Origin of the sequence: Cohnella faecalis (assembly GCF_003570905.1) — a bacterium.
Lineage (GTDB): Bacteria > Bacillota > Bacilli > Paenibacillales > Paenibacillaceae > Cohnella > Cohnella faecalis.
This window is the reverse complement of sequence record NZ_QXJM01000030.1, coordinates 1-115,343: the sequence shown is the minus strand read 5'-3', so window position 1 is coordinate 115,343 and position 115,343 is coordinate 1. Positions and strand designations below refer to the sequence as shown.

101 protein-coding genes and 2 pseudogenes (1 of these 103 running past the window's edge) are annotated in these 115,343 nt (G+C 53.0%); 18 read left to right on the top strand and 85 right to left on the bottom strand.

The window, feature by feature from the left end:
• The 44 genes from D3H35_RS09795 to D3H35_RS09575 form a co-directional block, all read right to left on the bottom strand.
• On the bottom strand, window positions 1-383 hold the 5' portion of the coding sequence (locus D3H35_RS09795) for an ABC transporter permease (RefSeq protein ID WP_119148906.1). The gene continues 439 nt to the left of window position 1, outside the view; the window shows 383 of its 822 coding nt (coding positions 1-383); its start codon is at window positions 381-383; the stop codon falls past the left edge of the window.
• Entirely contained in the window at window positions 376-1,296 is a 921-nt protein-coding gene (locus tag D3H35_RS09790; RefSeq protein WP_119148905.1) for an ABC transporter ATP-binding protein, read from the bottom strand. The genes D3H35_RS09795 and D3H35_RS09790 overlap by 8 nt, the downstream gene beginning before the upstream one ends.
• A 380-nt stretch (window positions 1,297-1,676) precedes the next feature.
• Window positions 1,677-1,955, bottom strand: a complete 279-nt coding sequence (locus D3H35_RS09780) for a PqqD family protein (RefSeq protein ID WP_158594038.1) — start codon at window positions 1,953-1,955, stop codon at window positions 1,677-1,679.
• Entirely contained in the window at window positions 1,952-2,749 is a 798-nt protein-coding gene (locus tag D3H35_RS09775) for a hypothetical protein (RefSeq protein ID WP_119148902.1), read from the bottom strand. The genes D3H35_RS09780 and D3H35_RS09775 overlap by 4 nt, the downstream gene beginning before the upstream one ends.
• A 180-nt stretch (window positions 2,750-2,929) precedes the next feature.
• The gene (locus tag D3H35_RS09770) at window positions 2,930-3,859 is read right to left on the bottom strand and encodes an LCP family glycopolymer transferase (RefSeq protein ID WP_119148901.1); all 930 of its coding nucleotides are present in this window, start codon (window positions 3,857-3,859) and stop codon (window positions 2,930-2,932) included.
• 17 nt (window positions 3,860-3,876) lie between these two features.
• Window positions 3,877-5,001: a nucleotidyltransferase domain-containing protein gene (locus D3H35_RS09765; protein ID WP_119148900.1), complete on the bottom strand. Its 1,125-nt coding sequence runs from the start codon at window positions 4,999-5,001 to the stop codon at window positions 3,877-3,879.
• Window positions 4,998-5,870 (bottom strand): dTDP-4-dehydrorhamnose reductase, encoded by an 873-nt coding sequence (rfbD, locus tag D3H35_RS09760; RefSeq protein WP_119148899.1) that lies wholly within the window; start codon window positions 5,868-5,870, stop codon window positions 4,998-5,000. Before rfbD ends, D3H35_RS09765 begins: the two co-directional genes overlap by 4 nt.
• On the bottom strand, window positions 5,860-6,849 hold the full coding sequence (gene rfbB, locus D3H35_RS09755; RefSeq protein WP_119148898.1) for a dTDP-glucose 4,6-dehydratase: 990 nt from the start codon (window positions 6,847-6,849) through the stop codon (window positions 5,860-5,862). The genes rfbD and rfbB overlap by 11 nt, the downstream gene beginning before the upstream one ends.
• On the bottom strand, window positions 6,846-7,424 hold the full coding sequence (gene rfbC, locus D3H35_RS09750) for a dTDP-4-dehydrorhamnose 3,5-epimerase (protein ID WP_119148897.1): 579 nt from the start codon (window positions 7,422-7,424) through the stop codon (window positions 6,846-6,848). Before rfbC ends, rfbB begins: the two co-directional genes overlap by 4 nt.
• Before the next feature lie 14 nt (window positions 7,425-7,438).
• Window positions 7,439-8,338 (bottom strand): glucose-1-phosphate thymidylyltransferase RfbA, encoded by a 900-nt coding sequence (rfbA, locus tag D3H35_RS09745; protein WP_119148896.1) that lies wholly within the window; start codon window positions 8,336-8,338, stop codon window positions 7,439-7,441.
• On the bottom strand, window positions 8,250-9,524 hold the full coding sequence (gene cps2T, locus D3H35_RS09740) for a beta 1-4 rhamnosyltransferase Cps2T (protein ID WP_119148895.1): 1,275 nt from the start codon (window positions 9,522-9,524) through the stop codon (window positions 8,250-8,252). Before cps2T ends, rfbA begins: the two co-directional genes overlap by 89 nt.
• Window positions 9,521-10,906: a glycosyltransferase gene (locus tag D3H35_RS09735; protein WP_119148894.1), complete on the bottom strand. Its 1,386-nt coding sequence runs from the start codon at window positions 10,904-10,906 to the stop codon at window positions 9,521-9,523. The genes cps2T and D3H35_RS09735 overlap by 4 nt, the downstream gene beginning before the upstream one ends.
• Before the next feature lie 34 nt (window positions 10,907-10,940).
• Window positions 10,941-11,846 (bottom strand): glycosyltransferase family 2 protein, encoded by a 906-nt coding sequence (locus D3H35_RS09730; RefSeq protein WP_119148893.1) that lies wholly within the window; start codon window positions 11,844-11,846, stop codon window positions 10,941-10,943.
• Between the two features lie 15 nt (window positions 11,847-11,861).
• Window positions 11,862-13,340 carry an oligosaccharide flippase family protein gene (locus D3H35_RS09725; RefSeq protein WP_147355801.1) on the bottom strand — a complete coding sequence of 493 codons (1,479 nt, stop codon included), beginning with the start codon at window positions 13,338-13,340 and terminating at the stop codon, window positions 11,862-11,864.
• 21 nt (window positions 13,341-13,361) lie between these two features.
• Window positions 13,362-15,389: a stalk domain-containing protein gene (locus D3H35_RS09720; RefSeq protein ID WP_119148891.1), complete on the bottom strand. Its 2,028-nt coding sequence runs from the start codon at window positions 15,387-15,389 to the stop codon at window positions 13,362-13,364.
• Between the two features lie 5 nt (window positions 15,390-15,394).
• Window positions 15,395-15,793: a glycosyltransferase family 4 protein gene (locus tag D3H35_RS09715; protein WP_158594037.1), complete on the bottom strand. Its 399-nt coding sequence runs from the start codon at window positions 15,791-15,793 to the stop codon at window positions 15,395-15,397.
• Window positions 15,790-16,602: a hypothetical protein gene (locus tag D3H35_RS09710; protein ID WP_119148889.1), complete on the bottom strand. Its 813-nt coding sequence runs from the start codon at window positions 16,600-16,602 to the stop codon at window positions 15,790-15,792. The genes D3H35_RS09715 and D3H35_RS09710 overlap by 4 nt, the downstream gene beginning before the upstream one ends.
• Before the next feature lie 23 nt (window positions 16,603-16,625).
• On the bottom strand, window positions 16,626-17,855 hold the full coding sequence (locus D3H35_RS09705; RefSeq protein ID WP_119148888.1) for a polysaccharide pyruvyl transferase family protein: 1,230 nt from the start codon (window positions 17,853-17,855) through the stop codon (window positions 16,626-16,628).
• Window positions 17,856-17,870: 15 nt separating this feature from the next.
• Window positions 17,871-19,328, bottom strand: coding sequence for an O-antigen ligase family protein (locus tag D3H35_RS09700; RefSeq protein WP_158594036.1), 1,458 nt, complete (start codon window positions 19,326-19,328; stop codon window positions 17,871-17,873).
• A gap of 38 nt (window positions 19,329-19,366) precedes the next feature.
• Window positions 19,367-20,071 (bottom strand): CpsD/CapB family tyrosine-protein kinase, encoded by a 705-nt coding sequence (locus D3H35_RS09695; RefSeq protein WP_119148886.1) that lies wholly within the window; start codon window positions 20,069-20,071, stop codon window positions 19,367-19,369.
• On the bottom strand, window positions 20,052-20,816 hold the full coding sequence (locus D3H35_RS09690) for a YveK family protein (protein WP_119148885.1): 765 nt from the start codon (window positions 20,814-20,816) through the stop codon (window positions 20,052-20,054). The genes D3H35_RS09695 and D3H35_RS09690 overlap by 20 nt, the downstream gene beginning before the upstream one ends.
• A 29-nt stretch (window positions 20,817-20,845) precedes the next feature.
• Entirely contained in the window at window positions 20,846-21,322 is a 477-nt protein-coding gene (locus D3H35_RS09685) for a PilZ domain-containing protein (protein ID WP_158594035.1), read from the bottom strand.
• Window positions 21,323-21,382: 60 nt separating this feature from the next.
• Complete coding sequence (locus D3H35_RS09680; RefSeq protein WP_119148883.1) at window positions 21,383-22,561, bottom strand: acyltransferase family protein; 1,179 nt, start codon at window positions 22,559-22,561, stop codon at window positions 21,383-21,385.
• Between the two features lie 25 nt (window positions 22,562-22,586).
• A complete protein-coding gene (locus tag D3H35_RS09675; protein WP_119148882.1) occupies window positions 22,587-23,090 on the bottom strand; it encodes a VanZ family protein in 504 nt (167 codons plus the stop codon).
• A gap of 236 nt (window positions 23,091-23,326) precedes the next feature.
• A complete protein-coding gene (locus tag D3H35_RS09670) occupies window positions 23,327-24,700 on the bottom strand; it encodes a sugar phosphate nucleotidyltransferase (protein WP_119148881.1) in 1,374 nt (457 codons plus the stop codon).
• On the bottom strand, window positions 24,697-27,039 hold the full coding sequence (locus tag D3H35_RS09665) for a glycosyltransferase family 4 protein (RefSeq protein ID WP_119148880.1): 2,343 nt from the start codon (window positions 27,037-27,039) through the stop codon (window positions 24,697-24,699). The genes D3H35_RS09670 and D3H35_RS09665 overlap by 4 nt, the downstream gene beginning before the upstream one ends.
• Before the next feature lie 12 nt (window positions 27,040-27,051).
• The gene (locus tag D3H35_RS09660; protein ID WP_233567849.1) at window positions 27,052-28,218 is read right to left on the bottom strand and encodes a glycosyltransferase family 4 protein; all 1,167 of its coding nucleotides are present in this window, start codon (window positions 28,216-28,218) and stop codon (window positions 27,052-27,054) included.
• The gene (locus D3H35_RS09655; RefSeq protein ID WP_119148879.1) at window positions 28,215-28,937 is read right to left on the bottom strand and encodes a CatB-related O-acetyltransferase; all 723 of its coding nucleotides are present in this window, start codon (window positions 28,935-28,937) and stop codon (window positions 28,215-28,217) included. The genes D3H35_RS09660 and D3H35_RS09655 overlap by 4 nt, the downstream gene beginning before the upstream one ends.
• The gene (locus tag D3H35_RS09650; protein WP_158594034.1) at window positions 28,870-29,604 is read right to left on the bottom strand and encodes an LbetaH domain-containing protein; all 735 of its coding nucleotides are present in this window, start codon (window positions 29,602-29,604) and stop codon (window positions 28,870-28,872) included. The genes D3H35_RS09655 and D3H35_RS09650 overlap by 68 nt, the downstream gene beginning before the upstream one ends.
• Window positions 29,601-30,773, bottom strand: a complete 1,173-nt coding sequence (locus D3H35_RS09645; RefSeq protein WP_119148877.1) for a glycosyltransferase family 4 protein — start codon at window positions 30,771-30,773, stop codon at window positions 29,601-29,603. The genes D3H35_RS09650 and D3H35_RS09645 overlap by 4 nt, the downstream gene beginning before the upstream one ends.
• Entirely contained in the window at window positions 30,770-31,330 is a 561-nt protein-coding gene (locus tag D3H35_RS09640; RefSeq protein ID WP_158594033.1) for a glycosyltransferase family 4 protein, read from the bottom strand. Before D3H35_RS09640 ends, D3H35_RS09645 begins: the two co-directional genes overlap by 4 nt.
• Window positions 31,285-32,037 (bottom strand): glycosyltransferase, encoded by a 753-nt coding sequence (locus D3H35_RS09635; RefSeq protein WP_119148875.1) that lies wholly within the window; start codon window positions 32,035-32,037, stop codon window positions 31,285-31,287. The genes D3H35_RS09640 and D3H35_RS09635 overlap by 46 nt, the downstream gene beginning before the upstream one ends.
• On the bottom strand, window positions 32,001-33,146 hold the full coding sequence (locus D3H35_RS09630; RefSeq protein WP_119148874.1) for a glycosyltransferase family 4 protein: 1,146 nt from the start codon (window positions 33,144-33,146) through the stop codon (window positions 32,001-32,003). The genes D3H35_RS09635 and D3H35_RS09630 overlap by 37 nt, the downstream gene beginning before the upstream one ends.
• A 25-nt stretch (window positions 33,147-33,171) precedes the next feature.
• Complete coding sequence (locus tag D3H35_RS09625) at window positions 33,172-34,110, bottom strand: glycosyltransferase family 2 protein (RefSeq protein WP_119148873.1); 939 nt, start codon at window positions 34,108-34,110, stop codon at window positions 33,172-33,174.
• A 35-nt stretch (window positions 34,111-34,145) separates the two neighbouring features.
• Complete coding sequence (locus D3H35_RS09620; protein ID WP_158594032.1) at window positions 34,146-35,423, bottom strand: lipopolysaccharide biosynthesis protein; 1,278 nt, start codon at window positions 35,421-35,423, stop codon at window positions 34,146-34,148.
• Between the two features lie 52 nt (window positions 35,424-35,475).
• Window positions 35,476-36,591, bottom strand: a complete 1,116-nt coding sequence (locus tag D3H35_RS09615) for a glycosyltransferase family 4 protein (RefSeq protein ID WP_119148871.1) — start codon at window positions 36,589-36,591, stop codon at window positions 35,476-35,478.
• Between the two features lie 20 nt (window positions 36,592-36,611).
• Window positions 36,612-38,030 carry an O-antigen ligase family protein gene (locus tag D3H35_RS09610; protein WP_158594031.1) on the bottom strand — a complete coding sequence of 473 codons (1,419 nt, stop codon included), beginning with the start codon at window positions 38,028-38,030 and terminating at the stop codon, window positions 36,612-36,614.
• 2 nt (window positions 38,031-38,032) lie between these two features.
• Complete coding sequence (locus tag D3H35_RS09605; RefSeq protein WP_119148869.1) at window positions 38,033-38,731, bottom strand: glycosyltransferase family 4 protein; 699 nt, start codon at window positions 38,729-38,731, stop codon at window positions 38,033-38,035.
• Window positions 38,680-39,126, bottom strand: coding sequence for a glycosyltransferase (locus D3H35_RS09600; RefSeq protein ID WP_119148868.1), 447 nt, complete (start codon window positions 39,124-39,126; stop codon window positions 38,680-38,682). Before D3H35_RS09600 ends, D3H35_RS09605 begins: the two co-directional genes overlap by 52 nt.
• 16 nt (window positions 39,127-39,142) lie before the next feature.
• Entirely contained in the window at window positions 39,143-40,507 is a 1,365-nt protein-coding gene (locus tag D3H35_RS09595) for a UDP-glucose dehydrogenase family protein (RefSeq protein ID WP_119148867.1), read from the bottom strand.
• A gap of 24 nt (window positions 40,508-40,531) precedes the next feature.
• Window positions 40,532-41,227, bottom strand: a complete 696-nt coding sequence (locus D3H35_RS09590; protein ID WP_119148866.1) for a sugar transferase — start codon at window positions 41,225-41,227, stop codon at window positions 40,532-40,534.
• A 12-nt stretch (window positions 41,228-41,239) separates the two neighbouring features.
• Window positions 41,240-42,130 (bottom strand): UTP--glucose-1-phosphate uridylyltransferase GalU, encoded by an 891-nt coding sequence (galU, locus tag D3H35_RS09585; RefSeq protein WP_119148865.1) that lies wholly within the window; start codon window positions 42,128-42,130, stop codon window positions 41,240-41,242.
• Window positions 42,131-42,319: 189 nt separating this feature from the next.
• Window positions 42,320-42,970 carry a CpsD/CapB family tyrosine-protein kinase gene (locus D3H35_RS09580; protein WP_119148864.1) on the bottom strand — a complete coding sequence of 217 codons (651 nt, stop codon included), beginning with the start codon at window positions 42,968-42,970 and terminating at the stop codon, window positions 42,320-42,322.
• Window positions 42,967-43,713 (bottom strand): YveK family protein, encoded by a 747-nt coding sequence (locus D3H35_RS09575; RefSeq protein WP_158594030.1) that lies wholly within the window; start codon window positions 43,711-43,713, stop codon window positions 42,967-42,969. The genes D3H35_RS09580 and D3H35_RS09575 overlap by 4 nt, the downstream gene beginning before the upstream one ends.
• Window positions 43,714-44,112: 399 nt before the next feature.
• Between D3H35_RS09575 and D3H35_RS09570 the strand changes: the two genes are divergently transcribed.
• Window positions 44,113-44,628 carry an acyltransferase gene (locus D3H35_RS09570; protein ID WP_119148862.1) on the top strand — a complete coding sequence of 172 codons (516 nt, stop codon included), beginning with the start codon at window positions 44,113-44,115 and terminating at the stop codon, window positions 44,626-44,628.
• A 4-nt stretch (window positions 44,629-44,632) separates the two neighbouring features.
• Here D3H35_RS09570 and D3H35_RS09565 read toward each other — a convergent pair whose 3' ends face one another.
• The 8 genes from D3H35_RS09565 to D3H35_RS09530 form a co-directional block, all read right to left on the bottom strand.
• Window positions 44,633-46,474 (bottom strand): ABC transporter ATP-binding protein, encoded by a 1,842-nt coding sequence (locus D3H35_RS09565; protein WP_119148861.1) that lies wholly within the window; start codon window positions 46,472-46,474, stop codon window positions 44,633-44,635.
• Window positions 46,475-46,487: 13 nt separating this feature from the next.
• Entirely contained in the window at window positions 46,488-47,666 is a 1,179-nt protein-coding gene (locus D3H35_RS09560; protein WP_119148860.1) for a nucleotidyltransferase domain-containing protein, read from the bottom strand.
• Complete coding sequence (locus D3H35_RS09555) at window positions 47,656-48,138, bottom strand: lasso peptide biosynthesis B2 protein (protein ID WP_119148859.1); 483 nt, start codon at window positions 48,136-48,138, stop codon at window positions 47,656-47,658. Before D3H35_RS09555 ends, D3H35_RS09560 begins: the two co-directional genes overlap by 11 nt.
• A complete protein-coding gene (locus D3H35_RS09550) occupies window positions 48,135-48,443 on the bottom strand; it encodes a lasso peptide biosynthesis PqqD family chaperone (protein WP_119148858.1) in 309 nt (102 codons plus the stop codon). The genes D3H35_RS09555 and D3H35_RS09550 overlap by 4 nt, the downstream gene beginning before the upstream one ends.
• Window positions 48,433-49,374, bottom strand: coding sequence for an HPr kinase/phosphorylase (locus D3H35_RS09545; RefSeq protein ID WP_119148857.1), 942 nt, complete (start codon window positions 49,372-49,374; stop codon window positions 48,433-48,435). The genes D3H35_RS09550 and D3H35_RS09545 overlap by 11 nt, the downstream gene beginning before the upstream one ends.
• An 82-nt stretch (window positions 49,375-49,456) precedes the next feature.
• Complete coding sequence (locus D3H35_RS09540; RefSeq protein ID WP_119148856.1) at window positions 49,457-49,579, bottom strand: paeninodin family lasso peptide; 123 nt, start codon at window positions 49,577-49,579, stop codon at window positions 49,457-49,459.
• 1 nt (window position 49,580) lies between these two features.
• Window positions 49,581-51,518: an asparagine synthase-related protein gene (locus D3H35_RS09535; protein WP_119148855.1), complete on the bottom strand. Its 1,938-nt coding sequence runs from the start codon at window positions 51,516-51,518 to the stop codon at window positions 49,581-49,583.
• 42 nt (window positions 51,519-51,560) lie between these two features.
• On the bottom strand, window positions 51,561-52,556 hold the full coding sequence (locus tag D3H35_RS09530; protein ID WP_158594029.1) for a nucleotidyltransferase domain-containing protein: 996 nt from the start codon (window positions 52,554-52,556) through the stop codon (window positions 51,561-51,563).
• Window positions 52,557-52,740: 184 nt separating this feature from the next.
• Here D3H35_RS09530 and D3H35_RS09525 point away from each other — a divergent pair, with 184 nt between their 5' ends.
• From D3H35_RS09525 to D3H35_RS30675, 5 genes are all read left to right on the top strand, one after another.
• Window positions 52,741-55,614, top strand: coding sequence for a PA14 domain-containing protein (locus D3H35_RS09525; RefSeq protein ID WP_119148853.1), 2,874 nt, complete (start codon window positions 52,741-52,743; stop codon window positions 55,612-55,614).
• Window positions 55,615-56,868: 1,254 nt separating this feature from the next.
• Window positions 56,869-57,240: a helix-turn-helix domain-containing protein gene (locus D3H35_RS09520; protein WP_119148852.1), complete on the top strand. Its 372-nt coding sequence runs from the start codon at window positions 56,869-56,871 to the stop codon at window positions 57,238-57,240.
• 529 nt (window positions 57,241-57,769) lie between these two features.
• Window positions 57,770-58,801 (top strand): glycosyltransferase family 2 protein, encoded by a 1,032-nt coding sequence (locus D3H35_RS09515; RefSeq protein ID WP_119148851.1) that lies wholly within the window; start codon window positions 57,770-57,772, stop codon window positions 58,799-58,801.
• A 9-nt stretch (window positions 58,802-58,810) separates the two neighbouring features.
• A complete protein-coding gene (locus tag D3H35_RS09510) occupies window positions 58,811-59,827 on the top strand; it encodes a mannosyltransferase family protein (protein ID WP_119148850.1) in 1,017 nt (338 codons plus the stop codon).
• Window positions 59,803-59,961 (top strand): hypothetical protein, encoded by a 159-nt coding sequence (locus tag D3H35_RS30675; protein ID WP_158594028.1) that lies wholly within the window; start codon window positions 59,803-59,805, stop codon window positions 59,959-59,961. The genes D3H35_RS09510 and D3H35_RS30675 overlap by 25 nt, the downstream gene beginning before the upstream one ends.
• Window positions 59,962-60,040: 79 nt before the next feature.
• On the opposite strand, the gene D3H35_RS09505 is transcribed toward D3H35_RS30675, so the two are convergent.
• Window positions 60,041-64,726 carry a discoidin domain-containing protein gene (locus D3H35_RS09505; RefSeq protein ID WP_119148849.1) on the bottom strand — a complete coding sequence of 1,562 codons (4,686 nt, stop codon included), beginning with the start codon at window positions 64,724-64,726 and terminating at the stop codon, window positions 60,041-60,043.
• A gap of 398 nt (window positions 64,727-65,124) precedes the next feature.
• On the opposite strand from D3H35_RS09505, the gene D3H35_RS33440 reads away from it, so the two are divergent.
• Together D3H35_RS33440 and D3H35_RS09495 are read left to right on the top strand one after the other, a co-directional pair.
• Window positions 65,125-65,412: an acyltransferase family protein gene (locus D3H35_RS33440; RefSeq protein WP_158594027.1), complete on the top strand. Its 288-nt coding sequence runs from the start codon at window positions 65,125-65,127 to the stop codon at window positions 65,410-65,412.
• Window positions 65,307-66,299: an acyltransferase family protein gene (locus tag D3H35_RS09495; RefSeq protein ID WP_119148847.1), complete on the top strand. Its 993-nt coding sequence runs from the start codon at window positions 65,307-65,309 to the stop codon at window positions 66,297-66,299. Before D3H35_RS33440 ends, D3H35_RS09495 begins: the two co-directional genes overlap by 106 nt.
• Window positions 66,300-66,648: 349 nt before the next feature.
• Here the strand turns inward: D3H35_RS09495 and gltB are convergent, their stop codons facing one another.
• The gene (gene gltB / locus D3H35_RS09490; RefSeq protein ID WP_119148846.1) at window positions 66,649-71,253 is read right to left on the bottom strand and encodes a glutamate synthase large subunit; all 4,605 of its coding nucleotides are present in this window, start codon (window positions 71,251-71,253) and stop codon (window positions 66,649-66,651) included.
• Between the two features lie 288 nt (window positions 71,254-71,541).
• Between gltB and D3H35_RS09485 the strand changes: the two genes are divergently transcribed.
• Window positions 71,542-72,837, top strand: a complete 1,296-nt coding sequence (locus tag D3H35_RS09485) for a stalk domain-containing protein (RefSeq protein ID WP_158594026.1) — start codon at window positions 71,542-71,544, stop codon at window positions 72,835-72,837.
• Window positions 72,838-72,932: 95 nt separating this feature from the next.
• Here the strand turns inward: D3H35_RS09485 and D3H35_RS09480 are convergent, their stop codons facing one another.
• From D3H35_RS09480 to kapB, 4 genes are all read right to left on the bottom strand, one after another.
• A complete protein-coding gene (locus D3H35_RS09480) occupies window positions 72,933-75,191 on the bottom strand; it encodes an Ig-like domain-containing protein (protein ID WP_119148844.1) in 2,259 nt (752 codons plus the stop codon).
• 162 nt (window positions 75,192-75,353) lie between these two features.
• A complete protein-coding gene (locus D3H35_RS09475; protein WP_158594025.1) occupies window positions 75,354-77,465 on the bottom strand; it encodes a YhgE/Pip domain-containing protein in 2,112 nt (703 codons plus the stop codon).
• Window positions 77,466-77,552: 87 nt separating this feature from the next.
• Entirely contained in the window at window positions 77,553-78,137 is a 585-nt protein-coding gene (locus tag D3H35_RS09470; RefSeq protein ID WP_119148842.1) for a TetR/AcrR family transcriptional regulator, read from the bottom strand.
• A 113-nt stretch (window positions 78,138-78,250) separates the two neighbouring features.
• Window positions 78,251-78,622, bottom strand: coding sequence for a sporulation phosphorelay system protein KapB (gene kapB, locus D3H35_RS09465; RefSeq protein WP_119148841.1), 372 nt, complete (start codon window positions 78,620-78,622; stop codon window positions 78,251-78,253).
• A 137-nt stretch (window positions 78,623-78,759) separates the two neighbouring features.
• Here kapB and D3H35_RS09460 point away from each other — a divergent pair, with 137 nt between their 5' ends.
• Window positions 78,760-79,875 carry an MGDG synthase family glycosyltransferase gene (locus D3H35_RS09460; RefSeq protein WP_119148840.1) on the top strand — a complete coding sequence of 372 codons (1,116 nt, stop codon included), beginning with the start codon at window positions 78,760-78,762 and terminating at the stop codon, window positions 79,873-79,875.
• A gap of 370 nt (window positions 79,876-80,245) precedes the next feature.
• On the opposite strand, the gene D3H35_RS09455 is transcribed toward D3H35_RS09460, so the two are convergent.
• The 4 genes and pseudogenes from D3H35_RS09455 to D3H35_RS09440 all read right to left on the bottom strand — a co-directional run bounded on the left by D3H35_RS09455 (window position 80,246) and on the right by D3H35_RS09440 (window position 85,066).
• Window positions 80,246-81,223 (bottom strand): C40 family peptidase, encoded by a 978-nt coding sequence (locus D3H35_RS09455; RefSeq protein WP_233567848.1) that lies wholly within the window; start codon window positions 81,221-81,223, stop codon window positions 80,246-80,248.
• Window positions 81,224-81,432: 209 nt separating this feature from the next.
• Window positions 81,433-82,311, bottom strand: coding sequence for a cation diffusion facilitator family transporter (locus D3H35_RS09450; RefSeq protein WP_119148839.1), 879 nt, complete (start codon window positions 82,309-82,311; stop codon window positions 81,433-81,435).
• Window positions 82,312-82,398: 87 nt separating this feature from the next.
• Complete coding sequence (locus D3H35_RS09445) at window positions 82,399-84,018, bottom strand: ABC-F family ATP-binding cassette domain-containing protein (protein ID WP_119148838.1); 1,620 nt, start codon at window positions 84,016-84,018, stop codon at window positions 82,399-82,401.
• Window positions 84,019-84,131: 113 nt separating this feature from the next.
• A pseudogene (locus D3H35_RS09440) lies at window positions 84,132-85,066 on the bottom strand (MBL fold metallo-hydrolase).
• A 163-nt stretch (window positions 85,067-85,229) separates the two neighbouring features.
• Here D3H35_RS09440 and D3H35_RS09435 point away from each other — a divergent pair.
• Window positions 85,230-86,374: pseudogene (locus D3H35_RS09435) on the top strand (conserved virulence factor C family protein).
• A 74-nt stretch (window positions 86,375-86,448) separates the two neighbouring features.
• Here the strand turns inward: D3H35_RS09435 and D3H35_RS09430 are convergent.
• The 9 genes from D3H35_RS09430 to D3H35_RS30670 form a co-directional block, all read right to left on the bottom strand.
• Window positions 86,449-90,363: an S-layer homology domain-containing protein gene (locus D3H35_RS09430; RefSeq protein WP_147355798.1), complete on the bottom strand. Its 3,915-nt coding sequence runs from the start codon at window positions 90,361-90,363 to the stop codon at window positions 86,449-86,451.
• Window positions 90,364-90,953: 590 nt separating this feature from the next.
• The gene (locus tag D3H35_RS09425; RefSeq protein ID WP_119148836.1) at window positions 90,954-91,397 is read right to left on the bottom strand and encodes a hypothetical protein; all 444 of its coding nucleotides are present in this window, start codon (window positions 91,395-91,397) and stop codon (window positions 90,954-90,956) included.
• A 372-nt stretch (window positions 91,398-91,769) separates the two neighbouring features.
• Window positions 91,770-92,171 carry a hypothetical protein gene (locus D3H35_RS09415; protein WP_119148834.1) on the bottom strand — a complete coding sequence of 134 codons (402 nt, stop codon included), beginning with the start codon at window positions 92,169-92,171 and terminating at the stop codon, window positions 91,770-91,772.
• Window positions 92,156-92,836: an alpha/beta hydrolase gene (locus tag D3H35_RS09410; RefSeq protein WP_158594024.1), complete on the bottom strand. Its 681-nt coding sequence runs from the start codon at window positions 92,834-92,836 to the stop codon at window positions 92,156-92,158. Before D3H35_RS09410 ends, D3H35_RS09415 begins: the two co-directional genes overlap by 16 nt.
• 1 nt (window position 92,837) lies before the next feature.
• On the bottom strand, window positions 92,838-93,188 hold the full coding sequence (locus D3H35_RS32210; RefSeq protein ID WP_233567847.1) for a hypothetical protein: 351 nt from the start codon (window positions 93,186-93,188) through the stop codon (window positions 92,838-92,840).
• A complete protein-coding gene (locus D3H35_RS09405) occupies window positions 93,185-94,189 on the bottom strand; it encodes an alpha/beta hydrolase (RefSeq protein ID WP_233567846.1) in 1,005 nt (334 codons plus the stop codon). Before D3H35_RS09405 ends, D3H35_RS32210 begins: the two co-directional genes overlap by 4 nt.
• 17 nt (window positions 94,190-94,206) lie before the next feature.
• Window positions 94,207-95,133, bottom strand: a complete 927-nt coding sequence (locus D3H35_RS09400) for a LacI family DNA-binding transcriptional regulator (RefSeq protein ID WP_119148832.1) — start codon at window positions 95,131-95,133, stop codon at window positions 94,207-94,209.
• Between the two features lie 196 nt (window positions 95,134-95,329).
• Window positions 95,330-96,001 (bottom strand): alpha/beta hydrolase, encoded by a 672-nt coding sequence (locus D3H35_RS09395; protein WP_158594023.1) that lies wholly within the window; start codon window positions 95,999-96,001, stop codon window positions 95,330-95,332.
• On the bottom strand, window positions 95,914-96,387 hold the full coding sequence (locus tag D3H35_RS30670) for a hypothetical protein (RefSeq protein ID WP_158594022.1): 474 nt from the start codon (window positions 96,385-96,387) through the stop codon (window positions 95,914-95,916). Before D3H35_RS30670 ends, D3H35_RS09395 begins: the two co-directional genes overlap by 88 nt.
• A 616-nt stretch (window positions 96,388-97,003) precedes the next feature.
• On the opposite strand from D3H35_RS30670, the gene D3H35_RS31300 reads away from it, so the two are divergent.
• Window positions 97,004-97,264 carry a hypothetical protein gene (locus tag D3H35_RS31300; protein WP_199728499.1) on the top strand — a complete coding sequence of 87 codons (261 nt, stop codon included), beginning with the start codon at window positions 97,004-97,006 and terminating at the stop codon, window positions 97,262-97,264.
• Here D3H35_RS31300 and D3H35_RS09385 read toward each other — a convergent pair.
• Window positions 97,231-97,926, bottom strand: a complete 696-nt coding sequence (locus D3H35_RS09385; protein WP_119148830.1) for a TVP38/TMEM64 family protein — start codon at window positions 97,924-97,926, stop codon at window positions 97,231-97,233. The genes D3H35_RS31300 and D3H35_RS09385 overlap by 34 nt on opposite strands.
• A 156-nt stretch (window positions 97,927-98,082) precedes the next feature.
• Between D3H35_RS09385 and D3H35_RS09380 the strand changes: the two genes are divergently transcribed.
• Together D3H35_RS09380 and D3H35_RS09375 are read left to right on the top strand one after the other, a co-directional pair.
• Window positions 98,083-98,658, top strand: coding sequence for an RNA polymerase sigma factor (locus tag D3H35_RS09380; RefSeq protein ID WP_119148829.1), 576 nt, complete (start codon window positions 98,083-98,085; stop codon window positions 98,656-98,658).
• A complete protein-coding gene (locus D3H35_RS09375; RefSeq protein WP_158594021.1) occupies window positions 98,655-99,482 on the top strand; it encodes a DUF4367 domain-containing protein in 828 nt (275 codons plus the stop codon). Before D3H35_RS09380 ends, D3H35_RS09375 begins: the two co-directional genes overlap by 4 nt.
• Before the next feature lie 62 nt (window positions 99,483-99,544).
• On the opposite strand, the gene D3H35_RS09370 is transcribed toward D3H35_RS09375, so the two are convergent.
• Both D3H35_RS09370 and D3H35_RS09365 read right to left on the bottom strand, forming a co-directional pair.
• Window positions 99,545-99,907: an Ig-like domain-containing protein gene (locus D3H35_RS09370; RefSeq protein ID WP_119148827.1), complete on the bottom strand. Its 363-nt coding sequence runs from the start codon at window positions 99,905-99,907 to the stop codon at window positions 99,545-99,547.
• Window positions 99,904-100,407, bottom strand: a complete 504-nt coding sequence (locus D3H35_RS09365) for a DUF6147 family protein (RefSeq protein WP_119148826.1) — start codon at window positions 100,405-100,407, stop codon at window positions 99,904-99,906. Before D3H35_RS09365 ends, D3H35_RS09370 begins: the two co-directional genes overlap by 4 nt.
• A gap of 615 nt (window positions 100,408-101,022) precedes the next feature.
• On the opposite strand from D3H35_RS09365, the gene D3H35_RS09355 reads away from it, so the two are divergent.
• From D3H35_RS09355 to D3H35_RS09340, 3 genes are all read left to right on the top strand, one after another.
• The gene (locus D3H35_RS09355; protein WP_119148824.1) at window positions 101,023-101,895 is read left to right on the top strand and encodes a hypothetical protein; all 873 of its coding nucleotides are present in this window, start codon (window positions 101,023-101,025) and stop codon (window positions 101,893-101,895) included.
• Between the two features lie 137 nt (window positions 101,896-102,032).
• Entirely contained in the window at window positions 102,033-102,494 is a 462-nt protein-coding gene (locus tag D3H35_RS09350) for a hypothetical protein (RefSeq protein WP_119148823.1), read from the top strand.
• Between the two features lie 343 nt (window positions 102,495-102,837).
• Complete coding sequence (locus D3H35_RS09340) at window positions 102,838-103,539, top strand: hypothetical protein (RefSeq protein ID WP_147355796.1); 702 nt, start codon at window positions 102,838-102,840, stop codon at window positions 103,537-103,539.
• 45 nt (window positions 103,540-103,584) lie between these two features.
• Here the strand turns inward: D3H35_RS09340 and D3H35_RS09335 are convergent, their stop codons facing one another.
• From D3H35_RS09335 to D3H35_RS09320, 5 genes are all read right to left on the bottom strand, one after another.
• Window positions 103,585-104,217 (bottom strand): DUF2971 domain-containing protein, encoded by a 633-nt coding sequence (locus D3H35_RS09335; RefSeq protein WP_119148820.1) that lies wholly within the window; start codon window positions 104,215-104,217, stop codon window positions 103,585-103,587.
• Between the two features lie 171 nt (window positions 104,218-104,388).
• Window positions 104,389-104,694 (bottom strand): GIY-YIG nuclease family protein, encoded by a 306-nt coding sequence (locus D3H35_RS34740; RefSeq protein ID WP_119148819.1) that lies wholly within the window; start codon window positions 104,692-104,694, stop codon window positions 104,389-104,391.
• Window positions 104,591-105,481 (bottom strand): hypothetical protein, encoded by an 891-nt coding sequence (locus D3H35_RS30295; RefSeq protein WP_147355795.1) that lies wholly within the window; start codon window positions 105,479-105,481, stop codon window positions 104,591-104,593. Before D3H35_RS30295 ends, D3H35_RS34740 begins: the two co-directional genes overlap by 104 nt.
• A 378-nt stretch (window positions 105,482-105,859) precedes the next feature.
• Window positions 105,860-106,204 (bottom strand): DUF2019 domain-containing protein, encoded by a 345-nt coding sequence (locus D3H35_RS09325; protein WP_158594019.1) that lies wholly within the window; start codon window positions 106,202-106,204, stop codon window positions 105,860-105,862.
• A 14-nt stretch (window positions 106,205-106,218) separates the two neighbouring features.
• Window positions 106,219-106,770, bottom strand: a complete 552-nt coding sequence (locus D3H35_RS09320; RefSeq protein ID WP_147355794.1) for a hypothetical protein — start codon at window positions 106,768-106,770, stop codon at window positions 106,219-106,221.
• Between the two features lie 216 nt (window positions 106,771-106,986).
• Here D3H35_RS09320 and D3H35_RS30290 point away from each other — a divergent pair, with 216 nt between their 5' ends.
• Window positions 106,987-107,319 (top strand): hypothetical protein, encoded by a 333-nt coding sequence (locus D3H35_RS30290; RefSeq protein ID WP_147355793.1) that lies wholly within the window; start codon window positions 106,987-106,989, stop codon window positions 107,317-107,319.
• A 176-nt stretch (window positions 107,320-107,495) separates the two neighbouring features.
• On the opposite strand, the gene D3H35_RS09310 is transcribed toward D3H35_RS30290, so the two are convergent.
• The 6 genes from D3H35_RS09310 to D3H35_RS09290 all read right to left on the bottom strand — a co-directional run bounded on the left by D3H35_RS09310 (window position 107,496) and on the right by D3H35_RS09290 (window position 115,087).
• Window positions 107,496-108,440 (bottom strand): hypothetical protein, encoded by a 945-nt coding sequence (locus tag D3H35_RS09310; protein ID WP_119148815.1) that lies wholly within the window; start codon window positions 108,438-108,440, stop codon window positions 107,496-107,498.
• Window positions 108,441-108,454: 14 nt separating this feature from the next.
• Entirely contained in the window at window positions 108,455-109,000 is a 546-nt protein-coding gene (locus D3H35_RS09305) for an RHS repeat-associated core domain-containing protein (protein ID WP_147355792.1), read from the bottom strand.
• 359 nt (window positions 109,001-109,359) lie between these two features.
• Window positions 109,360-109,638 carry a hypothetical protein gene (locus D3H35_RS09300; protein WP_119148813.1) on the bottom strand — a complete coding sequence of 93 codons (279 nt, stop codon included), beginning with the start codon at window positions 109,636-109,638 and terminating at the stop codon, window positions 109,360-109,362.
• Window positions 109,639-109,650: 12 nt separating this feature from the next.
• Window positions 109,651-114,006, bottom strand: coding sequence for an RHS repeat domain-containing protein (locus D3H35_RS09295; protein WP_158594018.1), 4,356 nt, complete (start codon window positions 114,004-114,006; stop codon window positions 109,651-109,653).
• Between the two features lie 107 nt (window positions 114,007-114,113).
• On the bottom strand, window positions 114,114-114,767 hold the full coding sequence (locus tag D3H35_RS30665; protein WP_158594017.1) for a hypothetical protein: 654 nt from the start codon (window positions 114,765-114,767) through the stop codon (window positions 114,114-114,116).
• Between the two features lie 128 nt (window positions 114,768-114,895).
• Window positions 114,896-115,087 carry a hypothetical protein gene (locus tag D3H35_RS09290; protein WP_147355791.1) on the bottom strand — a complete coding sequence of 64 codons (192 nt, stop codon included), beginning with the start codon at window positions 115,085-115,087 and terminating at the stop codon, window positions 114,896-114,898.
• Between the last annotated feature and the right edge of the window lie 256 nt (window positions 115,088-115,343).

Genomic DNA, 115,343 nt, shown 5'->3' with positions numbered 1-115,343 from the left:
GCGATATTGGCCAACAGCGTTACCGCAAAGGCGATAACCGTAAAAAACAGCGCGAACAGTATAAGCGACAAGTACTTCGACAACAGGATGACCGATCGGCTCCACGGACGAATGAGCAGCAGCTTGATCGTCCCCCACGTAAATTCCCCCGCAACCGATTCAGCCGACTGGACGACCGTGAAAATAGTGATCAGCATAAGTACGAAGCCGAACTCCTGGTTCGTAGCGTGCCAGTTTGAAGGATCCGGTCCGTCTGTCGTGAGCTTCCATATTATAGAAATCAAGATAGGAATCAGCACGATGGCGCCAAGCATAATCCATGTACGCAATCTACGGTAAATCTTCATGTTTTCGTTCTGAACGAGCTTCAGGAAATTAACCAACCGACTCGCCCCCCGTCATTTCAAGGAATTGGTCTTCCAGAGATTTCGTTTTTACGCGGATGGCGTAGACGTTGATCCCGGCTTCGACCAGCTTGCGGTTAACGGAAGCGACCGTGCCCCGATCCGCTTCGAACGTCAGCAGGCCATCGACGATTCGCGCCGAGCCCGCCCCCTCCAGAATGCCGAGCGCCGCATCGGGATGATCGACGTCGAACTGCACGATATCCGCAGCCCGGACAGTCTCTTCCTCTCCGCGAAGCGACCGGGTATCGATGATCTTGCCGTTCTGCAGAATGGCGACGCGATCGCACATAAGCTCCATCTCCGACAGCAAGTGAGAGGACACGAATACCGCAGTGCCTTCTTCCCTCGACAGACGGCGCAAATAATCGCGAAGCTCCCGGATGCCCGCCGGATCGAGTCCGTTCGTCGGCTCGTCCAGAATAAGCAGCTTCGGTCTATGCATGATCGCCTGCGCAACGCCCAGCCGCTGACGCATGCCCAGCGAGTATTTCCTCACTTTATCGTGAATTCGGCCTTGCAAACCGACCAATTCGATCGCTTCGTCGATCCGCTTCCGGGTAACCGCCGGATTCATGCGAGCGAAATGCAGCAAGTTCTGATAACCCGTCAAAAACTTGTACATCTCCGGGTTCTCGACGATAGCGCCCACATTCACGATCGCCTTGGCATATTCCGTGCGGATGCTGTGGCCCGCGATTTGTATATCTCCCTCGTTAATTCGCGTCAATCCAACCATCATCCGGATGGTCGTCGTCTTGCCCGAGCCATTCGGACCCAGGAACCCGAATACTTCGCCCGCGTGCACGTCTAACGATACGCGGTCGATGAGCGTTCGGTTCCCGATGCGTTTCGTCACATTCGTGAGCCGAACGATAGGACCTTGTGTCATTCGTTTCCCTCCGACATCAATTTGGATAAGAGTCCCATCTATTATAGCAGTTTACCTCGAAAATCCGAATGCGCGCATAACAATCTTTAGAAAAAATTAAGAGCCTGCAAGAAAACGGCAGGCTCCGATTAGGACTGATCCTTCGCTATGGGCTTGAATCGACCTTCGTCGAATTGAATCGCGGCCCGGCAGCTTAGACAGCAGCCGAGAGGGTACATGACTCGAAAAAAGCCCGTTCGGAACAATAGGTACGCCTTGTCTTGCCGGTACATTCTATTGCACACGATACAATAGAAGCTTTCCGGGTTGTCTATATTCACAGCCAACCTTCCTCTCCGGAATGGGTTACCGCCGCTTGGGAACCGAATGCACAGTGCGGCTCATTCCGTGTCCTTCGCGATCTTAATGAGGCCGATCCCTATCATCTCGTTCAAAAACAAGGTTAAATCCGCGCTCATTCGACGGCGATCGGCATCAAAGGTTTCCGTCATACGTTGCTCCAACTGCTCGAAAGTCGCGCAATCGTCCATCGTCCGCCACACCCATCCTCCTACTTCGTTAAGCTTGGTAACGGCGAACGTCTCCGGGTTCAGAACCAATGTCTCTCCATCCAGCTCGACGACCTCTACTTGATCCAGACGCCGATAAACTACGCTCACGATATAGCCCCCCAAACCCGTTTGTTTTTTTCAAGCTCCATCTCATAGACAGGAACTCGTTCGACCAGCCGCTTGCACATCCGAACAAGCTTGGCCGATTCCCCTGCATCGCGATTCTCGTGCACAACTTCGTTCAACAGCATCAGCATCGCTTCGTCCTTGGGCAGCGGCGTCGTACGTACAATTGGCGACTCCCTCAACAGATAGATGCGCTGCAAAGGAGCGAAGCCTACATTCGCGGGCTCCTTGCAGACGTTCCGGAAAGGGGAATCGTACACTCTGACGCTTCCTTCGGAAAAAATGCGAATGAGCGACGTTTCATCCGAGAGCAGGACGCGGGGACGGGATAACGAAGCGATCGTCGACTCGCGCGCGTCGGACGCTCCGATAAACAAGCAGGCTTGTCCCTCGTTGACGACGCATGAAGAGCGAACGACGATTCCCCAATCCGCCCGATTAATGATGGAGCTGTACCAGCTAAGCAAAGCCGTGCGCAACCCATAATAATCATGGAATCGAATTTCCGCCTGCAGATCGTCGGCGCTGATCCGCAGTTGGAAATCTTGGCGATCGAAAAACAGGCCGTTATCGTCCCTGCCGATCGCGACCGAAGTATGATCCGCGTAACGGCTCCCATACCCCGAACGGATCGTTACCGTCATATCCGCAATCGCTTCGCTGCTCCGATAAGAGAACATTTCGCCGAGAACCGCTCGGGTTACCCTCGCGGCTTCCTCGTCCGCTAACCGGAACCGGATAATTTCCTCGCCGATATGACGCCATTTCTCGATCATGTACAGAGTCCTCCCCAACGTTCGGAAGAGAGAGGCTTCGGCCTTTCTCTTCCATCGTTCATTCGTCCTATGAATAAAGACTTTCGTTTGAGAAGATCATAAGCTACAAAATGTATCATGTCAATTGAATTTTGTCACATTTTGCTCCAAAACGACACGTTTCTCGCATGTACTCTTCTCTTAGGAAGGCTCCATCAGCAGCTTTTTCATATCGGAATGGATCCGGTCCCGCTCCTTCTCGTCGACAAGATAATAGTAAATGCCGTTAATCATGGAGCCTTTTCCCCGGATTTCCGTGCTCTCTACCTTCGCTATTCGCGTCCGGTATTTCGTCGCGAGGTCCTGAATTTCGTCGAAGGTCATATTCGTTCTGACATGGTTGCCAACCGTCTTGAGCACATCCGGCAACTCCCAAAGGTTGTTCCACTGGCTCGCGCGATGCAGCACGTCCCGGACGATTTGCCGTTGCCGTTCGTTCCTTCCGAAGTCTCCGCGAGGATCGTCGTAGCGCATTCGGGAAAATTTGAGCGCCTGATCTCCGTCCAAATGCTGCTCTCCGGCAGGAAATTCGGAGCCTTCGTAGGAGAACGCGAATGCGTTGACGACGTCGACCCCATTCAGCGTATCGACGATAGACTTGAACCCTTCCATATTAACTTCCACGTAATAATCGATAGGCATGTCCAGGAAATTTTCCACCGTCGCAAGCGAGCCCGCAACCCCTTCGAACGCGTAGGCATGATTGATTTTGTCCTGGCTCTTCCTCCCCGCTATTTCGGTTCGGGTATCTCTCGGAATGTTGAACAGAAGCGCCTTTTCCTGCTTCGGGTTTACGGTCAGCACGAGAATCGTGTCCGATCTGCCCCGATCCCCTTGGCGCTCGTCCACCCCAAGCAGCAGGACGGTGAACGGGGAAAGCTTGCTCGTATCGATCGTCTCCGGGCGCTTAAGCTCGGTATCCTTGCTGACGTATTTCGGCTTGTCGGGGAGCGGGACGTACACTTGCTTGGCCGTATGCTTCAACGAAAAGTAAGCGTACCCTCCCGTTCCGACAATGCCGAGCAGAATAACGACAGCGGCTCCGGCGCTGATCCAAATCCATCTTTTCATCTTCCGCCATTCCTTTCCTATGACGATCCCGCATGACGACGGCTGCGGCCCGACGTAAGAAAACGGCCGTGCCAGCCGACGTACAGGCGCCAGCCTGGCGTCGTATCCGGAAGCCCGAGATAGGCGCGCATCTCCACCTTATGCGGGAAGACAAGCCTCTTCACATAGCGGAGCCGGTAGCGGGTGTTATCCAGCTTGGCCAATTGAAATACGAGCTGCTGGCCATAGAACCTGAAGCCTTTGAACTTTCGAAAGCCCGCGTTTCGACGAAAAGCCAGCCCTTGATCCCATGAAAACCAACGGCGGCACTCCGGGAACGGCTTCCATACGTGCAGATGCGGAAAGAGCCGGTACGCGACGGACAGCGCCATGACGACCATGCCATACGTATGTTCTCTTCTCGCCCGTTCCAGCAAAGAAGGATAATCGATAAGCTCCCGATAGAGATGAAGCATTCTGACGAGATCAAGCACGTGCTTGACCGAGCACATCACATGCTTGGCTCCGTGAATCGCCAACGTATAGAACTGATCCGGAATGGCAAATTCGCGCATATGCGCATAACCGGTCAGCGGAACGGACTGCTCCCACAGACGATTGCAATCCAGCATGCAGCTTCCGGACGAAATCAGATGCCAATGAAGCTCGATAGCGATTTTTTTGCCGTTGGCGGCGGGCTTGTAGAAGAGGGCGTGGTAGGGGTAGCCGCAATCGTTGGAAGCTGCATGGAATTGCCGCTCGGCGAGCACGGCCGTCACTCTGTCCACATCCTCCGGGCGAACGAGAATATCGATGTCTCCCGTTCTCCGTACTCCCTCTTTGCCGTACAAAATGCGCGACAGCCAAATCCCTTTGAGCACGATCGTGCGGATTCCGTTGCTCTCCAAGCTCGCGATGACAGGCTCCGCTTCCAGCTTCAGCGTCATGTTCGTCATCCACTCCGCGCGTTGAAGCTCGGCCAGATCGTTCAGGAAAAAGGAAGGGGGCTCGGATGTCATCCCGTGCTCGATAAGCAAATGATGGATTTGCCCCGCAAGCGACTGCCGCCTGATCTCCGCGAGCGCCGCTTCATACTCCGCATCGCCGTTCAATAACGGCCGCTGATTCCGAAACAATCGGTTAAGCAGCTTGATCGTTATCATCCACCGCGCCTCTCTTTATCCGAATAATGGGTTACGAATTCCGAAAGCGCTTCCTCCCAAGGGCGCATCGGCGGAAACCCGTTGGCTTTAAGCGCCCGATGCTCGAACACCGAATAGGCCGGGCGCTTCGCCGGACGGGGATACCGCTCGGACGTCACCGGATTTACCTGAACGGAGACTCCGGCAAGCTCGAACAAGCGCTTGGCGAATTCAAACCAGGAGCATTGGCCTGAATTCGATACGTGATAAGTACCGTATTTTTCCGATTCGAGCAGCCTTATGATGGCCTGGGACAAATCGACCGTATAAGTCGGGCAGCCTACCTGATCGTTCACGACCTCCAGGACGTCCTTCTCGCCGGCAAGGTGTAGCATCGTCTTTACGAAATTGTGGCCGTGAGAGCCGTACACCCATGACGTTCTGGCGACGAACCAGCGAGAGTGAACGCTGGATACGATCCATTCGCCGGCTCTCTTGGAATGTCCGTACACGTTAAGCGGCTCCGTCTCCCTGCTTTCGTGCCATGGATCGCGGCCTGTTCCGGGAAATACGTAGTCGGTGCTAATGTAGACAAGCTTCGCTCCCACGGCTTCGGCGGCAAGCGCAACGTTGCGAGTGCCGACGGCATTGACCGAATAGGCCGCTTCCGAGTCCTTCTCGGCTTGATCCACCTTCGTGTAAGCTGCCGTGTGAACGACCGCATCCGGGCGAAACTCCTCTATCTTCCGCATAACCGCTTGAGCGTCCGTAATGTCCAGATCCGATCGGTCCCAACCTATCGGATCGTACCCGGATCGCTCCAGCAGCGGACATAAATCCCGGCCCAGCTGCCCTCCCGCTCCGGTAACCGCTATCCGCTTACGTTCCATAGGACCGCTCTCCCGAGCTCGTTCCCTGCCACCAATCGCGATGGTTCACAAACCAATGAATCGTTTCTTGCAGCCCCCGCTCCACATCCACTTCCGGCTTCCAGCCAAGCTCCGCGCGAATTTTGGCCGCATCGATCGCATACCTTCGGTCATGACCGAGGCGATCCTCCACGTAGCGAATCAAAGTCTCCGGCTTGCCCAGCTGCCCCAGCACAAACCGGACGATGTCCAAATTCGTCCGTTCGTTGTTCCCGCCTATGTTGTACACCTCGCCCGGCCTGCCGTTATGGAGCACGAGATCGACGGCCGCGGCGTGATCGCGGACGTGAAGCCAATCTCTGACGTTCAATCCGTCTCCGTAAACGGGAATAGCCTGATCTTGCAGAGCGCGCGTTACGATAAGGGGAATCAGCTTTTCGGGATAGTGGAAGGGGCCGTAGTTATTCGAGCATCGGGTAATATTGACGTTCATTCCGTACGTTTCGTAATAGGCTCTTGCCAGCAGATCCGCTCCGGCCTTGCTCGCCGAATAAGGGCTGTTGGGCGCAAGCGGGGTCGTCTCCGTGAACAAGCCTTCGCTTCCAAGCGTCCCGTACACCTCGTCGGTGGAAATTTGCACGAACTTGCCTACGCCGGCCTTCCGCGCAGCTTCGAGCAGCGTCTGCGTTCCGAGCACGTTCGATACGACGAATACGGACGGATCGGCAATGCTGCGATCGACATGCGATTCGGCGGCAAAGTTGATAACCGCATCGATCCGATAAGCGGACAGAAGCTCCTCCACAAGCCCCCCGTTGCCGATATCCCCTCGAACGAAAACAAATCCGGGCAATGACGCGACATCGGCCAGATTGTCAAGATTGCCCGCGTAAGTCAATTTGTCGAGCACGACGATGCGATAGTCCGGGTATCGGCGCATCATGTAATGCACGAAATTGCTGCCGATAAAGCCCGCTCCTCCGGTTACGAGCACATTCATACCGCATCCGCCTCCTTATCCGCTTCCGTATTCGCATTCGGACTCAAATCCCTTAGCCGCGGATGACGGCCGTCCTTCTCCGACAGCACCGGCTGCGCGAACGGCCAAGGAATTCCCAAGTCCGGGTCGTCCCAGGCAACCCCACCGTCATGCTCGCGCGAATAATAATCATCCACCTTGTAGAGCACCTCGGTGTTCGGGACCAAGGTGCAGAAGCCGTGCGCGAACCCTTGCGGAATGAGCAACTGCCTCCGGTTATCCGCAGATAAAATAACCCCGACCCAGCGACCGAAGGTCGCGGATCGGGGACGAATGTCGACGGCTACGTCGTATATAGCTCCGCTGGCCGCTCTCACCAGCTTGGTCTGAGCCCGGGGAGCGGATTGAAAGTGCAGCCCCCGAAGCGTTCCGGCCTCCTTGGACAAGGAATGATTGTCCTGCACGAACGCCGACGGGATACCTAGCCCCCTAACGAACGCATCGTTGTAGCTCTCCATAAAAAAACCGCGGTTGTCGACATGAACTTGCGGCTCGATAATCCATACTCCGTCCAATTCGGTCGTTATCAGCTTCATGCCAGCCCTCCTCCTTACGCGTACGCCTTGGCGAATTTCCTATTTCTGTTCCGGTTGATGAGATTAAGCAAATATTGGCCGTATTCGTTTTTGGCCATCGGCTGAGCGAGCGTCAAGACGTCCTCGGCCGATATATAGCCGCACGTATACGCGATTTCTTCCAGACAGGCGATTTTCAAGCTCTGCCGCTTCTCGATCGTCTCGATGAATTGCGATGCCTCCAGCAGCGATTCGTGCGTGCCCGAATCAAGCCACGTATAGCCTCGGCCGAGAAGCTCTACGTGCAGCTCTCCCAATTCCAAATAAACCTTGTTCACATCCGTAATCTCCAGCTCTCCCCTGGCCGACGGAGCGATCGATTCCGCGATTTCAACGACCCGATTGTCATAGAAATAGAGGCCGGTGACCGCAAAGGGAGAAGCCGGCCGACGAGGCTTTTCTTCGATGGACAGCACCCGTCCCGATTCGTCGAAGTCGACGACGCCGAACCGTTCCGGGTCCTTCACCGAATAGCCGAACACGGTCGCCCCCCGTTCTCTCGCGGACGCCTTGTGCAGCAATTCCGTCAAGCCGTGACCGTAGAACAGATTGTCGCCTAGAATGAGAGCTACGGAATCGCCGCCGATGAACGTCTCCCCGATCCGGAACGCCTGCGCGATGCCGTCGGGAGAAGGCTGAACCGCGTACGTCACGTTCAATCCCCAAGCCGAACCGTCTCCGAGCAAATGTTGAAATAGCGGCGTGTCCGACGGGGTAGAAATGATCAGGATGTCCCGGATTCCCGCCAGCATCAGCACGGACAACGGATAATAAATCATCGGTTTGTCATAAATCGGTAGAAGTTGCTTCGAGACGGACTTCGTCAAGGGATAGAGCCTCGTCCCGCTTCCTCCGGCCAGCACGATTCCTTTCATGGTCGCTTCGCTCCTTCCTCTCATAGGGATCCGTTTGTTGGAAAACCCCTTCGTACTTCTCCACGATTTCCTGCCAGTCGTAATGCCGCTCGATTCTGCGCCTGGCGTTCCTCTGAAGCGCAAGGATGGCGTCCTCCTCCATCCGGTCCGCCTCTTCCAGCAGAAGCTTTAAGGAGCCCGCATACTTGTTGAAGTAAAGCGCTCCGTTCCCGCCTACCTCCTTGTTGAACACAACGTCGAGCAGCAGATTCATGGAAGTAGACGCCATCGCTTCCAGAAGCGACGGGTTGGTGCCGCCGACCTCGTGACCGTGAATGTAACCGTAGGCGAGCTCCCGGATTTTCTTGAGCAGCTCCTGGTCGTATACGGTGCCGACGAATTTGACGCGAGGGTCGCGTTCGAAGCCGGTTTTGTCGCGCAGTTGCTCATAAAAGCGGTTCTGCGTCACGTTGGATACGATGACCAGAGTTCTTTCGGTGTTCGAGCTCATGAACTGCTTCAATACGAGCTCGTAATTGTTCTCCGGCACGAACCGCCCGACCATCAAGTAGTAACCGCCTTCTTGAATCGTATGCCGGGCGAACCATTCTTGAATGGGCTCGGAGTTGTCCCCGAGCTTCGAAGGGGTTAAATCGGCGCCGTACGAGAGATAGACCGTGTCCGGACGATATTCCGCGTATTCCCGGTTTATGTAATTCTCGATTCCCTTCGAATCGCATACGACACGGTCGGCATGCTTGATCATGAGCCGCTCCGACCTTTTCCAATAGCGCTGAATCCAAGGCTTCCATTTGCTTCGTTTCCATTCTTGGCCGTCCGGATTGACGTACAAGGATGCGCCGAGTTTCCGCAGCTTTTTCTTGTACCAAAACAAAAACGGCCCGATGCGGCACGCCAGAATGTACACGGCATTGTCCGTCAGACCGTTGCTGCGAATATAGCGAATCGTTCGCCTGAGACTGAGCAAATCGTACAAGACGGCCCGAGCCGCGCCGATCTTCGGCACCTTCACGTGGAAGCAGCGCGCCCCGTTATGCTCGGTCTCGGCGTTCCATTCCGCGAGACAGGCGACATGGTATCGGATTTCCGGATCGGACCGCCGCGACGTCAGTTGGTCGACGAACGTCTCGAAGCCGCCGTATCTGGCCGGAATTCCCTTCGATCCCAGGATGAATATGTTTTTCATACGATCCTCCTTCCCGCCACTCCCATTTCCCCGTACAGCTCCATCATTTGCGCGGCATGCCGCTCCATCGAGAACGGAAAATCCATCTGAACGATATTCCGATTCATCGCGGACAGAAGCTCCCTGTTGTCCATTATTCTCTCCAGCTCGGATGCGAGCCGGGCCGCGCCGTCGCCGAAAACGATTCCCGTCTCGCCGTCGGAGACGACGTCTTTGAAGCCCATATGCTCGGATACCATAACCGGAACTCCATAGGAAAAAGCCTCTAGTCCGACGAAGCCGAAAGTCTCTTTCCAGATGCTAGGCATGATCAATAAGTCCGTCCGGTCGAATATGCGGCTCAAATCTCCGTAGCTGTAGCTGCCGTGAAAAGCAAAGCGAACCGGGTCATAGTCGTCCGAATCGATCGATGAATTTCCATATACGTCAAGAATCCAATCCTTCCGATGCGACAGCAGGGCCAAGCTTTCTTTTAACAAAAAGAAGCCCTTGTACTTGTCCACAGGCCCCAAATAGGCCAATCTCACGAGCTTGCCGCCGTTCGCCCGCCGCTTTACCGTACGGGAATCCCTAATGTCGCGATGCGTAACGGGAATAATCGTACCGCGCGCGTCCATATGCCGATTGTATTCTTCTTTGGCGATGCTGCTGTTGAAGTGAAACGTATCGACGAGAGACAGAATATCCAGATAATACTTCCGAAGCCGGACGAACTCCGGAGCCCGTTTCTCTTCCTCCAGCCTGTCCCCCGGCGCAATCGGACGGCTGGCCGCGATCGTTTGCCTGCTTTTTTCGCGCTGCCTCATTTTCCTGACGAAGGGGCTGTTTTTCAGATGGCGGTAAGTCCGGGATTGCATGAGATAAAGCTTCAGCATGCTGTATCCCGTCCCGTTGCATTGCGCGCAGCCGAGGCCGTCCCCGTAATCGTTGCAGATGCTCTCGTCCCTGTTCAGCAGATTTACCTTCGGGCAAATCCCGTAATAATCGTGGGTCGTGAACACAAGCTTGATGCCCCGCTTCTTGGCCGCCAGGAAAAACTCGTAATGCACGCCCATCAACGAGTGAATATGAATAACGTCGGGGTTCAGCTTGCTTAGAAAATCTTCGTAGGGTTTCCGCTCGACCGCATTGTAAAACCGGGACGGCTGCCTCACCCCTCCCAGCAAAGACACCGGCAGCGGATTAACGATTTCGTACACCCGAATTCCTTCGAATTCCGCATTGGGCTTGATGGATAACGACCCTATGGCGAAGTGACCGGGATACAGCACGGACACTTCGTGCCGCGCCTCCCTCTGGGCCAGCATCAAGTCGACGGAATACTTCGTAAGTCCGCCCGTACGGTAAGGCGGAAGGCCTAACGACACATGCAAAATGTTCATCGGATCAGCCACAACCTTTTTTTTATTCGGACGGCTAATGATAGCGAGGGTTAATGCCGGTCACATGGCCAGTGCCGTCGATTACTCCCTTGACGATCGTAGCGGCGAACGCAAACTTGCCTTCGAATAAAAATCTCACTATTTTTTTGACGTCGCTTACGAAGTTGATGAAGAGAAGAAACAGCAGGCTCCAGCCGGACGAATGCAGCTTGAACATGTGGATCTTGTTCCGGGACATGTAGTACAGCCTGCGAATATGATAGTTTCTTTCGTCCTTCCCCATCTTTCGAAGCACCTTAACTTGCGGATAATACGAAATGGCGACCCGATGCAGGTTCGCTCGCAGCAGCAGCTCGTTTTCTTCGCAATACATGAAGAAATCTTCGTTCATTTTCCCGATTGTTCCGAACACCTCGCTCTTGATGACCAGGAAAGCCCCTAACAGAAGCAAGCTGTTGTATTCCTCTTGAGCGTCGTCCTCGCGAGTTCGCCGGTTCTTCACCATCACCTTGCGGACCAGATTCCACCAGGGAGAATCGTTGTAGACGGATACCGTCTCCCGCGTCTCCAGCCTTTCGATCTTCGGACCGAGAATTTCCGCGCCGCTGTCCTCCATATAAGCGATAACCTCTGCGAGCAGCTTGTCGTTATCGATGACGATGTCGTTGTTCACGATCGCCACGTAATCCGCTTTCATTCTCAGCGCGTACTCGATCCCGAGGTTATTGCCGCCTGAATACCCCGAATTCACGGGGCTTCGGATGAAGGGATGCTCCGGAAAGCAATCCTCCAGCATTCGCGCGGATCCGTCCCGGGAGTCGTTGTCCACAATGACGATGTCGAAGTTCGGGTAGTCCAGCCGCTCCAGGCATTGCACGATTTCCTTCGTATCCTTGAAATTGTTCCAGTTGAGCACGACGAAAGAGACCTTGGGCCGCATGCCTTTGTCACCTCCTTATAAGCCGAGTCTTGCCGCTTGCTTCTCCCCTCTGGAGAAAAGCTGCCTGATCTCGTTTCTTTCATAGCGGCGGAACCAAAAAACGAAGGCAACGGCAACCGCCGCGACCAGCAGCCCCCCTCCCGCGATTCGTACGGGCAGATTGTCGCGGTACAGAATGAACAAGCCGAGCAAGGAAGCGGCCGTGAGCGCGGCGGGAAGCGCCCAGTCGAACGTCCGCAGCCTGGCGAAGCCCAGCAAATACCGGTGAGCGGCATACGTATAGGCTGCGAGCAGAACGATGTGGGTGACGATCATATTGATCGCCGCGGCTTCTCCTCCGAACCGAGGGATGAACAGAACGTTAAGCCCGACGTTCAGAACGGCGATTCCGCATTGGATTTTCAGCTTCGTCTTGATCAGACCGTCGTTCGTCAGCACCGCTCCGGCGGAGCTTACCCAGAACCGCAGCGGGATCGCCAAGGCGAGAATGAGAAGGAAGCCCGCCGCTTCAAGCTGCGATTCGCCGAACAGAAGACCGACGATTTCCTTGCCGAACAGAACGAGAATCATTGCAGCGAGCAGCCCGGCGGCCACCATGACCTTATTCATTATTCCGTAGTAAAGTCTTAACTTCGGAATATTTTCCCGGCACCAAATGCAATATTTGGGATACAGCACTTGATTGAAGACGACGCCCGGAAACAGAAAAAACAATTCGATAATCCGGAAAGCGACGGTGTACTGCCCGACTTCGACAGGCTGGCGGGTCGCCGACAAGATCGCGACGTCCGACTTGTAGTACAGCTGGTGCATCGAAGCGGCAAGGCCGTAGTTCCATGAGCCGTTCAGCAGCTGCTTCACCGGAATGAGCGAGCGGTCGGCTCCCCCGTTCGCGCCTGGGAACAAGCCTAGCTTTCTTCCAACCGCGACAAGCATAAGACAAGCGAGAACGAGGCTGACGACAATCGGGCCGAGTACGAGCCAGTATAAGCTTGCCCCCGCCAGAATGGCCGCGAGCGTCGATATCCACTGGCTGGCTCCGACCGCGACATTCCAGACCGCGATCGTTCCGTATTTGCCCTGGATTTGCAGCCCGGTAGTCAGAACGGTAACGATTGAAATCCGAAAGAACGTTAATCCGAGCATCAAGCCCAGCAATCTCGTCGTCATTTCATAGTCGATCGCGTACAGCCAGACGACCGTCAGAAGGAAGGTAATGAGCGAGTATTGCAAACCGACGGTCAGCGACTTTCGAAGAATGGCTTGAATCGTCCATTCTTTGCGGGCGCTCATGTTGAGCGCCGCCTGCTGCAGGCCGAAATCGGGCATGACCGACAGCAAGGCGGTTATCGCCATCGCGGAGGCGTACAGCCCGAACTGCTCGGAGCCCAAATAGCGGACGACCAGCAAGCTGACCAGCGGCGCGATAATCTGCGTCGAGTATTGGGCTCCGATCAGCATCGCCGGGCCTATCATCTTCGAATGGATCTTCATATGCGCCACCCTGCCGAGAAACTAGATTTTTCGACCGTTCCTCTCCCTTGTCGTCAGCAATTCGAACCAGAAGCCGTAGCTTTTCCTAGTGTTCGAATAGTTCGTATACGTGTACACCAAATCCTGATTGCTCGGGAACGCTTGAGACATTTCCGCGCCCGTCTTGGAATAACGCTGCAAGCCGTTAATGGCGCGGTCGACGACCTTGGCGTATTTCTTGTCCAGTACGCCCGCATTGACGCCGTATTCGTAGCCGATCGCGATCAATGACGTGCCCGACGTTTCGAAGGCGCTCGCCGGGTCCTGGATAATGTTCCTCCACAATCCGGAGGAATCCTGATACCTCGCGATCTTAAGCGCGAGAGCCTTGTATCTGGATTCCAGCTCCGCATAGCGGGGGTGGCTCTTGACGCTTGCATACTGGAACAGCTTGCCGAAGCCGCCGAAATACCAGCCGATTCCCCGCCCCCAGCCTTTTCCTATCGTCTTGCCGTCGGCAAAAATAATAGTCGCCGGAATGCCGTCCTTCTCCAAAGCGGTCAGCTTGTCGTACAATGCGATAGCTTGCGTCACAGCCAAATCGGTCGACGCCGAATCCGCCAGCCGGTCGCCGTAGCGGGCCAGAAAATCAAGACCGAGAAAGGTCAGCTCCGCCTGAATGACGTCGTTCTCCGTGAAGAGGCCGTTCAGCCGGGGCAGCGTGTCGTAGCTCGCTCTGATCGTTTTGGCGGCCGTCAAATAGTTTTCCTTGCCCGTATCCTTGTACAAATCGAGCAGCAGCGAGCCGAACACCCCGTTGTAGAAGGAAGCCTTCGGAACGGCTCCCCGCCTGAACGCTCCGCTCTCGTCCACGAAGTAATCGAAATAGTTGCGGACGTTGGCCGTATACGCATCGCCGAAGCCGAGCTTGCCCAGATTGTACTGCGAGTTCAATATCCCGATGCTGTCGTCGCCCCAAGGGAGCATATGGTATTTTCTTGCGATAAAATCGAGCCCGGTCTTGATTTTCTTCGAGTATGCGGCCGACGGGTTTCCGGCGTCGTAATCGTCCAGCTCGATGACGAGCGTCGGCACCAAATTCGGGTTCAGCTTGCTGACGGGAAACCCGATCATGGAAAAATAACGGTCGAAGCTGAGCGACAATCCGTAATTGGGAGCCGTTCCGTCCGCCCAGGCGCGAACGGTCGGGCTCACGTCGATAAACCAGCTCGGCTCCCAGCCGATGATGCGGAACACCGTCTGGGAAGCGATGTTCTTCACTTCGTCGCCAGCTCCGGCGGCTCCGGGAGAGTCCCAATTGCGGGCTCCGTCGTACGTTCTCCAGTCGATTCCGCCGGTCCAATCCCGCAAGCTTTTGTTAACCGTTATCGTTCTCTCGGAATTCGTCTCCAACGTTTCGTTGCTGAACATGTGGAGGTAGGCTTTCTTGATTTTCTTCCCCTGGAAGGAGGACAGATCGAATTTCACGAACACCTTCTTCTCGTTCGCCCCTTCGCCCGAAATCAAGACGAGCTTGTCGTATTTGATTTCCTGCGAAGGCGTCACGTTCGAATCGCGGACGCTGGCGAGAGTTACGCCGCTGTAATCGAACCCGCCGGGCTCCGAATCCAGAGAGGTCAAGTACACGGTTCGGGTCGCGTTCTCCCAATCGACGAGCACGTCGAACGATTCGCTGACGAATCGCAGAGGGATTAGCGTTCTCTCGTTCACTACGGTCGCTTCATAATCCAACGTTACGGCTTTGCCGTTCACGAAAGCCTTCTTGTCGCCGACCTTCAATTGCACCGTCGAGCCCTGCTTCGAAATGAGAACCGTTTTGCCGACCGGATCCCATTTCACATCCGCGCCGATCGCTTCCACGATTTTGCGGATAGGGACAAGCGTAAATCCTCCCTTAATGACGGGAGGGGAATCGAACTGAAGCTTAGCTCCGTCGAGCACGACCTCGACGGGGCTGGACTCGCCGCTTGCGAAAGCCGCGGCCGGCAGCCCCAGCAAGACTAGCGAAGCCGCGAGCAACGCCAACATCTTTTTGCGTATGAAACTCATGAAAATCACTCCTCGTCCGGGTAGAAGGTTTCATAGAAGAGCAACGCTTTCTGCACGGTGTTCTTCTCGAAATCGTAATGGTTTTCCATCCATCTTCGCAGCTGAAAGCCGTCTCGCTTGCGCAGGCTCTCGTCCTGCAAATAACGGACGACGCCGTCGGAGAAAGCTCCGGGGTCCGTCGTGACGAATTCGAGCAGCGGCTTCGGCTCGTTCTCCGCAATGCCTTCCGCTCCTACCGGCGTCGTCACGACCGGCAGTCCGTAGGCCATCGCCTGGAGCACCTTGAATTTCACGCCGGCTCCCGTCAGGAGGGGAGCCACGCATACGCTCGCTTCCCGGTAGTAAGGATCGAGCTCCTTGACGAATCCGGTGACCGTAACATTCTCGAAAGCACGATCGGTCAAATGGGCCGGAGGATTGCCCCTACGATTTTCAAGCTCGCCTCCGGAACCCGTTCGAGCACGTCCGGCCATACGTTGGAGAGGAGCCAGGAGGCGGCCTCGTGATTTTCCGGCCTGTCCATCGCGCCTACGAACAGACAGACGGGCCCTCCCTCCAGCGGCGCCGTTCGCCGCGGCAGCTCCACGGACGGCACCAGCACCTCGACCCTCGTTCGGACTCCCATGCCTCCGAGAATGTTCTTGTCCTTATCGCTAAACACAAAAGCCCCGTCGCACCGGTTCATATACGATGCTTCGACGGAGCTTACCCTGAGCGATTTGATCGCGTTCAGCAGCTTGCCGGGCGAGAAAGGAGCCCCTCGAACCCTCCTATGAACGCTTTGGGAAAAAACGTCGTGAGCGAAAATGACGGTCGGCAGCTCCGGCCTCGCCTTCTTCACGACTTTCGCCAGCGGCAACGCCTGCGAGAAGTGCATCTCCACCGCGTCGAAATCGTCCAGATAGCCTGGCTTGCCCAACTCCTTCGACAGGTTGTCCATTTCGGGAATGTTCATCGGATGGACCAGATGGTTCCACAGAATGGGCAGCAGCCGAGCCGCCTTCGATTTTTTGACGGGCTTATCGCCAAGCAGCTCCACTTTGAATTCATGACGGAGCTTGGCGGCGGCGAGCTCGTTCTCCTCCGTTCTCGGAGCGATGACTTGTACGTCCACATAGGCCGACAATCGAACCAAATACTCGTAGAGAAAATAGCCGCCCGCGTAAGGAACGCCCTCATAGGGCAAATAAGGGGTGACGTACAAAATTCTCATTATGGCGACACTCCCTTTCTCCCTTATTTGAGGAGAGCGCCGAGCAGCTCGAAGTTTTTGCGGGCGAGACTGCGGAATTTAGGCAGCTCCGCGGAGAGCCGGAATGCGATTTTTGCGCGGTTGCTCCATAGCCCCTTCAGCCACTTTTCCGTACTCGTGCCGTTGACCAAATCTTGAACGGAAACGAGCAGTTCAAGCTCCTCGGCCATCTCTCCGAAAATATCGTGGATAACGCCCCGCGCCTTGACGCTGTAGCCGATCAATGCCGTAGGCACTCCGCTCGACAGCCCGGCGATGCCGGCATGCATTCTTTCCGCGATGACCAGATCCGCCAGACTGATCAGCCCCTTCAATTCGGAAGCGTTATGATCGCCGGATACGAGCTTGATCCTGTCGTCGTAATCGAATTCCTTGACGAGAGCGGACTGGATAATTCGGTCGTCGTTGAAGGCGGCCCGTTCCTGAACGTGAGGGACGAGCAGCACTTGCGCTCCCAGATCGTTAAGCAGCGTCGATATGATCTTTTTCCAAACCTCGAAGTGGGAAGCGGCGTCGGCGCCCGAAAATTTGATAATCCCCTGGCTGACGCTCAATGCGACGAGCGGCTTCCCGGAGTCGATTCCGTAGAAGGAAGCCAATCGGCCGATTTGGGCTTGCTCCGGCAGCGCCAATACGAACGCGGAATCGGCTGTGAGGAACACCTTGTTCTCCGGCACGCCCAATTGCTGGCACACGTATTGATAGGACAGCGATTCGCGTACCGTAATCAGCACGCTCTTATTGGCGACCTCCAGCCACATGTCCGCTTCCTGCCTCGTCTTGAACGGGCCGATCGAATGTCCCATGAACACTACCTTTTTTCCGGCTTTCTGGGCGATTTTGAGCGGAATCAAAAAATCCTTCTGGTCCCCGTAATCCGAGCTGAAGATGTCTCCCCCGGAAGCGATGACGATATCCGTGTCTTCGACGGCGTCCATCGCCTCGATGAAAGATGAGGACAGCCGGTTCGCCAGCTTTTTGGATACAAGGCTGACTTTCCTGACCAGCTTGCCCCGCCGCGTTCGGAACACATCCTGCAAAAATCGGGCGGTCAGCTTCTTGCCGTGCAGTACGTCGTAGTCGGACGTATCCGAAATAATCGTAATTTTGGCGGCCGGATCGATCGTCTTAATCCCCTCGACCGTTGTCGCGACAAGCGCGTTGACTCCGCGGTTTCGAAAGCCGGATACGCCGGAAATAACGAATTTGGGCATCTTTTCTCACTCCGTTTATTGATCTTCTGCAAGCTCGTCCGACTTGATATTGGAGACGCACAGGATGAAATAAAAAATGTAGAGCATCTGGCCGCCGTTGAACAATCCCCAGCCCGTAATTCCGTAAGCCAATACGCAGACGATGCTCGCGATCAAGCCGATATCCAGCTCTTTTCTCCGTTTGATCTTCCGGAGCAACCCGATAAGAGTGTGAATAATAACGAGCAAAAAGCCCGCCAGCATTAGAAGGCCGCCTTCGAACCACACATACAAATAGATGTTGTGCACGGGATTCGTGTAGTAAAAAATATCGCTGCCCACACTCGTCAACAGCTGCGTATGCTGGGTAACGTACGACCAATTGTTCAGGCCGTTGCCTAGCCACGGCTTCTGCTGAATGTAGTCCCATGCCATGCGATAATGGTCCAGCCTATGGGCGATCTGGTCGTCGTTCGAATTGTTTTCCAGGCTCGAAAAGCGGGCGGCAATGCTGTCGCCCATGCTGAACGCGACGACTATGACGACTATGGCGACCAGCGCCGCCCGGTTTTTGGATATTTTGTTCGAAAAATAAGCCAGCACCAGCCATTCCAGCAGCAGCACCGCCGCGCCGATCACGAGACTCGTCCGGGAGTACGTCAGCACGAGTCCGACTATCGCCGCTATAAAACAAACGACGGCCGAGAAGTTGCGCTTTTGCAGAACGAGAGGGAACAGCAGAGAAACGCCGATCAAGAAGAACAACGATAACGGCCCCGGATGGTTGAACGTGCCCGTTATGCTCGAGCCGTTCAGCCCCGCCCGCTCCTCCAGCACGCCTTCCCCTATGAAGGCCAATCCGATTTCTTTGCCCAAGGACAATTGCAGCAAGCATAGACCGAATTGAACGAGCATCCCGACGGAAAGCGCGCGGACGAACAGCTTCGTCGCCCTGTCCCTTCCCAAGCTGCGGAAGGCGTTCGACCACAACAAATAAAGCGCGAGCAGCACGATGTAGAAATTCGATTGCACGACGCTGGCCGCCTTGAACGGGGCGACGAGACCGGCTGTCAGCGTAATGACGGTAAATAGAATAACGTAAAACTCCGATTTGCCGATTCGAAACGACAGCCGGTCCGGAAACCGGAGCTTATCGATGACGAAGGAGACAATTCCAAGCCCTACGACCAGATGAGGCACACCCGCATAGAACTTGCCTGCTCCGACGCCCCCGATATAATCCGTTACGGGATCGAATATCACCTTCGCGTTGATCATCATCAGAAACACGGAACCGGCGAGATAGACTTTCAGAGGATCGTAAAGACAGCACGCCAGAGCGTAGCCGATTCCGATAACGACGAAGACTACGAAAAACAACGTAAAGGACGAGCCTCTCTGCAGAAGCCATTGCAAGAGCATCGAGCTTCCCAAAGCGATCGCGATCGCGGAGCAGACGGAAACCATGCTCTTTCCGTTCATTTTTTTGAGCAAGAACATACCTCGCACCCGCTTTGAATACGCGCCGTTGTTTACGATTTCTTGGCATTGCTGCCGTACGCGTAATAGTTGTAGTAATAACCCTCGTTGCCCTTGCGCTTGACGTTGTTCAGAAGAACTCCCAGCACCCTTGCCTTCGCCCGATCCAAGCTTTGCTGAAGCTTCTTGGCGACGGCGTACTTGGTCTTGCCGGAATTGACGACGATGACGACCCCGTCGCACATCGAGGATACGATGATCCCGTCCGATACGGCCAGAATGGGCGGCGTGTCGAACAGAATAATATCGAAATGCTCCCTCAGCTCGTCCATAAGCGTTTTCATTTTTTGGGACGCTAAAATTTCGGACGGGTTAGGGGGAATCGCGCCCGCGGGCATAACGGACAAGTTCGGAACGTGCGTCTCCCGCACCGATTGCTTCCACGACTGTCCGCCTAACAGCACGTTGGTCAACCCGAGCCGATTGGACAGCAGGAACATGTGATGCAAGCTGGGCTTGCGCAAATCTCCGTCTATTAGCAGCACCTGCTTCCCTTCCTGCGCATAAGCGATAGCCAGATTGGATATCGAGGTCGATTTGCCGTCCCCGGATTGGGCCGAAGCGACCATCAGCGTTTGGATGCGTTCGTCGATGCCGGAAAATTGAATGTTCGTGCGCAGCGCCCGATACGCTTCCGACAGAGGAGACGACGGATTCGTATGGGTAACCAGCTTAGCCTCAGTGCTTGATCGTGACATAATTGGGATCACCCGCCGTTTGCTTTTGTTGGGAAGGCTTCATCGGCTCCGCCGATTTCGGAGACAAGTCGTCTTTGCGTATGGAGTGGACTTGGCTAAGGGTAGGCAGCCCGAGAATCTTCTCGATGTCCGCCTCGGATTTGATCGTGTCGTCCAAATACTCCAAAAGGAAGGAGAGCCCGATGACCAGAATCGAGGAGAGCAGGAACGCCATGAGCACGTTGAGCTTCGTGTTGGGAGACACTTGATAAGCTGTCGCCTTCGGATCGGCCACGGTCAGAATCGTCACGTTGTTGACGTTCATGATGGCGGGAATTTCTTCCTTGAACGCTTCCGCTACCGCGTTCGCCATCGCGGCCGCCTGCGCGTACTCACCGTGCCGGGCGGTTACCGTCATGATCTGGGAGTCCGACGCGGACGCGGCCGATATGTAGCCCATGAGCATTTTGCCTGTCAAGCCGAATTCCGGATGCTCGCTGGCTACCTTGTTCAGAATGGCTTCGGACTGAATGATTTCCTTATACGAATTCATAAGCCTGATGTTGGTGTTGACGCTGTTCAAATCGAGAACGGCCGTTCCGTCCGCGCGAGCTTCGTGATTGATAAGAAGCTTGGAGGACGCTTGATACGTCGGAGATACGAAAAATTGGCTGTAAATGCCGACTAACGCACACGTCATTATTACGGTTATAGAGATCAACCACATCCTCTTGCGCAATACGCGAAAGCTTTCTTTGAGCTCCATGAACTTACCTCCGTTAGAGACCTGTGGAATTAGAATTTCCCTTTCCGTTGCACGAACCCGAAGCTGCGATCGGCACCGATCTGCGACCGGTATAGCCGGTGGATTCTTTCCTGACCCGGGCACGTCTTGAGAATCAAGCGGTTCAATATACCGGTAAGCAGCATCCGCTCCGCAATGTTAGGCAAAAAACGAAGGCCGTACCGGTAACCGTTCTCGTCCTTGGATCGCCAGCGGATCGTTCCCCTCAGCTCCATCCGCTTGCCTTCCGTCTCCCATTCCACTTTATAGATAACTTTGGAATGGGCCGGAAACCGGAGCCCCGTGCGAAAGCCGCAGCCGTCGGGACTCAGGTTCTCCAGAAGAATAACGCCGGGATTCATATCCACCTCGTAGCCTTCCAGCTTCACAATTCGAATGAGCGCATGAGATTGCTCGGCGAGCTGAAGCCGGACGTGGCGCCGGCGGTTGTCCGCTTCAGCTCGTTCATGCTGCATGCTCTGAAACATACTATCCCTCCGACGGGAAATGGAGAGTTGCTTCTCCATTTCGAATGATTGGCAACGGGGTCATCCCGTTTTTTCCAAGCTTGCCATTCCGCCCGGCTTGCCTGTTTTCGCGAACAACGATTTGCCCCACCTGATGGAGGGCAATTCCACCCACCTGTACGACGCATAGGCGGCGGCAAGGGAGAGTACGACTATCGCGGCTAGAACCAGGGGCAGCGGAATCGAATGGGGAACGATCCATAACAAAGCCATGAGAATGATAAAATGATACAGGTAGAGGCTATAGGACATTTGGCCAAGACGGCGGATCGGCTGCCACAGCAGCAGCTTCCTTGAGCGAGCGGAGCCGATGGCGGCCAGAATGGCTATCAGCGCCCCGAGCATCGTCGCGAATTCGTTCATGAACGATTTGTGGATGGCGGATTGCCCTGGAAGCACCGTGTAGGCGTAAGTGTACGCGACCCACCCCAGACCGACGAGCGCCGCTTTGAAGAGAAGGCTTTTCCTTTTCCACCACCGAACGGCGTTCGTCCGATACTTGGCCAGCAGCGCTCCCGCGAGAAAGAACGAAACGTACTGCATGCTGTCCAGCGCTTGAAACACGCTCTCGATCCTCGGGGGCGAATGAAAGCTCAAATAGACGAAGACGTATCCCAGCAAAGACAAAGCCGGAACGAGCGCGACGGCCGCCTTCCAATTCCATCTGAGCGCGATGAGCGCCAGCAGCGGGAACACGAGGGAAATGCGCATCTCATGAACGAGCGACCAGATGACGGGATTCAAGCTGTTGCTGTCGAAATCGCCTATGAGGAACAAATGCTGGACGAGCAGTTCCCATGTGAGCGAAGACTGCCATTGCAAGCCGATCCATTCGCTGTAGACGTTCGTATCCGGCTGCGCAAGCAAGCTCCGAATGAGGAGCGCGAGCAATATCGCTCCATAATAAGGCAAATAAATTCGCAAAAACCGCCTGGCGACGAAAGTTCCGTACGAGAAGGGCTTGGCGGACAAAAAAGGAAGCATTAACACGAAGCCGCTCAATACGAAAAAGAACACGACCGCTTCGTGTCCTGCGATTACGATGCTAAGCGGGGTGAACTTCAATAGATTCACTAGCCCGTATTGCGCTTGACCGTAAGTATCGACCCAAAAGACGGAATAGACGCCCAAGCAATGTCCAATCAGGACGGTTGCGGCGGCAAGCCCCCGCATGGAATCCAACTGATCCAGCCTTTCCAACGGCGTTCCTCCTTTCCTGTCAAAGTTAGTTGCGCCACCGGGCTCTCACCCGTCCGAAGACGAAAAGCGCCGAAAGCGCGCCCAGCGTCCCTCCGATGACGTCCAACGCCACATCGATGGGCTGTCCCGTGCGCATGGAGACGCGGATCTGATTCCACTCGTCCAATGCCGCAACGGCGAGCAGCCCTAGCATCATGGCAATTATTCGCAATCCCGGCTTCCAGACCGCTGCTCCGAAAGCCGAGAATGCGTAATACAGGCTGCAGCCCAGCGCCGAATAGCTGAAGATGTGAGCGCATTTGCGAAAGACGAATTCTACGAATTGATAGGGAGCTATCTTCGACCATAGCTCCGTATGCCCGTACCGGAAATGAATGTTGGGGAGAATTTCGGCGAGCCGATACTCCGTAATGTGCTTTTGCAAAAACGGGATGACGGATTGCTGGTTATACGGCTGGGAGGAAAAACCGAACACCATGATCAAGCACAGGATTGCAGGGAACAAATAAAGCAGCTTCCTAGCCTCCATGCGACCATTCCTGTTCCATCTCCCTATCGTCCGAGTCCTCAAGAAGCTCCTCCTCCTTGCCGGAGCGGCGTTCCGTCGCAAGGGGAACGACGGACAGCCCGTTCACGCAATAGCTCAGCCGGAATAGCAGCTCGTACGCGTTTTTCTTCCCGTATACTTGGCAGTAGACGCGGCGTTTGTATTCGATTCCCCATTTGACAAGCTTTTTAGTTCCAATAGGTACCCTCTCCCCGGCCTTATTGAGCGCTTATTTCTTTCCAGTTCACGGAAGTCTCGAACAGATCCTCGTCCGACAAATCCGAGCCGCTTTGAACCTCGACGATGACCAAGTCCGACACCGCCAGGACGCTATGCTTGGCGTAGGGCGGAATGTAGACCGTATCCCCCGCGTAGAGCTTGCGCCAGGAGCCGTCCATGACCATTTCGCCTTCGCCGGACACGATCGTCCATGTCTCGCTTCGGGAAGCGTGAAAGTGATAGCTCAGATGCTTGCTTGCTTCGATATGGATCCTTCGAACCATCGATTGTATCCCATCCTCGTGAACGTTATAATCGAGCACCCGGTATGACCCCCACAGCCGTTCCTCGAACATCGGGCGATCGTCCCAGCTGCCTACTACTTCCTTGATCCTCGGACTTGTTTGCTTATCCGCGACGAGTATGCCGTCGGGACTGGCGGTAACGACAACGTTGGGCAAGCCCATGACGACAATCGGAACTCCAAGCTCGTTGATGACGTGGGTGTTGTCCGAGTTTTCGCCCAACACTCCTTTGCCGATAATGCCCGGCTCCATCTCTTCGGTTAACGTGTTCCATGTGCCGAGATCCTTCCAATAGCCGTCGTATTCCATGACGGCGATCGGAGAAGCTTTCTCGACGACTTCGTAGTCGAAGCTGATCTTCGGAAGCTTGTCGTAATGCTTGGAGAGCTCCTCGAAGTGCAGTGGAATCTGCTTCTCGATCAATAGATCGATCAAGTAGCCCAGCCGGAAAGCGAACACTCCGCAATTCCAAAGAGCGCCTTGCGAGATGAGAGCCTCGGCTTCCGCTTGCGTCGGCTTCTCGGTGAAGCGCTCCACGAGCCGAGGCGAGGAAGCGGTCTCGCTCCCCGCAGACGTCTCGGATTCGCGCGGCACGATGTAGCCGTATTTTTCCGAAGGATGGACCGGCTTGACTCCCATGAGCGCAAGCGACGCGCCGGACCGTTCCAGCACCGATTCCAGCTCCGCAACGCAAGGGAAGAAGCGATCCTCGACGTACGGGTCGACCGGCAGCACCGCAACCATCTCGTTCAAGGACACGCCTTCGATCGAGTAGAGGTATACCGCGGTCAGCGCGATAGCCGGGAACGTATCCCGCCTTGAAGGCTCCAGCACGACCGGAACGTCTCCGAGCTGTCCCTTGATCATCTCGGCCTGCTGGGTTCCCGTCGCGACGTAGGCATGCTCGGCCAAGCCCGCGCGCCCCAACTGTCTCCATACCCGCTGAACCATCGATTCCATAGTCCCGTCTTCCCTTTTCAACACTTTCAAAAACTGCTTGGAACGGGATTCGTTCGATAGAGGCCATAATCTTTTGCCGGATCCTCCGGACAATAAAATCAATTTCATGCCGTCACTTCCTTCGTTGTCGTATTCGCAGTCATGCTTGCTCCCGTCGCCGGCGCGGCTGTCGAAGCCGCGAATAACCGTTTGCCCCGCGCTTGCAGAGCGGAGCCGATCAAGCTCCTCAGCTCGGTCTCGAAGCGCCGCTCGCCGAACGATTCGGCGTGCCGCCGAATAAGCGCCGGATTCCACTCGTGAAGCGCGAATCTCCGCAGCGTGCCCGCCAGCGATTCGGGAGTCTGGCTGTCGAAGAACAAGCCGTTCAAGCCGGGATCGACCGTATCGAGCGCCCCTCCTGCGCCGAAGGCGATGACCGGCCTTCCGCACGCATTCGCTTCAAGCGGCGTAATGCCGAAATCCTCGATGCCGGGAAACAGCAGAGCGCGGCAGCCGCGCATAAGCCTCTCGACCTGATCGTCCGGCAGCCTCCCCGCGAAGCTGACGGTCGGCCCCGCCATTCTCTCCAGCCGCTGGCGGTCGGGTCCGTCGCCGACGACGATCAGCCTTTCCGACAGAAGCGTGCAAGCCTTGACCGCCAGCTCGATCTTCTTGTAGGAGACTAGCCGGGAAACGACGAGAAAGTAATCGTCCGGCCCACGGCCGCCGTCTGCCTCCACAGGCCCGAATCGTTCCAATTGCACCGGAGGGTAGACGATCGAAGCGTCTTTGCCGTAATGATTGCGAATTCGCTCCTTGACGATGGTGGAGTTGGCCACGATCTCGTCGACCCGGGCCGAATTGCGCGCATCCCATCGTCTCAGCGGAACGATGAACAAGCGGGAAGCCCATTTCAGCAGGAACGGAATTTTCATTCCTTGCACGTAGCCTTCGAAGTCCCAAGCGAACCTCATCGGCGTATGGCAATAGCAGACGTGAACCGCTCCTCTCGGCTTCTTGATCCCCTTCGCATAAGCGCTGCTGGAGCTGACGATCAGGTCGTATTCCCGGAAGTCCATGGACCTTACGGCGAACGGAAACAGCCAGAAGTACAGCTTGAACCTTTTCAGCACGCCGGGAATCCGCTGCATCCACGTCGTTCGGATGTCTGCGTCCTTCAGCTCCTCCAGCAAGGCGGGACGATCCACGATCGTCGTGTAAATCGGGGCGTCCGGGAACATCCGCCTTAAGGAGGCGACAACCCGTTCCGCGCCCCCCATCTGGTTCAAATAATCGTGAACGATAGCCGTCTTGAACGGCTTCTCCGGCAAAATCCGCCGGTAAGCCTCCTCGACTTTCTCGGCCGTCCGGTCGATGCCGAAACATTGCTTCACTCTCAACACGGCTTCGCGCCCCATCGAAGCCCGCAGCTCCTCGTCGCCGAGCAGCCGGCCGGCGCAGCGGGCCAGCCCTTCCGTGTCTCCGACCTCGTAGAGCAAGCCGCAGCTTCCGTCGACGACAATCTCCGGCACGCCGCCGGCCCTCGTCGCCACAACAGGGGTCCCCTGCGCCATCGACTCGATGAGCACCCTGCCGAACGGCTCGTTATCCGAGCACAAAAAAAGAAGATCCGCTGCGCAGCAGATCTCCTTCACGTCCTCGCGAAAACCGGTGAAGACGACTTTTCCTTGCCATTCCTTCCCGCTTGCCATTTGTCGCAACCGCTCTGCGTAAGCTTCGTTCTCCTCGCGAAACTTCGGCTCGCCGACGATCCACACTTGAATGTCGCAGCCGTCGTCCAGCAGCAAGCGCGCCGCGATGAGCGCATCCATCTGCCGTTTCCATGGAGCGATCTGGCCGATGACCGCTATCACTCTTGCGGATGGCGACGCGCCAAGCTCCTCGCGAATCGCTCGGCGATACTTCGCCTTCTCCTCGGCGGTCGCGAATGACAGCTCCACGCCGTTGTGCACGACCTTCGCCAGCGTTCGCAGCTCTTCGCCCATGCCAGCTTTGACAGACTCGGAAATGCAAATCAGCTCTTTGACCGTACGTTTCGCGATGAAATCGATCGCTCTTCCGATCCAGCCGCCCGGCGGATTGTCGCGAATGTGCCAAACGATAGGGCGACGGTGAAGCCACCCGAACAGCGAGACGATTAGACCGGCGCGAATGGAATTGGCATGGACGATATCGACTTCCGCGCTTTTGAATCGCTTCGCCAGCCGCCAGCCTTCGGCCGCCATTCCCGCCAAGTGGCGAACGAGAACGAACGGGTTTTTCGTCAATCTCGCGCGATAGCCCGATATCGGCTCGAAAGCGACGCCCGACACGCGCGCCCGGTCTCCGAGCTCGCCTTCCGGCGCGAAGACGACAGGCTCTGCGTTTTTTAGATTTTTGGCCGTCAGCAGCATGCTGATTTCCGCCCCGCTTACGACCGACGTATGGTTATAGAATCCGATTCTCATCGCACCACCCGCTTATGCCTCTCGCCGATCGCTTGCTCCAGCACTCCGGTTACGGTTCTGGCAACCTGCTGCCACGTGTAGCGCTGCATGACGTGCTCCCGGCAGGACGCTCGATCCGGCACGACGACGTTCCCCGAAGGACGGCGGAAATCGTATAGGCGAGCGCTTCGGGCGAATCGTCGCGGAACAGCAGCTCCGGGTGGAACGGCTCCAATATTTCCTTCGTTCCGCCGTTCGGGTCCCGAGCACGGGCGTTCCGCATGCGAGAGACTCGACGGTAACGAGTCCGAAGCCTTCCAGCGTAACCGTCGGTACGATGCTGAAATCGGCTGCCTGGTACCATCGCACCAGATCCTCGTTGGATACGCGTCCGACGAATCGAACGCTGTCCCCGAGGCCGAGCTCGGCCGTAAGCCGCTCAAGCTCGCTTCTCATCGTTCCGTCTCCGGCGATGACCAGCTTCGCTCCGGGGACGTCCGACTTCACCTTCGCCATCGCCCGGATCAGCCGATCGATGCCCATTCTTCGAACGAGCCTCCGAATGCAGAAGAGAACCCGATCGCCGTCCGCAAAGCCCAGCTCTCTTCGGATTTGCTCCCTGTTATCCGCCGGGCGGAACCGATCGGTATCGACCGCTCCCGGTATGCGATGGATTCGGTCGCTTGCCACCCCGTATTCCTGCTCCAGCACGGTTTGGAAATAGCCGCTCAGTACGACGAACTTGTCGGAACGGTTGTAGGCCAGCTTTTCGACCGTCTTTTTCATACGATACCGAATTTGCTGGCCCGACGAAGCTCCTCGGTCCTCCACCATCGATTCCCTCGCCCACGGCCCGTGAAAGTGGGTGACAATCGGGATGCCGCGAGGCAGCTGCCCCCTGCCGATCAGCGAGGCGTACAATGCGAAGTGGGGGTTGTATACTTGGGGAGTCCACCTCGAATCGCGGCTTCCGACCGCTTGCCGGAATGCCCTTACCCGGTCCAAGGTGCCTTTGCGTCCTTGCTCCCGCAATACCTCTTCCACGTATTCCGGCGCCGAGGTTTTCTCGCCTCCCGCCGTTATATAAGCGCGAATGGAATGGCCTTGCTGCGTCATCGCCTTCACGTAATCGGCGAAATAACGGTTCAGCCCTCCGGGCGTATGATCGATCCAGCCCATTCCCGTCGTTAATATATTCATAAGGCAGCTCCTTTCCGTATGCCGTTCAAGCGTCCCGTCTCTCGACCGGACTCCTCCGACGATCTTTGCTCGTCTTCGAAGCCGGAGAGAAAAGCGTCGGCGTCGCCGAACAAGCGCCTGTTTTCTCGAATTTTGGCTTCGGGCCATTCCCACCAGCGCGTTTGCCGCAGTCTCTCGCATTGAGCGGGCTCGAATCGATATCGAACGACCTTGGCCGGTATGCCGACCGCAATGGCGTACGCCGGAATATGGCCGGTGACGATCGCTCCCGCGCCGATGACGGCGCCGTCCTCGATAACGGCTCCCCTCATCACCTTGGCGCCCGCTCCGATCCAGACGTCGTTGCCGATGATCGGCGCTGGCTTCGGCTGGCTCCAAAGCGAAGCCCCGCCGTCTTCTCCGGGACCGGTCGGGACCGTCAAGCCGCCCGGCGAATACCAGAACGGATGAGTGGACACCGCGTCCAGCGGGTGCTCGTCTCCGCCGATGAGGACGTCCGGGGCGATCGAGCAGAACGCGCCTACGCTTCCGGATTCCAATTGGGCTCCGCCTCGTATGTAGCTGTATCGTCCGACGGCAACTTCGGCGGAGACGTATGCGTTCGGCATCACATAGACGGTCGGATCGATGCGCGGCTGCTCCTTGACCGCCCTAGTCGTCCAATATTGCAGAAACCGGTGAAGCAGCAGAGCGGCTTTCCGCTTGGCGTTGTCCAGCATATGAAGGTTCCTCCGTTCTGTCGGCCCCGGCGACGGCGAAGCGACGAATGAATTGCGCCGGATCGGAGAAATAAGGAGCCGCCTCCCGAAGCCTCCCGGCGTCCCACTCCCACCATTTCGTGCGTCTTATCGCCTGCGCGGTCTCTTCGTCGAACAGCGTCCGAATAATCTTGGCCGGTATTCCTCCGACGACGGCGTAGGCAGGCACCCGTCCGGTGACGACCGCTCCCGCCGCGACGACGGCTCCGTCCTCGATGACGGCTCCGCGAAGGATCGTCGCGCCCGCCCCGATCCAGACATCGTTCCCGATGACCGGTTCTTCCTTGATTTGCGTCCATCTAAGCTCGTCGGCCGCGAATGACGGATGCGAAGGCGAATACCAGAACGGATGCTTCGATACTCCGGTAATCGGATGCTCGTCGGCTCCGATGGTGACATTCCAGGAAATCGAGCAGAACGCTCCGATTTGGCCCGCCGCGATATGCGTGTTATGGCCGACATACGTGTACCGCCCGATCGCCGCTCCGGGGCTTACGCGGCTGCCGACCTCTATCGTTACGCTCGGATCGACGTTGCCGCCGTTCTTCTGCGCCGACCAGTATTGGATGAAACGCAGCCATTTGTTCAGCCGTCCGGCCAGCTTTATTTTTCGCTCCCGCGTCTTCATAAGGCATTCACCCAGGCCGGCCTCAATGCTTCGGCGTACCGGTCCGCGCATGCCGAAGCATCGTACTGCTTCGCCTTGGCTGCCGCGGCGGCGCCCATCGCCCTTCTCGCTTCCTCGTTCCTCTTCAAGCCCGCAATCGCTTCGGCCAGCCGATCCGCATCCCGGCTCGGCACGATGAAGCCTTCCTTCCCGTGCTCGACCAGATCCTTCATTCCCGTCTGGTCGCTTACAATGACGGGAAGTCCGGCGGCCATCGCTTCGAGCGGCGCCAATCCGAAGCCGTCCTCTACCGAGGCGTGCACGCACAAGTGTGCGTCTCTGAGAACGGACAGCGGATCTCCCGATTGCTGCCGCACGCCGATACCGAGCTGACGGTAGGAAGCGAGCGAATGCCGAATGGCCCGCCAGCCGATTCCTCCGAACAGAATGATCTCGATATCCGGATCGTTCAGACGGCGCACAGCCTCCAGCAAATAAAGGAACCCTTTGCGGAGAGTAACCTGCCCGACCTGCACGATGCGGAAGGGCTGGCCGGGCGTCCGGCGGCGGATGCCGTCGGCAGGAGGAGAGAATCGGTTCGTATCGATGCCGAGCGGAGCGTACAGCAGCTTCTCGGCGGGAAAGCCCCGATCGAGGAACGTCTGGCGCTGCAGGTCGGAGGCGATCGTAATGAAATCCGCCAGCTCGTATTCCTGAAGTACTCGCTTCAACCATCCTCGCGAGAAGTGATTTCCGCCCATGCCGAACCGACGATGCTCCTCCTCGGTCACCTCGTAAACATTTTGGGCATGCGTCGTCGCGGCCTCTAGCACGGTTATCCCTCCTCGCTTCTTTACTTTTCGGAACGAATTTTCCGCGAAGCCGGGGAACGAGTGGTAGACGATCGGCTCGTTGGGGAGCCGTGAAGCCGCTATTCGATCGAATTGGCTTCCCGACCAGTTCGTTTGGAGAGCCGGCGACCATCGAAGCGGCGTATATTTGACGTTCTTCGCCCATACGGGAGGAGGCACGGACACGAATTCGCCGTCCGGAAGCTGCGGCTGGCCGCGGCAGATGACGCGGATATCCCGGCCGGTCGATTGCGCGGCGCGATAAATAAAGCCGAGATGTCCTCCCAAGCCGCCTTCTCCGAAGCCGCTGGAGCTTCCCATGTAAATCGGCACATTCATAACCGGGCCGCTTCCTTTCGAATGAGTTGAATAAATCCGCGAAGATCGTCGATGAGATCGAGCCTTCCGGAGCCTGCCCGCGCGTTTCGCGTACCCGGCTTTCCGAAGGCGGCGTCCGTAATGGTTTGCGCCAAATTTGCGACATCCGCATGGCCCGCCACGTAAATTCCGTCCATATGCGCCTGCCACTCGGGAAGCCCGCCCGCATCGAACACAACGACGGGCTTGCCTCTGCGGCGAGCCTCGGGAACGACCAGTCCGGCAGGCTCCGGCCAGACGGAAGGCACGACGACGATGTCGGCCGTATCGTAAAAAGCATCCATTTCCGTTCCCGGAACTTGGCCCGCAAACCGGATGCTCCGTTCGATTCCGAGCTGAGCGCACAAGGCGCGCAGCTTCTCCGCGTACCAGCCGTCCCCGACGATCGTCCCGCTGACCGAGCAGCCTTGATCGAGCAGATGGCGGACGGCCTTCAGCAAATATTGAACGCCTTTGCCGTAGCTGATTCGGCCTACGAAGAGCAGGTGCAGCTCTTCCTTGTCTCCCGGTATTTGCAAGGGAGGCAGCGTCTCGCTCCCCCCGTTCCGTCGCCGAACGTATTGTCGAATATTCGCAGGCGATCCGGCTTGATCCCTTCGATCTCGATGAACCGGCTGAGCGATTCGCTGACCGTGTATACCCGGTCGCAGCTTCGAAGCGTCTTCAGCATCTTGCCGTTTCTCGTCATAGCCTCCAAGGCGAGCCAAGGCTCGGGATGGGTGCCGCAGCGACGCGTATACCAACGCATCAGGCATGCCGCCCCCGTCGGATGGCAGCATATTTCGTCTTTGTCGCGAAACAAGCGGGTTCCGGCAGGACATACCGGGCTGTGAACCGTGGCAATCACGGGCGCCAGCGTCGACAGCCGATCTACGAAGCTTGCGGTCGCAGGACCGGTGTGCCAGACGATCAAATCCGGGCGATAACGCTTGGCAAACGCCAGCCATTGCTCCTCGTCCCGGGGAATCAACGCCGTATCGATCGTTTCGGAGCCCCAATCGTGCCGCTCCTCCTTATCGATAACGGCAATGGCCGTCGTATCCCCTTGCCCGGCCAGCTTGCGCGAAAAATCGTAAATAAACTTCTCCAACCCGCCGAAGGGGCCGAAATGATCCGCTACCTGCAAGATGTTCAACTGTACCACCCATCCCATCCATGATACGCATTCCGCTCGAACGCCCTTCCGGGTTACGACGACGATTTCCTGCGCTTGTTGTCGCGGCACTCCTCGTAATAAGCCAGCGTCCGCCGCGCGATGTCGTCCCAACCGTACCGTTGGGCCGTCCGATAGGCTTCGGTCCGAATCCGGTTCAACAGCGGCCGGTCGGAGACGAGCTTATCCAGCGCCCGGTACATGCCGTCTGCGTCTCCCGGAGCGAGCAGAAATCCGTCATGGCCGTCCGTCACGATATCGGAAGGGCCTGGAATCTTCGTCGTCACCGGAGCGAGGCCGCAAGCCATCGCTTCGACCAGCGCCATTCCGAAACCTTCCTTCACGGTCGCGAACAGCTTGATGTGATGTCCCTTCAACAGCTCGGGCAGCTCTTCGTGCTTATAACGGGGAATGACCCGGATTCGAGCGTGGAGCTCGGCCGGGTAGTCTTCGTGCACCTTCGACGCTTCGCATTGGGTGCCGAGAAAAGTAACCGTTACATTGGCTCGGGACCGCATAAGCGGCGCCAGCGCTTTCGCCGCGTCGAGGCTCCCCTTCAACGTACCGTACCTCCCGACGACCGCAATCGCGACGTTCGAATCGGCTTCAAGCGGGGTTTGTGCGATTTCCCGACCGATCAGATAAGCCGGGATGCCGTTGCCGATTACCGCCGTGAAATTCATTCCGAACTTATCCCGGCCGTAGCTCTGCTCCGCTTGATTCAGGAATACCGCTCCGTCGGCTTTGCGGAACGATTGGGCCACTTCCCACAATCGGAAGCCGCCGTGGTAAATCGGGTACTTCCAAGACAAGCGATGCTGGCCGTCCTTCGCCCTCTGCACGAGAACCTCGTGCACGAGATGCTCCAGGCCGTGGCTGCGGGCGACGAGCGTCGGCCCCTTTCTTCTTCCTCGGCCGCCCGCCGTCGCCCATACCCAAGCGTCTCCGCTCGATGCGTCGACGATATCGTAAGCGGCGGCGGCGGATCTCAGCGCCCGGCTCACGAAATAGGGAAACAACAGCCTTTTCGCATGGAAAGGCAGCTTCTTAGGAAGATGGTCGTAAGCGAACAATTCCGCTTCGTGCCCCAGTCTCCGGTACGCTTCCGCCAACTGCATCGTCACCCCCTCCGCTCCCGCGTTCGGGTTAAGGTAATGATGAATCGTCAACAGAATTTTCATCTTGTTCTCCTCGCTTTCCGAGCCGTTAAGGTCGCATTCGCGGCGGCGGACCTTGCCGGAGCCGGAACCATAAGCTTTTCCACTGCCCTTGCTGCCCGGGAACGAACGATTGAAGCACGTCTCGTTCTCTTCTCAGACAAGCGATCAGCAACCGGGCCAAGCCGGGGGCGCTCCGATCGCCGACCGTCACCGAATAGACGATCCGCGCCGGTGCCCGTACGGCTCCCCCCCAGTTCAGAATGCCGAGATGCATGTTGTACGCGGCATGTCTGACCGCTTCCGGAACGACGCGGTTGCGCTGGTCCGTATCGAACCTTTGCGCAGGGTAGTGGTCGACCAGAATCGCCGGATCGTAAATCAGCTTTCGCCCGAACCTTCTCACCCTCAAGCACAGATGAACCTCGAAGTGAACCTGCGCACCGCTTCCCAAGAGGCCTTCCGGGAATTTGATCAACGACTTCCGGAAGGACATGTTTACTCCCTTAAGCACGTCAACCTCTCTAGCCGCGCCCGTGCCGATATGATGGTTGCCGATCAGCTTGCCGTACCAGGTCACCTCGCCGACCTTTTCTCCTGCGGCCCCTTCTTTGACGCCTTCCTGAACGTCCCGGCCGCCGACGCCTCCGACGGACGGATCGGCGTAATGCGCCGACATCCGCTTCAGCCAATCGGCTCTGGGAACCGCATCGTCGTCCGTATAGGCGACGATCTCTCCTCCGGCGGCTTTCGTCCCTTCCTTCATGGCGACCAGTACGCCCGGCTCGGTCACTTGTACCGACTTTTTCCCGTACTTGCCCGGAACGCTCTGCCACTCCCGGATCACTCGAATCGAATCGTCGTCCGTATCCCGGTAAATAACGACGACATCATGCGGAGCCAGCTCCTGGCCGTCGATGCCGTTCAAGCATCGCAATAAGTCCGCAGGTCTTCTATAGGTAGGAACGATAACCGATATGTTCGACATGCCCTTGCACCTGCCTCATAAGCTTATTTCCTCTGTTACGCCTTCTGGGTTTTGCGGAACGACGACAGCCTGTGGAGATCTTCCCGCCAATGAACGACGAATAGCGCTCCGAAGCGGATGCCCAGCTTGCGGGAGGCTATCCACACGAAGAGCCATTTCACGACGGTCGCCGCGACGATGCCGATTGCGGCCGCCTCTTCTCCCGCAAACGACAGCAGCGCCATCATGACCGCGAAGCCGGTCCCTACACTGACTGCCTCCGACAGGCTGACGGTATGGAATTTCCCTTCCGTGTTCAAATAGTTGAGCAGCACCGTGCAGCCGATTCGGACCGGCGCGGCGGCCAGCATCAGCATTCCCATCCATACGGCCGGCTCGTATTCATGTCCGTAGAGCAACGGCAGCGCAAAAGGAAGCAAGGCGGCTCCGATCAATGTCGCGCCCGACGTTCCGTAAAACAGAAGGGCATGAATGCGCTCCACCTTGCGCTGTCGCTGCTCTCTCGGCAAATCCATCAGCTTCGGCCACAAAAAGACGTTCAACGCGCCGAATACGACGGAAGGCAATATCCCTCCTACGCTGCTGGCCACCGCATATAAGCCCAGAGCATACGGCGACAGAGCAAGCGATAATACCAATTGGTCGAAGTTTCCGCCGAATATGGATACAAGCGAGCCTCCGTAAATTTTCACCCCGTTGCGGAACAGCTGACGGACGTTGTCCTTAAGCCCGGACAGCTTGGGACGCAGCGTCCGATATACCCAAACGAGAGTAATCAGGAAGGTGAACAAGCCCCACAGGACGGTGTTCCACCAGATGAGTCCCGGGACATCGATTCGTCCGGCGAACGCCAGACCGCCGATAACGGCCAGCGATCCGATCGGACTCATAAGTCTCAGGAACATGACCTTGCGGAACAGATTCAAGCTTTGCAGCGTCCCGATCAAGCCGTCGGTCAATACGGCGAACGGCAGGCACAGCATCGCTATTCTCGCGTATTGAAGCAGCTCCTTCGATTGTCCGCCCATTAAAAAAGGCAGCAGCATCTCTCCGATGAGCAGCCCCAGCAACCCGAATCCCATTCCGAGCAGCAGGTACGCGCCGAACAATTCGCGCTGCCGCTCGCGATATTGCTTGCCCAAATAGATAATCGCGCCAGGCAAGCCGACCGCCGACAGCCCGACCAGAAGGCCGGCCCACCTCGTCGCAGCCGCGAATTCGCCTCTGCCGTAAGGCCCGAGCCATCGCGCCATCAAGATGCCGGTCGCGATATTGAGCACCATGACGGCGATATTAAGTACGAAACTGGACATGAACAATCGCTTCATGGTCGTAAAACTTCCTCTCTTGGCCTATGGAGTTGCGTCACCTTGGAATTGCGGCCGACAACAGCCTTCCGAATCGCTCCGTCATTACTCCGGAAGCGAACTTCTCGCGGACGGTCACGATAGCGGCCGCGCCTAGCTTTTCGAAATTCCGCTTCTCTTCCCCGATCTGTTCCATAAGAATCGTTAATTGACGGACGCTCCCGTCATAGAGAATGCCGTCCACCCCGTCCTCGATAATTTCGGCGGGCCCTCCGCGATTAACGGCCAGCACGATTCTCCCGGATGCCATCGCCTCCAGCAAAACCATTCCGAACGGCTCGAACAGAGAGGTGTGCACGACGGCGTCGCTCGCCCACAAGTAAGGAGCAATCCGGCTTTGATGCCCCGTGAAAATCACCTGGCTCTCCAGCCCGGCTTCCCGAACGAGCTGCTTCAGCTCCGACTCCAGCTCCTCTTCAACTCCGAACAGCGCCCCCCCAATAATGAAAAGGCAAGCATCCTTCCCCTTGAGCGCATCCCGAAACGCCTGGATAACGATCTCGGCCCGCTTCCAGCGCTGGAGCCGTCCGATGAAGGCGAATACGGTAGCCGATTCCGAAATTCCGAACTCCTTCCTTACTTCCGATCTCACTTGCGGGTCAAGCAAGAACTCGGCCATCGGAATGCCGGGATGCTGCACGACGACTCTTTTGCGCGGACTCAGCTTCTGCTGCGCCTCCGACACGACGGCCGACGGGCAAATGATGGAATGGGACGGAAGATAGCCGACGAGCCGGTCGAAAAAATTGCCGGACGGCACCCCGTGCTGCCACCACACGGCCGGAATTTTCTCCAGCCATGCCGCCGCTCCGCCGTACATGTGGGGCTTGGGAGACCAGCTGACGACGAGCTTCGCGCCGGATTTCCGGATAATTTCGCGAATGGAAGCTACCGTTCTCCGATAATGACCGGGATTGCGAATGCGCCCGGGCGGTAGAATATGAACCCCAAAGCCCAGCTGCTCCGCTTGATCCGCCAGCGGCCCGTCCTCCAGCAGAACCAGCTCGGCCTTGACTCTCTTCTGGTCGAGCTTCTCCAGCCAGTTCATAAGCACGCGTTCCGCTCCGCCCAGTTGGGCGACATGATTGACGATTACGATACGTTCGAGTTCCAAAATGCCGGCCTCCTACACGATCACTTGTCTTTGTTTTGCGTCTTCGTAAATATCAGCCCGGAAAACAGCCAAAAAATAATCGCATTCAACGAAAACAGCGCGCCGCCGAACAGAAATCCGACGGCCAACTGAACCATATTAACGATGCCCAGCGTCCGATACGGGTTTCTCTTGTCGACGTTCAGCGTATAGCTCCACTGCATCCACGTCGCGCGAAAATAAAGGATTCCTCCGAATATGCCGAAAGCGGCGAATACGCCGAGATAGCCGTTATCGATCGAGCCCAGTCCCGCGAACGCCTCGCCGCCGTTCAACGCCGTGCTTCTGCCGATGCTGCCGAAGCCGGTTCCGAACGGATGGCTCAACACCTCGGGAATGGCGTATAGCAGCAGCCCCCATCTGGAGTTCGCCGATTGATCCGACTCCAGACTTCCCAGCGTCGACACGCGATCGGTTACTTCGGCGCCGCCCGGCAAGAGCGGAAAAGCGATAAAACCGATGACCGTCAATATGGCGACCGCCGCCAGCATTCTCCACCGGTTGGCGTTGGAGCCGAACATGAAATAAGCGACGACTCCGGCGATCAGCGTAATCCACGAAGCCCGAACGAGCGTGAGCGCCAGCGCCGACACCATGATCGGGATTCCGATCAAGCCGAAAGGGCCTCGCCACTTCTTGTTCACGATGGCGGGAATCAAGGCCGACACGAGAAACACCGCAAGCGGTCCGGTCGAATTCAGCGTCGAGAATATCCGAAAGCCGAACTCTTCGGGCGTACCTAAAGAAACCATGTTGACCGAGGTCATCCAAAATCGGTCCCATGGCGGCAAAGTCACATACTGGTACCAGCCGTAAATCGACAGGACGACGGCCATCGTGACGTATATTCGTATCCACTTTTCCTTCTGCTCTTCCGTCGGAGGGTTAACGGCCAAATAAATGAAAACAAGAACGGGGATAAAGTAGTTGGCCGTGCTGTAGATTCCCGCCGCCTTATTCAGGAGTACGCCGATCACCGCCGCGTAAGCAAAAGGAATAAAGTAAGCCTTGAGCAGTTCGATCGCTTTCGGTTCCATGACGATCCGCTGTTTGGCAAGAGCGAATACGAGCATCCCCGACACGATGAGCGGGCTTACGCTCAGCAGATTAATCGATGAGAATTGTCCCAGCGACCAATCTGCGAGTCTTCGAATTTCCGCGCCGACCAGCCAAATCAATAGGATGTAAGGAATCAAGTAAGTGGATTGAGTGGAAGCAAGGATGAAGGCTGGAATTAACAGTAGAATGACAATGGCGAGCTGGAGAAGCAGTCCGGGATTCCGGCTCGTATATTCGCCCACCCATATGGCGGCGGGAATTCCTGCCAGCAGCAAGGCTATGTTCTGAAACCAGAACGGCCAGCCCCGCAGCTTGAACAATCGAATAGCGGCTTCTATCATACCTATCCCCCCTTTGCCGCGAAGGAATCGGCATTCTTTATGACGGGCTCTTCGTTCAAAAATTGCTGCAGCATGACGGACCAGTCGTGGCTTCTTGCCCATTCCAGCGCGGGCTCCGTCCACTTCGCATGCGATTCGGGCCTCTCCAGCGCCCTGATCAGCGCATCGGCAAGCTCCTCATCGGACACGATCCAGCCGTAACGACCGTCTTCGAGCAGCTCTTCCGCTCCCGGATTCGGGGTCGTGACGACCAACGTGCCGCTAGCCATCGCCTCCAGGTACGGTATCCCGAACCCTTCATAGGTGGACGGCATGCAGAATACGTTCGCGCGGCGATATAATTCCGCCAATTGCTCGATCGAAGCGTGCTGGAAGTATTCCACTCCTTCGCAAGGCTTGCCGGGATCGCATACCATCCACAATCTTGCATTCGGCAGAGCCGGCCGGATTCGGGTAACGAACAATTCGAGCAGCCAGCCTCCGCGCTTGCGGCTGTCCAACCCTCCGACGAAGAGCAGGGTCGGCGGATCTGCCATCTTCTCACTCGAATCGATAGGGTAAAATACTCTCGTATCGACCGGCAAATGAACGATGCGGTCCTTCTTCCGTCTCGGATACAGCTTGCGGGTGTCTCTGGAATTAAACAGAGTTACGTCCGCCCGAAGCGACGACAGCAGCTCCAGCAAGTAAAGCAGCGCCAAATTCGCTTTCCGAAGGGGCGCTTATTATGCTGCAGCTCCCTCCACGCGCTTCCGTGCATAATCCGGATCCACGGCGAGCGTCCTCTCCGCATCGCCCAATCGTCGCCGCTGGATACGACAAGATCGTATTCTCCAAGCTCCAGTCCTCTCGCTTGCAATGGGGCTTTGTAGTAGCGGTTCAACCGGCCGCCCGCTCGTTCCCCGGGAATGACCTTCACGCGGTACTCCGCCCCCGGCACTTCCGGACGTACCGTAAACGCCGTTACGTCGTAGCCCCGCTCCGACAGCATGTTGCAAAACCGGTGATTGAAATGGCTGACGCCTCCCGTGCGTTCCTTCGGGGAAGGCAGCTCGTAAGCAATGACCGCGATCTTTCGTATTCGTGAGCTCATCATTTTCGATCATCACCCTTTAAGTAATCAAGGCCGCTTCGGCGGCTCCCGTGCCGATCCCGCGATAGTCGAGATGGATTCGGCGCTCCGGGGGCAAGGCGTTTCTCCCGTCGATGAAGAGCGGTCGTTTCATCAGCTCCCGCAGGCGATGTCCGTCCAACGCCAAATAAATCGGCCATTCCGTTACGAGCAGCGCCGCTTCCGCATCCTGGAGCGTCTCTTCCAAATCGGAGGACGCCTGTACGCTCGCCGGAAGCAACGACCTGGCTTTATCGAGCGCTACCGGATCGTGAACGGCGACGACGGCTCCTTCCGCCAAGAGCGCTTCGACAATCGGAAGGCTGGGCGTTTCCCTCAAATCGTCCGTTCCCGGCTTGAACGTAAGGCCGAGCACCGCGATTTTGCGACCGCGAAAGTCAATAAGCTCCGAACGGAGCTTATCGATAAGCGTAAACTTCTGGGACCGATTCACTTCGATGACGGCGGACAACAGCTTGAAATCGTAGCCGTTCGCGTCGGCGATATAGTGAAGCGCCCGCGTATCCTTCGGAAAGCAGCTTCCTCCGTAACCGATTCCGGCTTGGAGAAAAGCGCCGCCGATTCGGGTGTCCGTTCCGATAATGCCGGCGATGTCGATCACGTCCGCGCCTACTCTGTCGCACAAATTGGCCATTTCGTTAATAAAGCTGATCTTCATGGCGAGATAAGCGTTCGCTGCATATTTGCCAAGCTCGGCGCTGCGAAGCGTCACCGTAATGAACTTCACCGGAGCAAGCCCCCGAGGCCGAGGCAAATCGAAGGGCTCCTCGAACTTCTGCTCCAGCAGCGGAAGGTAGAGCTCCCGCAGCGTCCGCCAGCCTTCCGGCTTGCCCCCCACAACGATTCGTTCCGGGTACAGGGTGTCCGATAAAGCTCTGCCTTGACGCAAAAACTCGGGATTCGACGCGACCGACACCCGCGCGCTCAACCCTCGGGCGGCGACTTTCTCCGCCAGACGATCGCCGGTGCCAACGGGCACCGTGCTCTTGTTGACGAGCAGCGTCGGCGTTAGCTTGCCCGCGAGGGAGCCAAGCACCTGATCGACGGCCTCGTGCAAGTAAGAGAGATTAGGCGAGCCGTCCTCTCTCGCCGGGGTGCCGATCGCTAGAATAACCACTTCGGCGTTTCGAACCGCTTCCGCGTAGGAGACGGTGAAATGCAGACGCGGGCGAACCGCTTCGAACAGCGATTCCAGCCCGTGCTCGTGAATCGGCATGACGCCCGCAAGCAGATTCTCGATCTTGCGTTCGTCGATATCTACGCACGTCACGCTATGTCCGATAAAAGCCAAAGATACGCCGGTCGTCAGACCGACGTACCCCGTACCTATTACAGTAACGTTCATAAGGATCCTCCGACCGGTGTAGATTCAATAAGCATTATTAGGAAAAATCATGACCTTGACCGTCTTAAGGATGATTCGGATGTCCATACGGATACTCCGGCTGCTGATGTACAACAAATCAAGCTCTACCATCTCGTCGAAGCTAAGCGCGTTTCTGCCGCTCACCTGCCACAGTCCGGTACAGCCCGGAGTCACTTCAAGGCGCTGCCGATCCCGCGCGGAATATTCATCCACCTCGCGCTGCAGAGGCGGCCGAGGTCCTACGAGGCTCATTTCGCCCCGGATCACGTTGATCAGCTGCGGCAGCTCGTCGACGCTCGTTTTTCGCAAAATTTTACCCAGCTTCGTAATACGGGGGTCTTCCTTCATCTTGAACATTTTGCCGGCTACTTCGTTGCGGTTCAGCAAATCTCCAAGCATGGATTCGGCATTCGTGACCATCGTGCGGAATTTGATCATATGGAACGGCCGGCCGTTTTTGCCTATCCGGATTTGGCGAAAAAACACGCTGCCTTGGCGATCGCTCATTTTGACGCCTGCGGCGATGATCACTAGAAACGGACTTAGGACGACAAGCGCCGCGGTCGCGATAACGACGTCCATCATACGCTTGAAGCCCACATAAAAACGAAGTCCCTTCTGGTTGACTTGCGTCCTGGCGCCGGGGAAATAAGTTCCGCTTCCGTATGCAAAATCCAATTCCTTCGAAGGTTCCGCCATAAGAGCCCCCTATTATCCGATTACGCGGGCCACATACTCGGCACGCACAATCCTCTCCATGGATTCCAGCAGAGGAGCGCGGAGTTCTTCGTTGCTCATGGCGAAATCGATCGTCGTCTGGATGAATCCGAGCTTTTCCCCTACGTCGTAACGCGTTCCGTAGAAGTGATAAGCGTATACTTGCTGAATCTCGTTCAATTTCTGAATGGCGTCCGTCAGTTGGATTTCTCCGCCTACTCCGGTTTCTTGCGTCTCTAGGAACGGGAAAATATCGGCCGTTAGAACGTAGCGGCCCATGATCGCCAAATTCGAAGGTGCCATGCCGAGAGGCGGCTTTTCCACAAAATTGTTTACCCGGTAGAGCTGGCCTTCCTTGCCCGAAGGATCGATAATGCCGTAACGCTGCGTCTCGATATCCGATACGGGCTGAACGCCAATAATCGAGGCTCCTACATGGTCGTACTGCTGAATCATTTGCTTCAGGCACGGAACCTCAGAACGAACGATATCGTCTCCGAGAAGAACGGCGAACGGCTCGTCGCCGATGAAGCGCCTGGCGCACCAAATGGCGTGACCGAGCCCTTTGGGCTCCTTTTGCCGGATGTAGTGAATATCGACCTTGGAAGACCTTTGAACTTCCTCCAGAAGCTTCAGCTTCCCTTTTTCGACCAAATTGCTTTCGAGCTCGAATGCATGGTCGAAATGATCCTCGATCGCCCGCTTGCCTTTCCCCGTTACGATGAGAATATCCTCAATTCCGGATTCGACCGCTTCTTCCACGATGTATTGAATAGTCGGCTTGTCGATGATAGGCAGCATTTCTTTGGGCATTGCCTTGGTCGCCGGCAAAAAACGAGTGCCGAGTCCCGCTGCGGGAATAATCGCTTTTCTCACTTTTTTCATCAAATCCACCTCCAATTCAAATTCGTCTGTGCTCGCAGTTCGAAAAAATAAGACCAGGGCATCTAACCCCTCCTCACGCCATACCCTCGACGATTCACGTCTAAGGCTTTCCAACCCACAGCATGGCCGAGTGCCTACAGTGATAAAGGTGCAGTAGACATTACCTAAAGCTCGTTTGGCGCTATTCGATTAAATTTTGCGTTTGGATTTGTTGATGACGGTTCCGAGCAGCGGCGTGCCGATATGCTCCAGCGTCTTCGCCGCTTTCTGAATTTGCGCCCGGGGGGTCTTGGCATATTCGATGACGAGAACGACTCCGTCCGTGGAGGATGCCAAAATTTGAGAGTCGGCTGCCGACAACAGAGGGGGAGAGTCTACGATGATCCGGTCGAAGGTTCCTTTGAGCTCCTTGAACAGCTCGCTCAAATTTTTCGACGAGAGCAGCTCGGTCGGATTGGCGGGAAGAGCGCCCGAAGTAATGACATGGAGGTTAGGATAGGACGTTTCCTTGATCACGTCCCAGATGGCGGATTGATCGAGCAAATAGTTGCTCAGTCCTTCCCTTCTGGGCTGGTCCAAAATCGAATGAAGCGAAGGATTGCGAAGGTCCGCGTCGACGAGCAGCACTTTTTTGCCGGATCTGGAATAGGCGAGAGCCAGGTTGACGGCTGTCGTCGTCTTGCCTTCTCCTCGATGCGAGGACGTTAAGGCGAGTACCCGGGCCTCTTGCTTGGCCGTCGAAAATTCGATGTTCGAGCGAAGGCTGTGATAGATTTCCGATATTTGCGAGAGAGGATTCAGTTCCATCAGCAACGCCGGTTTTGCGGTCGATTTACTCATAGCGCTTGCTCACCTGCCTGCAGCGATTTGGATGTGGGGCCGGAATATCTCCGTTTGAAATCGCGTTTCTTCATCTTCGGTATGGCGGCGAAGGACGGAACGCCGACGAGCTGCCATATTTCTTCCTCCGACTTGATCGAATTGTCCAAGTACTCCAGCAGGACGATTAAGCCGGCGGATAGCATGAGCGAGACGGCGAACGTAACGGCGACGTTAAGCTTGAGATTTTGACCGTAAGGGCGGGTCGGCTCATTTTCCTTCGCTTTCGTCAGGATGGTCACGTTGTCGACCTTCATAATTTTGGGGATTTCGGCTTTGAACACTTCCGATACCGCGTTGACGACTCGCGCGGCGAGAACGTAATTGGAGTCTGTAGCGGAGAGGGACATGACCTGCGTTTCGTTGACGGCATATACGTTGACCATCCCGATCAACTGGTTGGCAGTGAGCCCGAGCTCGGGGTACTTTTCCACGACCTTATCCATGATTGCGGGCGTTTGAATAATTTGTTTGTATGTTTCGATAAGCCTGATGCTGGTGCCGATCGACGAGAAATCCATTTGCTCGGCGCCGAACGCTTCGATCGTTTTGTTGACGATCAGCTTTGTGTTCGCCGTGTAATAGCTTGGCGTAAAGTTCTTCGTGTACATGTAAGCTGATGCGGTGGCCGCCGCTACGATCAGCAGCACGATCCAGAGCCGCGCCTTCAAGGCGGAAACATAACGCTTCATTTCGATTTCCATGTTTTTTCCTCCTCGTAGCAACTGAATCGTTCTGCACAATTTGCTACGTAACGTATCGTAATGTAGCTTTAGTTTATGATACATAATGTATCTTGTCAATGGGGTTTCTTGGAGTTTTGTCGTCTATTTTCATACGTAATGTATCAAAAAAGCCCGTTGCAGCAGGTTTTTTCTATTAAGCGCTTTCATTATGTTACGTTTCGGAACATTGATTTGTCGAAAACAAAAAAGCCCGAATCCCGCTGTCCAGCGGGATCGGACCTCCATGGAGAAGCGCCTCTCGGCAGCTCTCTCTATCGATGAAATGAATAAATTATAAGCTTTCCGATTGTTGGTTATCGATAGAATTAATACTAAATAATGGTATAATTAAAACAAGATTAACGAAGAGGGGGAGTCATGTTGAAGTCGAAAATTTTACTGCAACTGCTTCGTCCCGGTTTTTGGAAATTCACGATTATTTCGCTGCTAAAAAGGTATGACGAGCATTCGGTCGCCATAACGAAGCTAGGAGCTTACAATGGAGCGATTATCGACTCTACCGTATCCTTGAAGCAGCCGGAGCAAATCTATCTCGGCCGCAACGTTCACATCGGGCATGGCTGCGTACTGTGGCCGGGAACCGGTAAAATAACGGTAAGCGACGACGTGTTGCTCGGCCCCTACGTCCAACTGTTTGCCTCCAATCACGGAATTCGGAAGGATCTGCTCATCGAGCGACAGGAGCAACACGCGAAGGACGTGTCCGTCGAATCCGACTGTTGGCTGGGGGCAGGCGTTATCGTCGTCCCGGGCGTCACGATTTCGAGAGGAACCGTCGTCGCCGCCGGCGCCGTCGTAACGAAGGATACGCCGCCTTATTCGATCGTCGCCGGAGTTCCGGCCAAGGTTATATCGCTAAGAGCCGAGCAATGAGCTCTCATCCTCGCACATCTCTAATCCGTTCTTCTCCTTCTGCATTCGACTCGTCATCGGACTGATTGCCCAGCAAATGACTGAACAGATTTCTCTTATCCTTGGCCAGCTGGCCGAACCGCCCTCTCTGGACGATTCGGCCTTGGTCGATCACGACAACTTGATCGGCGTTGCGAATGGTCGACAGACGATGGGCGATTACGATGATCGTCATTTTCCCTTTCAATCTCTCGATCGCTTCCTGGATTTTCGATTCGTTCTCCGTATCGAGCGCGCTTGTCGCCTCGTCCAGAACGAGTACCGACGGCTTTCGCAGAATCGCCCTCGCCAGCACGAGCCGTTGGCGCTCTCCTCCCGACAGCCGTACTCCCCGGTCACCGATGAACGTATCGAGGCCTTTGGGCAGCTTGCGCACGAACTCCGAGCACGCCGCGAAATCGAGCGCCTCCCACAGCTCGCCCTCCTCTGCGCCGGGCTTCACCATAAGCAAATTTTCCCGTATCGTATCGTTGAACAGGAAAGGATCCTGCGGCACGTAGCTGATCGAACGCCGCAGCGCCACCAAATGGGCGTTGGTCAGAGGAACCCCGTCCACGACCACTTGTCCAACCTCCGGGAGCATCAAGCCCATGAACAGATCGATAAGCGTGCTTTTGCCGGCGCCGGATTTCCCGACAATTGCGGTCATTCGATTCGCCGGTATTTCCAAGTCGATATTTTGCAAGGCGAATCGCTCGTCCTGACGGTTGTAACGGAAAGAGACATCCCGGCATTCGAGGGAAGTTTTGACCTCCAATGGGCGGACGGGATGGTCGGCTTCGTCCCCGATGGCGAATTCGGCGGCTTCCCGACATTCCTGCTGGAGCCGAAGGACGTTCTTGTACGCGGGATAGAACGATGCGATCTGCTCCACGTTGGATTGAAACCCGGTAAATCTCGGCCACAGTCTGGTGAAGATGATAACAATGAGGAGCAGCTGCGCCCACGGGGTATGAAAAATTTGAACCGACAGCAGAATGAAGCCCGAGATTAATATGGCAGACGCGATCTGGTAGAAGAACTGCGTCGTCGTTTTCAATTTGATAAATTCGGATTGCTCCTGCAGCACGCGCGAGCTCATCGCTCGCATCCAGCCAAGGCGCGAATATTCGAGCGTATGGGTCTTAATATCCTTGATCCCGTTCATTTGGTCGGTAATGCCGGCCAAGTAGAGTCGAGCCAGTTCCGTCGATTGCGTTCCCAGCTTTTTGGCTCTGCGAATGAATTTGCGAGAAAACAAGGCAAGGACGATTCCGCTGGCGAGCACGAAAGCGGTAACCTCGGGAGACAGCCAGAACGCCAAGCCGATTTGAATCATCGTGTAGATGACCGTCGCGAGCAATTGCAAGGACAGGGTAATTCCGCCGTTAATCCGGGCGATCTCCGAAGTAAGCGAGCTGATCATGTCCGACTTCCTTCTTTTGATGAAGAAATCCCAATTGGCCTGCAGCAGCAGCCGGTACGTCTCCGTTCTCGTCGCCAAATCGAAGCTCTGATTGATCTTGATGTTCTGAAGCGTCACCTGGCGCTTTAAGAAGCTCTGAGTCGTAACGACCAGAACGAACAGCCCCAATATGGCGGGCAGTACCCATGGCGCCGGTATTTCATGAATGAATCCGAACCATTTTGCCAACGGGACCTCGTCGTCCTGCAGGCCGGACATTCCGCTCAACGTAAGCATCGGCACGAGCATCACGATGCCAAGCCCCTCCAGGAAGCTGACGAACACCATCCCCGAGACGTTGAACAAAATTTTGTTGCCGGTAAACTCGTAAAGCCGCCTTATAAAAAACCAGATTGGTTCCATTCCGGATACCCTCCTAAGTCCATGCGTGTTTTCTGGCCTTTCTCCACATCCACAAAAAAGGACGGAGAGGAAAGTACAGGAAGTGAACCGGTTTGGGCAGCGGCAGCGTCTCGACATCCTTCGGATAAGGATACAGAAAGCTTAGGGCGTACAAAATCTTCTGCCGAAACGATTTCAGGGAGAACAAATACTGCTTGTGCTTCCGCTCCAATTCCGGAGGCGGATTCTCGACCATCTCGCGAATGAAATACAACGCTTGCCGTCCCAACGTCTGCGCCTTCGTTCCAGACGAATAGCGGCGCATATCCGGGGTTAGCGGCGTGCTCCAGAGAGCCGAGATCAGGTACAGCGATTGGCCGACCATGTCGCGGGCTTGATAGCGATCCATCAGAGCTTCGATCTTTGCCCACTCGTCCGCATGCCTGCAAGCCAGAATGTCGATATCACCGAGCCAACGAACCCGAAACCAGCCGTGTCTGGCGCCGTGAGTGACCAGATACAAGAATGAATCCTCGGCTCCGAGGTAATGAATGGGAGTGGGAGTCATCTCAGATATTCTTCTTCGCTCCCACAGCTCTTCGAATCCGGGCTCTCTCGAAGGCCCGGGGCTTAATCTCCAATGAATTTCGAGATTAATAGGCAAGTCGGGATGATCGTAGCCCGCATGGTGCTGTCTCCATCTCCAGCCGTTCAGAATGTTCGGCACGAAGTCCACGCACTTATATCCCAGCTGCGTCAACAACCGATCCGTCTTGTCCACATCGTCGATAGGGATCATAATATCGAGATCCTTCGAGGTGCGAAGAGACACGTCCCCGTATAGCTCGCGAGCAAGCGGCGGGCCTTTCAGCACGATCGAGCGAACCCCTTGATCGGCAAGCAGCGCGCAAATTCTCTCCATCTCTCCGGTCAGACGAAGCATCCGAAACGTGTTCTTCTTGTATTCGCGGCTCAAGTCTTGAATCAACGGCTGCGGAACCCACGGCAAAGCCGCTTTTTTCAAGATCGCGTACAAGCTCGGATACACGCGATGATGCATGGCGAGCCGTTGAAACCGGCCCCAATCGATGTCCTCGTACGGCGCCGCCTCCGCAGACAGCGGCTCCCCTCCGTTCTCCGTACTCAGCATGCGTAGCAACAGCCGCAGCTCCTGGGGCAATCCGTCAATATCCGTTGAGCTTCTAGCCATCATTCCATCCCTCTAGTCCTTCGTGATTTATACTTTTGGCGAATTTCCCCACGACGGTGAACTTTCTCATTTCTTCCGCGCCTGTCAAGTAGAACGTACCGCTGCGGAGCCAAGCGTGGGCGATCATCTCCCCGTTCTTGTCCTTGGCGGTGCCGAGATACAAGGTGCTCTCGATTCGGCGTCTTTCCAGCATTTTCATCCCGGCGATCGCGCGAACGAGGCATTTGCTGCTCCAGAGCGTATGGCGGCTGACCATGTGGAGCGCAGCGGATATTTTTTTCAATTCGTTCCTGTCCGCCGTTCCGGGTTCATGCGGAGTTTCCTCCATAGGGCTTCCTAAGGAAGGAGCGACTTTGGTAAAAGGCAGAGCGATCAAAAATCGGGCCCAAGCCAAATACAGGAACGATTCGATCAGCAGCCCCCTGTACCCGTCACGCATGGAAAAAAACTTGATCGCATGCTTCGCCGCGTTCATTTGAGCTTAACCGTCTCACCGACATGGATCAGCTTTTCCGCCGACAATTGCTCCAGAAAAACCAGCACATGCCGCTCGCATTCCGCCCGATCGACCGAGAATTCCTCCAGCAGCAGATTGACAACTTGACCGATGCTGATCGGAGATGCGATCAAATCCCAAATTCGCCCTCCTATTTCGCCCAGGTTGTAATATTTTCCGTTACTCACGCTCAGCATGACCTTTTCCCCGTCCATGTCGCTTACGACGTTGCCCTCGCCTTGCAGTACGTAATTCGTCGCGTTCAACTTCGTGTCAGTTGCCATAGGTCGATCCATCCTTTTGTATCGTATTGAGAATGATAGCGGCCAGCTCGGGAGCGGTAAATCCTGTCGCCGGACGCTGCAGACGGTAAATCCCGGCTTTGCCGGACAACTGCGCCGTCTTCTGAAAATGCCAGTCGGTCAGACCAAGCCGCGGAATCCAAAACTGGCGGTACGTGTGCGCATGCAGAACCGCAAGCCGCTCCAAGCTTCGAACGGGCGCAAGCGAAGGCTCTTCGCCATCCGACTTCACCAGCTCGAACAAGCCGGCCAAAGGCAGCGGCTCCGTATGATAGCTGGAGACGACGGGAACGGCGAATTTGGATTCTCTCCGGAAAATCGGGCGATAGTGCTCGTTCGACATCCCGAAGCCGTCCAAGCTTTGCTGCCAAAGCTTTTGCTGGGGATAGGACGGCGTCACCATCGGCGTTCCGTCTTCGGCGAACGTTACGGCGATAACGTCGTCGCTCACGAGAGAGTACCCTTGACGGAGGAAAGCGGAAGCAAGCGTCGACTTGCCGGCGCCCGATTCTCCAATAATCGCGTACGCTTTGCCGTCAACGGCTATCGCGCTTCCATGAAGCGGCAAAATTCGCCGTTGGAGCAGCAAGGCTCCCATGGAAGTGCCCAATATATACAGGCGAACCTGGTCTTCGTCGGCGTCTTCGGCGGGGCATACTCTGATTTTCTTACCGTCCTGAATATCGAACGTCGCCGTGCCGGGTATTTGGAACAAGATCCGGTTTTCCAGAACGACGGATTTCCGGTTAGGCTCGACCAGTCGGTTCCAGTCCGCCGTCAAATCCGCGGCTTCGATAACGACATCCGCCAATTCGGCTTCCCCTTCCAGACGCGGAAGCTCGGGAAGCGCAAATCCGCTTTCGACGGCAAAGCCGAACGCCCGGTACAGCTGCTTCTGAATCGTATGAACCATTTGTCTTCACTCCAACGTCTCGATCGTTAATGACAAAGGCCCTCATACGTAATGCGTATAAGGGCCTTTGGTAAGGCGGGCATTAGCTGTGGTGCTGCGTAGCTTCGTCCGGATCCAAGGAGTCCGGAATCGTAACACCTGGACCTGCGAAAGTCATTTTCACGTCAAGCACTTCAAGCGATGGTTGTTTCCACTCTTTGTTCATCTTATTCACCTCCTCTCAAGCGATGGGCGAACCGGTACACGATGAGACTGCGCATTAATATCGTGAACTCGGCCGTATAAATCTGTCTCGGATCCGGCACTTCGCGATACTTGGAAGCCGCCGCTTTGACGACCGGAATGTTAAGCCATTCCGCCATCTCTCTATCCTCGCACAGCCGATCTACCTCCCGGATGAAAGACTTCCATGCCGGCGCCATTCGTTGAATGCCGTCCGCTCCTTGGATGCCTCTCGTCTTATAATTCAACCGGATTTGATCCGGGAGGAGATTAACGGTCGATCTTCGAATAAGCGCCCTGTCCATCCCGTCCCGAACGTATTGGTCGATCGGCACCGACAAGCAGAACCGAATGACGCGCAAGTCGTTCGTCGGGTCGCGATACCACATTCCGTGGCGCAGCGACAATTTCGTTCCGCTCGTTCCGCTGTTCGTCCAATGGTAGCACTCCTCGAATTGCTTCGTTCTGGCGTGGATCATATCGGGAATCGCAGAGCCCGACAGGTCGATGCCGTTCCGTTGCAGCTTCTCGTACGCTTGCGTCCGCTCGGCGAACGCCGGATGGATCAGCTGGCTGAGAACGGAACGGTCGCCCGGCGAAATCCGGGGAGGAAACAGCCTATCCTTCATATAACCAAGCAGTCGGCGTCTTCCGATGCCTTTGTTCCGGCTGTAGAGGTAAAGCTCCCGGTGCAGCGTAAACCATTTGAGCCTCTTCAACAGCTGAACGTAGTATTCGAGCGCCGGACCGAAGGACACCGTGAAGTTGCCTCTTCCGCCATTCAAGAGAACGCCGACGTCGTTGCGCTTGGCCGTCTCGTAGATGCCGTTGAACCAGTAAGAATTTTCGACGAATTTGTAGGGCATTTCCATCGTGTCCAGCCATTCGTCCATCTCGGTCAGAGGGCTCTTTCCTTCAAAATCGAGGTAGTGGTCCTTGATGTTGCCCACATGCTCGACCGTCGAGCGAATCAACGGCCTTTCGTCGGCGACCCGGCTCTTCGTCGTCCAATCGTCGAAGCTTTTCAGAGGAATCGCGCTGTAGGTGAACAGCTGCTTATTGTCCCGTCTCAAAGCTTTGGCCGCAAAGCTGGCCACGGAGCCGGAATCAAGCCCGCCGCTCAAGAAGGAGCCTACCTGGCGAAATGTCCGAAGCCGCGATGCAACCGAAGTCCGGAACACATCCCTGAACGCTTCCTCGTACTCTCCGTCGTTCTTCAGACGCAACGTGCGCGCCTCTTCGAAAGTCCGGTATCGGCTTATTTTGACCGCTCCGTCCGTTACGCTGATGAAGTGGGACGGGGGCAATTGCTCGATTTGGCGGTGTACGGTGGAACCGGCATCCACGGTTTCCAGTCTGCCGGGATTGGCCAAGTATTCGGCTAGCCATTGCTCGTTCAAAGCGTTGCTTATATAAGGAAGCGAAAATAACGGTTTGATTATTGTGCTGAAGGCGAACCTCCCGCTTGCCCTGGCGAAGTAAAGCGTACGGTTTCCCGAGAAGTCCCTAGCTCCGAACAGCCTCCGCTCCGCTTCGTCCCAGATCATGAAAGCGAAATCTCCGACCAGATGACTCGGGGATTCGTCGCCCCATTTGCCGTAAGCCAGCAGAATGAGCTGACTGTCCGGAATAATCTTTCGAATCGACCGATCGACCTGCAGCTTTTCGAACAGCTCTTCGCGGTTGTCGAGAATGGCGTCCGCCGTAATCGCCAGCTGCCTTTGTTGATCGTAGCAAGGCAATATTTCGCCGATCGATTCGGGCGTAATCCATTGCGCATGGCAGCCGAGAAAAACGGAGGAATGTTGCCAAATCCGAGAATCGTCGGAAGGGTATGACGCTAACGCTCTCATCAAGCCCATACCGTGATCTTGAGGCACGGATTCCCCGTCGTTCTGATAAATGCCGACTATCGCGCTCATGCTCTTACCTCCACTGTAACCGCGTCAAGTTGATAGATTGAATTAGTTTGTCGAATATTCCGAATATTTCGACGTTATTCGCCTTCTTGCGTGCCATCCATGCTTCCATGTGTCGAAGATGAACAGCTTGAAGTACAGTCTGTATTTGTAGTAACGCACGCTTTTGACGCGAAGCCGGGCATCCCGGATGGCCGGGTAGCTCCACAGCGTTCGCCTAGGCTCAAAGGGCAAAGGCTTGAGCTGATCAAGCTTCGGAAAAACGCGGTATACGATCGACAGCGCTGCCTTCAGCCGGTTCACCGTTCGATCGGCGGCCGCCTGGGCGAACAGCTCGGCGTAATCAATCGAGGAGCCGAACCGATAAAGCATCTGCGCGATATCCAGCAAATATCTGAGGGATTCCATCCGATGGCGGACGCCATGGAGGCAAATCGCGTAGAACGTATGCGTAACCGACAGCTCCCGTACGAATCGGAATTGTCCGAGCGGCGCGGAGTCTCGCCAGAACGGTTCGGGATCCAATTCGGACCATCCCGGCTTATCCAGCGTCCAATGCAGCTCTACCAAGGGCGCGCCGTCAACCGCTTTCCGAAGGACCGCATGATTGTGAATGGTCTCCTCGTGCCGGTAACCGAAAGCTTTCAGCCATTCGATCGCATCCTGCAGCTGCTCGGGCCGAACGAGAAGATCGATGTCCCCGGTAGAGCGGGCGGTGAAATGTCCGAAATAGTTGGCCGCGAACTGGATTCCTTTTAATGGAACGACGGGAATGTTCGCTTGCTCGAATATCCGGAACAGCTGCCGTTCGAACCATTGAATCCTGATGTTCCGGAAACGGCCGGGCTCGGCGTATCTTTTGAGGCGCCGGACAAAGTCTTCAGGCACTTGATCCGTCTTCCCCGATTGCTGAAGCGCGGTCAGAACTTGAGAGGCGATACCGAACAACTCGATCTCTTCCAGAAATCCCCGGTAGACCGCTTCGTTATGCGGCGCGGGCGTCTCCTTGTCATAGAGGAAACGAAGGAGCGTTGCTACCAATCCGGCACCCCCTTCCGATCGTCGAGTTGATACTATCTGTATCATTTGAGTTTTACTGTATAATACGTGTATCAGGTGTGTCAATCACTTTTTTTAAAAAATCTTAATCTCAAAACTCGATTTTTTTCGCATTATATGTTACGATTTGTATCAAATAATTAGAACTTGATAGGAGGATAATCAATTGGAATTTCGCTTTTTACGGCCGAAATGGGTCATATCGACCGTTGCGGTTGCCCTTATCTCCTTGTTGCTATGGCTATTCGCTTCTTGGGATCCTATTCCGGGTCAATCCGATTACACCGCCTCGGCTTCCTCCGTTCCGGTCCAAGGAGAATTAAACCGCTCCTATGTCGACTGGAAACAACAACAAATCCCCTTCGGAGTCTCCTCGTTTGATTTGGCTCCTTGGCGTTCCTATATGGATACATGGGACGCCAGCCGCTATCTGGAAACTCTCGGTGTCGTCTTCAACGTCTCCGACAATGAAGCCGACGCGACCGCCCAATTGCTCTCTGAGGCCGGAGTCCGCTCGGCTCGTGTCGAAATCGGCTGGGGAAATATCTCTTTCGATAACGAGGCCAAATTAAAAGAGCCTCAAATAAAGGGCTTTGAAAAAATAATCGCAGCACTCAAAAAACACGGCATCCGTCCCATCATCCTCCTTAATGCCAACTCCGGCAATCCCGTTCCGAACAAATTTGTCGACATCAAGGTCAAAAAATTCGCAGCCAAGGGAAGCCGGCAGATTTATGTCGAGAAGACGGCGGGAATCGTGCCGAACTATACCGGACTGATCGGGCAAGCCTATCAGACGATGTTTCCGATCATCACTTCCGTCGACTCCAAGACCGGCTTATTGAAGCTTTCCGCGCCGCTCGCGAACGACGTCAAGGCGGGAACGCTGCGCATTGTCCAGATGAAGTATCGTCCGTTCGCCGGAACCGTCTTCTCCGACGGCAAGAGCAATCCGTCGGCCACGGAAACGATCAACGGATGGAAGAAGTATTTGCAGACGCTGACAACGTTCTTGAAACAATCGCTCGGAACGACTTCTTCCCCGTCCGACGCGGGCTTCGATCTCGAAGTATGGAACGAGATGACGTTCGGAAGCCAATTTCTCGACATTAACAACTATTACAATCCAAAGCTCTCCTTTTCCAAGCTCCCCTCCTACACGCTGGGAGGCCGTACGCAGGAGGGCCCCGAGCTTCTTCTCCCTCTTACGATCGATTTCGTCAATAACCGGGACAACAAGCTGCCAGGCGTCCGAGTGATCAGCGGCTTCTCCAATCAGCGTCCTTGGGAGAACGGCACTGAGATGTTCGCCGGCCAGACCGGCTTCAGCCGCCATTATTACACCGGCTACAATGGCGAAGCGTCGATCATAAAATCCGACAAGAACACGGCAACGAAAAAGTTCATGTCGGCAACGGGGAACGTTACGGAAGGCTCCTCTTCCTATATTCCCGAGCACATCGAAGCGATGCCCGAGCATTGGTTCTATGCCTATCACACGGAATTTGTCGTACGGGACATTCAGCCTTATCCCGGTCCGTGGAGCCAGCATTACCGGTACGCCAATCCCGGCAACGGCAAGCAAGCGGAAGTATGGATGACGGAAACGAACTGGTGGCGCTGGCCGTTCGCCCAGAAGGTGGTATTGGCCGCCAAAGTGTCGGAGACCGACCCGAGGTTGATTTCGCTCATGCAAAATATCGGCGCGAAAGCTACGCTTCGCACGTTCACCTTCTATAGCCACAAGGGAGTCAAGACCGTAGACATGTATGCCGCCAAATCCGGCGATTTGTCTCACGGAGTGTTCTCGGATGCGTTCTTCAAGGAGCTGGCCGCCAACAATTATCGATTGACCGACTCCGCAAGACGGCTGGCCGGACCTCAAATCCAGACGCTGATCCGTACGGCGAAGCTGATGAGGATGGGCAATAAAATCGAAAATCCCCGTCCGATCGAGGTCACGAAGCTTGTGGAGCTGAATGAGCGAATTGCCCTTAAGGGCAACGGCACGGAGGAGCATCCGAATACGTACAACCGGGACGACTTCGCCATTCTTCCTTTTCAGTTGACGGAGAACAAGTTCGCCATCGGCTACTATGTCGTAACGAGAGATTTGACGAAGGAATGGCAGAAGGACAGAAGCTTGCTGGATCCGCAGCGGTATGCAATGCCTGCGCAAAAGTTCGAGATCACCCTCTCGAACATCGACGGCAACCGCGCATCGGTCTATTCGTACGATCCGCTTACCGACAAGCGCATTCAAATGGGTATTTCCGCCAAGACGGATACGACGCTTACCGTGGAAGTGGAAAGCGTGGACTACCCCCGTTTTCTGATCGTCGAGGAATCTCGATCCATCGCCGGGCCCATTCTATCCGACGTGAAGCTCGAGCAGGAAGGCCAAAATACGTTCCTGTCCTTCCGTTCGAACACGGCCGGCAACGCGACCGTCTCCTGGGGACCGTACCCGGCCCGTTCCGGCGGCTCCTTCCAGTTGGATCTTTATGCCGATACCCAAGCGGTCACTCCGCTCAAAACCTATCAGACGAATTTGATCCAGACCGATCTGGCGCCTTCTTTGACGAAGGGCGCTTGGAAGTGGACGGGAACGATCGTGCCGAAATATTCGGAAACCTATTCCTTCGCTCTGGACACGAACATCTGCAAAGCGATCTTGAAAATCGACGGTCAGACGGTCATCAACGGCTGCGCAAGCCCGATCAAGGCGGGAACGATCGACCTTATCGCCGGTCAGACGTATTCCTTGGAGCTCGCATTCATCAACGATCATGAGAATCCGCAATATTCTACTTTATATTGGGCGAGCCAGAGTCAAGCCAAAGAGCCTGTCACTGCGGATCCCAAAGGACAGCGAACGGCCTCCGTCGCCATGGATGGCGTAAATCGCGCGCGTATTCCATTACCCGGCTTCGAGCGCGGCCACGGAGTCAAGATCGATTTCGCTTCTTCGGAAGGCAATTTGCAGACGCGCTTCCCTCAATGGAACTACGACGTTCGAGGCGTATGGTGGAAGCCTTAAACCGTTGACTCCTTCGGCGTCCTCTGGACGTCGAAGGAATTTGCGTCGGTATCGGATGGGGGGGGCGCGCCTCTGTTTGCTGACGGGCAGTTGTTTAACTGTAATAGATACAACTATCCATCCCGGAGAGCCGCGCCGATGGGATTGTGCTGCAAAAAGTACCGTTATTTTTTGTCATTTCGGTGCTGAGCGCTAAAAACGACCTTAGTACATGTACCTTCTGCAGATAATATCGTTCGAATACCGATCTATCCTAAAAGTAAATGTATGTTTTGCAGCTGAACGTAGGGTTGGGTGTGTAACGTAGGGCTAGGGGTGTAACGTGGGGCTAGCGGTGTAACGTGGGGCTAGGCGCGGATCGTCTATTAGCTCGCTGTAGCGCATCTCCGCCGCTGTAGCCCAACATTTATTGGCTACTGGCTCGCTGTGACGCATCTCCGCTGCTGTAGCCCAACACTTATTGACTACTGGCTCGTTGTGACGCATCTCCGCTGCTGTAGCCCAACACTTATTGGCTACTGGCTCGCTGTGACGCATATCCGCCGCTGTAGCCCAACACTTATTGGCTACTGGCTCACTGTGACGCATATCCGCCGCTGTAGCCCAACATTTATTGGCTACTGGCTCACTGTGACGCATATCCGCTGCTGTAGCCCAACATTTATTGGCTACTAGCTCACTGTGACGCATATCCGCTGCTGTAGCCCAACATTTATTGGCTACTGGCTCGCTGTGACGCATCTCCGCCGCTGTAGCCCAACACTTATTGGCTACTGGCTCGCTGTGACGCATATCCGCCGCTGTAGCCCAACATTTATTGGCTACTGGCTCACTGTGACGCATCTCCGCTGCTGTAGCCCAACACTTATTGGCTATTGCGCTCGAAAGAAGCCGAGCAGCCCAAGCAACCAAACAAAGTATGGCTGCGACGCGCAAACGAAGCAGCTAAGCGGGAATACCCGGCAATAAGCGCAGCTGGCCATTCGACGTTGAGTTCGGCTTGAAAATCGGCAATGAAAAGAGCTTACCGTACAAGCCGTCGCGAGACAGCTTCGGGAAGCTCTTTTTGCGCCATTTCGTTTCAAAACGAGCCTATTTCGTTTTATATCAGACGAATAGGATATTTTTTAGATACAATGTGTATAATATAGAACAAGGAAAGCGATTGCGAAATTGCGACGTTTTGTAACAATTGATGAAAATGTAGCGTTTTCATATTATGATGAAGACAGACAGGTGAAGGAGGGAAAATTAATGAGCATTGGCACCCGCATCGCGTCCCTTCGGGATCAACGCGGATGGACGCAAGAAGAATTATCCTCTTCCCTCGGCATCTCGCGCGCAGCTTTGTCTCACTACGAGAAGAATCGGAGAGAGCCCGACGCCGACACGCTGACCAAGCTCGCCGATTTATTCCAAGTATCCATCGATTATCTTGTCGGACGGACCTTTCAACCGAATATGACGCTGGATACCGAAGTCAGACAATTCGCGGATCAGCTGGAGCTTTCGAACGCCGACCAGCTTCTGGATAAATTCGTTCTGACGATTGACGGTCGACAGCTTACCGCCGACGAAGCGAAGCGCTTCATTGCCTTCATTCGCGCGGAACGCTCCATGAATTAACATCCACTTTGACTAATCGAGTCCGAACCTCGTCCATAAATTAAGAAAAACCTCAAGTCCGCTTGAGGTTTTTCTTATGCATCCGATTAGGAAGACAGCTTTACTTCATCGCTGTCTGTCCATTCCTCAGGCCATCGATCCCGATCTATTCCGAGCTGTATTAAGATTCTATGAATGTCGATCTCAACCGGACGATTCTCCTCGGATGATTCCAAGCGCAGATCCCTCGCCATCTCCGCATCCAAATCCTCTCTCTGGAAAATGATTCCGTATAAACTAAATATATTATAATGGACAGAACTCGCGAAGGGTGTCGACAACTGGGAGTATCAAGTCTTATTTTTGCTGTTTATTTTGTCGATTATCCTGTTTTTATAACGAATCCGACTATCCGGGCGACTCTTTGAATCGATATTCACAGTCCGCTTCCCCCTTTGTTCATCGCAAACATGAGATCTGCATATTGACACCAAATGATTAATGATACAGAATGTATACAAAAATATGCGTTCGATGGGTCGGTGGAAGAATGAAAAATCGGAATGGCGGCAGCCCCGTATTGGCAATCGTTGTCCCCTGCTATAATGAAGAACCTGTCTTATCGATGACCGTGGCCCAGTTGGCCGCAGTGCTCGACAACTTAAAGCTCAAGGAGCTGATTTCGGAAGAAAGCTTCCTTCTTTTCGTCGACGACGGCAGCAAGGACAATACATGGAGCTTGATTGCCCAGCATCAGGCTTCGAGCCGCCACATCGCGGGACTAAAGCTCGCACGCAACGCAGGGCACCAAAAAGCGCTGTGGGCCGGCTTGATGAAAGCGAAAGCGTTCGCCGATTGCGTCGTCTCCATCGATGCGGATTTGCAGGACGATCCCTCTATCATCAGGGACATGGTTATCCACTTCCATGCGGGCTGCGATGTCGTATACGGAGTAAGGGAGAAGCGCAGCACAGATACCTACTTCAAGCGCCAGACGGCCGAATCGTTCTACAAGCTCATGGTCAAGATGGGCGCCAACATCGTCTACAACCATGCGGACTATCGGCTCATGAGCAGAAGGGCGTTGGACAACCTCGAAAAATACGAAGAAAGCAATTTGTTCATAAGAGGATTGGTCCCCATGGTCGGTCTGCGCCATGCCACCGTCTACTACAACCGGGCTGAACGGGCGGCCGGCGAATCCAAGTACCCTCTGAAAAAAATGCTCTCCTTCGCCTTCGACGGAATTACTTCCCTCAGCGTCACTCCCATTCGGATGGTTACTGTGACAGGCTTCATCGTCTTTTTGCTCAGCATCTTCTTCGGCCTGTACGCGCTGATCAGCAAGCTTTCCGGCCACTCCGTGTCGGGCTGGGCTTCCCTTATTTTGTCCATCTGGTTTATCGGGGGCATCCAGCTCATGAGCATCGGTCTGATTGGAGAATACATCGGCAAAGTGTACATCGAGACCAAGCGCCGTCCTCGCTACCATATCGACGCGGAGGCCGGACTAGCTCGAACGGAGCGCGAAGAAGCCTCTGCGGAACAGACAAGTATCGGTTTATCTCCAATGATGAGGTGAGGAAAACCTATGAAAACCGCTGAAGTAAACGTTGGAAGCAGGGCGTCGCTGGGATTGGCTCGAAAGCGCGAAATGCGCTGGTGGGTTTGGCCCGTTCTCGTAAATCTCATTATCCTCGTTGCGGCAACTTACCTTCCTTACTTCAAGTCCGTTGCCAAAGATACGATGGAATTCGGCGATCGAGCCCATTTCTGGTTCCAATGGGACAGCTTATGGTACATGGACATCGCGAACAACGGCTATCAGGACAGAAAAGCGACGGCCTTCTTTCCCTTCCTGCCTTTGCTGATCAGAGTGTTGTCGAACCCTTATCTAGTCCTCCTCGCGAATCAGATTGCTTTCGTATGCTGCCTGCACCTCTTAAAAAAATTTTTCGTCAGAATGAATCTGAATGCGAGTCAAACCCGGACCGCCATATGGCTGTTCGTGCTAAATCCGGCCGCGATATACTACTCTACCTTATATACGGAGCTTTGGACCGTTCTATTCTCCCTCGCGTCCTTGGAAATGGCGGCTCAAAAAAAATGGGGCTGGGCGGCGCTGTTTGCGGCCATTCTATCCTCCACTCGCGCCACTGCGTTAACGTTCGGTTTTTTTCCGCTTGCTCTTCTCGTTTACTCCGTCTTGCGAGCAGATTGGAAAACCTCCTTGAGGGCCTTGCTCTGGGGAGGAAGCCTGCTCATCGGTTTGCTTGCGTACATGACGTACTTAAACGGCAAGTTCGGCGATCCTTTCGCGTTCTCGGCGACGCAATCCAAGGATTGGGATCACTACTGGGTGCTGCCTTGGAAGCAGGTCATCGAGGGCTTGAAAGACGCGATGTCGGGCGGCATACAAATCATGAAGCTCCCGTTGCTTATCGTCTCTTTGCTGTTTGCTTTTTGGGGAGCCGTAACGATCTGGAAAGTTCCCTTTCGCCGCGCTTGGCATAAGTGGGGGCCGTTTTATTCGTTCTCTCAGGCATCCTTCTCACGTTCAGCTTCGGGACCGAGAATTCCCCCATGCACAGCACGTTCCGATATTTGAGCGTATTTTTTCCGGTCTACGCCGCCATTGCCGTTATTCGCACCAAACAGCTGCGCTGGCTTATCGTTGCCGGATTTGCCGGGCTTTCTTTTGCCGGTGCATGGGCTTATACGCATTCCGCATGGTACTTGTGAGCAAAGCGAAGCCTCATAACGAACCTCCGACCGCTATTCAGGCGGACGGAGGTTCGTTTGGCTTCCGGGCGCGATCGGATCAATACACGACGATATCGTCGAAGGTCGCCTCTCCCGAGCTCCTTAAGCCGATTTTGCCGGCCGTCAGCGAGCCGTCCGTTACGCTGATCAAATTATTTCCGTCGACGGCGCCGGACAACGACGCGCCGGACATTCCGAGCTGCAGCTCATACCATTGGCCCGGCGTCACGGCAAAAGCGACGGAGCTCAGCAGAGCGACCGCGCCCCCGGCTTTTTTGTACAGCTTGAGCCGGTTGGCCCCTCCGTCCAGCTGGAGGTAATAGAAATTGTTTCCGTTGGAGTATCGGCCCATCAAGTCAGCGGTAGCGGAGCCTGCCAGCTTGACCTTCGCCTTGACGAGATAGCTGCTCCATGCGGCATTGCCCGCCGTGACGGCCCCGCCTGTCGTTGCGTAAACCTTCTCCGGACTGGCCGGAGCGACGTTCCAGGTGCCCGCAGTCACCGTCCAGCCGTTCGCGTCGCCATCCTCGAACGAATCGGAGAATAACGGCTCCGTCGCGGTTCCCGGCTCTATTGCGTACGCCTTCACCCCGTCGCTCTGAGCTATGCTGACGTTAAAAGCGACTTTGTTGCCCGATTTCGTCGAAGGAACCGGGTTCCCGCCGACCGTAACGGCGACCGTCTGCGCGGTGAAAGCAGCCGGAAGCGTCACCGTGAGAGTACCTCCGCTTCGTCCGGCGATCCGGCCCTCGATCCTGTCCGGGGCGACCGCTTCGGCGCTTGCCCCGAAGTCGCCTCCCGCCCGTTCCAGAACGAGATCGCCGTAGCCGATTGCCGTGCCGTCGAACAGCGCGATCCGCTGCGCCTCGGCGTACCCGATTCTGCCGTTGAACACTACGGAGCCGGAAGAGACGTTCTGCACCGTATCGCTGGCGAACACATACTCGTTGTTTGCGACGATAGCCCCGTAGATTTGGTTCGAGACGGATATCGCTTCAGGCGCAACGAGATGAAACTCGTCTCCGGGCCCGTCTTTGACCGTATAAATCATAGGAGTTTGATCCAACGCCCACGACAGATGGAGAAGGCCATCCACGTTGGTGAGACCCTGCGATGCGCTGCTCCACTTCCATTGAATCGAAGAGGAACCGGTGTAGTGCACGTACTCGATTCGAATTTCGTAGAACTGGTTTGTCGACATCGCGATCGGAGTTGACGTCCCGGCGGCGGTATCGACCGCAAGCGTTCCGTTCACGTAAATCTTCGCTGAATCGCCCGCGCCGACGGTTGCGGAGAACGTGTACGACTCCGAAAATTTCGGCCAAACGAGTCCGGTCCATGCGATGGAATACGTATCGGGGCTTAACGCCGGGTCCGGCAGTCCCGGCCCCCAGCTTCCCGTTCCGGGAAACCGCGAGTTATCGATTCGAGTCGACCGCAAATCCGTGAAATCGGTGTTGTTGTAATATCGCGCCTTCAGCCCGGTCTCCCGGTTCGTCCACTGGAACGCCCCGTTCGCCGCCGCTCCCGATAAGTCGTCGTAGATGCCAATATAATCGCCGCGCACCATCAGAATGCCTCGCGACAAGTACGGAGCGCTGCTGCCGTTGGCGGCCGCGTTGTAATATTGGACTTCGCCGAAGTTGTACAGAATGCCGTCCGCTTTATGGTCGCCAAGCGATTTCCCGTTAAGCTGGAAGAGCGGCAGCTTATTCAGATCGATGTAATCGCCGCTGTCCTCTCCGCCGCTCCAGCTGTATCTCTTGCCCTTCGCCGCGTAATAGACCGCTCCGTTCGTCGAGGGCGACCAGCGATAGCCGGGGCCAGTCAATTGCTGCAAATAGAGAAACGCCTCGTTGGGACCGCCGAAATCGTAGCGCAAAACCGGACCAAAGTCGGTATACACGGTAGATTGAAGCTGCGGATTAACGCCTTGGGCGCCGTTCGTAGCCGACCAGAGCATTTGGCTGCCGAGCAGCGGATCGCTGAGAGCCGCCCGATCCGCCAGCAGCCGATAGATGCCGTCGAATTCGCCGCCGGGATCGCCGCCGCTTGCGTGAGCGCCTACCGGAACGGGCGTACGGAACGATGCCCTCTCGTTCGGGGAGAGCGAATTCATCACCCAGCGCAGCAGCGTCTTGAATCCGGGATGGGCGAATATATCGGTCTGATCGTAGGAGATCAACGACGCTTGCGCCGCCATCATCGGCATAAGCGACGCGTTGGCGTAAGTCGGCAAATTTTCGTACCAGCGGCCGGCCTCCGTACGCTGGCTTGCATTGAATTGCCGCATGTAAGCCGCGAAACATTCATCGTAATCCTGCAAAAACGCAGCTTTCCAAGAGGCGGCATGAGGATGCTCAGGAAACGCTCCCGCCGCCAGCGCTATCGTCTGCTTCACATCCAGATTGAAGTTCGGGTGGCCGCTGAGCATGCTCGTGTGCGGCAAATTGTTGTCCCCGGCAGCCAAATACCCCATAAAGACGAGCAACGACCGCGTCCGCTTCCGTTCGTCGTAGCCCCAATTGCCGCGATTGTACGCATAATCGGAGAAAAGATACCGCGCCGCCCGGCCAAAATTCCCCGTCGGTCCGAGATCGCTGCTGACGTCCCAATATTTGTCCGTCAAATTATAGAACTTCCTGAACGGCGAGAACGAGTACTTGTCGGTCCAGTAATCGTTCGGATCGGCGATCGGCACATTGTTGTAGCCGGGGATGGGAAGCGTCCTGCTTGCGTCTTCCGGGAAATCGAACACCATATCCTTGTACCCGTCAAGGCTGAAATCGGCCAGCTTCTGCCACAGCTTCACGTCCGGCGCCGTTCCCGGCTGCTGTCCGACCGAGGTCGGAATATTCGTCCACGCCGTATCGATCAGCGCGTCCGGCGGCTTGACCATATCGCTCATTCTTCGTCCGGACAGAACCTCCTGGCTTCGCGGAATGACCGATAGCGCCCAATGGCGTTCCGTTCCTTCGATGGAAGCCTCCATGTACTTATCCGTCGCGTTGCTGTAGAACCGCAGGTTTTGCTTGATATAGGCGTTGTAAATTTGGCGGGTTTCCGTCTTCCAGTCTTTCAGGCGATACGTAGCGAACAGAATGGCTTCGGAGCCGGAATCTTTCCAGAACGATGTCGAACGGGCAAGGTTGTTCGAGTTGACCGCGTAAATTCCGAGCTCGTACGGGAGCTTCCCGCTTGAATCCGCTCCTTCCCCGTATAATCCGCTTCTCCCGCCTGACGTCGTCCTGATATATCCGCCGTTCTGCATGACGATGCGGCCATCCGGATCGACTCCGTTCTTGTAGCTGAACCTGAGGAACGCACTGTGGCTGGATAGAAAGCCTTCGTAGGTTTCGTCTACCGTGACGTACTTTTCGCCATGCCTCACTGTCATTTCGGCATTGTAAATACGTCCGTTATTAATCGTATAAGTGACCGTGTATTTGATGAACAAGGGACCTTGCTCGGTGACCCTCCCGTTCAAGCTGCTGACGTTAATTCCCGCCGGAGCGGAGAACGAGCCGCTGCCGATCCACGATCCGGGCTGGCGGGACAGAGCGAGCAGAGGCGCCGGCACCGAAGAGAGCGCCGCGCCATTCAAATTAACGTTGCCATACGGCACTTTGATTTGCTGCTCGTTGCCCGCAATCGTCGCCGTACCGTCTCCGTTATCCGAGAAAGTTACCGGATTGTCGAAGGAGGGCGAGTACGAGCTGTCCCAATCCACCGTATACCGCTTTAAGACCCCAAAATTCAGGCCCGTGCGAAAATAAATCGTAGCGCCGGTCAAAAAGCCCGATCCGTTCAGCGAGACGTTCGCGAGCTGGTAGACGAGCGGACTGCTCTGCCCGTATTGGCGCAGCCGGATATGGTCCGGCGTTACGTTATAGCCTGCGAACGTAAGCGGGTAGCCTATCGTTTCCTCCGGAAACTCGTAAATTCCGAGCGATTCCTTGATGTTGAAGCTGCTCTGCCACCCGCTGCCCGCTACGGTCAACGACTTGAAGTAGTCGTCGTTGTTGAGCGCGTTCGATTCGCCGACGGTTCCTGTCGAATTCACGATCGCTTGAATGTCGAATTTGTAACGAATCGCTGTCCAGGCGGATGTCGCGGTTAAGGTCGCCGTCCCTCCCGGAGCAATAGACGCGGAGTACGGGGCAGTAGAAGCGACGGTCGTCCCGTCGATTTTGAACGCAGCCGTATGGCCGACGCCTTCGGGAGTGGCGGACAACCCGATATTTTTCACGACGGCGCTGAACGTAACGGCATCCCCTTCCTTCGGGTTCGAAGGAGACCACGTAATGTCGGTTGCGATTAAGTCCGCCGCATTGCTGTCCGCGTACACTTCCAGCTCCCCCAGCTGAGCCGACGTACGCGAGGTGTTTCCCGTAAAATAAAGCCGTACGTACCGGGCGGAGGTAGCAGGCAGCGTCACCGTTACAATGTTGCCCGAGGCCACGAGAAAAGGGTACGAAGCGGACGCCACAATATCAAAAAACGTACTATTGTCCGTGCTGCCTTGCACCGTCAGGGTTAGCGTTCGATCCGGAAAATTCGACGGCATCTTCAAAATCAATCGGTTCACGGAGTAGGCATACACCAAATCCACCGTCAAAGATTGCGGCAGCGTATAAACGCTTTCATAGTAGGTTTGCGCGTTGCCGTCGTTAGCCGCGTTAGCGGGGTGGGTTCCGCTTGTAGCCGTTATCGGCTTGTTCAACGCCAGATTACCGGTACTCATAGTGCTCCCCCTCTTCCATTGGATTTCAACCTCTTCCTGCTTGCATCCTATTCAATTGCGAAGCAAAAGGTTAGTCCAACTGCAAAAAAACGTCATGAGTATAAGGAATCGATAACTTATACTTTCCGATATTCGCACAAAACCTCATGAGACAGTCGACTCATGAGGTTTGTTCGCCCGTTATGGATTCCTCGTCGTTCCATCATAAAGGATCGAGCGCGCAGAGGGTGTCGAGCGGCGGAGCTTTGCACGAACTATTTTTCTCCAACTTCTGTCGAAGCCAAGGTAACGGACTCGAATAGGCAAATGATTGTAAAACGGTGGAACCTTATATTGACATCCGAACGACAATGATACAAAATGTATACAAAACCTCAATAGTAAGGTCGGTGTCCATCATGAAGGAACGCTACGAGCAGCTTGACGCTCTTCGAGGGCTTGCGGCATTAACCGTCTTATTCAGCCATCTGGCGATGACCCCTGCGAACGTACCTCCCCTCGTGCATCAGTTCCTGTACCGGGCGTATTCTCCTTTCAGCATTTTGATCAAGGGCCATCAAGCTGTGTTCTTTTTCTTCGTATTAAGCGGCTTCGTTCTGTCCTTGCCTCTCCTTCGCGGTTCGAAGCTCAACTATACGGCTATCTCATCCGTCGGTTTTGCCGAATTTACATCCCTTATATTCTAGCGTTCGGGATCGGCCTGTTTCTGCTCACGAGCGCTCCCAAGTTCACAAGCGCGTCATTGGCGGATATTATCAACAATATGTGGACGCAGGATTTATCGACTAGCGACGTGCTCAACCACGTCTACGGAATCGTAAGCTTCGACTCCCGGCTGGTGAACGGGGTCATCTGGACTCTCGTCCACGAAATGCGCATATCCATCGTCTTCCCTTTTGTCGTGCTGCTTCTAATGAACCTTCGGTGGTACTATTCGATCGTCGCAGCGGTCATATTGTCGGCGGTCGAAGCGCTAAATTTCGTTTTTCATTTTCAAAAGCCGATCGAAGGGCTGGATATCAGTTATTTTGACAGTCTCCATTTCCTGTCGTTCTTCATATTCGGAATGGTTCTCGCCAAGCATCGCCACCAACTGGCGAACAAATTCAGCCAGCTTTCGAGGAACAAAAAAATCGGACTGCTCTTGCTCGGGTTCGTATGCTACAATTACTCCGTTTATCCGCTGCGCGCCATGAAGGAGCTCGGCATCGAGCTTCCGTATCAGTTTATATTCGGCGACTATATTAACGCTGTCGGCATCTGCATTTTCATTACCGCCGCATTGGCTTCAAGAAAGATCGGTTCGCTTCTGACCGGCAGACTGCCGATCTTCCTTGGGAACGTCTCCTACAGCCTCTATTTGTATCACCTGGTGATCATGCTTGCCCTCATCCATCATTTTCTCGGAAAAATATCGCTCGTGTCGCTGCTCGGCATTACGTTGGTATTGTCGCTGCTTGTCGCCTACCTCGGTTACGTGCTCGTCGAGAAGCCGTCCATCGTCCTTGGCAAGAAGCTTACGCAGCGAATAGGCAAGAAGGAAAAGAGAAAGCCTCACAGCACGGCGGCATAAACGTACACAACAAGTCGACTACAGAGCCGCTTGAGCACCGCATGGAGCGATTAGCCCAACTACATTGGGGTACAGAGTCGCTCGAACGCCGCTGAGTGCGAATAGCCCAACTATATTGGGTTGCAGAGTCGCTCGAACGCCGCTGAGTGCGAATAGCCCAACTATATTGGGTTACAGAGTCGCTCGAACGCCGCTGAGTGCGAATAGCCCAACTATATTGGGTTACAAAAAGGACCTCAAACTCCACTTCACAGTGGAATTTGAGGTCCTTGCGTACATAAGACGGGACTTTCCCGGTTCATGCGAACACTTTTGGGACAGTCGCCTTGCTGCTTTGCACATTGCCGTATTAGTTGCCGCCAACGCGGGAAAGATCGCGCATGTTGGCCGTAAAGGCCGCGAGGAGCGCTTCCTGTCCGCTTAGCCCCTGAGACTCGGCTTTGGCGATTTGCTCCATCATCCGTTTGTAATCCTTCGGAATGACTTTGACGAATTTCGCCAGGAAGCCTTCCCAATCGTTCAGGACGCGCTGACCGAGCTCGCTGCCCGTAGCCGCGACGTGCTTCTCGATCATGCCGCGAACTTCCGCGATCTCGGACGCGTCCTCAATACGCTCAAGCGCGACCATCTCGAAGTTGCAGCGGTTCACGAATTGGCCGTCCCAATCGACGACGTAAGCGATCCCGCCGGACATGCCTGCCGCGAAGTTGCGGCCCGTGCGGCCGAGGACGACAACGCGCCCGCCCGTCATATATTCGCAGCCATGGTCGCCCACGCCTTCGACGACAACGTTCACGCCGCTGTTCCGAACCGCAAACCGCTCGCCGGCCACGCCGCGCACGTAAGCTTCGCCGCTCGTCGCGCCGTAGAAGGCGGTGTTGCCGATGATGATGTTGTCTTCGGCCTGGAACTTCGACTTAGCCGAAGGGTAGATGACGATTTTGCCGCCGGATAAGCCTTTGCCGACGTAGTCGTTGGCATCGCCTTCGAGCGTCAAGGTCATCCCGTTCGGCATGAACGCTCCGAACGATTGGCCGGCCGTACCGACAAAATGATACTTGATCGTATCCTCGGGAAGTCCTTCCTTGCCGTAACGCTTCGTCACCTCGTAACCAAGAATCGTACCGACGACGCGGTGCGTGTTCTTGATTTCGAACTTGCCTTCGACAGGCTGCTGACGCTCGAGAGCGGCGGCAGCGGCCGGAACAAGCTCCTGTACGTCAAGCGACAGCTCCAAACCGTGGTTTTGCGACTTCGAGTTGAAGCGCGCGGACCCTTCCGGCAATTCCGGCATATGAAGCAGCGCAGACAAGTCGAGTCCTTGCGTTTTGAAATGGCTGAGAGCTTTCTTCGTGTCGAGGCGATCGACGCGGCCGACCATTTCCTCGATCGTACGGAAGCCGAGCTGCGCCATAATTTCGCGCAATTCTTTCGCCACGAATGTCATGAAGTTGACGGCATGCTCAGGCTCGCCCATGAACTTCTTGCGAAGCTCCGGATTTTGCGTAGCGACGCCGACCGGACAAGTATCGAGCTGACAGACGCGCATCATAATGCAGCCCAGAACGACGAGCGGAGCGGTCGAGAAGCCGTACTCCTCGGCGCCGAGCAAAGCGGCTACCGCCACGTCGCGGCCCGTCATCATTTTGCCGTCGGTCTCGACGACTACGCGGTCGCGCAGGTTGTTCATAATCAACGTCTGATGCGTCTCCGCAAGGCCGAGCTCCCACGGCAAGCCCGCATGGCGGATCGAGCCGATCGGGGATGCCCCCGTGCCGCCGTCGTAGCCGCTGACGAGAATGACATCTGCGCGTCCTTTGGCTACGCCCGCCGCGATCGTCCCAACGCCGACCTCGGAGACGAGCTTGACGTTAATGCGCGCGCTCGGATTGGCGTTCTTCAGATCGTGAATCAATTCCGCAAGGTCTTCGATCGAATAAATATCGTGATGCGGAGGAGGCGAGATCAGCCCGACGCCCGGCGTCGTACCCCGAACTTCGGCTACCCACGGGTACACTTTGCGTCCCATAAGCTGTCCGCCTTCGCCCGGCTTCGCTCCTTGCGCCATCTTGATCTGAATTTCGTCCGCGTTGGACAAGTAGTAGCTCGTAACGCCGAAGCGTCCGGAAGCGACTTGCTTGATCGCGCTGCGGCGGGAATCGCCGTTCGCGTCCGGAATGTAGCGGGCCGGATCTTCTCCGCCTTCGCCGGAGTTCGACTTGCCGCCGATCCGGTTCATCGCGATCGCAAGCGACTCGTGCGCTTCCTTGCTGATCGAGCCGAACGACATGGCGCCTGTCTTGAACCGTTTGAAAATCGATTCGACCGATTCGACTTCTTCGAGCGGCACCGGAGGCTGATCCAGCTTGAAGTCGAGCAGCGAACGGAGCGTCCGCACGTTCTCGTACTCGCCTTGAACGAGAGCCGCGTACTTCTTGTACGTCTCGTAGTTGCCGGTCCGGGTCGCCATCTGCAGCGTATGGATCGTCTGCGGGTTGAACAGATGCTCTTCCCCGTCTTTGCGCCATTGGTAGTCTCCGCCGGAGTCGAGCTCCAGAACGGCGCCTTCCTGCTTGGAGAACGCCCGGTTATGCGCCGACAGCGCTTCTGCCGTAATAACGTCGAGGCCTACGCCCTCGATGCGGGACGGAGTTCCCGTGAAATACTCGTCGATAACGGCTTGGTTCAAGCCGATTGCCTCGAAAATTTGCGCTCCGCGATAGGACTGGATCGTGGATATGCCCATCTTGGACAATACTTTCACGACGCCCTTCGTTGCGGCTTTGATGAAGTTTTTGACCGCTTTTTCATGCGAAATGTTGCGAAGCATGCCTTGGCGGATCAGATCGTCGAGCGTTTCGAACGCGAGGTACGGATTGACCGCGCTCACGCCGTAGCCGAGCAGCAGGGCAAAATGATGCACTTCGCGCGGCTCGCCGGATTCCAGCAAAATGCTGACCTTGGTCCGCGTGCCTTGACGAATCAGGTGGTGGTGCAAGGACGATACCGCCAGCAACGCAGGAATGGCGGCGTTCGCTTCGTCGACTCCGCGGTCGGACAGAATCAGAATGTTATGCCCCTTCGAGATGACGCGGTCGGCCGCCTCGTTAAGCACCTTCAACGCTTGACGCAGCCCTTCCTCGCCTTGGTCGGCCGGGAAGAAGATCGGCAGCGTAATCGACTTGAAGCCCGGACGGTGAACGTGACGAAGCTTCGCGAATTCCTCGTTGGAGAGGAACGGAGTGTACAGACGGATATGACGGCAGCTTTCCGGCTCGGGGTTGAGCAGATTCCGCTCCGGTCCGACCGTCGTGTACGTCGATGTAACGATTTCCTCGCGGATCGCATCGATCGGCGGGTTCGTTACTTGCGCGAACAGCTGCTTGAAGTAGTTGTACAAACGCTGCGGCCGTTCGGACAGAACGGCGAGCGGCGCGTCGTAACCCATGGATGCCAGCGGCTCTCCGCCGGTCAGCGCCATCGGCTCCAAAATTTTGCGAACGTCCTCGAACGAATAACCGAACGCTTGCTGGCGCTGCTGAACCGTCTCGTGATCCGGCTCCGGAAGCTCAAGCGCATCCGGCAAATCTTCGAGATCGACCAGATGATCGTCCAGCCATTCGCGGTACGGATGCTCGGAGACGATCGATTTCTTCAGCTCCTCATCGGAGATGATGCGGCCCTGCTTCGTATCGACTAGCAGCATCCGGCCCGGACGAAGACGGTCCTTCAGCACGATATCCTCGGGCGGAAGCTCGATAACGCCGGCTTCGGACGCCATGATGATGATATCGTCCTTCGTAACGTAATAACGGGCCGGACGAAGTCCGTTCCGGTCGAGAACGGCGCCGATTTGAACGCCGTCGGTGAAGCCCATCGCGGCCGGACCGTCCCATGGCTCCATCAATGTGGCGTGATATTCGTAGAACGCTTTTTTGTCCGGATCCATAAGCTCGTCGTTCTGCCAAGGCTCGGGCACCATCATCATGGCGCAATGAGCAAGCGAGCGGCCGGCCAAGTACATGAATTCGAACGTGTTGTCGAATTTGCCCGTATCGGACAAATCGTCGTTAATAACCGGCGTAACCTTCTTCAGATCGTCGCCGAACAGCTCGGAGGCGAACAGAGTCTGACGCGCATGCATCCAGTTCTCGTTGCCGCGCAAAGTGTTGATCTCGCCGTTGTGGATCATATAGTGGAAAGGATGCGCGCGTTCCCAGCTCGGGAACGTATTCGTCGAGAAGCGCGAGTGAACGAGAGCCATCGCCGTTACCAGCTTCGGATCGTGCAGCTCCGTGTAGAAATGACCGACTTGCTCGGTCGTCAGCATCCCTTTGTAGACGATCTTCCTGCTCGACAAGCTGGAGAAGTAGAACGATTCCCCGCCCACGATTCCCGAGTAGCGAATCGCCTGCTCGGCGCGCTTGCGGATGACATACAGCTTGCGCTCGAATGCCAGCTCGTCAGTCAACGCGGCCGCGCGTGCTATGAACGCTTGACGGACGTATGGCTTAACTCGTACAGCGGAGGCGCCCAGCGTGCTGTCGTCGGTAGGAACGGTACGCCAGCCCAGCAGCGTCTGTCCTTCCTCCTCGACGATCGCGGCGAACTTCTCTTCGTGCTCACGGCGGACGGCTTCGTCCTGGGTGAAGAAGACCATGCCTACGGCGTACTGGCCCTCTTCGGGGAGCGCAAAGCCGAGCTTGGATACTTCTTCGGACAGGAACGCATGCGGAATCTGCAGCATAATACCGGCGCCGTCGCCGGAATTCGGCTCGCTTCCTTGGCCGCCGCGGTGTTCCATGTTAATGAGCAAAGTAAGCGCCTGCTCCACGATTTCATGCGACTTCCGGCCCTTGATGTGTGCGACAAACCCCATGCCGCAAGCGTCGCGCTCATACTGCGGGTCGTACATCCCTTGCTTTGGGGGCAAACCATGGATCATTTCTTTCATAAAAAGCAACCTTTCTATAAACGAAGTTTGGTAAGATCGCTTGCTAAGACTTCAAATCCCGACCGATATGGCCTAGAATAGAGAGAACGGCTCGATTTTCGCGTCGAAATCCCGACCGAACATCTGAATTTCCGAACGTTCTACGTCGAAAATTCATATTTATTCATTTTTATTATTATGTTATTTTAACACCGACGCGAGACGAATGGCAATTTAAAATTTTTTATGGCGCCGATAAGGAAACGTTTGTAGCTTCGTGCGCCAAGAGACGGAGAATGAACGATGATCATGAAAAAGAAAAGCGCGCTTGCTCTCTGCGCGGCCGTAATGTTCGCTTTCGCGGCTATTCCGGCGGCAGCCGGAGCGGAAGGCGCGAAGCCTGTCGACGACTACCGCATCGTAGCGGTCGGCGATTCGCTGACCGTCGGTTACCAGCACGGAATGACGGAAACCTCTATTCCTTACGGGTATGTAGACCGCATCTACGAGCAAGCCTTGTTCCATGGCCGCTCGGAGCTTGGGAACTACGGCATACTCGGCCTGAAGACTCCCGGCCTCATCAAGCTGCTGGACGGCGCGGCGGCCGGAACGCCGCTCAAGGTCGACGACTTGGAAAATTATTCGAAAGACGAGAACGCGCGGATTATCGCCCAAGCCGATTCCGTCGCGAAGAAGACCCCCGCTCTGAAAGAAGATTTGGCAAAAGCGGATCTCGTCGTTCTTACGATCGGCGCGAACGATATGACCAGCTTCCTCCGCTCCGTCATCTCGCTGCCGGCCGCGGACGCCAAGAAAAAAATCGACAGCGAAATCGACGCATTGCTGAATAATTATGCAACGAATGTAAAGACGGCGCTGACGAAGCTTCAAAGCCTTGCGCCCAACGCCCGCTTTGTCATGGCGGATCAATACTTGCCGTTGCCGCGAATGCAATACGCATGGTCCGATAATACGGAAATATACGATTATTTGTATCCGAACGTCGTCTCCAAGCTGACGAACGCGGTAGACAATCTCGCCGCGACGCTGCGGCAGGAAGGCGTCGATATAACGGCCGTCCACATCGCGGATAAATTCAAAGGACACGAAGGCGATTGGACATACGTGCTGACGTCGACCGAAAGAGACATCCACCCGAACAAAGACGGCTACCAAGCAATGGCAGAGTCCTATGCGGATGCGATCTGGCACGAATATCGCAAGCCAGCTGCGCTCGCCGCGAACGTCCCGATTTCGGTCATCGTTAACGGCAAGGAGCTTAATAGCGAATACAAGCCGGCATTGGTCAACAGCAGAACCTATTTGGCGCTGCGGGACGTAACCGAAAACCTCGGAATGGAGCTGCAATGGATCGCGAAGACAAAGACGGCCGTCCTAACCAAGCCCGGTCACGTCGTATCGATCACAGCGGGCGAGTCGACAATGACGGTCAACGGAGTCAAACAGCCGATTCCCGTCGCAGCCTTCATGAAAAAATTCAATAACGAATCGAAGATGTACGTCCCTCTGGCCATTGTCGCCCAAGCGATCGACTACCAGGTCGTCTACCGTCAAACCTTGAAAGCGGCATTCATCAATTCGTAACCCGCAATCGTTCTTATCGATTCAGTATACCCCGTTTCACAAACAAAACCTCGCGGCCGACGGCCGCGAGGTTTTGTTTCGTTCTGTGCTTCCCGTTATCCCTTCTTCACGGTTACTCGAACGGTTACGTTCTTGCCTCCGAACGAACCCTTCAAGGTCGCAGAGCCTTTGGCAATCGCCAGCACCGTTCCTCCGGTCACTTTGGCCACATTGCCGTTGGAGTTCGACCAGCTTACGGCGCTTGTCACATCAACGGTTTTGCCGTTCTCGTAAGTTGCGGTAACCTTGACGGTGCCGGAAGCGCCGGAAGTCAGCTTGAGCGAAGTCGGCGAGGCCGTAAGCTTCGTCAGCTTGGCGGCTACGGTGAATGGAATTTCGAGCGCTTTGCCTTGAATCGTTGCAGTCAGCTTGCCGCTTCCTTCTGCAAGGCCCTTTACGGACGCTCCCTTGATGGAAATAAGCTCTTCGGAGGAAGGTATCCATGTAATGCGGCTGCCGATGGACACTTTCTTGCCGGAAACCGTCGTAGCCGTTACTTTAATCGTCTGCGAAGCTTTGAGGCCTAACGCGAGCGAAGAGGGCTCCACTTTGATCGTTTGGAACTTCTCTTCGACAACCGTCTTGATCGATACGGTCTTCCCGAGATAGGTTCCCGTCAACGTAGCCGTCGCTGGCTGAAGTCCTTTGATCTTCGTCGCCTTGACGAGAAGATTGGTGCTGGACGACTTCCAGGTTACTTCGGACGTTATGACTTTTTCTTCCCCGTCGGCGTAGATGACCGTAACGGCCGGGAAAGCCGCCTCGGTACCCGTTACGATACTGATGTTCGTCGTATCCGCATAGAGGGAATGTATTTTCTTATGAACGGTCACTTCGATTTGATCGGTCTTGACCTGGCCTTCTTCGTTCTCGACCAGAGCCAGCAGCGTGGCTGTTCCCGCTTTTAAAGCTTTCCATTTGCCGGTCTCGTCGACGGTCAGAACCGTCTCGCTGCCGGACTTCCATTGCACGAGCTTCGTCAAATCGACCGGATCGCCCGAGACGGCCACTCCGTTGACTTGCGGCAGCTCGACGGTGTCGCCTTCGAATGCGTCAAGCTTGTCCGGCACCACGTCGACAGATTCGATCGTCGGGAATACGGTGACCGTCAACGACTTGCTTACGCCGAGATAGCTCGCCGTAATTTGCGTCGTACCGACGCCCCTTGGCTTGACCGTCACCACTCCCGCAGCATCGGTTCCAACCGAGGCGACGAGCAGATTGCCGCTCTTCCATTCGGCCTGCGCCGTCTTGTCCTCGGCTTGCGCCGAGCCTTTCACTACGGAAGCCGTTACTTTAACCGGCTCCGCGTTGAACGAGAGATTCAGCGGCTTCTCGGAAGCGAGCTTCATCGCCTCGTAAGGCGTTAATACGTAGAACGTCACGGCATCCTTAACGCCGTTCAAAGTCGCGGTAACGGTCGCCGTACCGGAGCCGACCGCAGTTGCAAGCCCGTTCTTGTCCACCTTGACGACGGCGCTGTTGCTGCTCGTCCAAGCGGCCTTCGTCTCCAGATCGGATTCCGTCGAATCGTCATCCGTTCTGACCGCCGACAGCGAGAATTGGACCGGGTCGTCCCCGACATTCAAATCGACGATTCCGGATTCGATCTTGGGCGACACGATGCTTATTTCGGAGTAAGGGGCTTTTACCGTCAGCGTAACCGAATCGGAGCGGCCCTTGTACTTCGCGGTAATTTTCGTCGTTCCCGCAGCGACAAGGGTAACCTCGCCGTTTTCCACGGTTGCGACGCTCGCAGAGGAGCTCGTCCATACGGCATCCTCCGATACGTCCTCCGAGGTGTCGGCATTAACGGCCGTGAGCGTCAGCTCGTCGCCGAGCCACACCGTCCTCCCTACCCCGGCATTGGCTCCGTCAACTTCCAGTTGAAGCTCGCTCAAGCTGTAGCTGGCATCTACGATAATGGATGCGCTGAATGTTTTGTATTTGGCGGTAATGGATACGCCGGAGACGGCTCCGGTCGCGCTGAGAACGCCTTTGTCCACCTTGACGAGACTCGACGACGACGCCCAGGTCGCAAGAGACGTTACGTTCTGCGGCGTGCTCGTCTCCTTGAAGTTGGCCCATAGCGTGAGCGACTTCGTTCCATCCTCGACGGAAAGCTGGACGGGATTGGACGATACGGCTCCGAAGGCGATGCTCTCCACCGTATCCTCTGCGGAGACGTAGGCAGCGCCCGAGCCGCCGATCAGAACGGCAACGAGAAAGGAGGCGAGGAATCGAGTCAGAAAAGAGCTGCGACGGGTTACGGACGGCTTCGTCCCGGTCTGTAACGTTACGTTCGTTGATTTCATCTTGTTCGCGTATCCTCCGAAAGAAAGTGATAAAAATAACTATACCTTCTCTTATTAACGGCTCCTCGGACCGAATAGTTAAGCCTATTAAGATATTTCGTTGCGCCGGCGAGCAAAATGCCCCGAAGGTCCTATAAGAACCTTCGGGGCATCCAGATAATATTAGGCGGTAGCAGCAGCGGCGAAAGCCTCGCCTTTGCGCTTGGACGCAAGATGGAAGTAACCGAACGTCAGAGCGATGAATAGGACCGCGAAAGCTGCTAGAATCAATAGCGGCTCGGCCAGCTTCGACGCCGGAGCGCCTGCGATGAGCAGACGCAGAGCCTCGATCGCGTGCGTCATAGGCATCCAAGGGCTGATCGCTTGCAGCCATGCGGGCAGCAGCTCCGTCGGATAAGTGCCGGCGCTGGCGGCCAATTGAAGCGTCAGCAGAATAACGCCGATGAAGCGGCCGATCGTATCCGCCAGCGATACGAGGAATTGCAAAATCGTCATGAACGTCAGGGCGATAAGGGCCGATGCCGCGTAGAACAGCGGAACGTTCGGCACTTCGAGTCCCATCACGTAGAGCAGCAACGTATCCGCGAGAATCGACTGCAGCAGAACGACCGGAGCGAACAGCGCGAGCTTGGACAAGTACCAGCGCCATCCGCTGCGGGACACCGCTCCCGACGAATCGCGAAGCGGCAGGATAATCGTGGACATCATAATGCCGACGTACAAACCGAGCGACAGGAAATAAGGCGTCATGCCTGTTCCGTAATTGGCGATGTTCGCCAGCTTGTGCTCGTTGATCGACACCGGCTCGGCGAACATTTCCGTCGTCTTGTCTCCGCCCTTCAGAGCGTTCGCGTCCTTGGACGCTTCGCCGAGCTTGCCCGAAAGCTCGCTTGAGCCGTCGCCAAGCTTCTTGATGCCGCCGGCCAACTGCTCGGAGCCGTCGGTCAGCTTGCTCGCGCCGTCCGTAACCGTCCGAACGCCCGAGTCCGCGTCGCCCAGCCCGTTGCGAAGCTGCTCGGCGCCGCTGCTCAACTGCTTGATGCCTGCCGCCAGCTTGTCTGCGCCTGCCGAAGCCTCGTCTACTTTGCCCAAATAAGAGCTCAGGCCGGTATTGAGTTGCTGCAGCCCTCCGTTCAATTGGGCCGCTCCTTGCGAAAGCGTCCGTTGCCCGTCCGCAAGCTGTTCCGCTCCGGCAGCCAGCGCCGCCGTCCCTTGCTTCAGCTTGCCCGCGCCTTCCGCTACTTGCGTTGCCGCGCCCAGAAGCTTCTGGAACGCCGGATCGGACGCCAAGTCGCTATGAGCATCCGCATACTGCTTAAGCCCGGCAGCCAACTGATCGGCACCGGCGCTGACCGAGACGGAGCCGCTCTTCGCGTCCGCCGCCCCTGTCGCAAGCGTCTGGCCGCTGCCGGACAGCTTCTCGGCTCCGGCGGCGACGGAAGCTGCGCCTTGGCCGCTTGCCGCCGCCCCGTCGGAGAGCGACTTGCCCGCCCCGGACAGCTTGCCGAGACCGCCCGCCAACGTGCCGCTTGCGCTCGCCGCTTCACGGGCGCCCGTGGCCAGCGTCGCCGCGCCGCCGGTCAGCTTTCCAAGTCCTTGATTCAATTGAAGCGTTCCGTCCGCAAGCTTCGCCAAATTGGCGTGCAGCTTCTCTGCTCCGTCCTGCGCCTCCTTCGCGCCGTCGGCGAGCTTCGAAGCGCCGTCGCTCGCTTCTTTAAGACCTTCCGCCGCGCTCCCGACAGAATCGAGCACCGCCGCGGCATAAGCTTTCGTCACTTCCTTCGACACGTCGGCGCGAAGCGTCTCCGAAGCGCTGTCCCCGATCCGGGAGGACAAATAGTTCCAGCCGTCGTCGACGTAATACGAAATGCCGGCCGGCTGAGGATTATCTTCCTTCAATGTAGCCGTCTTCGAGGAGAAATCGCCCGGAATGACAAAAGCCATCGCGTATCGATGATCCTCAAGCCCCTCCATCGCTTCGGACGCGTTGGTGAACGACCATTTGAATGTGTCCTTTTTTCCCAGCTCCTCAACCAGATCGGCTCCGACGTGAATCGCCTTGCCGTCCATCGTCGCTCCGGCATCCTCATTGACGACCGCTACCGGAAGATCGCCCAACTTGCCGTACGGATCCCAGAACGCTCCGATCAGCATCCCGCTGTACAAGAGCGGTATGACAGCAAGACCGGCAAGAGACAGCTTCGCCATCCGATTGCCGGACATCCGCCGAAACTCGCCGAGCAGCGATCCTTTCCGTTCGCTGTTGTTGCTCATATCCAACATCCCCTTCTCTAGCAGACTCGCATAAATACTAAATGACCATTTTTCTCATTCGGTCAATTTATTTCAAAAAAAGAAGCGTTAACGGATCGCCAACCCTTCCATCCAATAAAACCGGAAATGCTCAAGCACCTGCTCCTTGCCCATAGGCTCGCGAAGATGGACGCTCTCCACTGTCATCGCCAAATACGTCTTCAGCATTAAGTAGGCGGTCAGATTCTCGTCGCAGCGTTTAATCTCGCCTTCGTCGACGGCAATCTTCACATGACGGGCAATGTAGCCGACGATGGCGCGTTCCAAAGCGTCCATCGCTTCCTTCGCCATCGGAGTGCCGATATCGCGCACTTCCTGAGCGAGCTTAACGGTAAGCTCATGCCGGTCGCGATAATCGAGCAGCCGATTCAGGACATTCATCAAATTGTCGACGAAAGAAAGCCCGGGCACGATCGTCTCGTCCGCGACTTGGCGAAGCTCGCGGGTCATAGCGCCCATGATTTCGCCGAACAGCTCTTCCTTGTTCGCGAAGAACGTATAGATCGTACCTTTTCCTACTCCGGCCAGCTTGGCGACTTGATCCATCGTTGTCGCCTTGTAGCCGAACGTGGAAAACGACCTGTTCGCCGCTTCCACCACCTGTTTGCGCCGATCCGGCGGTTTCCGCTCCATGGACGCTTTCACCTCTTTTCGCTTGAATTGACCAAAATAACAAATCAGTCAATTCGTTCTGGAGTAACTTTACCACACCAATCGCGCGCGCACAATACCCCAATTGCGTATTTTTAGAACTTATAGTCGCTCCGAAGCGTCTCTAACAAGGTCAAGCTGCGCTCCGTCCATCGCTTGGATCGCTCCAGCTTTTCCACTTCGGCTTCCAGCGCGGCCTTGAGCGATTGCCTGTAGTCGGGAACCGTTCCCGCGTAAGGCCTGGCGGCTTGGGCCGGAATCCATACCTTCTCCGTGTAGCTGAGCGCTCTTCTCTCGTGGAACATCGGCGCGTCCGGATCGCCGGGATTGTGCAAGTCGCCCTGCTCCGGATGCCCGACGACCGCCAAAATTTTTACCAGCACGCGCCGTCCGTCGTTTTCCAACGGTTCTCCGATATATCGTCCTGTTTTGTGCTCGAAAATGACATGGGAAGCTTCCGTCATCATCGTTCTCCTCCTCCGCTTGTATGCTTGCTCGCTATCATTGTACCGCAAGCAAGAAAACGGGACAAAATGATCCCCGGACTTGTTCCGCGTCTCTCTTCCAAGTAATATGGAAGGTAGGAAAATTGGAGGATTGTACGATGCGCAAAAAACGTGTTCTGCTGCTTTCCGAAGGTTTCGGAACCGGACATACGCAAGCCGCGTATGCGCTTTCCGTCGGTCTGCGCCAACTATCGCCGAAAATCCAGACGCGCGTCATCGAGCTGGGTACCTTTCTCAACCCGATTATCGGTCCGCTAATATTGTCCGCGTATCGCAAAACCGTCAGTATGCAGCCTAAGTTGGTCGGGAAGATCTACCGAAACCACTATCATAAATCGCTCAACCGGATGAAGCAGTTCGCGCTCCATCGGCTGTTTTACAATCATGTTTCGGATGTCGTGCGCCAGCTCAAGCCGGATTGCATCGTTTGCACGCACCCTTTTCCGAACGCCGTCGTCAGCCGCCTGAAAAGGCTCGGGCTGGATGTTCCTTTGTATACCCTTATTACCGATTACGATGCCCACGCCACCTGGACGAGTCCGGAAGTGAACACCTACCTGGTCAGCACTCCCGCCGTTCGCAACAAGCTCATTACACGCGGCGTCTCCGCTTCCCGAATCGAAGTGACCGGCATCCCCGTCCACCCGAATTTCTGGCATCCTCACGACCGTGCGGAAATTCTCGCGCAGTTCGAGCTGAAGGACATGCCGACGGTGCTCATCATGGGCGGCGGCTGGGGTCTGCTGTATGGCGAGCAATTGGTCGAATACATGACCTCCTACGCCGATCGCGTCCAACTCATTCTATGTATGGGCAACAACGAGAAAGCCAGGGAAAAGCTGTTGTCGGATTCCCGCTTTCGGCATCCGAACGTCAAAGTTCTCGGCTTCACGAAGGAAGTAAGCAAGCTGATGGACGTCTCGGATCTGCTCGTCACGAAGCCGGGCGGCATGACCTGTACGGAAGGGATGAGCAAGGGCATGCCGATGCTTTTCTACGAGCCGATACCCGGGCAAGAGGAAGAGAACGCGGAATATTTCGTTACTCATGGCTTCGGAGAACTGATGACTTCAACCGATACGATCGATCGCTGGTTTCGCCTGATTCAGGAGCCTTACGCCGCGGACCAGCACCGGGACACGCTTCTTGCGATCCGCAACGCCGAGTACCACCCCGCCAAATGCTCCGAAGCCGTGCTGGAATTGCTGAAATGACCGCGAACGGTTCAACCTCCTTTGGGTGGCGGTTGAGCCGTTTGCGGTTGTATTGGCGAACCTTTCTACGGCTACTTACTCCTCGTTGCCTCATCCGAGCGTTGTAGCCATCCTTTCTATGGCTACTCTCTCCTCATTGCCTCATACGAGCGCTGTAGCCACACTTTCTATGGCTACTCTCTCCTCGTTGCCTCATCCGAGCGCTATAGCCACACTTTCTATGGCTACTCTCTCCTCATTGCCTCATACGAGCACTGTAGCCATCCTTTCTTTGGCTACTCTCTCCTCGTTGCCTCATACGGTGCGCAAAAAAACCATGCAGACGAATCCGCATGGTTCAGAATGTTCCTCGCAATAGCGAAAACGCTCTCTAAAGCGCACTGCCTCCGTACAAAAAGCGATACTCCCAATGGTTGCCGCCGATTGCGTTCGTACGGACTCCGCCGGAGTCGACGGAATAGGTGTGCAGCATTTGTCCGTTGCCGAGATAGATTGCGACGTGAGTGATTTTCTCGGAAAACGGCTTTTTGCCCGTATAGGATGCCGCCTTCGTGCCCTTGTAGTCCATGAAGAACATCAAATCGCCGCGCTTGAGCTGATGCCAATCCGTCTGAACGGAGCCATTCGCGCGCACGAACTCCCCTTGCTGGCGCGAATCGGCGGGCAGCAGCTTGTTCAAGCCGTCGAAAAACGCCTGTCTGACGAAATCGGAGCAATCGAACGTCGCCGTATTGTCGCGGCTGGAGCCGTACTCGTAAGGCGTTCCCAAATAACGCATGCCCGCGGCGATAACCGCTTCAATCTGTTGGTCGGCGGTCGGCTTGGATGGCTGCGAAGGCTGCGGTATCGTACCGGTGAGCTTAATATAAGCGGAGGAATTGCTGACATAGCCGGACACGCCGTTCGCGTCGGTCACTGCGTACCAATAAGCGCCTTCCCGCGCGGTAACGACGATCGGCTCGCCGACCTTCAAGTAGCGGATACGCTCTCCGCTTGTTGACGGCTTCGTCCGGAAGGTCACGGAGCCGACAGCGACGGCGTTCGCTCCGACAGCCGTCTCTTGTATAGGCGTGACAACGTTTACGTATTTTTCGCCGGAAGATATGTAGCCGATCGTACCTGAGGCATCCTTCACTTTGTACCAATAATCGTTCGGCTGCTCCAGCAGAACGACCTTCTCGCCTGCCTTGAGGTATTTCATCACGCTGGAAGATGTGCTTGGAGCAGTGCGAAAGCTTACGGAGGATACGACAACGGCGCTCCCATTCTTGGCAGCGGCGGCCGTTATCGAGGGAACGGTCAGCAACAGCGACAATGCGGCTAGAGCGATAGCGATCTGGCGTCTCATGTGTAGGACCTCCATGGAAGTAGCGATAAGAGCGTCCAGCTCTTTCCCGTCCATTATAGGTCGGTTGGATTCGCCTTCCATCGGCCCCAATGCCTAGAACGAATTCTATTCATGAGAAAACAGTTCCATAACCGGACTAGGCACAAAGACCGCCATCCCGCGGCGGACAAGGGATTTCCGATTTCCGCATGAAACATTTACCAGCCGCTTCAACGAGCCTCGTCCGGCTCGACGTGGACATGAACGTGCATGATATTGTGCTTTCGCCTCATACTCTGCTCAATCGCATCAGAGATGCCGTGGCTTTCCGCGAGAGACAAATTCGGATCCACCGTAACGATGACGTCAGCCAAGACGGTGCTCCCATGGATACGCGCCCGAATATCCTTGATTTGGCGGACACCGTCCGTATGCTGAACGGTGCTGCGCAAGTCCATTAGCTGCTTCACGTCAAAGCCGTCGGTGAGCGCATGAGTCGCGGAAGCGAATATGTCCCACGCCGTCTTCAAAATGAGCACTCCAACCCCGATTGCGGCGACCGTATCCAGCCAAGGCAAACCAAGCCGGGAGCCAAAAACCCCGGCGGCCGCGCCGATACTGACAAGCGCATCGGAACGGTTGTCCTGCGCAGCCGCATGCAGCGCCCGATTCCGGATCCTTCGAGCGAGGCGAACATTGTACGCATAGACGAGAAACATCGCCGCCGATGCGATAAGAGCTACCCAGCCCGCGCTGACGTTCGGCTCCGTCACGCCTCCCTGCCACAGGCTGCGAACAGCCTCGATCAGAACCTGAATACCTACGGTAGCCATAATGAAGGAGGCGATCAGGGCAGCGATCGTCTCGGCTCTTAGATGGCCGTAAGGATGATCCTGATCCGGCGGCTTGCGTGAAATGCGCAGGCCGATCAGCACGGCGACGGAGGCGACGATATCCGTCAAATTGTTGAAACCGTCCGCGGTCAGCGCTTCCGAGGAATACCGCCAGCCGGCCCATAGCTTGAAGGCGGATAGAACGAGATAAGCGCCGATGCTGATCCACGCGCCCCGTTCCCCTTTTTGGATATCTCCGTACACATCCGTCCCCATGCAGCTCCCCAGCCTCCTTTTTCGCACATCCCTCTAGTATGACAAAAACCGCCGGCTCCTTATACGGGAGTCCGGCGGCTCTATTGCTTATTCCGTCACGAGCTTCGCGCGAAGCTCTTTCACTTCGGGATGCTCCAAATATTCGTCGAATGTCATCATGCGGTCGATGATTCCGTTAGGAGTGACTTCAATAATGCGGTTGGCGATCGTCTGCATGAACTGATGGTCATGCGACGTGAAAATGATCGGACCGTCAAAATCGATCAATCCGTTATTGAGCGCCGTGATCGATTCCAAGTCCAAGTGGTTGGTAGGCTCGTCGAGCAAGAGCACGTTGCCGCCGGAGAGCATCATCTTCGACAGCATGCAGCGCACCTTCTCTCCCCCGGAAATGACGGAAGCTTTCTTCAGCGCCTCGTCTCCGGAGAACAGCATACGTCCGAGAAAGCCGCGAATGAACGATTCGTCCTGATCCTTCGAATATTGCCGCAGCCACTCGACCAGATTAAGCTCCACGCCTTCGAAATACGGCGCGTTGTCTTTCGGAAAATACGCTTGCGTCGTCGTCACGCCCCAGGTTACCGATCCGGCATCGGGTTCTTTCTCCCCGACCATCACTTGAAACAAAGCCGTCTTCGACAAGCCGTAAGGACCGACCAATGCGATTTTGTCGCCTTTGTTCACGACGAAGGAAATGTTCTCGAGCAGCTTCTCGCCGTCCACCGTCAAGGAGACGTTCTCGACGGACACGACCTGCTTGCCTACCTCGCGCTCGCCCTTGAAATGAATGAACGGATATTTGCGGTTGGAAGGACGGATGTCGTCCAGCGAGATTTTGTCCAGCATCTTCTGACGGCTGGTCGCCTGCTTCGCCTTCGACTTGTTCGCGGAGAACCGCTGAATGAACGCTTGCAGCTCCTTGATCTTGTCTTCCTTCTTCTTGTTCTGGTCGCGCATGAGCTGCTGGGCCAGCTGGCTCGACTCGTACCAGAAGTCGTAGTTGCCCACGTACAATTGGACTTTGCCGAAGTCGATATCCGCGATATGCGTACACACCTGGTTCAGGAAGTGACGGTCATGGGATACAACGATGACGGTGCCTTCGTAGCGGGACAAGAAATCTTCCAGCCAGTTAATGGACTCGAGGTCCAAATGGTTGGTAGGCTCATCGAGAAGGAGGTTGTTCGGGCTGCCGAACAACGCTTGCGCGAGGAGAACGCGTACCTTCTGATTGCCATCAAGCTCGCCCATCTTCTTGTCGTGCAGCTCGGACGTGATGCCGAGACCGTTCAGCATGCCGGCCGCTTCGCTCTCCGCTTCCCAGCCGTTCATCTCCGCGAATTCGGCTTCGAGCTCACCCGCGCGCATGCCGTCCTCATCGGAGAAATCTTCCTTAGTATAGATCAAATCTTTCTCTTTCATCACTTTGTACAGCCGATCGTGACCCATAATAACGGTCTCCAGAACGCTGAACTCGTCGTATTCGAAATGGTTCTGCTTCAGTACCGCCAGACGCTCGCCCGGAGTAATGTGAACCTCTCCGCTCGACGGCTCGATCTCGCCTGACAAAATTTTCAGGAGCGTCGATTTGCCCGCTCCATTCGCTCCGATAAGACCATAGCAGTTGCCTGGCGTAAATTTGATGTTGACGTCTTCGAACAAGGGACGCTTGCCGAAGCGCAGACCTATACCATTAACGGTAATCATGTTTTCAAACCCATCCTTCTCGAACGATTGTTGCCGGCGCCCTTCTCTCGAACCGGCTGTCCGGTAGAGTCCGCAGGGCACGGCTTTTGCTCATCGTTTCATTATAGCACAAATTACGGGTCGTTACGGAACCGCATCGTTTCGCCATGCGGAAGAATGAATACTTTTTCCGCGGGAATTTGAAGCCTTGCTCTTTCCGTTTCAAGCCGCTCCAACGCTTCCTTCGGCGTGTCGTCCGCCAGCTTGAAAGCTCCGTAATGCATCGGCACGAAAAATTCCGCTCCCAAATCGCGAAAAGCCTGAAGCGCCTCCTCTGGACTGACGTGCTGGGAGGCCATGAACCATTCGGGATCGTAAGCCCCGATCGGCAATAGAGCGACATCGATATCGAACCTGCGCCCGATATCCTTGAATCCCCTGAAATAACCGCTGTCCCCGGCAAAATAGACCGTCGGACCGTGTTCGGTCTCGATCACCCATCCGCCCCAGTGGGAAGCGTTCATATCCCAAGGATTGCGGCGGGTCCAATGCTGGGCGGGAACGAATGTGATTTTGACGCCGTGAAAGGCCGTGTCCTCCCACCAATGAAATTCCTCGGTATCGCGAAAGCCCCGGATAAAAAGCTTGCTGCGAAGCCCGGCAGGGACGAGCATTTTTTTGGACCGCGCAGCCGCCTGAGCGAAGACACGTGAAGATGGTCGTAATGGGAATGCGAGATCAGAACGACGTCCGCCGGCGGCATGTCCGACAATTCGATCCCGGGAGGAGCAAGCCTCTTCTGGAACGCCATGCGGCGAGCCCAGACCGGGTCGGTGACGATGTTAAGCCCCGCAGCTTGAATGAGAAAAGTCGAATGGCCGATCCAGGTAACCGACGTCTCGGTGCGGTTGCTCTGAAGAAACTTTAGGTCGGGCTTGACGTTCGGTACGCAATGGCTATAGTCCTTCGTGCGGATTTTGTGCAGCCGTTCCTGCCGCCATCGGTCGAAATGCGTGCGTGCGCTGCTCGTACCGATCGGATCCATGTTGCCAAAGCGTTTTTTGGGCATAAATCCCCCTCCGAAGTTGAAAGTGCTTTGAACATACTATAACAAATATAAACTCGGCGTTCCAAAAAAAAACGATGCCTAGTGAGCGCCGGGCCCGCTTTTGGCAATCGCCCTTCCAATAAGGTATTGTAGAGGAAAAGAAGCTTGCATTGGAGGTCACGCCATGAAACTCATCTCTATCGAACCTACGCCAAGCCCGAATACGATGAAGCTGAACGTCGACGAAAAGCTTCCTTCCGGGCGAGGCTCACCTATACGGACGAGAATGCCGGCAATGCGTCTCCGCTTATTGCGCGCTTGCTTGGCATTCCTGGCGTCCGAAGCGTATTCCACGCTTCCGATTTTCTGGCGATCGACCGCAAGAGCAGCGCGGACTGGGCGGTTATTCTGCAAGGCGTGCGGGAAACGTTCGGCCTTGCGGAGACCGAATCGGGAACGGCGCTGACGGCGAATCCGGGCGCGGGCGGCTTCGGCGAAGCCCACGTTCGCGTTCAGCAGTTCCGAGGCATCCCGATGCAAATCCGGGTGACGAGCGGAGGACAGGAATCGCGGGCGGCGTTGCCGGAACGGTTCTCGAAGGCAGTCACGGAGGCGGCCGGAGCGACGATGATCCGGGAACGGAAGCTGGAGGAGATGGGCGTTCGCTACGGAGAACCGAAGGATATCCTGGAGGAAATTGTACGGGAGCTCGATGCCGCTTATCCGGATGAAAGGCTGCAGGATTTGGTCGAGCAAGCGAAGTCGGCGGGTCCCGAAGCCGCACCTCCCGCTCCGCCCTCGCCATTGTCGGCGGAGGAGGTCTCGCATGCGCTCGACTTGCAGGATTGGAAGCAGCGCTATGCGGCGCTGGAACGGCTGAAGCCGACGCCGGACGATCTGGCCGTCATCGCGAAAGCGCTGCGCGACAGTCATATGTCCGTCCGGCGGCTCGCGGTCGTCTACCTCGGCGATCTCCGTACGCCGGAGACGATGCCTCCTCTGTTCGCAGCGCTCAAGGATTCGTCCGCACCGGTAAGACGCACCGCGGGCGATACGCTGTCCGATCTCGGCGATCCGGCGGCAATCGGGCCGATGATCGCCGCGCTTAGCGATGCAAACAAGCTCGTTCGCTGGCGCGCCGCGCGCTTCCTGTACGAAGCCGGCGACGAAACCGCGCTGGATGCGCTGCGCAAGGTTTCGTCCGGCGAGTCGGAATTCGAGGTGAAGCTGCAAGCCGAGATGGCGGTCGCGCGCATCGAGAACGGCGAAGAAGCCGCAGGCTCGGTCTGGCAGCAGATGACTCGGATGCGGGAGCAGGGGAAGGAATAGTAGCGGAAAACCCCAATTCCTATGTGTACAAAACAAGAGACCCGTTTGTCGGGTCTCTTGTTTTGTTGCATAAATTATTTCACATTCAAAAGATTATAGATCACTTGGACCGCTTCGGCTCGTGTCGCTTGCTGTTTCGGCGCGAAGGAATTGAGACCCCTACCGTTCATTACACCATTCCTATACGCGGAGTTTACCGCATCTTGCGCCCATGCGCTAACCTCGTCGGAATCCTTGAACGTCGGGTTTTGACCGGAAGACTCCTTCCGCTCGGACAACCGGATGGCGTTCACCACCATGACCGCCATTTCTTCACGAGTAATCTCCTTGTTCGGAGCAAAGCGGTTATTGCCTACTCCTCTCAAGATACCCTTCTCGAATGCCGCGCTGATTGCGCCCAAGTACCATGCATTGCTTGGTACGTCGGCAAAAGCGGCGGAACGTTCCGCTTTCAATTGCAAAGCATTAGCCAGCATCGAAGCGAATTCGGCTCGGGTAATTTTCCTCTCCGGTGCAAACGATACCTCCGAAACGCCGGTAACGATTTGTTTCGCTACCATCTGGCGAATGACATTGTAAGCCCAATGCTTGTCGCTTACGTCCGAGAACCGTTTGTCATACGTCAGTGCGCCGAACTTGCTGAAGTGGCGAACCTCGGCTACGATCCGATTGCCGTCCCACTTGCCGCCAACGTATTCGAGTTTTCCATTATCGTCAATGTAGTACACCCCGGTAATACTTCTGTTCGCTGCACCAGGCTCGACTTCGAAAGTCAACAGGATCGGAGCATCGAATTGGGTAAGCTTCCTTGTCGTTCCGTCTGCCATCGAAACGGATAGTTGGAACTCGTACACAGGGCCGGTAATTGAAACGTTACCGTCTGTTGGCAGGGCGGCCTTCAAATCGACGGGCTGAACCTTGAAAGAGATCTTCGCGCCTTCCAGCTCTTTGCCAGCGGCGAGCTTGCTTAGCTGCTCCAACACTTGCGGCGGGATAGCAACTTCCGAATTAGCCGTCCTCACTTGAAGCCTGCTAGTCCCGATCGTCTCAACGGCGCTTAACGGCAGAACGACCTCTTCTTTTCCTTTGGCATCGAGGGTGACCGTTCCGTTCGCCGCTGCAGGAATATCGTCTTTCTTGAATTCCGTAACCTGATTATTCGGCTCGGTGGCAGGGTCGACAGTACCGCCCGGGATGGCTTCGCCTCCGCCTACCCCGCCATCGCCGTTGCCGCCTGTACCGCCAGTACCGCCAGTGCCGTTATCAGCGGATTTGACCGTGAAAGCTTTCGAAACCTTCGCTTCCTCGTTCGGACCGACCGGCACGCGGAAGGTGAACGTGTAGGTACCGGGGGCTAACTTATGAAAGATATAAACGCCGTCCTGCCATTGATTGGTTTGACTTTCATACACAACCTTGCCTGCCGCATCGCTGATCGAAACGACGGCGGGCACTTGACGAGGACTCGAAAAACTTCCCTCATAAGCAACCGTTTGCTGCACTTCCGCATTCTGCGCAAAAGCCGATTGCGAGAAATTAGGCGACACGAAGCGATCAAGCAGAACCTGCACGCCTTGCAGCTTTAAGTCACCGCTTATCAAATTAGGCTTCAATTTGAAGATTAAATCGTCAAGAATAACAACATCTAGAGATGAGGCCGATGCATTGATTTTGCCATCGAAGTCAATAACGGTGTCGGACTGCACGTCTTTCGGTACACTCGTCGTCCACGAGTTTACCCATGGAGTCTCGTTAGGCGCAATATCCACCGTTTCAAATTGAAGGTTCTGTTTGCCCATGGAAACAAAGGCTTGATTCAGCATAAGTTTATCCGAATAATTATATCCGGCGATACCGGAAGAACGAGTGCCCTCGTAAAAGGTGTAGAAGTTAAGAAACGGACTATTGTCCTTCAGTCTGACGGAATATGACGGTTTGTCCGTGACCGTAACATCGCGCCCATCTGAAGACACGTTGACTGTTTTTAAGCTACTAAAGGCTTTTACCCCGTCGACTCCCGTCACAACGACGTCAAACTGGCGAGGAGACAATATGACAGGCGGAAACTCCCAGCCCGCATCCGCTTTCTCTCCCTCGACATAGAAACTGAACGCCTTCTCATAGCCGCTAATCGCCATATTATATTGGGCTAACGCGTCCGAACTCACCGGCGACGAATATGTAGGCTGAATCGTCACAACGTCGTTCGGAACTGCGATTCTGACCAGCTTTTTCAACTGACTTCCTTTAAGTTTGATTCTATTGTAGTACATGCTTACCTCTTCGAAGCTACTTCCTATTTTCCTCAAGCTAAGAGCAAAATTAATCTCGTATTCGGTATTGGGCTGAAATGAATCGAAACTCAAAATACCCAGATTTCCATCGATATCAATGAAAGCCGGATACTGATTCTCTCTTTCTCCGTCCTTCGACCAAATCTCTACGGATTGATTCCAACCGAATGGATTCAGCTCGTAACCTGACGGAAGCGAGATCGAAATTTTAAAATTGCTAACGACGCTTATAGGAATACTTCCGGACAATTTGACCACATCGTTCGGAAAGTTTTGCTTGATAAGATTCAGCGAATAATTACCGTCAACCGAAGGCATATTCATCTGAATCGAACGAAGAGAGTTCGAATAAACCTTGCTTCCTACCGCCCGCGTGCTGCCATCGTACAATTGATATTCCAGCAAATTGAGCGTTCCCTCAGTGGAATTGTCAACAAGTTGGTAAACAACGTCTTGACCGGAACGACGGGCAAGCATCTTCTTTGAGCCCTCGTTCGTCTGAACTTGAAACCGGGCTGTTTGATTCAATCCATTAAACTGCGATCCCGGACCGGATGACACTTCATACAGATAGTTATCCTTATTGTCGTAATAATCGCTATTCACAACTGAAGCGTTAGCGGAGTTCTGGAACGATTGAGCACTATTTCTTGGCGAGAAGTTTTTATCAAAAGAAAGCCGTTCGTTCTTAGCAAGATTAGAAAACAGTTTACTTAACGTATAGCTCGTACCGTTCTTTTCTAAGGAATATAAGACAGTGGCGCTTATTCCTTGAGTGGCGTAATACTTTGAAGCTGGCATTCCCTCGTTTATAGAAAGCTTCGCGGAATCATAACCGGATGGCGGAGTAATGGAGACCAGAGGTCCAGCCAAATTAACGGTTTGCGTCGCGCTTGAAGACAGGCTATAGGCTTTTTCCAAGTAATAGGCAGTGTCTGCCGCCTCGTCGTAAAGGTTCGAATTTACAAGCAGATTATTGTCCGTATGAATGTACATGGAAGCTTTACGATCGGCACCGAACGAGACTGGAAAAGGCCAAGCTACGAGCAGACCGTCACTATTTTGCAAAGATACTCTAACTTCTTGACCCGCCTGCGCCTGCGAAGCTTCGAAAGTCAGTTTCTTTAGACTGGAAGCCGTAAACTTAACGTTAGCTTGCCCGGAGGATACCGGTTGATTGTAGAAAACATCCGTCATACCGTCAGAGCTTTTCCCGTATACGACTACTTCGTATTGCTTGCCCGCCAGCAAGAATGCGTTAGGTATAAAAAACTTGCCGTCGCCAATGGAACCCGCATCATAGGTTCGATTCGAAGCATAACCCGAGTAAAACCAACTCCAATTCGGCAGTTGTTTCTCAAAAAGCATCACATGACCGTTTTGCAACGGCTCTCCAGACTCGTCCTCGGCTTCGACGACAAGCCCTTTGATTTCGTTGTTGTCCATAGAATGGACAATGACTTCTCTATTTACTTGAAACGGTTCGGCGAGTCCCGGATAGTTAACGGAGAACTCCAGCGTATAGGTACCCGCTTGGAGAGGGGAATCCAGTGGGATGGTCAAGGAATTCCAAAACCGGCCGATTTTCTGCTGTTCTTGCACAATATTTCCGCCTTGATCCTTCAAGGTAGCTTGAGACGAAATTGTATTGTAGTAAAAGTCCGTTACGCCTAGCAACGAGAGTTCGCCGCTCACTAAGCTTCCTTCCACATTAAGCCCTTCATCGCTAATTTCAAAAGTATCCAGCCTTAAGACGGGTTTATTCAAAACACTGTAATCTTTATTATTAGAAATATTGTTTTTATTACTCTTCCATGAGTAGTAATTGCTGGAGTCTTTCGTATACAAGTAAAAAGAGTATGTCCCCTTGGAAACGATTAACTCGTTCGTATCCGAAAATTCCCGGTATGTACCTACCGAGTCGATATAATAATACATGCCTAGACTATAAGTATTTGAGGGAAATACGATCTTATTCGCAGAGGCGATGTCCTGCTCAGTTAATGAAACAACGGTGTCCGATTGAATATTAACGCTTTTGGATAAGTGATAACTTTTGTTTTCATCGTTGGACAAAAAAGTCAAATTCAATTTACCCGGTTCCATTAAAATTCTAGAGTCGCTCCCTGTACCTTTTTCCAATTGGGAATCATTAGCGCCATCCCCAACATAAAACTTTGTGCTATTGTTATACTCCGACAACGAACCAAAATCGAAAGACACCTTCACCTTTCCTGAAACTTTTAGCAGCCATGCATTCATTGAAAGAAGTTGTTCGCCCGTAATCACTTTCTTATCATAATAGAGAAATATTTTCCCGTATCGATTTCTATGAAAGTAGTCGCCATAACAACGTCATAAATGGCCGATCTATCAACATCTTGAACAGGAACTTTCCATTGATGGTCGTCACGGTCGCTCATGTAATTGTAAGCAAACTCGGAAGAATTCTGCTTTCTTATAGTAAGGACATCTCCGAAAGACAGATAGCCCTCCAATTGCTCAACCTTAATAATCTTAACACTGGTTGATTCAACCGCTACGTTCTCCCTTACCTCCGTAATAGGAGATTCCGGAATAGTTGGTTGCGGAATAGGAGCCTGTTGCGAGCCCGTCCCGGTCTCTGTTCCAACGGTTTCTTCCGCCTCAGCTGTGCCGGCAAACGAAGAAAAAACAACTCCAACTATTAGACTCATTAAAACCGTAACAACAAGCAACTTCTTTCTCACTTTTCGAGCCTCCGATTAGACGATAAAAGTCTAGTATTTAATTGAATTCCACAAATAACCAAAATTTAAAAACATTATAACACGCCTTTTGAACTATTTTTAAGATATTTTTGAAATTATTCCTCCATTTTTCTGCGATTTTCAAATATTCGGAGGTTAACACAAAAAAACCTCGCGAAGATCCTAACGCGAGGAATGATAATGGATTTGGCACCGCTTCCGATTTTGTAATGCAACCGTAACAAGGCTTTCATCTGCTTTTCATGTTGAACGGTTACAATATAAACATGACCCCCCCTTTTCAATATAAACTCTTGACGGGCTTGCGGCTGACGCCGCAAGCCCACTTTTTTTGCAAAAATCAAGAAATCGTCACGCTGGCTTTCGCCCGTTTTCCTTCGAACTCGTATTCAACCACGGCGGTGCGCCTTCCTTCGGAACGATTCCGCCGGAATGGTCGACGCTTGCCGCGTCAGGATCGGCCGATTTGAAGCTTCCGTTCAGCGGCGTAATGCGCCAGCCGTTCTCGTATTCGGCCGTCGGCAGGAGACGGAGCTTGCTCCGTTCGAAGAAGCTTGTCCCGAGCTCCTTCAAGCTAACCCCCGCCAGCTTGGACGGCTTGCCGAATAAGTGCAGCAGCGGAAGATGAGCCCGCTCCTCCCAATCCGCCTCCGTATGCGCGGCATCCGGTTCGAAATAGAAGGCCAACTGGCTGTCCGGCTCATAACCGGCATCCAGCAATTCGGCTACGACTTGCCTCACGTGCTTTTCCATGACCAGAACGCCTTCGCGCCCCCCAGATCGATCCATATTTTGCTCAGAGGCAATCGGGAAGGAAAGCTCACGTACATACGGTACTCGATCAGCGTCAAAGGATTAACGTAATAGAAGTAGGGGGAAAGAATGCCGAGCTTGCCGAATATATCCGGTCTGCTGAATCCGATATGATAAGTAATTTGCCCCCCTCGGGAAGAGCCGATCAGTCCTGTATTTTCCGCATCCCGTTTTGTCCGAAATACAGAGTCGATAAACGGTTTAAGCTCCTCGACCAAAAATCGTTCGTACAGCTCGCCTCTGGGCACGGCCTGATCCCGGTCCCTTTCGTGCTCGATTCCTTCCAGCCCGTGCATATACTCGCCGGAGCGCTCGCCTCCCATGTTGAAGATGCCGACGATAATGACCTCCTCCATCAGCCCCTCGGCTATCAGTCGATCGGCGGTAAGATGGAGGTTCCATGATCTTGCAACGGCGAAAGGATTCAGCGGATCGGTCTCGTGCGCTCCCTTGTCGAACAAGTTCTGACCGTCGTGCGCGTATAGAACGGGATACCGGCTGTCCGGGTTCTCGCTGTATCCGGGAGGCAAATATAAACGCAAATCGCGTTCGTTGTTCAAAATGGATGAACGAAATCCTTCAATGCGCAATAAAGTAGACGGCAATTCAATCAGCCTCCTCGAAATGGTTAGTGCCTATTTTCCGTTTGTTCGACCAGCTTTCCACCCGGTAAGCCAAATTCAAGCCTTCCTCGGGCCGGAAAGACCGATAAGGTACATCGCGGCCGTGCGCGTCTTTCTCGTCCAATCCGAACCCTCTGGAAATCCGAAATTGAAAAGCGATGTTTCTCGGAATTTGGAACGTCCCGCCGTATAACAAATTTCCGATCTTAGGCAGAGGAATGCCTGCATACACGCAGTCCGTATCCGGAGTACTCTCAGGCACTTCCACGTGAATCGTAACGCTGACATCGGCGGGAAGCTTCGGAACGACGCTGACTTCACGGCTTGCCGTCAAGCTTCCCTTCCGATAAGTAACAACCGTCCGGCCGTTCTTCCGGGAACGATGCGGCCGTCCTTGGAGACGGTCATTATCAAGGGATCGTCAACTTCGTACTTACCGTCTAAATCGGTGGCGACGAAACCGCTGTCATAATGAACGATCGGATTAAAGCTTGGACAGGCTCCGGTCAGACCGACGGATTCCGGCCCGTTAAGCTCCACGCGGATTGGACTTCCGACATCTCCGAAGAAATAAAGAAGCGGAGCATGCACTCTGGCCTTCCAATCCTTCTGGTTGTGGCCGGAGCCCGGCACATAGTAGTACCATAAGTCGTCGCCCTGACGAAACCCCGCTTCCAGCGAAGTGTCGACGGCGCTTCTTACATGCTTCTCCAGCACGGTGTACCCTTCGGCCTCGCCCACGTCCATCCATAGCCGGATCGGCGGCTTCTCCTTATGGAATTGCCCGATCCACGTCTCCCTTCCATCCTGATCGATAACGACGAAATAAGGACAGAACGCTCCGACCATGCCGAACACATCCGGCCTGCGAAAGCCCAGATTGTAAGACACAAGCCCGCCGGCAGACGAGCCCATGACGGCCGTATGCTCGGGGCCGGTCAACGTGCGAAAGGTCCGGTCGATGAGCGGCTTGACTTCCTCGATCAAAAATTGCTCATACCGCTCACCCCGGCTCTCGGTTCCCAGCGCCTTCTCGTTCCCCGGAAAAGCATGCATATATTCGGCGATCCGAGAGTCCGATACGTGAGCGACCGCGACGATGATAAACGGACGCACCCGGCCTTCCGAGATGAGCCTGTCGGCGATCAGATGCAAATCCCACGAACCGCCGCTTTCGTCTTCCTGGAAGGCATGCTGCCCATCCTGCACGTAAAGCACCGGGAACCGGCTGCTTTCGTCCCGATCGTAGTTTGGCGGCATATACACGTAGACGGTTCTTTCGTTGTTTAGCAGCGTAGAACGAAACCGTTCGAATCGGACAATGTTCGATAACATGGGAACTTAACCTCCGCTTACTCTTCGTCTTGAACGGCAAGGCGAATGATTTTTTTATCGATTGGCTCATGAGGCTGCTGGATATACCTGATCAATATATCCGCGGCCTCCTCGTATGCCGCCGGGTCGAAGATCACCTTGGGCACCGATGGCGGCAGCAGCTCGGGAACACCGCTCGTACAGACGGCGACGACGCGGCCGCCGAACGGCTCAGCCAGAACCTGATTGCACAAAAACTCGTTGATTACGCATCCGGCTTGTCCGCTTCTCCCTGCCAGAAACTTTCGCAAGCGCCGCTCGTCCGCGTATGCGTGAATGTCCCGTTGGTCCAGTCCCGTTGCCGCTTTGATCGTATCGACATACTTTTTGTCGCGATAATCGTCGATGACGACGAAATCCGGACGACGTCCCAGCAGCTCGGCGACCTTGGCGATTGCGGCCGTGAAATCGGGAATCAGCTTATGAAACAGCGTGTCTTCATTGTAAGTGTCGATTCCGATCAGCGGAATTCCGAGACCGTAACGCTTCGATATTTGATAGAACGTCTTGGCGGCGGCGTTCAAGACGAACACTCCGTCCACCTCCCGCTCCAGCAAAATATCCAGCTTCGGCGAGTCCGGATCGATATGAACGACGATTAGATGATAGCCGTGCCGGTTCAAATATTTGCCGAGATGGAAAATAGCCTTCGTATAGCGATAGGGGGTCCAGTAGCTCTCTCCGGCAGTTTGCGGCAGTAAAATTCCTATCAGCTCGGATTTTCCGCTTTTTAACGTTCTGGCGTTCAGATTTCGGATGTAATTCAGCTTTTGGGCGGCCTTCATCACCTTTTCCTTCGTATCTTCGGAGATGGACTGGCTTTCTACCGAGTTGAGGATGTAGGATACCGTAGCGGTAGACACTTTCGCTTCCTTGGCGATATCCTTCATCGTGATCTTCTTCATGCTTATCCCTGTCCTTGTTTCTCTAGTCGAAAGAGGCGACACTCGAAATTCGGCTTAACTTAACCGGTTAAGGGCTTAATCGATTAAGTCGATTTTATGAAAGACCTTCCGATTTGTCAATAGAATATATAAAAAGCCGGCCCCCCTCATCGGAGGAACCGGCTGGCATCTATTCTCCAACGCACAAGTCGCGCTTTCATACGGAAGCATAGTCACCCTGCTTATCGACCGCCTCTTCCCGAATGCTTAAGTATTCCTTGAAAAAGCCGGTCACGGCGGGCCAAAAAGCGGGATCTTGCTCGGATGCGCTATGGCCGTCCACATCCACAAACAAATGGTTCGCATCGGGAACGCGGGCCAGAACATGGTTCAGCTCGGCAGGCGGGATAATCGAATCGCCTCTGGAATGGACGAGCATGACCGGAACGCGCTTGCCGCTCGCGTTGTCTTCCAATATGGCTGCGGGATTCGCCCGTTTTACCAAGGCGCTTGGTATTCGGCTTCGTCTGACCATAATTTCCGGAATGATATGCGCCAGCGGAAAAGCGGGCAGCTTGCGTCTGCGAAGCTCGGCTTCGACCATCGTCGCGAAGCGGACCGGCATCGAGTCGGTTACGAGCGCTCTGATCGGAGCTCCTTCGTCCAACGCCAATACGGCGCCAAAACCGCCCAGCGAATGACCGAGCACACCGATCCGCTGTTTGTCCACGTCTTCACGCCCCTCCAAATAACGGAGCGCGGATTGGAGATCGTCCCTGAATAACAGCCCTGATGGAGCCTTCACCGAATCGCTGTCTCCGTGGCTCCGAACATTGTACACCAATACGGAATACCCTTCGCGGTGAAGCGGATGAACGTAGCGAAGCACTCGCGATCGGTTGGACCCCCAGCCGTGAGACACGACGACAGTCGGCGAGAGCCCGACGACCCTGAACCCGACTGCGAATGAGGCACAAACCAACCTCTCACCGTTCCCTCGCCGCTTTTCCACTCTACCGACTCAAAGGGCACCTCGGGCTGCCGTTCGTTCGGAACGAGTCTCGGACTTTGAGCCTTTACCGTCAATCCGTACACCGCCGCGCCCGCACTGCTTACCGCAGCTCCGACACTTCCCGCCAACCAGCCGAATAGAGCCGCATCCATCGCATGATCCACCTCCGTTGCCGTATTGTTTGTTTTATTGATGGAAGTATTCGTTATTCGGAAAGAAGCCGCACGATGGCACCCGATCCGATCCGGGCGCATATCCTGCATTATTCCACATTCGCCTATAACCAACGGAGGTATGAATATGACGAAACCACGGTCGGGCAACATTCGGCATCAGAACCGTAAAGCGTCCGATGAAGAGCCCAAAGCGAAGCTATCCTCGCGGACGTCAGCGAAATCGGGCTCATCCGTCGCTCGGCGCAAACCCGGGGCGTCCAAAGGCGTCAAGGTGCGTCTGCACCAAAACGAAAGCCAGCCGCCGACTCCTACCCGGCCTATTCCATGGTGGGTCGTACCCGAGGAGCAACAGAGGATGCTTCCGCCAGGCCTCGGCGGACCTGGACAATTCCCTGGTCCCGGAGGTCCGGGGCCATTTCCCGGTCCCGGCGGACCTGGCGGACCTGGCGGAGGACCCGGCGGACCCGGGGGTCCCGGTCATTTCCCGCCGCCACCGCCTCCAAGGCCGCCATTCCCTGGACCCGGTCCTTTTCCTCCAGGGCACTTCCCTGGGCCAGGCCCCTTTCCTCCCGGACCGTTCCCGGTTCCGATCCCTATTCCAATTCCAATTCCCGGGCCGTTTCCTCCCCAGCCGTTTCCGCCCGGCCAGAACGCTTTCATTGCCGTAACCATCTCGGGAGGCGCCGCTTTCCCCGGCGTAAACGTGAATACTTTCATTCCGTTCTATCCGGGCATCACGATTCGCCAAGCTCTTGAATCAACCGGGCTGGTCCGCTTCGGACCCGGCGGCTTCATCACAAGCATCGGCGGCATTCAGGTCGGGTTGTTATCCAACGTTAACGTTCGCGTATTCTATAACGGCCGCATCATACCGCAAACTTTGCTCGGAGCTCCGGCTCAACCCGGCAGCACAATCGGGCTGGAATTATACTACTCCAATCTTCCCCTGCCTACTCCGTTCTGAACGGTCGGCTCGGGTGACTCCTCCACTTCTCTTTGAACCTTTTTGCGCAGCAGGAACGGAATGGCTAACGCAGCGGCGAATACTATGCCGGCAATAGCGAATTCCTTCCAGCTGCCCTTGGTCAGGCTAGCTCCCAGATAGTTATAGGCGAACGTGCCGGGGAGCGTCCCGATGATCGTCGCGGGCAGAAATGCCCGCAGCCGAACTCGGGCCGCTCCCGCCGCGTAGCTGACCAAATCGAAGGGCACGAAGGGAGCGATCCGCAGCAAGAGCACCATCATGAAGCCTCGTCTTTCCATCGCACGCTCCAATTTCATCATGCGAGGATCGTCCTTCCCTTTGAAGAAGCCGCTGCCCACCACTCCCCGCGCAACGAGAAACGACAGCACCGCCCCCGTTACCGCGCCGATCAGAGTGAACGCCATCCCTTTCCATGTGCCGAACGACAGCCCTCCCGCCAAGGACAGAACCGATGCCGGAAACAGAACGAACGGACGAACGATATACATAACGATATAGATGACCGGAGCAATCCATCCGAAAGAGACGACCCATTCCCTGATGCGTTCCGGAGAAAGCCGCAAGTACTGGTAATTGATCCACAGCAGCACGCCTACGACGACTGCCGCAGCGGCTATTTTCAACAAAGTCGAACGTCGCAAGCTCGAACTTCCTTCCTAATGTTTCCTTTTATCGTATCATATCGCACACCGTTGCCCGACACAAAAGCCGCTTTAAAAAATAGTTCTATATAACTAGGCAGATATTCGATAAAATGAAAGACGACATGGAAAAAACGCGAACGGGAGACTCCTCGCATGCAGACCAACCTGTTGCTCCTGCTAGGTTCGAACTTTTACGAACTGAACGCTGCGCTGCAAGAACAGCTCTACAAACAGTTTTACAACTTTTTATATCGACCGGTCATGCAGCTGATCCACGACCACTCGGCCACCGAGGACATCATTCAGGAAACGTTCTTGACGACGCTCCGCAAACCGCCCAAAGATGTGTTGGATGAGCCGCGCTTCAAAGCATGGATCAAGATCGTCGCCAAAAATAACGTTATCAACCATTTGCGAAAAACGAAAAACTATCGTACCGACATCAGTCTGGAGAGCGTGATCTCCATGGGCATTCCGTTCGCAGCCGCTTCGGAATCGGTAGAGCTCCAAGCCGAGCTTAACTCCTTGAAGGAGCAAATTTCCCTTCATCTCAAGGAAATGCGACCCGATCATCGCGCCGTTCTGGAGATGAAATGGAAAAAGGGGCTTTCCTACAAAGAAATTGCGGACGAGCTTCACGAGACGGAGGATACGATTCGGCAGAAGCTCTTCCGCGCGCGAATGAGTCTGAAAAACAAACTGCAGCAGGAATGGGGGAAAATGAAGTGAACAAAACGGACTCCGAATTCGATATTTTGTTCGACCAGGCGTTCGAGCAGGCTTTTGATTATTCCCCCGTCGCAAAAGACGAGCTTGGTCCGGATGACCATCGTCCTTCCTGGATTGCCTTGCAGCCGCAGCTAGCCGCTTTGCGTCGCAAGCAGAAGCTGCGCTCCAATCTGACGCGCGTCGCAATCGTAGCTTCGTCCATTCTGCTCGGAGCCGTCATCTTCGGCAACACGCAAGCCGCGAAGGCCATCGAACCGCTGGTCGACACAATCAAGGAGTCGCCGGGCGGAGTGTACACCTTTATTTTTGGCCGTTCCGACGATAACCATACGGACGGCGCATTGACGACTCCTCCGCCGGACTTTTCTCCGTCGGAGCAAGGCGGAGATGGGCAATTACTCGGCGAAGGCATTGAAGTACCGCTCGATCAGCTCCAAAGCAGGCTGACATTCGCGGTTCCCGAGTTCACGTACCTGCCGCAAAATTACTCAAACAGCCGAACCACTGTTAACATTCGTCCTACGCAGAATTCGAAGAAATCGAGCTTCGTCATGTTCAACTTCGAGAAAGAAGACGGATATGTCCTGCATGTCCAAATGGAAAAATTCAAATCGGAAACGGGTCTTGCGATGAAGACGCCAAAAACCGGCATCTCCGTCGACAAGATCGAGTTAAGTACCGGTCCGGCCATCCTAACTGTCTCGACAAATGGATTAACCGCCCTGGAGACGTTTCGAAACGGCATTTATGTGTATATGAGCGGCAAGGTTTCCTCGGACGAAATGATCGCTATGTTCGAAGGGATGCGAACCCCGCCTCTATGAGCAAACAATAGCCCGGTCGCAACGAACGCCCCCGATCCGTATGGAGATCGGGGGCGTTCGTGTCAGTCTATCCTCAAGCGGGAAGCGGTCGAGAAATGAAACGAATATGGAATATCCATCGTTACGTTGCTTGCGTTGGCGATTCTTCCGGTCAGGATGACTTCGATGTCGTTGCCGCAGGCAAAGCCGTCTCCCCTATCCTTGAAGTATATTTGCAGCATATTTTTTTCGGCGTGGTACCGATAAGCGAAGCGGTTCGAGATCAGCCGACCTCCGTCCATGCCGTCCAAGATCAGTATATTGCGAGCGTTAAGGGTATGTCGGCTCATATCCTCCTTGAAATGGATGGAGATGTGCATCTCGCTCGGGACGTTGCGAGCATCTGGGGAGGGCTCTGTTGCAAGAATCCAAGGATGCTCGCTCAACTAACGAGCACCGAGCTGCTGAATAGCTCCCCTTCCTCATACACGCCGTTCTCGATAACCCAATGAATCGTTCTTGACCGATAATAATAGCCCGAGGTCACGGTGCGGGCGAGACTATTAGTGTAGGACGATGCGTTGTTGCCGCCCGTCGTCGTTCCCGAGCCGACCGTCTCCCATGAGCTTCCGTTCCATTTTTGCACGTAGAAGGTAATGCCGATAGAGTCCACCGCTATCAAAGCCGTCGTCGATGCCGCTACCGTTACCTTGCCCGTTGATGCAGTAATACTTGAACCTCCGCTGTCCAAATAAAGATGACTCGGATTAAAGATGCTCATAGGCGCCACAAGCTCCGACGGAGGAGCCCCGGTAAGAGCTCGTACGGAAGTCCCAGATGCCGCATAAGCCGTCGTTCCGAAAGGAATAAGCAGCAAACTCAACAGCCCTAACGACAACCAGCGGTACACTGCCTTACGAGCTTTTTTGCCACGGTGTACGTTCATTGTCTGTCCCTCTCTCTCTATAATGTCTTTGTCGTTCATACCTTATAAACACGCGAAAAAAGAAATCGTTCCAACATTTTTCGACTTTTTTTGAACTTTTTTTCGACTTTTTTCGTTGGCGCTGTTTTTACGTTTCGACAATTCATAGAAAAAAGCAAAAAAGACACTTTTAACCACCATTTTGGTGGGGTTCAGTGTCCAAGCTGGTATGAGCCAATCAAAATTATCGAATTCATATTGCGTCATTTTCTTGAAGGGCAGCTTACCCCTTCAAGGCTTACAGGCTCGCTCTTTGAGCTATAACGCTGTGCGAAGAAAGGTCTCCCTAGTTCCAGATGCAACTTTCAGAACCGGCAAAAGTCAGTTGATTTAAAGCCCTCCCCCCTCCCCCGTTTTTGATTGAAAGGCTTCGAGGATTCGACAAAATCATCCAATTTCATCCTAATCTTTGATATGATTAGAATATGTTTACGAACATATCAAGGATCCTGATTTCTTATTCTGGCTAGAATCACAATTTAATATCAAATAATATTGTCAGAGCGCGCGCTATAATACGGAGTAGTTAACAAGAGCTTTTCTAAAGCATCATTGTCTAAATTGGGGGAAAAGTAGATGATAAATAATGAGTCACGCTACATTGAAAAAATTTTAACGCCTAAGGATAAGCTTTCAATTGAGTCCGGTATAAATTCTAGTATTTACTTCTTTTATGTCGGGTTCTTATTCTTGTTTTGTGGTTTATTATCAATTCTATCTATATTTGTATTTAGTTTTTTAAACCAATCGTATGCCACAATATTCTTTGTCATAACAATTTCCATGATTTTTTCATCTATATTTTTCTTGTTTTTGTCAGAGAGAGATCCAATCTCTTCAAAAGCACTCAATGAAAAACTATTCATTTACTTTGACCTTTTACAGCAATACATTGATAAAAACAAAAAGAGTGTACAAATCTGGATGATTAATAGACGCTTGATAAAATATTTGTATGAATTGGAAAGGAGTTTAAATAACGTTTTTATATATACCAATTCCAGAGCTGATATTCAATTAATTATAAATTTAAGAGAATTAATAAAAGATGATTTTTCCATGTTATTGAAGAATAATGAACAACAGGTAGTTTTAGAACTCATTAAAAAAATCAAACAAGCTCATCTATCCGCTGAGAGTATTCATCTCATGGAGACAATGAAAGAAGATGGTGTTTCTGAGCATCGTACAAGGGTTCTATCCATTAAAAAATCGCTAGAAAATTGTAAACAGAAAATATCGACTAACGCTGAGAAACAAAGCTTTTCTTCAAAACTTTATAGATTGATTGCTAAACCTTCCTTTTTAATTATATTACTAATTATTGTTGGAATTATTATGTTAATCTATATGAATACAACCCAAGATTTTTCTAGAACGCCAGCAAACCTAACAGCTATTGGATTTATTCTCGCAATTGCTTCTCTCACAGTGCAAAATCGTAAATGAAAATCGTTTACCATCACACTTCAATGAATTTACCATTAATATACAACCTTATATTTACTTAGCAGAAAAGCCAATCATGAGCCGTCGAAACTAATTTCAGTGGCTCATGTAATAGTCCTTTTTTAGGAGAGAGTGACATGAATAATGAGGATTATAAATTAAAACATAAAGCTGATGTCTTTCGTGAGGGGCTTCAATCGCTACTTAAAAAATACAATCCAACACATTATGCAGTTATTGTCTCTAACATTATTAATGAGGTATTCGTAAATAGAAAACATATGGGACGATATCCAATACATTTTCTAATGCACTCGATTCAAGCCAATTGCAGTTATTATAATTCTAATCGAAATGATATACTTACCGAAATAAAACTTCAGCGCATTCTAAATCACTACAGACAATATTTTGATCCTGTAGCAGAATATTTTTTGACAAAAGACGATGGCGTCGAACCATTTTTTGTTAATATGGCAAGGCAGCAACTTTCATTGCAATGGGCCACAGTACAAATTCGCTGGGAAGATCAATATTACTTTTTAATAAAAGTAATTATCCGAAAAGTGAAAAATATTTCAAAGATACGTTTAATATGACCTTTCATGATTGGTTTCTTATTGGTTTTGCCATTTATGCTTATATAGCCGATAATAAACCCAAAATCATTTCACCGCTTTATTATATCAATTCCAAACAGAAAATAGCATCAGATCTAGCTATCAACTCATTTTTTCAACAAAACTTCGTTACTCCTACCGATGTTAAAGACTTTAATAATCAAATTGAAAATAAAATCGGCTCGACTTTTGTGTTATTCTATGAGACATATCTTCGAGGGGTATTCGTGGACAAACCAATGCTCAGAATAAATGAGACAGATTATCTAGTAATTCATCAGGAGTTATTTATGAGTAGAGCAGCAGAAGGAATATTTGATATTTGCAAAAAGGGTTACCAAGCGACTTTGGAATGGAATTCGGACATAATTTTGAACGATACATCGTTAATCTCCTTAGAGAATTTGTTTCCCCTGAGCAAATTTATGCCGAGAATCAATTAAGACAATATACTCAGAAAAAGATATGTGATGTAATGATGGTATTTGAAGATTATATATTTCTAATCGAGTGTAAAGGTATCGAGTATAGTGCATATATTGCTACGGAAAACTCTATGAAATCAGATAATTCCTCTAAAAAAATAAGCACTGGCTTTGATCAGTTATGTTCTACAGCTCAAATGATTAAAGAAGGTATATTCAATCAACTAATCGGTGATCAACAGCATAAAAAAATTATATCAGCAGTAATAACGTATAAGCAGTTATACTTAGCGAATTCTGAATGGTACTATGTCAATAACATTGAACCGAATATGAAATCGGAGCAAATTGATTTCAAAAAATGTTTTCAGTTTAAACCGCAAATCTTATCAGTTCATGAACTAGAGTTGCTTCTTAAATACTCGCAAGAGAAAAGTGAAAACTATTTTGAAATATTCAACAATCGTTTAGAAAATGCGAATTACTTCCTAATGGGTGATTGGTATCGTTATCTTGAAATAGAAAATACAACCATCCCCTTTCTCAAAGAAGCTTTTCTAAGCTTTACAGACGAGGCATTATCTAAATTGAAAGGGTAAATAGAGCGTGAGTTTGCCCTTTTAACCCACTAAATCTATTGGTTATTAAAAAATTACTGCTCTTAGACATACCACACCAGCAAGCTTCTTAAGTAAGTTTTTATTATCATTGTCAATGAACCATTTATATGCGGTTTCATTGGAAACCAATAACACCGCTTCAGATAATTGAAATTCGAAATCTCCTTTTATTCTCCACTCACGCTCATGGGTCCAATCAATAATATTTTCTTTATTGCTCAAATTAAAATTTACAATTCTCCAATGTTCTTCTTCTGGAAGTAGAGTTTTTGCTAGTTCTGTTGACTCATAAATAACAGGTCGAGCTCCTTTGTTATACGCATATACTTTTCGGAAAGCTAATCCATATGGTAGATAACGTACTTTCACTTTTGGCACACCACTTTTTTCCATTTGTTTTCTATAATCTTGTTCATGAAGTATATTCTGACCCAATGATAAAAGTGGAGTGTCTTGAAAGCATACTGCGGGGTTATTTCCAACTATAAAACCAGGAGACCCTGGATTACTACCTATTATTTTTTGATCTGATAAAATTTTCATTAAAACCTTGCCAGTAGTTAGATCGCTTGTAGCCCTTGTTAAATGAGTAATATAAGTTGATAAGTCTGTTCTACCGCCAATTCTTTTATTCCACTGTTCTAAAGTGTATGGCATATTATCAGCCGCCCATTAATTAATTTGCATTACTTACGCTTAACGTTCTGGTTCTTGTATTCACGACATACCACTACCTTAAGAAGTCTCAGAGAGACGGATGCAATCCGCTTAGGTGGTGCGGATGTATCCGGCTAATATGCAAACGCCGAGATCAGGTCCAATGAATTATCACGTCCCTATAGGGAGCCTTAAAAATTCTCTACTAGGATTAATTCTATACTGAGAAAGACGTTCATGAATTAGTTTTTCAGCTAAATAACATCTATTCCTGCAGGTGGAATAGATGGAGAAGGTTTTAGGGAAATATCTCGAGTAAGACCCTGCTGTCGCCTGCAAGTTTTTCCAAACTAGGCTTGTAAGAAATAGTTGCTTATTCCTCAATGGGCTTATTATTTTCGTAAAACCAAATTTTAGGATTACAAATGTATTTAGGGTGTTGATCTTCAAATCTTCTATTTGTCCAGACAGGATCATTTCTTGTAAACCTATCTACTATACGCTTAATATTATCTAATGAGACTTTTTTAGGGAAAGTAATGAGATATTCATCCCCAGATTTATTAACTTGAATAGCTAATATGCTATCGAGGACATCCTTATAACAATTTAATAATTTATATGCGCTGGGATATTTGCCTTCCCTTTCTACAGGTAAACAGGCAATAGAGAACAAATCTTTATCAACACTTATAAACGACTGGAAGTTGGATGGATCATGTTCATCCATCTTATCAACAAAATAGTCTCCAATTTTATCGTTTCCCGAATGTAAAATTTCAAAGTTTCCAGTGTACAAATAATTTTGCTTAAACTTATCAACAGCGAGATGCATTGATTCAATAATGCCTTGAACTATGACAGCTGTTCTTTCAGACAATGCTCTATTATGAGCAAGAATATTTCTTATCTCTCTTAATTCAAATAATTTTTGTTTAAATCTTTCGTTAGTAAATCCTATTACCATATGAACTCTATCCCACACTTTAGGATTTAATAAGAGTTCAGATAATTCAGAATGAGTCAAAGACCAAATTAAGTTGTCTTCACTGTCAGCATCGAAATAGTATATTTCATTAGTTTTTGTACTACGTTGCATATATCTTTCATATACTCTCTTCGGCACATTTTCTAACCATAAATCGCCATATTCCATCATATAAACACTTAGACTGATCCTTCTTAACCAATTTTCAAGTTCGTAAATTGAATAATAGACATCACCATTAGGAATTAACATCTCATCTTTAAATTCTAACTTCACTGAGAATACCCCCAAGCTTAAGAATTCAAAACGCCAAATCTTCTAAAGAACAAGTGACTGACCGTAATGTAGTTGGTTGTCTGGAATTATAGAGTCCTCTTCTAACCACGATCAGTTCAACCGAATTGCGTGATCTTCCAGCCTTCCTAAAGTAAACCGCTTTGAAAGACGAAATCCCTACTTAGGCACGTCCACTTCGCCAGCCACGTCCCCAAACGGTTGAGAAAAACGGATAAGCGAAAACGGGGCGGCCGCGCCGGGAAGCTGGCGCGGGCGCTTCGGCTTGCAAAATGGTGTGGTAGGACGAGGGAAGCCATCCTAACAGGGCGGCTCCTAGCTCGATCCTACCGGTAGGGAAACCTCATGTAATTAAAATCTTTACATCAATAATCTTCCTGATTTCAATTCGTTGAGAGTTATTTCAGCAGTGAATGAAACGAGCGACTTTTTAATTCCTATAATGTCTTGAAGTACTTGTTCTGCTTCAATTGGATTATTTTGATATGCAAAACTTGCACTCCACAACCTCACAGAAATGTTGGGATGTTTCATAAGCTCTAAAAAGACTTCTTTTCCTTTCTCGCTTGACTTGATAACTTCCGATGACATCATGATTTTTTTATAAAATTTATTTCCGAGCTTACTATTTCCAATTTCAGTACATTCACCATGCTGAATTGCAGCATCAATGAAATCGTTGATCTGTTTTTGGACTAACTCCAAAGTATCAGCTCCTATCACTCGAATAGCTTAAATACCCACCCATTTGAAGTTTGCTCAACTGTCCCATATTTTTTTAGTTGTTGTAGCCCAAATTCAAACTGGTATTCAAAACTCTTTCCAGATAACCACTCACGAACAGTTTTCCCATTAGTAAATGGCTGCTTCGAACTGTAGAATCCACTTATTTTGGAGTGAACACTACCACTGTACCCCGAAGGAATAGCGACGACATTATTTAGATTCTGGATATCCCCAACGCTAAATCCGTATTTGGCAACTTGGCTTTGTTCCACAATATGGTACCATGCTTTATTCTCGCCTGCAGAACCGAGGACTTTCTTTAATTCATCGAATGTCCTGAATCCGGTAACAACATCTTCGCCCTTTGAACCAACTTTAACAAGAAGCATCGCAATTTTTCCAGCCTTAAACAATTTCCCCCAAGGTGTAAGGTTAGCGGTGGCTAGTGCTCTTCCTACTGTAAACTGATTAGAAAGACGATCCCTTATCGGCACGTCTGCTTCGTTAGATCCATCCCAAATGAAAGGGAAAATCAGGGTAGACAAAAGCAAAACGTGGAAAATAGGGCGGATTTCTCGCGGTTCGGCTAGACTTCGTAAGAAGTCAATTTTAGCAGGTACATATATTTACTGCGATATTAGTAGCATATCAATAATCCTAAATACGATGAATACGATAATTACAGAGATTCCAACTAATTTTCTTGGCGCAAATCTTATTATTCCAAAAAGTACAGTAGCTAAAAGTAATAAGGCCACTCTATGCTCCCAGTCATTATTCAAGAAAAAAAACAAAGCAACAAAAATAAAGACTGTCGAGTAAAATACAAACTTATAGTTCATTATTTTCATGAGTACCTCTTCCAAGCGTATTTCCAGTTTGAGTACGTTATACGAGTTAGTATCAATCATGATATTCGGCGGTTCCTTCAGTTCAACCGATTTGCGTGGTCTTCCGGCCTTCCTCCTGTAAACCGCTTTGAAAGACGAAATCCCTTCCCGGCACGTTTGCTTCGTCAGTCCCGCCCCAAACGCAAGGCAAAAGAGATTATTGAACAAAAGCAAAAGAGGAAAATGGGGCGGCTGGGCTGGTAGGGTTGTGCTCAGCCGCTGGGACAATGGTGGGTTGTCCGCTGTTTTACCGCATGGCGGCTTGAAAGTCTGCAAGCCACTCTTACGGGAAAAATCAACTTAGAGGAAAACCGTTTGTCCGGCCATAAGGATCAGATTTATTTCGTTAGACACAAATTTTGTACTGTGCCCTCGGAATTTTATCTCTTTTCGCTCTCATACACATTTTCAGCTAATAGAGCTATAACATTTAAGTCATAAACTGAAAACGTTAACAACAGTTCAAACTCATCTTCTACTTCCGTTTTTAGATTTGCAAATTGAAATAACTGCTGCAACGAGTACTCCCTGTGATAATGAACGATTCGAATTGTTTTAGTATCGCTGTTAATGATTCGAATGGTTAATTCGTTTTTTTCTATTTCCCGATACGCTACTTTTAAGCGTGGAATATAATATGCTTCAAATGCTAGCTTTCCTTCAATGAAGGCATGTCCGGATTCTTCAATTCTTTTCAATAAAATAAAATCGTGTTTGATTTTTAAGAGCTGGAGGTACGCATTAATACTTTTTTGTTGCCCAGGGCTCCCCGATAATTCAATAGCGGATTCATCATCAACTATGTTTCTGCCCAAGGCCTCCAGGTCACCAATCGTTAATTCACCAAGTTGTAGCAACTCTCTGTTGAGCAGGGGAGCCGAAGCTACGTCGCTTTTTTTATTCAGTATCTCAAAAGCTTCTGGAATCGTCACTTCTCGATTTGAAGTACCGGGAATAAAGAATACCCGGTGTCGTTCCTTGTTTAGAGCATCCTGCTCAATCTTAATCGTAAAATAGTTTTGTTCATATCTGTGTTTAGTCTTGGAATTATCGAAAACAATATATGCAAAAAAGGAGGATTCATAGCGAAATCCTTCGGGCCAATTGAACGTGAAGAATCGAATATTAAATCTCTCTTCCAGAACGAATATCTGTTCAAGAATGCTGATTTCATTGAGATAGTCCACTTTCATTAAATCAACAAATGTCTCATTTTTCTTTACGAGGTGTCCCCCTTGAAAAGATTTAATCCTATCTTCTTGAAACGAATTTATTGATCTAACAATTTGTTTGATCACTCTGCTTGAACCAATATGGAAATCCATCGTATCACCTCGACTTATTTTTTCACAGCACTCCAATAATCTCCGTTTTTTATAAATTTGTAACCCTGATTAACTAAAAATTCTACTGCCTTGGCATAAAAACCGGTTGCCCCGTTTGGGTTATTTGTTAACACGATTGAATTTTTTGCTGAAGCAAAAAACGGATCTGACATACCTAGAGTCCAATAGCTCAATCCTTTTTCCCACGATGTATGCTGATCTTTTACATATTGGTACGATTTCGAAGCTGAGCCGGAAACAAAATTCCATACATCTCTCGCCAACTTCCATTTATGACCTGATGGGTCGGTGTAAATAAATGGATTATCCCCCACATACGTATAAAGATTCAACGTTAAAGGATCATCAATGCCCCTCATACGTTTCCTCATTAATAAATCGACCAACAGGAGGATCATAATACTGACCCGTAGATAAATTAAACCTGATTCGTCGTCCTGGATCTCGCCAGTATATTTGAAGGGATTGGACATCCCTGCCGTTTGGCTAGTAACATTTTCCCAAATGTCGTAGTTATAGGAAGACCGCTCCGGCAGCAACAGTTATCCGGACTACATCGCCATGCCCATTGTACGAATAGTACCCTTTTTGATATGTTGCATTGTCTTTCCTGAAGAGCAGCTCGATGGGTGGCTAAAAAAGCCCCTACCAGTTTAAATTTCGTCTTTCAAAGCCCAGTTTACAGTGCTTTTGGACGGAAGGAACGCAAATCGATCTCAAAATGAAATTAGCCGAAACTTGTCCCGATCAAAACGAAAGGGCTTGGTAACCCCACCTCACTTATCCCGATTACGATGCCGGAACATCGAAGGAAGATGAAGTAGTGGATCCAATGCCCTGATTCCGTTCATAGGCCGTTTCGGCCCCTTTTCATTTCGACCAAAAACAAGTTATTCAGTTAATTCAACATAAGTAGTTTCTTTACATACACAACACATTCACGCATTAAAGGCTCAAGTTCAAGTAAATCTGAAGTTCTTTTTTCCCATATCGGGTTTGACCAGTCTAACTGTCTAATCAACATTAATGCAAATTCATTTCCATACCACCCTAAGTCAAGTACATACATGTCTTCATTGTATGAAACCTGAAATAGATCTTCTTCATGCAAATAGTTTGGGTTTTGTGTTTCATTGTAAGTTACTAAGCCTGGGCTAAAATCAATTCCTTCAAACATGTTATCCCTCCTTTACGATTTTTTCAAATAGGCTTTAGCTTCTTCTTCGCTAATAGGATGTCCATGTATTGTACCCCCACTTTCTTTTACCACCACATATTTTGTTTCTTTACCGAGATAAGCACCTACAATGTCATCGAACTCTAGTATTTTCCACGTAGATCCGTTACTATCTTTTACTATTTTACCTTGATCCCATGTAATTCTTTCTAGCATTTCGTTATCGATCCCAGGCTTATACTTCGCTGAACCAGTTTTTGTACTTTGAATAGCCTTTTTGTCCCACTTCACTTTACTATCCAAAGTATGTTTGTTTTTATATGGGCTCCAAGTAATGTCTTGTGTTTTCTTAAGTTTATTGTAGTAGGATGTAGCTTCCTCGCCGCTTTTAAACGTTATTTTACCTACTTTTAGCACATATGAACCTGGGGCAAAAGGTATAATTGTTGCCGCAATATCCCAAGCTAAGAACCCTGCATTACTCCAACTAGGGTCATTCCATAAATCAACGGCACTCCATCCGATACTCATTACATCTACAATAGTTTCCCAAAAATGTCCTGATGGGTCTGAATATATTAATGGATTATTGCCCACATACGTATACAAGTTCAACGTCAGCGGATTATCAATCTGCCCCTCATAGCTATCCTCATTAATGAACCTTCCAATACTTGGATCATAATACCTGGCTCGTAAATAAATCAAGCCCGATTCGTCATCCTGGATCTCGCCGGTATATTTGAAAGGGTTGGACATCCCTTCCGTTTGGCTTGTGATATTCCCCCAAATGTCGTAGTCATAGGAATTAATGGCCGTTCCGGCAGCATCGGTTATCCGGACTACATCGCCATGCCCATTGTACGAATAGTACCCTTTTTGATTTGTTGCATTGTCTTTTCTGAAAATCAGCTCATTGCCCCATATATTTCGAGCTTTGCTGTTTCCGTTGGAATCTAGTTCATCGATCACACGTCCATTCAAGTAGACAAATCGAGTTAATACGCCGTTTACCTTCTTGGTTGCCCTCAACCCGTCTCCATAATAAGTATACAACGCCTGATTGGTTCCGTTAGTGAACGTCTTTAATTGATCAAGAGAATTATAAGTATATGTGTCACTATTGGCGGTAAGTCTGTTTCCACGATTATCATAAGTGAAATTAATCGTATTCGATGGCAACGCTGCTTGAGTTAGTCTGTTCGAATTATCATAGGCAAAGGAATACGTTTGACCGTTTTGCTCAAAGGATTGAATGTTGCCCCGATCATCATAATGATATTCCTTTTGTGATGAAACATCCGTGGATATGCGATTCAGTCCGTCATACAAATAGTTAAATATTTGTCCGTTGCGATTAATGGTTTCAATATTGCCAAATGAGTCAAACCCGAAGCTCTCCGTCCATTCGGGAGCAGATGACGAGCGGGAATGGGTTACCGAGACAAGCTCGTCGAAGCCGTCGATCAATTTCTCCTGCACAAGTCCATTAGGATAAGTGACGGTATATTTATTGGCGTTCTGGCTTACATTGTATCCGTAGCTCACGACACCCATGTCAGGATAAGATACGGTTGAAATTCGATTTAAGGCATCATACGAATAGTTGACGGCCGCATTGTCAGGGTATACAACGGTGGATAAGCGGTCAAAAGCATCGTAAGCAAATGAATATTTTTTCCCGGCAACCGTCTGTTGATCAAGGTGCTTCCAGCTGTCGTAACGATACGTCAAAGTCTCGTTTTCACTGTTGGTTATTCCCGTTACGAGCCTTGACGTCGGATCGAATGTATTTTGAAGCCAATACAGCTCCGTCCCCGTTGCATTTTTAACGGAAAGCCGTTCCTGCTCATTATACGGGGTATACGAATAATTAGAGATTTGCCCCTCTTCGTCAATAACCTTCTCGACCAGACCGTTAGTTCTGTACTGATAGTTTTTAGCTTGTCCGTTTGCATTTGTGCTTTTTAGAAGCCATCCAAGCTCATTATATTGCTTCTGGTTTTGCAATACACCGTTAATTGAAATGCTTTCAAGCTGATTCGACGAGTTGTAGGTATACTTGTACTGTTGACCTTTCTCATCTCTAACATAAATCAAATTTCCTACTGCATCGTATTCAAACCAGGTTGTTTGGAGCTGACCGTTTGAAATAACTTGCCTCTTGGTAACTTGACCCGCGCCATTGTAATCTTGCAGCGTTGTTCTAGTTTTGCTGCCGCTTTTTTCTACTTGCTTGACCACTCTTCCCGCTCGATCGGCATAGCTCCATGTTTCCTTCCCGTCCTGATCGACCGTTTTCGATGTCATTTGCGGCAGCGAGAGCGATCCATCCGTGGCTGTGACGGAATTCGAGTAGTAATAATTTGAACTTTGTCCCAGTGCGTTTGTGACAGTCTGAATTTGACCGTCCTCGCCGTAACTGTAATACTCGCCTTTAGTTGGATCGTTATATGGCAGCGTTGCTTTAACAACCATCCCTGTAGAGTCGAATATCTTGGTTTGAATTACTTTGGTATTCGATCCGATTGCTCGTTGTATTTTTTCTTCTGTACCGTAAGGTGTGTACGTTGAGATGATCTTCTCGCCATCCGGCAATATCTTAGTTATCGTTCTATTCGAGTCATCGTACGTATATTGGATCGTTCTTGTTCCCCCTCCGGTAGAAGGGATGAACGATTCGCTCAGTTTCCTGTTCAGCGAATCGTACGTGTATACAACTTTGCTTCCGTCCGGATAGGTCTGTGATGTAACTCTATTCAATGAATCATAAGTATAACTATTTGATACTTCCGTTTTTAATGTCCCGTCCGATAATTTAACGGAAACAGTTTCTTTGATTACCAGAAACCCTCTCGTATCGTACAAGTAATTAATGACTTGCGTGGATCCATCCGCTGTAACGATCACTTGCGTAGGCATCTTCCTGACATTGTAAGACACATATTCCTCTGTCGAGCTTTTAACAACAGGCAACTGTGTCGCAGGATCGTTATAGGTTTGTTTTGTAGTTATTTTTTTTATAGTCGAGTCTGTGTTATATTCAAACGTATTTTCGGTTTTCGATTTCCCATCCGCCGAAACGATAGACTGATAGCTGACTTGATGTTTAATCCCATCGTATTGCGCCGTCATCTTATTGCCAAGCGTGTCTTCTTTATAAATCACATCGCCGTAGTCGTTATACTCCAGCTTCTGGATATTCGCAAAATTAGCAATGTTGCCAGGCAGACTTCTCCCGAAGTCATTGACCAGATTGCCTTGTCCCCCGTTCAATGACTTAATGAGATAAGGCTTGTTCGTTCCTTCGTCATATTGATAAGCGGTTATATTCTCAGTCGAATACGAAATGTTATTAGAACCGTCAGTTACATTCAAATTGTTCTGGGGCAGCTGGTTGATTTGCTTTTCCCAAAGCAATTTGAACGTTCCTTTGCTGGTAACCCTGAACTCCCGCTTAGCGCTGGTCGAAAAACCCTCGTAAATTTGAGTCATTGAGCTGCTCTGAATATCGCCATTCCGATAACTCGATGCATTAACAAGCCGATGAGCAGGCAAATACGTCGTAGCTGGAGTTACACTCTTGGGCCGATTCCATATTTCCTGGGCTCTGCTGTAATCTCGTTGATAATTGTTAGTGTAAATTTTGGTTTGACCGTTTGCATCTGTATACGAATAAAAAACATTGACTACCGGTAGATAGCCTATGTACTGCAACAAGTTCAAATCGCCGTAACTTCTAATAGTTCCTCGTTTCTGCTCGCTTTCTTCGTAATCGGTATATTGAGGCCAGCTTCTATCGTAGGTCGAATATTGAACTGTCGTCTTGAATCCGGTGTAATCTGTAATTTCCTTTAACAGCAGATAAGCAACCTCGCCGTAATAACCCTTATTTAACCTAACGACTTCTGCCGACTCTACGCCATTCCCGTTGCGATCTTTGACATCAAGAATATAGTTGCCGTTTTGATCGATAAAATATTTCCAGTCGTCCTCTAAATTAAAGTCGGCAAGCGTCTGAGTAGGGTTGTAGTACGTATACGCTTTTAATGTTTTATTCTGAAGGACATCTACTACGCTTTCTAGCTGGTAATAAGCCAAGCCTGCCGCTATTGTAGTTTCCCTTGTCAATTTGCGTATGGTCAGAGGCGTAGTTGTAGTAGTTCGCGGCACATTGTATTTCACATGCTTGATCAGCGTATTCGTTCGATCGAATACTTGAAACCCGGATACTTTTTTTCCGCTAAGCAGTATATCCACGTAAAACGGTTGACCCAAAGGATCGATAGTCAATTTTTCAAGCGTAGATGTGCTGGGATAGTTTTTGAAGGTATAGGTGACGAAATTTCCCTTTTTATTTCTTTTCATTTTAATCCGCATAGTCGCTCTATCAAAATAATAGGAAACATTATCGTCTACAGTAATGACATAATCGTCTTTTGTCTCCGAGTATGTCACGTTTTTATATGTGCTGTTTAACAGAGTGCTCGAAGCAAACGTATATGTGTTTCCATCATCCAATTGAAATCTACTATAGCCAACGTTGTACCCATAAAATGTTGTAAATTCATATTTTGAATTGTTTGTTTCTTTTTTATAAATACCATACTTATCAAAATAACAATAGTCATTATTGGAATGTTTAATTCCCATCCAGGTGCAATTTCGTTAACCCCATAGGATGCAGGCTGCGCGCTTGTTGTATTGTTCAGATCCGCATCTTGAACAAAATCATATGGTTGATTTGAGTCGCAGCAACTTACGACCGGACGAGAAAAAAACGAAGACGACGAGTTGTAGCTTCTTTCCAAAACGATGTCTAAACCTACGTCACCTTTCAAAAATAAATCGATGTCGCTTTGATTAAAAGATTTCGAAACGGGGTCGACATCTCCCTCGAAAGACTGCTGATAATTAAAGCCGGCGTCTTTGGGAGAATAAGAGTACTCGGTAGAGGCTGCTGCAGCCGTTGCGTTAATCGATGTCGATGCCTTGGAATTTCCGTTTAGGCTTCTTTCCGTTGCTTCGCTTTGAATGTTTTTACTTACTTGAGGAACGAGATATTGTTTGACGAGCGGGACTAGTCGTTCAAGATTGGCTTGCTGGTCCTGAGATAATTGTAAATACATTTTTTTAGCTTTGCATCGTCCAGGAAAGAAAAATCGTTAATTCTTCTTGGCTTAACGAGCTGACAAGCTCGGGGTAATAATAGGCTGAAAGCAAACGCATCTCCGAAGTAAAGCGTTCTTTGATAGATTTAAGCTGCTGATCTGAAAAAACTGTTGATACCGGACTCGTCGTTATTTACGGTGCCATTCTGCACTTCCGACCTTACGCTATTTGTCTGCGAAGCAACAGCTTCCGGCACGGTCTGCTCCGCATCGGCTATTTGAAACGAAGACAACATTATTGCAAATGACAATACAATTGCGCTTAACCTTTTCTTCATGCCTGATTCATTCTCCTCATTTTTGTAATTCTCAATAAAAAAATTCATTTTTTAATGTCATCTGTAATTATGTTGAAAAAATTGGAATTTTGCAATACGAGAACATAAAAAACTATTAACTTGATGTTTCATCGAATATTCTGGCAATCGATATATACGGTGGGCTCATTAAAAAATCCCTGAAGTCTGAGAGACTTCAGGGCTTCAAAGCAATTAATACCAAAGGTAGACGAATATTACTCATTCGAGGTTGTGG

Bases quoted from the DNA above. Each gene is read 5' to 3' on its own strand.
- D3H35_RS09790 (WP_119148905.1), bottom strand. From the start codon at position 1,296: ATGACACAAGGTCCTATCGTTCGGCTCACGAATGTGACGAAACGCATC.
- D3H35_RS09775 (WP_119148902.1), bottom strand. From the start codon at position 2,749: ATGATCGAGAAATGGCGTCATATCGGCGAGGAAATTATCCGGTTCCGG.
- D3H35_RS09770 (WP_119148901.1), bottom strand. From the start codon at position 3,859: ATGAAAAGATGGATTTGGATCAGCGCCGGAGCCGCTGTCGTTATTCTG.
- D3H35_RS09765 (WP_119148900.1), bottom strand. From the start codon at position 5,001: ATGATAACGATCAAGCTGCTTAACCGATTGTTTCGGAATCAGCGGCCG.
- rfbD (WP_119148899.1), bottom strand. From the start codon at position 5,870: ATGGAACGTAAGCGGATAGCGGTTACCGGAGCGGGAGGGCAGCTGGGC.
- rfbB (WP_119148898.1), bottom strand. From the start codon at position 6,849: ATGAATGTGCTCGTAACCGGAGGAGCGGGCTTTATCGGCAGCAATTTC.
- rfbC (WP_119148897.1), bottom strand. From the start codon at position 7,424: ATGAAGCTGATAACGACCGAATTGGACGGAGTATGGATTATCGAGCCG.
- rfbA (WP_119148896.1), bottom strand. From the start codon at position 8,338: ATGAAAGGAATCGTGCTGGCCGGAGGAAGCGGGACGAGGCTCTATCCC.
- cps2T (WP_119148895.1), bottom strand. From the start codon at position 9,524: ATGAAAAACATATTCATCCTGGGATCGAAGGGAATTCCGGCCAGATAC.
- D3H35_RS09735 (WP_119148894.1), bottom strand. From the start codon at position 10,906: ATGAACATTTTGCATGTGTCGTTAGGCCTTCCGCCTTACCGTACGGGC.
- D3H35_RS09730 (WP_119148893.1), bottom strand. From the start codon at position 11,846: ATGCGGCCCAAGGTCTCTTTCGTCGTGCTCAACTGGAACAATTTCAAG.
- D3H35_RS09725 (WP_147355801.1), bottom strand. From the start codon at position 13,340: ATGAAGATCCATTCGAAGATGATAGGCCCGGCGATGCTGATCGGAGCC.
- D3H35_RS09720 (WP_119148891.1), bottom strand. From the start codon at position 15,389: ATGAGTTTCATACGCAAAAAGATGTTGGCGTTGCTCGCGGCTTCGCTA.
- D3H35_RS09710 (WP_119148889.1), bottom strand. From the start codon at position 16,602: ATGAGAATTTTGTACGTCACCCCTTATTTGCCCTATGAGGGCGTTCCT.
- D3H35_RS09705 (WP_119148888.1), bottom strand. From the start codon at position 17,855: ATGCCCAAATTCGTTATTTCCGGCGTATCCGGCTTTCGAAACCGCGGA.
- D3H35_RS09695 (WP_119148886.1), bottom strand. From the start codon at position 20,071: ATGTCACGATCAAGCACTGAGGCTAAGCTGGTTACCCATACGAATCCG.
- D3H35_RS09690 (WP_119148885.1), bottom strand. From the start codon at position 20,816: ATGGAGCTCAAAGAAAGCTTTCGCGTATTGCGCAAGAGGATGTGGTTG.
- D3H35_RS09685 (WP_158594035.1), bottom strand. From the start codon at position 21,322: ATGTTTCAGAGCATGCAGCATGAACGAGCTGAAGCGGACAACCGCCGG.
- D3H35_RS09675 (WP_119148882.1), bottom strand. From the start codon at position 23,090: ATGGAGGCTAGGAAGCTGCTTTATTTGTTCCCTGCAATCCTGTGCTTG.
- D3H35_RS09670 (WP_119148881.1), bottom strand. From the start codon at position 24,700: ATGAAATTGATTTTATTGTCCGGAGGATCCGGCAAAAGATTATGGCCT.
- D3H35_RS09665 (WP_119148880.1), bottom strand. From the start codon at position 27,039: ATGAGAATCGGATTCTATAACCATACGTCGGTCGTAAGCGGGGCGGAA.
- D3H35_RS09660 (WP_233567849.1), bottom strand. From the start codon at position 28,218: ATGAATATATTAACGACGGGAATGGGCTGGATCGATCATACGCCCGGA.
- D3H35_RS09655 (WP_119148879.1), bottom strand. From the start codon at position 28,937: ATGCTGGACAACGCCAAGCGGAAAGCCGCTCTGCTGCTTCACCGGTTT.
- D3H35_RS09650 (WP_158594034.1), bottom strand. From the start codon at position 29,604: ATGAAGACGCGGGAGCGAAAAATAAAGCTGGCCGGACGGCTGAACAAA.
- D3H35_RS09645 (WP_119148877.1), bottom strand. From the start codon at position 30,773: ATGAATGTGCCGATTTACATGGGAAGCTCCAGCGGCTTCGGAGAAGGC.
- D3H35_RS09630 (WP_119148874.1), bottom strand. From the start codon at position 33,146: ATGAAAATTCTGTTGACGATTCATCATTACCTTAACCCGAACGCGGGA.
- D3H35_RS09625 (WP_119148873.1), bottom strand. From the start codon at position 34,110: ATGTCGAACATATCGGTTATCGTTCCTACCTATAGAAGACCTGCGGAC.
- D3H35_RS09620 (WP_158594032.1), bottom strand. From the start codon at position 35,423: ATGTCCAGTTTCGTACTTAATATCGCCGTCATGGTGCTCAATATCGCG.
- D3H35_RS09610 (WP_158594031.1), bottom strand. From the start codon at position 38,030: ATGATAGAAGCCGCTATTCGATTGTTCAAGCTGCGGGGCTGGCCGTTC.
- D3H35_RS09600 (WP_119148868.1), bottom strand. From the start codon at position 39,126: ATGATGAGCTCACGAATACGAAAGATCGCGGTCATTGCTTACGAGCTG.
- D3H35_RS09595 (WP_119148867.1), bottom strand. From the start codon at position 40,507: ATGAACGTTACTGTAATAGGTACGGGGTACGTCGGTCTGACGACCGGC.
- D3H35_RS09590 (WP_119148866.1), bottom strand. From the start codon at position 41,227: ATGGCGGAACCTTCGAAGGAATTGGATTTTGCATACGGAAGCGGAACT.
- galU (WP_119148865.1), bottom strand. From the start codon at position 42,130: ATGAAAAAAGTGAGAAAAGCGATTATTCCCGCAGCGGGACTCGGCACT.
- D3H35_RS09580 (WP_119148864.1), bottom strand. From the start codon at position 42,970: ATGAGTAAATCGACCGCAAAACCGGCGTTGCTGATGGAACTGAATCCT.
- D3H35_RS09575 (WP_158594030.1), bottom strand. From the start codon at position 43,713: ATGGAAATCGAAATGAAGCGTTATGTTTCCGCCTTGAAGGCGCGGCTC.
- D3H35_RS09570 (WP_119148862.1), top strand. From the start codon at position 44,113: ATGTTGAAGTCGAAAATTTTACTGCAACTGCTTCGTCCCGGTTTTTGG.
- D3H35_RS09565 (WP_119148861.1), bottom strand. From the start codon at position 46,474: ATGGAACCAATCTGGTTTTTTATAAGGCGGCTTTACGAGTTTACCGGC.
- D3H35_RS09560 (WP_119148860.1), bottom strand. From the start codon at position 47,666: ATGATGGCTAGAAGCTCAACGGATATTGACGGATTGCCCCAGGAGCTG.
- D3H35_RS09555 (WP_119148859.1), bottom strand. From the start codon at position 48,138: ATGAACGCGGCGAAGCATGCGATCAAGTTTTTTTCCATGCGTGACGGG.
- D3H35_RS09550 (WP_119148858.1), bottom strand. From the start codon at position 48,443: ATGGCAACTGACACGAAGTTGAACGCGACGAATTACGTACTGCAAGGC.
- D3H35_RS09545 (WP_119148857.1), bottom strand. From the start codon at position 49,374: ATGGTTCATACGATTCAGAAGCAGCTGTACCGGGCGTTCGGCTTTGCC.
- D3H35_RS09540 (WP_119148856.1), bottom strand. From the start codon at position 49,579: ATGAACAAAGAGTGGAAACAACCATCGCTTGAAGTGCTTGACGTGAAA.
- D3H35_RS09535 (WP_119148855.1), bottom strand. From the start codon at position 51,518: ATGAGCGCGATAGTCGGCATTTATCAGAACGACGGGGAATCCGTGCCT.
- D3H35_RS09520 (WP_119148852.1), top strand. From the start codon at position 56,869: ATGAGCATTGGCACCCGCATCGCGTCCCTTCGGGATCAACGCGGATGG.
- D3H35_RS09515 (WP_119148851.1), top strand. From the start codon at position 57,770: ATGAAAAATCGGAATGGCGGCAGCCCCGTATTGGCAATCGTTGTCCCC.
- D3H35_RS09510 (WP_119148850.1), top strand. From the start codon at position 58,811: ATGAAAACCGCTGAAGTAAACGTTGGAAGCAGGGCGTCGCTGGGATTG.
- D3H35_RS30675 (WP_158594028.1), top strand. From the start codon at position 59,803: ATGCACAGCACGTTCCGATATTTGAGCGTATTTTTTCCGGTCTACGCC.
- D3H35_RS09505 (WP_119148849.1), bottom strand. From the start codon at position 64,726: ATGAGTACCGGTAATCTGGCGTTGAACAAGCCGATAACGGCTACAAGC.
- D3H35_RS33440 (WP_158594027.1), top strand. From the start codon at position 65,125: ATGAAGGAACGCTACGAGCAGCTTGACGCTCTTCGAGGGCTTGCGGCA.
- gltB (WP_119148846.1), bottom strand. From the start codon at position 71,253: ATGAAAGAAATGATCCATGGTTTGCCCCCAAAGCAAGGGATGTACGAC.
- D3H35_RS09485 (WP_158594026.1), top strand. From the start codon at position 71,542: ATGAAAAAGAAAAGCGCGCTTGCTCTCTGCGCGGCCGTAATGTTCGCT.
- D3H35_RS09480 (WP_119148844.1), bottom strand. From the start codon at position 75,191: ATGAAATCAACGAACGTAACGTTACAGACCGGGACGAAGCCGTCCGTA.
- D3H35_RS09475 (WP_158594025.1), bottom strand. From the start codon at position 77,465: ATGAGCAACAACAGCGAACGGAAAGGATCGCTGCTCGGCGAGTTTCGG.
- D3H35_RS09470 (WP_119148842.1), bottom strand. From the start codon at position 78,137: ATGGAGCGGAAACCGCCGGATCGGCGCAAACAGGTGGTGGAAGCGGCG.
- kapB (WP_119148841.1), bottom strand. From the start codon at position 78,622: ATGATGACGGAAGCTTCCCATGTCATTTTCGAGCACAAAACAGGACGA.
- D3H35_RS09460 (WP_119148840.1), top strand. From the start codon at position 78,760: ATGCGCAAAAAACGTGTTCTGCTGCTTTCCGAAGGTTTCGGAACCGGA.
- D3H35_RS09455 (WP_233567848.1), bottom strand. From the start codon at position 81,223: ATGAGACGCCAGATCGCTATCGCTCTAGCCGCATTGTCGCTGTTGCTG.
- D3H35_RS09450 (WP_119148839.1), bottom strand. From the start codon at position 82,311: ATGGGGACGGATGTGTACGGAGATATCCAAAAAGGGGAACGGGGCGCG.
- D3H35_RS09445 (WP_119148838.1), bottom strand. From the start codon at position 84,018: ATGATTACCGTTAATGGTATAGGTCTGCGCTTCGGCAAGCGTCCCTTG.
- D3H35_RS09415 (WP_119148834.1), bottom strand. From the start codon at position 92,171: ATGGAAAAGCACGTGAGGCAAGTCGTAGCCGAATTGCTGGATGCCGGT.
- D3H35_RS09405 (WP_233567846.1), bottom strand. From the start codon at position 94,189: ATGTTATCGAACATTGTCCGATTCGAACGGTTTCGTTCTACGCTGCTA.
- D3H35_RS09400 (WP_119148832.1), bottom strand. From the start codon at position 95,133: ATGAAGAAGATCACGATGAAGGATATCGCCAAGGAAGCGAAAGTGTCT.
- D3H35_RS30670 (WP_158594022.1), bottom strand. From the start codon at position 96,387: ATGCAGGATATGCGCCCGGATCGGATCGGGTGCCATCGTGCGGCTTCT.
- D3H35_RS09380 (WP_119148829.1), top strand. From the start codon at position 98,083: ATGCAGACCAACCTGTTGCTCCTGCTAGGTTCGAACTTTTACGAACTG.
- D3H35_RS09365 (WP_119148826.1), bottom strand. From the start codon at position 100,407: ATGAACGTACACCGTGGCAAAAAAGCTCGTAAGGCAGTGTACCGCTGG.
- D3H35_RS09355 (WP_119148824.1), top strand. From the start codon at position 101,023: ATGATAAATAATGAGTCACGCTACATTGAAAAAATTTTAACGCCTAAG.
- D3H35_RS09350 (WP_119148823.1), top strand. From the start codon at position 102,033: ATGAATAATGAGGATTATAAATTAAAACATAAAGCTGATGTCTTTCGT.
- D3H35_RS09335 (WP_119148820.1), bottom strand. From the start codon at position 104,217: ATGCCATACACTTTAGAACAGTGGAATAAAAGAATTGGCGGTAGAACA.
- D3H35_RS34740 (WP_119148819.1), bottom strand. From the start codon at position 104,694: ATGATCCTGTCTGGACAAATAGAAGATTTGAAGATCAACACCCTAAAT.
- D3H35_RS30290 (WP_147355793.1), top strand. From the start codon at position 106,987: ATGCTCCCAGTCATTATTCAAGAAAAAAAACAAAGCAACAAAAATAAA.
- D3H35_RS09310 (WP_119148815.1), bottom strand. From the start codon at position 108,440: ATGGATTTCCATATTGGTTCAAGCAGAGTGATCAAACAAATTGTTAGA.
- D3H35_RS09300 (WP_119148813.1), bottom strand. From the start codon at position 109,638: ATGTTTGAAGGAATTGATTTTAGCCCAGGCTTAGTAACTTACAATGAA.
- D3H35_RS09295 (WP_158594018.1), bottom strand. From the start codon at position 114,006: ATGAAAAGAAATAAAAAGGGAAATTTCGTCACCTATACCTTCAAAAAC.
- D3H35_RS30665 (WP_158594017.1), bottom strand. From the start codon at position 114,767: ATGTATTTACAATTATCTCAGGACCAGCAAGCCAATCTTGAACGACTA.
- D3H35_RS09290 (WP_147355791.1), bottom strand. From the start codon at position 115,087: ATGAAGAAAAGGTTAAGCGCAATTGTATTGTCATTTGCAATAATGTTG.